The sequence below is a fragment of the Microbacterium mitrae genome (genome assembly GCF_008017445.1).
Lineage (GTDB): Bacteria > Actinomycetota > Actinomycetes > Actinomycetales > Microbacteriaceae > Microbacterium > Microbacterium mitrae.
In genome coordinates this window covers 167,976-283,318 of sequence record NZ_VRSW01000002.1, presented here as the reverse complement: position 1 = coordinate 283,318, position 115,343 = coordinate 167,976, and the positions used below count along the sequence as shown (strand labels likewise).

Sequence of the window (115,343 nt, the reverse complement as noted above, 5' to 3'; positions counted from 1 at the left end):
CGAAGTACGTCAAGCGCACATCGGCCCCACGCTCGTGGCACGCGAGTCCACCGGCGCCGCTGACCCCATGCTCACCTCCTTGAACACGACCCCACGACAATCGGATGGAACTCCACAATGACGCAGAGTTTGCCGGCAACACTCGAGGTGGTAGCGCACCCTCCGGGCCAAAAGAAGCGCAGAAAACGAATCACCGGCATTGAACGTAGCCGTCGGCGCGAGGCCATTCTCCTCGTCATGCCATCACTGCTACCGATCATCGTGCTGAGCATCGCACCGCTCGTCATGGGCATTGCGCTCGCCTTTACCGATGCGCGCTTGGTGCGCAATCCGGAGTACAACTTCGTCGGAATGGACAACTTCGTCCGCCTCCTCGACAACGGCTTCTTCTGGGACTCGTTCCGCATTGGCATGGTGTGGGCGGTATCCGTTACGGTGCTGCAGCTCGCCGCCTCCATGGGTCTCGCGCTGCTGCTGAACTCCAACATGAAGATGCAGGGGCTCACGCGCTTGCTCGCCCTCATCCCGTGGGCGATGCCGCCCGTGGTGGTCGCCATCATGTGGCGCATGATCTACTCCCCCAACGCCGGGCCGCTGAATGCCTTTCTGGGGGCCGTCGGATTGCCAGATGACATCAACTGGTTGGGCGATTTCTCACTCGCGCTCCCCGCCGTCATCGTGGTCGGCGTCTGGGTCGGCATGCCGCAAACCACTGTCACCCTCCTTGCCGGTCTGCAGCAGGTTCCATCAGAGCTCTACGAAGCAGCTGCCGTTGACGGCGCCGGAGCGTGGCGCCGGTTTACCACCGTCACCCTGCCGTCGCTTCGCCCCATCATCGTCTCGATCACCTCGTTGAACTTCATCTGGAACTTCAATTCGTTCTCACTCATCTACGTGTTGACCGAAGGTGGCCCCGGTGGCAAGACCATGCTGCCGATGCTGTTCACCTACATCGAGGCCTTCAAGAACCGAAACATCGGATACGCGGCTGCCATGGGTGTTGTGCTCGTGATCGTCGTCGTGCTGCTGCTCGCTCTCTTCCTGCGCGCCCAGTTCCGTGAAGACAAGGAGAAGTAAGGTGCGCATCTCTCGCGTCGGTCAATACATCGCCCTGGTGGCGTATATCTTCTTCCTCGGCTTTCCGCTGATTTGGCTCATCTCTGCCTCGTTCAAGTCTTCGGCCGAACTGAACTCGCTCAACGTCTCCCTCATCCCCAACGAGTGGCATGTGCAGAACTACTCGGATGCGCTGGCAAAGCAGGGGCTGATCTCCTCGTCGATTAACAGCGCGATCGTGGCACTTGCCTCCACCGCTCTCGTGGTCATCATCGCGTTGCCCGCCTCCTATGTGCTGGCACGCCTGAAGGGCAAGATCCGTATCGCGGGCGTGGGCTGGATCATGGTCAGCCAGGTGTTCCCCGTCATCCTGATCATCCTGCCGCTGTTCTTGATTCTGCGAACGATCGGCATCAATGACAGCCTCCTCGGGCTCACCCTGGTTCACACCACCTACACCCTGCCGTTCGCGCTGTGGATGCTGCAGGGTTACGTCGCGGCCATTCCCGTTGAGCTTGAGGAGGCAGCGGCCATGGACGGCGCGAGTCGCTTCCAGGCATTGCGCCGCGTCGTCTTTCCTCTTCTCGCGCCCGGCGTCGTCGCCACCGCGATGTTCGCCTTCGTGTCGAGTTGGAACGAGTTCTTCTTCGCGTTGGTGCTGCTGCAATCGCCAGAAAACTACACCCTGCCGATCACCCTGAAGATGTTCATCGGCGGTGAAGGCAAGGTGGCCCTCGGGCCACTCGCCGCCGGCGCCGTGCTCGCCTCGATTCCCAGCATTGTGTTCTTCGCAATCATGCAACGAAAGCTCGTCGGCGGACTCATGTCCGGCGCCGTCAAGGGGTAGCGCCCACCTCCGTCCAAAACCCTCCGTTCCGGTCAACGCAGATGTTCCGCAACACATATTCGAAAGGAAGACCCATGAAATCTCGTGGTGTATCCATCGCCGCTGGTCTCTCGCTCACAGCGCTCGTCCTTGCCGGTTGCTCGTCACCCAGCTCAGACACTGACAACGGCAACGGCGACAACGCCTCAGGCGAACCCATCGCCCTCACGTTCCAGTCGCTGTCTGACCAGCCGGCAGCCATCGCCGCCACCGAAGCAATCGTCGCGGAGTGGAACGAAGCCAACCCGGACGTGCAGGTGGAGATTGTTCCTGCCGGCTGGGATGGCATCTACGACAAGCTGATCACGCAGTTCAACGGTGGCGCAGCGCCCGACATCATCCACTACGAAGCCGCAAGCATCGTTCCATTCGCCCGCGACGGCTACCTCGCCGACTTGAGCGAGTACATGTCGGAGGAGCGCAAGAAAGACATTCCCGAGGGCATCCTCGACTCGGTGACCGTTGACGACCAGGTCGTGGCCTACCCGACCGAGCTGCAGTCCTACATGGTCTTTGCCAACAAGACCCTGCTCGAAGCGGCGGGTGTGGAGATTCCCACCGGCGACACCATGACGTGGGATGATCTGCAGGAAATGGCGAAGGCGACAACGACCGCCGACGTCTACGGCCTCGGTTGGGGCCTGAAGAGCCCAACGGCCGCGTTTATGGCCATGGCACCGCAGTTCGGCGGAACCTATTTTGAAGGCTCCGGATCGGACGCAACGCTCACGATCGGTGAGGGCGAGATGGCACTGCCTGACCTCGTCGACACGATGGCTCACACGGACAAGTCGATGCTGCCTGTCGGACTCACCCAGTCGGGCGGCGAGGTCTTGGCTTCGTTCTACGCGGGTCAGGTTGCAATGACGGTGCAGGGTTCGTACCAGGCCGCCAACATCGCAAAGGACGCGCCAGAAGGATTCGACTGGATCGTGTTGCCGCCACTCGAGGGCCCGGAGGGTGCAGACCAGGCCGCCAACCCGCAGACGCTGTCGGTCAACATCGACTCGGAGCACATCGAAGAGGCAGCAGCGTTTATCGAGTTCTTCACCGAGGCAGACAACCTCGCCGCGCTGAACAAGGCTGACGCACTGATTCCGGCGACCACGTCTGGCCAGGAAGCACTGGCTGCCGAAATGGCTGGCGAAAACGGATGGGATCAGATTCTGCAGTCCGGTCAGTACATGACCAGCGCCCCCTACCTGTTCGTTGACGCCTACGCGCAGTGGAAGGACACGGTCGCAACGCCCGCGTATCAGAAGTACATTGCCGGTGAAAACAACTCCGAGCAGACGGCCGCTGAGCTGCTGAGCGGCTGGGATTCGATCACCAAGTAATCCTTTGGGGGCGAAGCGCATCGCCGCTTCGCCCCCAAAACACTCGGCGCAAAGCGCAACACGACGTATCACCGCGCACGAACACGCAAAGCAGTGCAAGCGCAACACGACAGGAGTAGAACGTGAGCTGGCTTGAGGACCGATCGATCGCCGTCATCACCGGAGCAGCCGTGGGCGACGCCCTGGGCGGCGCCGTCGAGGGATGGACTCCGCAGCAGATCGAAGAACGTCATGGCGGCCGGGTCACCGGCATCGTTGAGCCGTGGTTTGAAAACTGGCAAGACGCGCGCCCCATCGCGCCGTACCACAAGGGTGACGGGCACATCACCGACGACACTCTGATGACCCGCGCCCTCGTCGAGGTGTATGCCAAGCGACGAACGCACCTGGACGCCTACTCCGTTGCCGAAGACCTGGTTCCGCTCATGATCGGCGAACCACGGTGGATTCCCGAGCTCGAATCGACCGCCCTCCTGCTGCAACGCGTGTTTCTCGCCGAGAAGTGGATCGTCGGGCGCCTGCACTACGGCCACGTCGACCCCCGCGAGGCTGGCGTTGGCAACATCATCAACTGCGGCGCCGCGATGTACATCGCCCCCGTAGGCCTCGCTAACGCCGGCGACCCGGCTGCCGCATATGCGGAGGCCATTGACATCACCGGAGCGCACCAGGCCAGCTACGGTCGAGAAGCCGCCGGCGTGTTTGCCGCGATGGTCGCCGCGGCCGTTGCCCCCGGCGCGACGCTCGCCGATGTGACAGACGCCGCCCTCACGCTTTCGCACGACGGAACCCGCGCCGCGATGCGCGCCGTTTTCGAGGCGATCCACGATGTTCCGACGCCACAAAACGATGAAGACGAGCGCGCCCTTGCCGCGCACATTCGTGACGTTGTTGCCCCGTTTGATTCGGTTGGGCCCGAATACCGTCAGATGTCGATGGATGCCAGGCGGCCCTCGCGTACTAAGGCGATCGAGGAGCTTCCGGTCGCTTTCGCCTTCATCTTGGCGCACCGCGGCGACTTTCGTGGTTCCGTCCTCGCCTCCGTCAACTACGGTCGCGACGCCGACTCGATCGCCGTCATGGCGGCGGCCCTGTGCGCAGGGCTCGGCGGCACCGAAGTTGTGCCCGCGGAATGGATTGACGAGATTGAGGCCGCGAGCAAGATGGATATTCGCGAGACCGGTCGTCTCATGGCCGATGCCGCCCGCGACATTCTCACCGCCGACCAGGAGCGCGCCGCCGCACGTAGCGCGCGCCTCGGCGATTGGGCCTCACTGTGAGGCTCACCTGGGCCCAGCCCGAAGACCTTCTCCCTCACGAACTGGTGCAAGCCCGCGTCGAGGGCAAGAGTGTCGACGCGGTCGCTGAGCGCTGGCAGCAAGCGGGCGGAACCATGACGCCCGAGGTCAGCGGAGCGGGCACCGACCCAGCGATGGCAGCATTGCGCCCGCTGGCGCGGCAACTGCTTGACGAACTGGACGAGCAACCAGCCGCGATCGACGCCGCCGAACCAGAGACGTGGAACGACATCGTCGCCACACTGACTCCGGCGGCAGTGCGCCCCGTTCCCACCGACCTGCGCGACCGGGTGCACGGCGCATGGGCCGGGCGTGCGGCGGGGTGCCTGTTGGGTAAGCCGGTCGAGAAGATCCCGCGCCAGGGCATTGAAGAAATTCTCCGCGCCACGGACCGATGGCCGCTGAATGATTGGTTCACCGCACAGGGGTTGCCTGCTGAGGTTAACGAGCGATGGCCATGGAACAAGCGTTCAGCGCCGACATCGCTGGCGGAAAACATCGATGGCATGCCAGAGGACGATGATCTCAACTATCCGCTGCTGGCGCTGACGTTGCTGGAAGCCAAGGGTCGAGAATTCACGACCGAGGACGTCGCGCAACTCTGGCTCGATGCGCTCCCCGCCGGCCGGTCGTTCACGGCCGAGCGTGCCGCATATCGCAATATTCTCGACGCGCGGCCCGTGCCTCAAACGGCGACGCACCACAACCCGTTCCGGGAATGGATCGGTGCGCTCATCCGCACCGACGTGTTCGGCTGGGTGAGCCCAGGCGACGTACTGACCGCCGCGCACCTGGCCTACGAAGACGCCAGACTTAGCCACACCCGAAACGGTGTGTACGGCGCCATGTGGGCGGCGGCTCTCGGCGCGGCGGCGCTGACCGCCGGTACCGTCGCCGAGGCGCTGGATGACGCCGGAACCATCGTGCCGCCGCAGAGTCGCCTTGCTGAGGCTATTGCCTTCGGTCGCGCACTCGGCGCCGACGGCGACATCAGCGAAGACGGTGTGCGCGGGGCACTCGATGCCCTGCACGCGAAGTATGGCGAGCTGCACTGGGTGCACACCCTCAACAATGCGGCCGTCATTGCTTATGCCCTTCAGGTGGGCCGCGGTGACTTCGCGGCGAGTATTTCGATCGCCGTCACCGCGGGCTGGGACACCGATTCTGCAGGTGCGACCGTTGGCGCCGTCGTGGGAGCCGTCCGCGGATTCGAGGGCATCGAATCACGGTGGACGAGCCCGCTGCGCAACACGATCGCCACGTCCCTCCCCGGCGGAGACCAACAGATTTCGCGCCTGGTTGAGCGCACCCTGGCACTTATCTCTCCTGCGCACTAGCGAAGCAACAGAAAGCATGTGACGTGACCTACACGTTTGATCCCCTCGTTCCGCGGCCGATCGATCTGCCGACCGCCATCGACACCTCTGCAGCCTTGACGCGCGAGCTGAGTGTCGCGCTCGATGAGGCAAAGATCTTCTCCGGCCCGACCAACCCTGCCGAGCGCGACGCATGGCGGGCCAGACTCGACGAATGGCGCCGTGACGCCCGCGAGCGCCACGGCTTCGTCGGCACCGGCTACGAGAACCCCAACGCGCAGTGGGCGGCCCAATGTCGCACCGTCGCCCAGGTGTGGTTGTGGGACGAACTGCTCTATTCGTTTGACGAGCACCGTTTCACCCCGGAGCGCCTGATCGCTGACGCTCAAGCACGATTCGACGGGCTAGACGCGGTCGTTCTCTGGCACGCCTACCCCATCATCGGCGTCGATGACCGCAACCAGTGGGACTACTACCGTGACATTCCGGGCCTTCGCCGCCTCGTGGATGATCTGCATGCCGCCGGGCTCAAGGTATTCGTCGACTACAACCCGTGGGACATCGGAACGCGACGCGCTGGCGCCGACCGGGAAGAACTGGCAGCCGTCATCGCCGACTTCGATGCCGACGGCGTCTTTCTCGACACCCTGAAGAAGGCCGATCCTGATCTGGTGGCCGCGCTCAATGCCGCAAAAGACGGCATCGTGCTGGAGGGCGAAAGCAAGCTGGCCGTGGAGCGCACCGAAGATCACACCTCATCGTGGGCGCAGTTTTTCGCCGACTCCGAGGTTCCTGGCGTCCTTCGCGCGCACTGGTACGAGCGCCGCCACATGCAGCATCATGTGCGCCGCTGGCACCGCGACCACAGCGAAGAACTGCAATCAGCCTGGTTGAACGGTGTTGGCGTGATGGTGTGGGAGGTCGTGTTTGGCGTTTGGGTCGGCTGGAGCGAACGTGACGCCAACACGTTGCGACGGCTGCAGACGGTGACGCGTGCGGCAGAAGATCTTCTCCTCACGGGCGCGTGGACCCCGCTGGCCGCCCTGACGGCCGACGCGGAGGCCGCGGGCGTGTACGCGTCCTCGTGGGAGAAGGAGGGCGTAACCCTGTTCACCCTGGTGAACCGGGGGACGACCGACTGGACCGGCGTGGTCCACGCCGATCATCCGCCGATCACGGTTCCGGGTCGCTCCATCGCCGCCGCTGTCGGCCATAGCGGCGATGCCGCTCCTGTCTGGTTTGCGGGCCTGGAGGCAGCTGTCGCCGCGGCCAACGTGGTTCCTACCGGCTCCCCCGCCTTTGCTCATCGCATTGCGCGACGCGTGCTCGCCGAGGGGAGCTCGCGCGATACTGCGACGGAACCATCGGTGCTGATTGCGTCGGGAGAGCACGTTGTGACGGTGCGATACCGCGCCCGCGAGACGGGTATGTACCAGGGTGCACCGTACGTTGACGAGTTCAAGCCACTGCCGCCGCGCCTGCACGATGCGCGCACGTTACAGCGCGAGGTCGTGCTGCACGGTGGGGTTCGCGTCGCGCAGACGGAGGTCACCAACCGGCAATTCGCTGCCTTCGTCGCCGAGTCGGGCTATGTGCCTGCCATCGACCACCGCTACCTTCTTCAATGGCAAGACGGTGCTCCCGCCGCTGGCACGGAGAACGAACCCGTGACCTTCGTCAATCTGGATGATGCTCGCGCGTACGCTGCCTGGCGCGGTGCACGGCTGGCAACGGAAGACGAATGGCAACTCGCCGGCGCGGATGAGTCATTCCAGCGTGGTACACCGCGCGTATGGAACTGGACGGAGTCGGAGTATTCCGATGGTCGCACCCGCTTCGTGATGCTGAAGGGCGGCGCGGACTACATCGCCGAAGGATCCGACTGGTACATCGAGGGGGGCCCGCACGAAGCGGACTATGCGGTCAAATTCTTGCGCCCGGGCCTGGGCCTTGATCGATCCGCAACCATCGGGTTTCGTCTGGCCTGGGATGAGGAGTCATCATGAACGTCGGCACCGATCCGCAGGCCGGTGCGCTCGCGGGCATCCGCGTCATTGACGCCGCAACACTGTTTGCCGGGCCGATGGCTGCGATGCACCTCGGCGACAACGGTGCCGAAGTCATCAAGGTCGAGCATCCCACTCGCCCCGATCCGGCGCGCACCCATGGCGTTGCGAAAGATGGCGTCAACCTGTGGTGGAAAACGCTGGGGCGCAACAAGCAGACGGTAACGGCCAACCTCTCCTCCCCCGGCGGGCGTGAGGTCTTCTTGAAGCTCGCCGAAACCGCCGACGTCGTGATCGAGAACTTCCGCCCAGGCACTCTCGAACGGTGGGGGCTGGGATGGGATGAGCTTCGGGCACGCAATCCCCGCCTGGTGCTCGCCCGCGTGAGCGGATTTGGGCAGGTCGGCCCCTATCGCACCCGACCCGGATTCGGCACGCTGGCCGAAGCCATGAGTGGCTTCGCCGCGATGACCGGCGAGCCTGATGGCCCTCCCACCCTGCCGCCGTTTGGGCTGGCCGATGGGGTCGCGTCCCTCGCCACCGCCTTCGCGATCATGGTGGCGTTGCGTGCTCGGGAGCAGACCGGTGAGGGTCAAGTTGTCGATATCGCCATCATTGAGCCGATTCTCGCCATGCTCGGCCCCCAAATCACCCGCTGGGATCAGTTGCACACGGTGCAGCCGCGCACGGGCAACCGCACGACCAACAATGCGCCTCGCAATACCTACCGTACCTCGGATGGTCAGTGGGTGGCGGTCTCCACCTCGGCGCAGTCCATTGCCGAGCGGGTCATGCGGTTGGTGGGCCGCCCAGAACTCATCGACGAACCCTGGTTTGCCACCGGCCGCGAGCGCGCGCAGCATGCCGACATTCTTGACGAGGCCGTCGGCTCTTGGATCGCACTACACAGTCGCGACGAAGTTATCGCCGCCTTTGAGGCCGCAGAGGCCGCCGTCGCCCCCATCTACGACGCCGAAGACATTTCACGTGATCCGCAGTTTCAGGCGCTTGGCACCCTGCACCGGATCGATGATGACGAGTTAGGCTCGATGACCATGCAGGGTCCGTTGTTTCGACTTTCTGACGCGGCAGGGGTCATCGCGTTCACCGGGCGCGCACACAGCCAAGACACCGATGCCGTGCTGGGCGAGATGGGCTACTCGGCCGAGGAGATCTCGCGCCTACGCGAAGCGGGCGCGGTATGACCCGCCCGCCCCTCACCCTGCTATACACGGGCGCTGACCGCTCTGAACGGATACCTGCCGCGTGGAACTCTCCCGCTGATGTCGTCATCTTCGATCTGGAAGACGCGGTCGCGCCGGCACGTAAGGCCGAGGCGCGTGAGAACCTGCGCGCCTTTTTTCATGGTTCCGCTCTCCGCGCCGTTCAGGTGCGCATCAACCATGCCGGCTCGCCCTGGTACGCCGATGATCTGGCGCTGATTTCTGCACTTCCGTCGTTTGTCGAGGTGCGTATTCCGAAAGTGGAATCTGCAGCCGACGTTCGCGCCGTTGCGACAGCGCTGCCCAGCCGCCGCCTTCACCTCTTGATTGAGAGCGCGCTCGGCCTGGAGCGGGCATTCGATCTCGCGACAGCCTCCGACGCGGTCGCTTCGATCGCGCTGGGCGAGGCAGACTTGCGCGGCGACCTCCGCGTTGACGATGACGCGGGCCTGGCCTTTGCGCGCATGCGGCTCGTGCTCGCGGCAAGGGCGGCAGGGCTGCCGTCGCCGCAGATGTCGGTGTTCGCCAATATCCGTGATGGTGAGGGGCTTGCGGCGTCGTGCGCTGTGGGCCGTTCGCTCGGCTTTCGGGGCCGCACCGCCATTCACCCGTCGCAGCTGCCCATCATTGCCGCTGCGTTTCGTCCCACGAGCGACGAAGTTGCTCGCGCACGCGCGGTGCTCGCGGCAATCGATTCGGCCGTCGCCATCGGAACCGGCGCTGTCGCTCTCGAAGACGGCACCTTTGTTGATATCGCCATGATTGATCGCGCGAGAGAGACGATCGAGCTGGCAGACGCCTCGCCCTGACGCCACAAACAACAGTGGGCGCGCTACCCGTTGCCGGTAGCGCGCCCACTGTGTGAGACTCGGTGGTCTGTTTCTGATTACTCGCCCGTGAGGCCACCGAGCAGGTGCCCGAACGAGCGACCCTCGCCCAGATAGTTTGCCGGGTCGAAGGGGTCGCTGTTGTTCACCGGCGCGTTGGCGACAATGCGCTCTGCGAGTTCGCGGGCACCCTTCTCCACTCGGCGGCCCAATGGCGCCACATCATCGGCGTTCGAGCCCCAGTCGCTGGAGGCCGCGAAGACACCCGATGACACGGTGTCGGCGTGCAGGTAGGCAAAGAGCGGACGAATCGCATAGTCAATGGCTAGCGAGTGCCGCGCGGTGCCCGCGTTTGCTCCGATCAGCACCGGCTTGCCGGCGAGCGAATCGGGGTCAAGCACGTCGATGAACGACTTGAACAGGCCCGAGTAGCTCGTGGAGAAGATCGGCGTCACGACGATCAGCGCGTCAGCGTTGGTGACGTTGGAGATCATGGCCTCAAGCTCGGTCGGCGCAAAACCGGTGAGCATGTTGTCGGTGATCTGATGAGCGAAGTCACGCAGTTCGTAGGTCTGCACTTCGCTGTCGACTCCGCGTTCATTCAACTCGGCCACGGTAGCCATGGCGAGGCGATCGGCGAGCATGCGGGTCGACGACGGGTTGGAGAGTCCTGCCGAAATGACGGCAATACGACGGGCGGCCATGGCCTTACTTTCGAGTAGCGGCGGCACCAAAAGCGCTGCCAGCGGTAACAGTGGAGTCTTGGTAGGGGCTGGAACCTGTGGTCAGGTTGTCGCCACGGTTGGCGTTGGGCACGGCCACACGCACGTCGCCGTCGCCATACTTTTCTTTCACCAGCAGGGCGTGCGTGGGGGCGTCGGGTACGTTCGCGGGGCGGCCTGCGGCCATCTCCTTGCGAAGCACCGGAACAACCTCTTCACCCAGAATGTCGATCTGCTCGAGCACCGTCTTCAGCGGCAGGCCCGCGTGATCCATCAGGAACAGCTGGCGCTGGTAGTCACCGAAGATTTCACGCATACCCGCGTAGCGGTCAATGACCTCTTGCGGCGAACCCACGGTGAGCGGGGTCATCTGTGTGAAGTCCTCCATCGACGGGCCGTGGCCGTAGACCGGGGCGTTGTCGAAGTAGGGGCGGAACTCGTTCTTGGCGTCTTGCGAGTTCTTGCGAATAAACGCCTGACCACCCAGACCGACGATGGCCGTCTCCGGTGCACCGTGACCGTAGTGCTCCCAACGCTGACGGTACAGACCGATCAGGCGCTGGTAGTGCTCAGCGGGCCAGAAGATGTTGTTGGCGAAGAAGCCGTCACCGTAGTAGGCGGCCTGTTCGGCAATCTCCGGAGTGCGGATGGAACCATGCCACACGAAGGGTGCGACACCATCGAGCGGGCGCGGTGTGGAGGTGAAGCCCTGCAGCGCAGTGCGGAACTTACCTTCGAAGTCAACGACATCTTCGCGCCACAGGCGGTGAAGTAGACCGTAGTTTTCAATCGCAAGAGGCAGACCCTGGCGGATGTCTTTGCCAAACCACGGATACACCGGGCCGGTGTTGCCTCGACCCATCATCAGGTCCATACGACCGTCCGAAAGGTGCTGCAGCATGGCGTAGTCTTCGGCGATCTTCACCGGGTCGTTCGTCGTGATCAGCGTGGTCGACGTCGACAGGATGATGCGCTCAGTCTGCGCGGCAATATATGCCAGCGTCGTGGTGGGCGAAGACGACCAGAACGGCGGGTTGTGGTGCTCACCGATGGCGAAAACGTCAAGGCCCGCCTCTTCGGCGTGCTTTGCCATGGTGACGGCCGCCTTGATCCGCTCGCCCTCAGACGGCGTGCGCCCGGTGGTGGGGTCTTGTGTGATGTCAGAAACGGTCATCAAACCGAACTGCATACCGGGGAAGTCCTGCGTGGTGCTCATCTGATCGCTCCTTGCGATTTGTATGCAACTGAATATACATGATGAAACACGATGCGCGCGAATCTATTCCCGTATCACAGAAAGCTCTCTTGCCCTCCCAGAGCACATCCGTAATGTTGGGTCGTATGACAGCGTTCAGTCAGATGTCTGCGAAGAAGACGCGAGACCCGTTCTGGGACAACGCGCGCTTCATGTGCATTGTGCTGGTTGTCGCCGGGCACGCCATTCAGCCGATGTCACGAAGCTCCGACCTGGCATACGCCACCTACTTGTTGATCTACACCTTTCACATGCCCGCGTTCGCGATCATGTCTGGATACTTCACCAAGTCCGGCCCGCCAACGCGCACCGGCCTCAAGCGCGTCATCACCGACCTGCTGTTGCCCTACCTCATCTTCGAAACGATCTGGTCGGCGCTATCCGTCGTGATCAGCGGTACCTTCAGTCTCAACTACGGGTCCGTGTCGTGGACCCTGTGGTTCCTGCTCGCCCTCGCGGTGTTCCGCATTCTCATCCCCTACATTGCGCTCCTGCGCTGGCCGGTAACGATATCCGTCATCGTCTCCATTGCTGCCGGCTACCTCCCGGAGCTTGATTCGACCTTCGCAATGGATCGCATCATCGCTCTGATGCCGTTCTTTGTTATCGGATGGGCGCTCAAGGAGCGCGGCATCCTCAAAAATGCCGGGTTCTTCGAGCCGCGCCGCCCGCTCGTCGTGATTGCGGCCGCCGTGTTGCTCGCCTCCGTTCTCGCGACATTTCTGCTGACCGCCGAGGCACTGCGTGCCGAAAACCTGCAGCGCTGGTTCTTCTTCAAGCAAAGCTACGCCGAGCTCTCGCTACCCGCCGATCTCACCCCAGGCCCGTGGGGCGGTCTCATCCGGCTGGGCGTTATCGCGATGGCGCTCATCATGTGCTGGGCGTTCTTTACGCTCGTGCCCCGGCGCCTTTACCGCTTCACGCCCCTCGGCGCCTACACCCTGTACGTCTATTTGCTGCACACTTTTGTACTGTTCCCGCTGCGCGAGACGCCGAGCCCCAGCGGCAAGGGAACCATCACCGTGGGCTTGGAACCACAGGCGCTGTGGGTAGTGATCCTGCTACTCGCATCGGTGCTGATCGCCGTCGCGCTGTCTTCGCGCCCGGTTCGCCGCATTGCGCGACCGTTTGTGGAACCACGCGCCGACTGGTTGTTTCGCGAGCGTTAGTTTTCGAGCAGATCAGCCAGTGCGGTCAAGATCGGCGCCCTGCCCATCTCGATATGAGCCGTGGTGAGCGCGGCCGCGGAGCGCTCATTTCCGGCATCGATCGCCTCCAGCAGTTGGCGGTGCTCCAGTGCGTGCTCTACGCCGCGCTGGTCGCGTGTGAGGCGAAAGATCCACTCCATCCGTCCGCGCACGGGCGCGAGGGCACGCACCAGGCCCGCGTTCGCGCTCATCGAGACGATCTCCGCATGAAAGTCCAAGTTTGCGCCCTGCGCGGTGTCTGGATCAGTCGACGTCTCCGCCATCACAAGTAGCTGACGAAGGCGCGTGGTGGATGCCTCACCCGCGGCGACGCGCTCAGCTGCCCGGCTCGCCGCGAACGGTTCAATGCACAGGCGGAGGTCGAAGATGTCGTTGATATCCGTGGTGGTGACCGCAACAACTCGCGCGCCGCGGTTCTGCTCGCTCACCACGAACCCGTCGGCTTCAAGTCGCCGCAGCGCCTCCCGCACCGGCACCCGAGACACCGCGAATCGCTGCGAGATTTCGCGCTCCTTGAGCCTGCTGTGCGCGGGGTACTCCCCCTCGATGATTGAGCGCAACAGGGCTGCATAAACGTCGTCGCCCAGCGCGTTGCGCGGCTCGATCTGGTCTTGTTCGGTCATGATTGGGCCACCTCCGCATAGACCGGCGGAAACAACTCCTGCGTGCTGACTTCGCGGTACGAGCGCCCCGCGTAGGCCGAGCGCATCTTGTCGAAAAGGCGCTGGGAATCGCGACGCACCGCCTCCAGATCAACGCCAGCAATGGTTCCGTCGCGCATCACGACGCGACCGGCAACCATGGTGAGGCAGGCGTCACGAGAGGACCCGGCGAGAATGAGATTTCGCAGCGGATCATCGATCGGTCCCAGGCGAACGTCGTCGAGTCGGAACGCCGAAATATCAGCCTGCGCTCCGACGGCGAGGCGGCCGAGGTCGTCACGGTTCAGCGCCGCCGCACCACCGAGCGTGGCTGCATCCACATACGCCGCAATATCTCCGCGGGCGAGGTCACCGTTTTGCACCTTGGCAACGGAAACGCCAGTATCAATGCCGCGGATGAGGTCAGGCGGAAATGAGTCGGTACCCAGCGCGATCGTGATGCCAGCGTCGCGATACCGCGCAAAGGTCTCAAGCTCCGAGCCGTACCGTGCATTCGTCAATGGGCAGTGCACGATGGCGGCCCCGGCGTCGGCGATTCGCGCCAGGTCGCCACGGTCTTCGCCGTGCACCCTGGGATTGATGTCGAGAAAGACGCCGTGCGGAACCAGCAGGCGATCGGTGAGGAGGCCCGCGCTGTCGATGAGATCAAGTGGCGTCATGCCGTGGGTGCGCAGAATATAGTCGCGCTCGAACTCCCCCTGCAGCGCGTGCAGTCGAACTAGCGCCGATCGTTGCTCCGCCGCCCTCGCGGTCGCGGCCAGCAGCGCGGGCGTCAGGGTTTCGATGCGGCACGGCAAGAACACCGGGGTGACCAGCTCATCGTGCCAGGTCGCCACCTCGTCGAAGAATCGAATCGCGTCGGCGAGCCCGGCCTCACCCTCGGCCTCATCAAACGCGATCGCCCGCTCACCCTCCGGCGTGACCACATTCACCGCGGATCGATAGGAGGGGCCAAGGTACCCCCGCAAGCCAAGCGCGCGCGAGAACTCCGCCATCGCGAGAAAGTCATCGGCATCTTCCGCCCACGCGGAGTGCACCTCGGAGGCGATAGGCATGTAGGTGGTGATGCCATGGAGCGCGAGTTGAATCAGCCCGATCTCTCGCACCCGACGCCGCTCCTCGGCACTGAACACGTGGTTCCGGCGGTCAAAGTAGTCTGCGGACCACTGCAGGCTGCGAGCGCGATCCCCACTCGCGAACGAATCGAGAATGAGGTGATCGATGTCGGTGAGGGCGTCGAGATCGATGAGCCCAGGAAGCATGATCGCCTCGCCGAGGTCGATGTGGTCGGTGACATCTTGCGGCGCCGCGGCGCTTGTGCCGGCAAAGACAATGCGCGTGCCTTCAACAACGATGGCGGCATCGCGTTGCAAACGGTTGGCGCCGTCACCGAAGACGACGGCGTAATCGGCGGTCACAAGAGTGCGCATACCCGACCTTTCCAAGTTTGGTATCCCAAAGATCGCATTCTTCGGCAGTTTACTCAACCGGACACGTGTTTGTGTCATTCTGGTATACATCTAATGCTTGTCGATGATCGACTCAGCGGAAAGGAAGCCATCCTTATTCGCAACGTTCGCCCGTGGGGTGCCGCGGCACACGACGTGGTCATCACCGACGGCGTCATCGCAGAGCTGCGCCCCCACGATGCGGATGCACCGCGCAGCGCCGGCGATGTCGATGGGCGCGGACGCCTGTTGCTGCCATCGTTCAGCGACGTGCACGTACACCTCGACTCGACTCGCATCGGGCTCCCGTTTCGCCCCCACACCGGTGCGCCGGGCGTATGGGGAATGATGATGAACGACCGCAACAACTGGCGCACCGCAGAGATCGATTTGCCGACGCGAGTCGCGGGCACGCTCGAGACGATGATCGCGCGCGGAACCACGCGAGTGCGCGCCTACGCTCAGGTTGATGTGGACTGCGAGCTGGAGAAGTTTGATGCCGTGATGGCGGCGAAGGAGCGGTTTCGCGAGCACGCCGATGTGCAGGTGATGACCTTTCCGCAAGCCGGGATTCTGCGCGAAGAGGGCACGATCCCCTATCTTGAGGAGTCGCTGCGCCAGGGCGCCGATGTGATGGGCGGCATCGACCCCTGTCAGCTTGACAGGGATCCGTCGAAGCACCTCGACATCGTTTTTGGGCTGGCCGAGAAGTATCAGGTGGAGGTCGATATTCACCTGCACGAGCCGGGCGAGCTTGGCGTGTTCAGCACCGACCTCGTCATGGAACGCACGCGTGCTCTCGGCATGCAGGGCAAAGTCACTATGTCGCACGCTTATGGCTTGGGTGGTGTCAGCGAGGCAGTCAGCCGGCGCCTCATTGATGAGTTCGCCGAGCTCGATATCGCCATGGCAACCATCGCTCCGTCAACGTCAACGCACCTGTCTCTCCTCGCGCTGACCGAGGCAGGCGTCCGCGTTGGTCTGGGCGAAGATGGCCAGCGCGACTACTGGAGCCCCTACGGCAATGGAGACATGCTTGATCGAACCTGGCAACTCGCGTTTACCAACGGATATCGCCGCGATGATCACATCGAACTGGCGCTGGCCGTTGCGACCCTGGGTGGTGCCTCGATCATGTCGCATGCGGAGCCGCGGGTGACGGGGGTTGGGCAGCACCACGGAACCTCGGTGGGCGACCGCGCAGATCTGCTGATTGTCGAGGGTGAGACGCCCACCAGCGCCGTCATGGATCGAAGCACGGATCGCACGGTCATCCACGATGGTCGCGTCGTCGCCGACGCTCTTCGTGTCGCGGGGCTCTAACTCCGCGCGCGGGCGGGGCGACTCCGCTGCACTCGGGCGGGTCGCCTCGGGCGCGCGGGGGCGGGTCGCCTCGCCTGCACTCTGGCGGGTCGCCTCACCTGCGCTCGCTTTGGGCGCGGCCCTTCTGGTGGGCATCAACCTGCGCCCGGCCATCACGACCGTCGCCGCGTTGCTACAGGAGACGCAGGCGGCGTATGCGCTGAACTCCTTCTGGGCCTCGGCACTCGCGACACTGCCCGTCATTGCTTTTGGGGCAACCGCGCCGCTTGGCCCGCTACTCGCGAGACGATTTGGTGTGACGCGCGCCCTGGCGCTGACGATGGCCGCGCTCGCCGTCGCGCTCCTGCTGCGCGGGCTCGGCACGCCGGCGTTGTTGGTCGGAACCTTTGTCGCGGGGGCCGCAATCATGGCGGCAGGCACCCTCTTGCCGCAATATCTCAAGTCGCTCGCGGCTGGCGGAATCTGGGTGGGCCTGAGCAGCATGTCGTTCGGCGTTGGCGCCGCGCTCGGCGCAAGCCTCGCGATTCCGCTGTACCACCCCTCCGGCGACAGCGTCTCGGTATCGCTAGCACTGTGGGCAGCACCCGCGGCACTTGCTGCCGTCGTCATGCTCGCGGTGGGGCGGCGCCAGCCCGTGCAGCGCTCCTTGCGCCTGATACGACTGCCTCGCGACTCTTCACAAACGGTGACGATCGCACTTGTGACCGGTGTGTTTGGCCTCCAGGCGTTGCTGTACTTTGCGGTCACCGCGTACCTGCCCCAACTCCTGATTTCACGCGGGGTCACACCCGCTGACGCGGGATCGTTGTTGGCGTGGTTTAGCCTGATCGGCCTCCTCCCGACGCTGGTGATGCCCATCGTCGCGCAACACCGCGGGCTGATCGCGATCTGCGCACCAGCGCTCGGTGTGATCACAAGCGCCGCGCTGGTGTGGCTCGCCAGCGCGGATGGCCCCTACCTCGTCATCGTCGGAATTCTCGGGGCGGTGCAATCCGGTGCGTTCGGTCTCGTGCTCGCACTTATCGTGCGGTTGGCGGCCGACCCGGCTTCTGCCGGAACCCTCTCTGCCATCGCCCAAGGCGTTGGCTATGCCATTGCCGGGGCAGGCTCTTTTTTGATCGGAGTGCTGTACGCGGCCACCGATTCGTGGTCGCTAGCGCTGATGGTCCTGGCCGCCGTCGCATTCGTCCTGGCGATCATCACCACCGCATCGCTGCACCGCTCCCCCGTTGCCCTCTACGCCCCCCAACGCCCGTAACCCCCGCAGCCCCTGGTTCCGCCCTCTGCGGTTGCGGCGTCCGCGATTCCGGCGCCCCGTTCGCGCGCCAGTTCCCAAATGTCGGACGAGTTGGCGCGACACGCCGACCTGCCCGGCGTGTCACAGGCACCCCGGCCACTCAGGTTCGACATTTGGGAACGATCGCCCCCTCCCACCCCGGAAAGCTCGCAGGCAACAGTGGACCGGAACCACGGTGCCGCGGAACCAGGGCACTCGCGGCCGCACTGCCCCACGGGTCCGCACCCTCTGGTTCCGGCCCTTGTGGCTCCAGTCCCCGTGGTTCCGGCGCCCCACTCGCGGCCGCCAGTTCCCAAATGTCGGACGAGTTGGCGCGACACGCCGACCTGCCCGGCGTGTCACAGGCACCCCAGTGACTCCGGTCCGACATTTGGGAACGATCACTCCCTCCGACCCCGGAAAGCTCGCACGCAACAGTGGACCGGAACCACGGTGCCGCGGAACCAGGGCACTCGCGGCCGCACTACCCCACGGGTCCGCACCCTCTGGTTCCGGCGCCCCGCGCGGACGCCAGTTCCCAAATGTCGGACGAGTTGGCGCGACACGCCGAGCTGCCCGGCGTGTCACAGGCACCCCGGCCACTCCGGTCCGACATTTGGGAACGATCACACGCCCTACGCCGAAAAAGCTCGCACGCAGCGCCGGAACGGAACCGCGGAACCGCGGAACCACGGAACCACGCCGCAACACCGGAGGCGCCGTGCGGAACGCGCCGCTATACAAAACGAGAGCCGCCCCACACCCGGGGGCGGCTCTCCAAGAATGTTTTGCGCGATTGTACGCGGGTGCTGCTTATCGACGCAGACCGAGACGCTCGATCAGCGAGCGGTAACGGTTGATGTCAACATCCTGCAGGTAACCCAGCAGGCGACGGCGCTGACCGACGAGCAGGAACAGACCACGACGCGAGTGGTGGTCGTGCTTGTGCTCCTTCAGGTGCTCGGTGAGGTCCTTGATGCGCTGCGTCAGCATTGCAACCTGCACCTCGGGGGAACCGGTGTCACCGGGGTGCGTTGCGTACTCTTCCATGATCGCCTTCTTGACGTCTGCTTCGAGTGCCATAGAACCGATCCCCTCTCTGTTAGCTGCGCGGCGCTCGTCACAGTGTGTGCGAGCTCTCTTTATCCGCGGCCGATCAAACGGCAACCTCAAGAGTCTATCGCATGATGACCCTCCCGAGCACCACTCGCGCCTTTGCCTCACAGCCGCACCGCTAGGCTCAAAGAATGCCCGTACGCGCACCGATGAGGCGTTCATGACCAGACATCACATCGATATTGAGACGCTCGCCGATTTCGATCATTTGGTGGCGCACCGTGAGACGCTCAGCGGCGTGACCATGCAATCCATCGACCTGCGCGCCCGCACGGCCGAACTTCAGCGAGTGAGCGTGCTGGGCGCACTGTTTCTGGGGTGCGAGCTTGCTCCGGGTGTGAGCGCCGACCTTCAATCTCGCGGCGCTCTCGTGTTTCCCGAGATTCCCGCCGTGCCGTTTGATCCGTACCGCACCGAGCCATATTCCGCTGCCGAACTCTATGACGCGCCGACGTACGCCGCGAGTTTTGACGCTCGCGTTTACGCGTGGAGTCGAAGCCAACAGCAATCCCCCAGCATCATTGGTTCCATTGCGACGGCGCTTCACGATCACGCCATCACCGAGTCGCTCGGCGAAGCCTTGGCGGCGGTTCCGGTACGTCGGCGGGTCGGGGTCATGGGCGGGCACGGCGCCGTCCGCGGCTCAGACGCCTACGCCGACGCGGCCCACCTCGGCCGCGGTCTGGCACGGGCCGGGTACACGGTGTTCACCGGCGGCGGACCCGGAGCGATGGAGGCGGCCAACCTTGGCGCCTGGCTGGCGCCGCACGAAGACGATGCCCTCCCGCAGGCGCTCGAGATTCTCGCCACCGCGCCGACGTTTGAGCCTGATATCAATGCGTGGGCGAATGCGGCCGCCGCCGTGCGCGCGCAATGGCCGCGTACCGACGACACCGTACGGTCTGTCGGCATTCCGACGTGGTTTTACGGCCACGAACCGCCCAATCAATTCGCCTCGGTCATCGCGAAGTACTTCGCCAATCCGCTGCGCGAGGCCACGCTGCTTGAGCGCTGCCAGGGCGGCATCATCTACCTCGCCGGGGCGGCCGGAACCGTGTCTGAAGTGTTCATGGACGCGTGCGAAAACTACTACGCGGCCTCCGAAAACACTGCGCCGATGGTGCTCGTCGGACGCGAGCAGTGGAACTCAACCCTCCCTGCTTGGCCGCTGTTGACCGCGCTCGCCGCCGGGCGAGACATGCAAGCACATCTACAGCTGGTCGACTCCACCGACGACGCCATCGCCTACCTCCTCGGAGCTTCACACGCATGACCGAACATCGCGGCGCGTTCATCGACCTGCGCCCTTTCAAGGCCAGCCCTGCGTTCGCGCGCATGTGGGTTGGTTCCACCCTGGCGGGCCTCGGCGGCCAGATGACACTTGTTGCCGTGATGCTGCACATGTACGAGCTCACCGAGTCGACGTTCGCGGTGTCGATGATCGCCGTCGCCGGGCTCGTGCCCATGATCGTTGCCGGCCTCTACGGCGGCATGTTGGCAGACGCGTTTGACCGTCGCACCGTTGCGCTGCTCGCCGCCATAGTCACCTTGGGGTCGACAATTGTGCTGGCAGCGCTGGCCTGGAGTCACAACACCACAGAAGCGTCGCTATACATCCTCTCCATCATCAATTCGGCCGCGAACTCGATCGTCATGGCAACCCGCGCCGCCATCGTGCCCCGTCTCATCCCGCGCGACCTGTTGCCCGCCGCCTCCGCGCTGCAGGGCATCACCGTCGGCATCATGGTCATGGCCGGCCCCGCGCTCGGTGGCCTGCTCGTTGCCTTCACCGACTACGCCTGGACCTACACGATCGACGTGGCGCTCATGTCGTTTCTGTTTCTCGGGCTATGGACCTTGCCGCATCTACCCCCTGAGGGCGAGACGGTGCGCCCGGGCCTGCGCTCCCTGGTTGACGGCTGGAACTTCATCCGCACCTCCCCCAACATTCGCATGCAGTACGTGATGGACATCATCGCGATGACTTTCGGGCACCCCGTTGCGCTCTTTCCCGCCGTCGGCGCCATCATCCTCGGCGGCGGTTCCGTCACCGTTGGCGTGCTCACCGCATCCATCGCCGCGGGCGCCTTCATCTGCAGCATCTTCTCCGGACCCTTCGGCCGTGTTCGCTGGCAGGGCGTTGGCATCGCCAACTCCATCATCGTGTTCGGTATCGCGACGGCGCTGTTCGGTGCCGTGCTCCTCCTCGCCACCTGGGGAGTCTTCGCGCCTGACATCGTCGACGAAACCCACGCCAATATCGCGCTGATCGCGCTGGCCTGCCTATTCCTAGCGATTGCCGGCGCAGCCGATAACGTCAGCGCGATCTTCCGCAATACGATGATGCAGGCCGCCGTGCCCGACTCCATGCGCGGTCGGTTGCAGGGTGTCTTTACCGTCGTGGTGACCGGCGGCCCGCGCCTTGGCGCGCTCTACATGGGCACGCTTGCCACCATCGGCGCCATCTGGGTGCCGCCACTCCTGGGCGGCATCATCATCGTGGTTCTCGTAGCAACGCTGTTGCGCGCCAGCGCCTCGTTCCGCTCCTACGACGCTCGCGATCCGAAGCCCTAAAGCGGTGCCAGCGCCGCCAGAAGCGCCTCGGCGTCACGAGGTCGTTTCAGTCTCACGACGGGCGGAACCATGGGGTTCGCCTCCCACTCGCGGATGCGTTCACGTTTAGATGCGAACGAACGAAAGTGCCAGGCGATGATGGAGTCGCGACTGAGAGCGCGACCCAACGTCTCGATGTTGCCGTTGCAGCACGGTTCCCGGCGAATCACTCGGCGGACGGTACGACGAAGCAGGCGCGCGAGAGAAACGAGGCGCGGGTAGTCCAAACCGACGATCACATCGACCCGTTCGAGAGCGAGCGCATTGTGCCGCCGATACACCGAGTCAACCGCGTAGGCGTCTCGTTGTAGCACCGGAATGACCCGTGCATCGAGTTCCTCGGGCGAGGCCTGAACCCAGCCGGGGTCCCAGCAGAAGTCATCGATCGAGACATACCCAACGCCGATCCGGTCGGCAATCTGCTGGGCGAGCATCGACTTGCCAGAACCGCAAACGCCAAACGTCAGCACGCGACGCGCGCGCTGTACGTCGCTGATGGTTCCGCTGGCCATTCCGCAACGCTAACAGAGGCGACACGCGCCAAGAAAAACACCCCCCGGCATGCGCCGAGGGGTGTTGGGATTTCGTCTTAGCCGACGGCAATCAGATCGATGATGAAGATCAGGGTCTTGCCGCCGAGGAAGTGACCGGAACCAGCAGGGCCGTATGCGAGGTGCGGCGGGATCACGAGCTCGCGGCGACCGCCGACCTTCATGCCGGGGATGCCATCCTGCCACCCCTGGATCAGGCCGCGAAGCGGAAACTGAATCGTCTCGCCGCGGCCCCACGACGAGTCGAACTCTTCGCCGGTCTCGTACTCGACGCCAGCGTAGTGAACGGTGACGTTATCGCCGGGCTGAGCCTCGGCGCCGTCACCCACGACGATGTCGCGAATGACGAGCTCGGTGGGCGCGGGACCCTCGGGAGCATCGAACTCAGGCTTCGTAAGGTTTGTCATGTCTCAATCCAATCGCGATGAGGCGCTCGGGTCAAAGTGTGAACGGCAGTTCTCACCAAAATCTTTGAAAGCCTTGACATTGTTCCGAGCCAGGCGCATTCTGTTGGCAGATCAACTCAGCACTCGGAGGACTTGCAGGCTTCGCCGCAGCACCGGGTGCTGAGTCTTTTTTGCCGTGCGGATCAGCGTGACAGCAGTTGGTTTCTGGTCGCCATCGTGCGCTGTAGCAGCACGTGCTCATCGATTCCGGCCTGCGGGTCACGGCCGGAGATGGCTCGCTGACGCGTCGCCGCGAGTTCATTCGCGTCGATGATGAATCGCTTCATCACCTTCGTGCGATCGCCCGGCAAGCTGCGAGCCCAGCGCTTGGCTGCCACTCGCCCCGACTTCGTGGCAAGCATGTCGACCTCTTGCGGGGTAAACCACCCCGCCATCGCATAGTCGCCCAGACGGGCACGCGTGAGTCGCGCCTCTTCGACCTTGAGCCAGCGGATCACCACGATGAACGTGATGAAAAGCGGAACCTGGATCACGCCGTACAGCACGAAAAAGGTGCCGGGTTCGCCGACGAAGGTGGAACCATTCCACAGCGCGTGCAGGGCAATGGCGGCAAGCAAGCCGACAAAGAACATGGGGAGAACGGCCGCCCCCTGACGCCCCTTGCGTGACGCCAGGCCGAGCGCGTACCCGGTGCAAGCAGTGAACATGGCATGGCAGAACGGCGACAGAATGCCGCGCATGAAGAAGATCGGGCCGAGGCTTTCGGAACCACCGGTCATGAACTGCACACCGAAGTACTGAATGTTTTCGGTGAACGCGAAGCCCGCACCCACCAGTGCGCCGTAGACCACCCCATCGATCGGACCATCAAGCGCACGCTTTCCGATCACCATGATGAGCAGGAGGCCCAGCCCCTTGCTGATCTCCTCGACAATCGGTGCGCGAATGACGGCGCTGACGAAGGCCGCCTCCTCGGGGTCAGACGGAATCATTGGGTCGGTGGCCATCGCGACAAGCAGCGTGAGCGCGATGCTGACGATGCCGCCCCACGCGAGAGCAAATATCAGCAAACGCAGCGGCTCTGGTTCCCACCGGTCAACAAGGTATACGCCGCTGATGACGATCGCAAGCGGCGCCAACGCCATGATGAACCCGAGGGTTGAAGCACCCTGGCCGAGCCCCGAAATGAAGTAGGCGATCACCAGGATGAGAATGAATCCGAGAATGATCCATAGCCACCACGGAACATGGCGACCCGACTTCATCGTCACGTTTGCGAAAACGTTGACCGGCGGCACGGGTGCCTGGGAAATTGTTGCTGGGTGACCCCACTGGGGTTGCGCCATCGGAGATGCATATTGTGGCTGATAGCCGTAGTCCCCCGTTGGCGGTGTCAAACCATTGCCATACGTCATGGCACAAACCTACAGCCCGTGATGGTGCTCGCGCGGGATAGGTTAGAAGAATGCGTTTTGCCCACCTGACCGGAATCTCCGGTACGGATCCCCAGTTGTGCGCGCTGAACAACGATGACACCGCGATCGTCGTGTCTGAATTGTTCATCGGCGCCCCCTCAACCCTGAACGAATTGATCGCCGGCGGAGACGAGCTTCTCGAGATCGTCCGCGAGGCTTCTCTTACCGCATCCACGGTTCCGATCGACGGCCTCGGCTTCGCCTCTGCGGTACTCGCACCCCCCGCGGTGCTTGCCGTCGGCCTGAACTACGCCGCACACTCGTCTGAGCTCGGCCTCAAGACCGACAGCGCGCCGACCGTGTTCACGCTGTGGCCGAACTCGCTTACCGGCAACGGACAGACCACCATCTGGCCACGATCACTCAGCGAATCGGTTGACTACGAGGCCGAGCTCGGCGTCATCATCGGCCGGCCGGCCCTCAACGTCGCAGCAGAAGATGCCCTGGACTACGTGTGGGGCTACACGGTCGTCAACGACATCACGGCGCGAGATATTCAATTCTCCGAGGCCCAGTGGAGCCGGTGCAAGTCGTTCGACGGCTTTACCCCGACCGGCCCTGTCGTCGTCACGCGCGACGAAATTCCCAACCCGCAAGATCTGCACATCTGGGCGGTCGTTGATGGCCACACGGTTCAAGACGCGTCGACTGATCAGATGGTGCGGTCGGTCGCCACACTCATCGCGCACCTCTCGCAGTCGGTAACGCTGCAACCCGGAACCTTGATTTCGACCGGGAGCCCGGGAGGTGCCGGATACTCACGCGACCCGCAGATTTTCTTGCGCGACCGTTCCACCGTCACCGTGGGTATCGACGGCATTGGCGAGCTCACCACGCACTGCCGCATTACCGACTGACGCAGGGCAACAAAAAGTGGGCCTCACCTACGCGGTGAGACCCACTTTTGTTTAACAGCGAATCGTTAGCCTGCGACGTCGTCGCTGGTGATGACGTTCTCGGCCGGCTGCACGATCGGCACGGAGGCGGTAATCGTCTCCAAGCCCGACAGGCGTGCTGGCGAAATCTGCTTCATGACCTCTTCCCGCGACATCAGGCCGGCTTCAACAACCAGGTCAGCGATGTTGTGTCCGGTCATGAGCGCGGTCTTTGCGAGAGCCGCAGCCGATGCGTAACCGATGAACGGCGTCAGGGCTGTCACAACACCAACCGACGAGCCCACCATCGCGCCAAGGCGCTCGCGGTTCGCGGTGATGCCATCGATGCAGTTGACGCGCAGCGTCCACATTGCCTGGCGCATCCAGGTGATCGACTGGAAGATCGAGTGCGCGATGACCGGCTCGAAAGCGTTCAGCTGAAGCTGACCACCCTCAACAGCCATCGTCACCGTGACATCGGAGCCAGCAACCGCAAACGCGACCTGGTTTACGACCTCGGGGATCACGGGGTTGACCTTGCCAGGCATGATCGATGAGCCGGCCTGACGAGCCGGCAGGTTGATCTCGCCAAGACCGGCCTGCGGACCAGATGACAGCAGACGCAGGTCGTTGCAGATCTTGGACAGCTTGATGGCATTGCGCTTGAGCGATGCCGAGAACGACATGAAAGCACCGGTGTCGCTCGTGGACTCCACGAGGTCGGTTGCCGTCTCCAGCTCAAGGCCGGTGATGTCGTTCAGGTGGCGCAGCACGACAGCCGCGTACTGCGGGTGCGCCGTGATGCCGGTGCCGATAGCGGTGGCACCCATGTTGATCTCGGTGAGCAGCTTCGCGTTCTCCGACATACGGCTGTAGTCCTCGCCGAGTGTCGTTGCGAAGCCGTGGAACTCCTGACCAAGGGTCATCGGAACCGCGTCCTGCAGCTGGGTACGCCCCACCTTGAGAATGTCGTGGAATTCGACGGCCTTGTCGAGGAAGCTCTTGCGCAGCAACGCCAGCTCTTCCAGCAGGCTCAGCAGCGTGAGCGACAGCCCAATCTTGATCGCCGTCGGGTAGACGTCGTTGGTCGACTGGCTGCGGTTGGTGTCGTCGATTGGCGACAGAAAAGCGTAGTCGCCCTTCTCGCGGCCAGCCATCTCCAACGCAATGTTGGTGATGACCTCGTTCGCGTTCATGTTCGACGAGGTTCCGGCGCCACCCTGAATCACACCAACGGTGAATTCATCGTGGAACTCACCATCGATAACGCGCTGGGCGGCGGCGTCGATGAGGTCTGCCTTCTCCTGCGACAGCACGCCGATCTCGGCGTTTGCACGAGCAGAGGCCTGCTTCACCATCGCGAGTCCGCGAACAAGATCCGGATACACCGAGATCGGGCGCTTCGCGATCGGGAAGTTCTCCTGCGCTCGCGCCGTATGGATGCCCCAGTAGGCATCAGCGGGGATCTCGAGGGATCCCAGGGAGTCAGATTCGGTACGAGTGCGCATCGTTGCGTCCAATGTTGCTTCCTTGTGGGTCGCGGCCAATGTGGGGAGGGTAGTACAACCCTATCTCGGTATTGACCTCACAATTGCTCCCGATGCCCGCCATCGTGAGTGATGCACGATAGTGGCACGATTGCACGACAAAGCGCCACGGCGTTCTTAACCCCGTGGCGCTTTGATCGATCAATGTGCTTAGTGATTAACCACGATTGATGTGCTTAGTGATTGACCACGATCAGCGTGATCGCAAAAATGACGGCTCCCGCGCACACGGCGAAGCAGGCGTAGGCGCCAACCAGTGCGAGGTTCTTCTGACCGTCGGTCAGCGGGCTACGCTTAGCAGCCTTTGCGGCGGCCTTTGCGGCGCGCTCGCGCTCCTTCTCGGTGATGACGGAGATGGCGTCGGTGAATTCGGCCGGGCCGACGACGGGCGCGCGGCCGGCGCGAACCAGAAGCCGCAATCCCATCGAGTAGAACAGCACGAGAACGGTGGCACCAACGAAGGCGGCGGCGAAGACCTGAGCAAAAGCTCCCCAGTCAATGACGATGTTCATCGCGAGCCTCTATCTTCGGTCTTGGTCGGCGCCGTTGACGGCGACTTCTTGGCCGCCTTCCGCTCGGCGTCTTGGCGTTCTTTCTCGCGAAGCACATCGGCGGCGTGGTGCTTGTCTTGGGCCCGCTTCTCCGCCTTCTTGGCAGCCTTCTCGGCCTGCAAGATCATGCGCTGGCGGCGCGTGGGCGGCGGGTTCTTCTTCACCTTGACCGCGGCGCCCGAGTCGGCAACCTCACTCATGGCGTTTCCGGAGTGCACCTCATCCTGACGCGAACGCCAGAACAGACCGAGGATGATGGCCACCGCGATGATGGCGTCAATAACGACACCCCAGGTTCCGAGCCACACGACGACGAGCGCGGCGAGCGCGCCGACACCACCGGCGGCCGGCAGGGTAAGCACCCATCCGATCATGATGCGCCCGGCAGTGCCCCAACGAACCTTGGAGCCGCGGCGGCCAAGACCAGAGCCGATCACGGAGCCCGAGGCCACCTGCGTGGTCGAGAGCGCGAAGCCCAGCGCCGACGAAGCAAGAATCGTGGCAGAGGTCGAAGACTCTGCGGCGAATCCCTGAGCGGGCTTGACGTCGGTGAGGCCCTTACCGAGGGTACGGATGATGCGCCATCCGCCCATGTAGGTGCCGAGCGCGATGGTTACGGCACAGGCAACGATGACCCACAGCTGCGGCTGTGAAGCGGTCTGCCAGCCAATCGCGATCAGGGCGAGGGTAATCACACCCATCGTCTTCTGCGCGTCGTTGGTTCCGTGCGCCAGCGCCACGAGGCTCGACGTGAAGATCTGCCCCCAACGGAAGCCGTCGCGGCCATCGGGCTTGCCGTCGTAGCGTCGGGTCATGCCGTACGCCACCTTGGTGGCGACGAACGCGATGATTCCAGCCGTCAGTGGCGCGATAAGCGCGGGCAAGACGACCTTGGTGACAACGATGCCGAAGTCAATCGCCATGGCGCCCGCACCAACGAGCGTCGCACCGATCAGACCACCGAACAGGGCGTGCGATGAGCTTGACGGCAGACCCAGCAACCAGGTCAACATGTTCCACGTGATTGCGCCGATGAGGCCGGCGAAGATGAGCGATGGGAACAATGTTGCGGCATTACTGCCAGACATGATCGCGTCTTCTTTGATCATGCCGCCCGAGATGGTCTTGGCGACCTCGGTTGAAAGGAAGGCGCCGACCAGGTTGAGGAGCGCGGCAAGGATGACAGCCGTCTTGGGCTTGAGGGCGCCCGTCGCGATAGGCGTTGCCATCGCGTTCGCGGTGTCATGAAATCCGTTTGTGAAATCAAAAAACAGTGCCAGCAGGATGACCAGCACAACAATTAAGGCTGCGGTTTCCACCGTTGACTTTCGTGGGGGGATGAAGAGGAAGAGGTGTCGAAGAATCCGACATGACGAACGAAGAGTTCACCGTTAATTCACGAACCGGCAACCGGCCAGATCAAATCTTTTCATCCCCATGCGATCTGGTCAACTCAACACTAGACCTTTGGCTACCAGCGGGTAGCGTTAAGGCGTGACTGAACGACTCTCAGCGCCTCGCGCGCGCCAGCATCCTCAGGCCCGCACGCACCACGGCGATACTTTTATGGATCCGTACGAGTGGCTACGCAACAAGGAGAGCGAAGAGGTCATCTCCCACTTGACCGCTGAGAACGCGTTCACCGAACAGGAGACCGCGCACCTCGAGCCGTTGCGCGAAACCATCTTCCAAGAGATCAAGTCGCGCACCCAGGAGTCTGATCTGTCGGTTCCGACCCGCAAGGGCCAGTGGTGGTACTACGGCCGTACGGTCGAGGGGCAGCAGTATGGCATTCAGTGCCGCGCGCCGCTCAGCTCGGTCGACGATTGGACCCCGCCCGTCCTCTCCCCCGACGCCGAGGTTCCGGGCGAGCAGATTCTGTTCGACGGCAACGCCGAGGCCGAAGGTCACGAGTTTTTCTCGCTCGGCAGCTTTGATATTTCGCGCGACGGAACCCGCATGCTGTGGGCGACGGATGTCACGGGAGATGAGCGGTACACCATTCGAGTGCGCGATCTTGTATCCGGCGAAACGTTTGCCGATGTGATCGAAGGCACCGCGGGCGGCGCCGAGCTGACCCCCGATGGCCTCGGCATCATCTACACGACGGTTGATGAGGCGTGGCGCCCCGACACCGTGTGGCTGCACACCATCGGCGGCGATGTGACTGCGCCGACACGACTGTTTCACCAGCCCGACGAGCGATTCTGGGTCGGCGCGGGATTCTGCCGCTCCGACCGTTACCTCATGATCGGACAAAGCTCATCGATCACCAGTGAGGTGCTGCTGCTTGATTCGACGGACCTGCTGGCGGAACCACGGATCGTGTGGCCGCAGGTGGAGGGCGTGGAATATAGCGTCGATCATGCCGTGATCGAGGGTGAAGACGTGCTGTTTATTGTGCATAACGACGGCGCGCTCGATTTCGAGCTCGTGCGCGTTGCCGCGGCCGATCCTCGCGGTGAGCGGACCGTGGTCATGCCGCACACCCCGGGCACCCGCATTCTGGATGTCGACTGCTTCCGTGATTTCACGATCGTGGAGTATCGCCGCGAGGGGCTCGCTCGCATGGCCAAACTCGACCACGCAACGGGCTCGGTCGATGAGGTCTCATTTGATGAGCCGCTGTTTGCCGTTGGCGTGAGCGGGAACTCGGAGTGGGCGCCGCAACTCATTCGCTTCGGCTATGCGTCATTCGTCACCCCTGGTTCCGTCTTCGACTGGAACCCAGTGACCGACGAGAAGTTCCTGCGCAAGCAGCAGCCGGTGTTGGGCGGCTACGACCCCGCTGACTACGGGCAATCTCGCGTCTGGGCGCGTGCAGCCGACGGCACCGAGGTTCCGGTCTCTCTCGTCTGGAAGCGCTCTTTTGGTGAGCCAGGGGCGACGCCTCGCCCCGTTCACCTCTATGGTTACGGTTCATACGAGCACTCCATCGACCCGGGGTTCTCATCAATGCGGCTCTCGGCGCTTGATCGCGGCGTGATTTTCGCCGTGGCGCACGTGCGCGGCGGCGGCGAGATGGGGCGAGCCTGGTACGAAGACGGCAAGCTCATGGCCAAGAAGAACACCTTCACCGACTTCATCGCGGCGGGAACGCATCTCGTGGAGTCGGGCGTCACGACGCCTGACCGCATGGTTGCCGAAGGCGGCAGTGCAGGTGGCCTGCTGATGGGTGCTGTGGCGAACCTCGCTCCCGAGCTGTTCGCTGGCGTGTTGGCGTCGGTTCCGTTTGTCGATGCGCTGACCACGATTCTTGACCCGTCGCTCCCCCTCACCGTCATTGAATGGGACGAATGGGGCGACCCGCTGCACAACGCGGACGTCTATGAGTACATGAAGTCCTACACGCCATACGAGAACGTGGCCGACGGCGTCGCGTACCCGCGAATTCTCGCCGTAACCTCGCTCAACGATACTCGCGTTTACTATGTGGAGCCGGCCAAGTGGGTCGCTCGCTTGCGCGACGTCGGCGCCGATGTGCTGTTGAAGTGCGAGATGGTCGCCGGGCACGGTGGTGTCACCGGGCGCTACAACTCATGGCGCGAACGCGCGTACGAACTGGCGTGGATGTTTGACGTGCTCGGTGTTGCCGGGGCATCGGCGGATGCGGGGGGTGTCGGTGCGGGTTCTGCGGATGCTGGGGGCGTTGAGTGAAGGCGCCGATGTTCATTCCCAACCCGATGCGGGGCGAAACGGCCATTGCGATGGCCGCACAGCTGCGCCGAACCATCGCGATCTTGCTCGGCGCGGTCATTAGCGCCGGTATTCTCGGTGCCGCGCTGGTCTACTTTTTCGTCGAGCTTCCGCTCCTCGCCGGAGTTCTCCTGCTGATGGAAGTCGCGTTTGCCGTCTTTGTCCGCCTACAGTATCCGCGATTGGTGGCCGCACGGCACCGCGATCTCGTTGTCGCCGGTTCCTACCTCTCCGGAATCGAAATCAATCAGTTCGCCCAGCCGCAGCAATTGTGGGACGCCGCCGTCGCCGTGCGAGACAGCGGCGACAAGGCGCGCGCCCGCATGATCCTCGGCTCCTAGCCCCCTCCGATCGGAACCAGGGCTGGGTGCCTGCTCCTGGTTCCGCTCTCACGTTCCCAAATGTCGGACGCCCCGGCGCGACACGCCGGAAAAACGCTCCCACGCACCCACCGAACACCATCCGTTCCGACATTTGGGAAACCCGGGGCGGGTTCGCGGAACCACGGGCGCCGTTCGGCGGGCATCCACGGGCCCGGGGCGCGGAACCAAGGGCTGCGGAACCAAGGGCTGGGTGTCAGCCCGCGGTTCCGGCATCCCGTTCCCAAATGTCGGACGCCCCGACGCGACACGCCGGAAAAACGCACCCACACGCCGAAGGAACACCATCCGTTCCGACATTTGGGACACGCACGGGGGCTGCGCGGAACCGGGGGCGAGGTTAGGCGCGCGCCCACGGGCCCGCGGCATGGATCCGCGGGCCGGGTGCCAGCCCGCGGTTCCGCCGCCCAAATGTCGGACGCCCCGGCGCGACACGCCGGAAAAACGCTCCCGCATGCCCAAGGGTCACCATCCGCTCCGACATTTGGGATACGCGCGGCGGCTCGAGGCGGAACCATGGAGCGGCAAGCGAAGCCGCAGGAGTATGCGCGGTTGCGGTACAAGTCGACGGACGTGCTGTCCGAAATTTCGCGATGAGTGTCGGTCAAGGCGCGACGGCAACGCGATCGGATCGTGCGGCTACAGCATCGCCAGGATGGTATCGCGTACGAGCGGCCAGTCGTAGATGACCATTGCGTAGTCGAAGCGGAGCACTCGCCAGCCGGCCTTCGCCGCGTTGGCGTCACGCATAAGGTCCTTGTGGCGTTGGGACGGGCCGTCGTGATTCTCGCGCCCATCGAGCTCGACGATGAGGTTACCGATCACAAGGTCGACGCGGCCAACACCCTCGATTCTGACCTGCGTCCGCGTGCTGACGCCCAACCGACTAAGCCGCAAACGAACCAGAGATTCAAGCCCACTTTCGGCATCGCTTCGGGCGAAGTCGACAAGCTCTGCGAATCGGCGAGTGACGTTGGATCGAATCCAGGCACGCTCGTCGCTCGATAGGAGCCGCTTGTTCAGCGCGGACTCAAGTGCGGCGAAAAACACCTCTTCACCCATACATCGCGCCACTTGCACGAGTGCGATTGCGACCGACGTGATTCCCAACCCCGCCGTGAACGCGCTCCGGTGCACAACGCACGCGCAACCCTCGTGCCAATGGTTCCGCGCCCGAGGTGAAATCCCGACATGGAGGGTTGACGATTCGTCATGCACCCACACACCATGCGCGCGCAGCGCACTCACGCAGGCCATGGTTCCGCCGTGTTGTGCAGCCGTCGCTGCGAGATGGCTGGCATCCGAGCAGTAGATTCCCTGCCGCACGCGCACCAGGAGGTTCGCGTCAAGCGCCCGCCGGATCGTTTGCTTGGTCACGCCCGACGCGATGAGGTCCGCCGTGCGGCAAACCCCACCGGCCTCGAGAATCACCCGATTGTCTGTCATCCCAACAGCCTCGGCGAATCACGCGCCGGCGATTACCGCCGCTCAAGACTGGGGACAAAATGGCTCGACCGACCGAGTGTGCAGGAGGCTCCGGTTGCCAAATGTCGGACCGATATGCACGACACGCCGAAGACACGGCCCCTCGCGCTTCGTGGCGGCCTCGGTTCCGACATTTGGGAAGCTCACCGCACGCCACGGCCCGAGAAGAATCGGAAAAGTCGGAACCACGGAGCACCGACACCACGGAACCACGGAGCACCGGAACCCAGGGGGCACGGAACCCCGAAACCCCGGGGGGCACGGAACCACGAAACCCCGGAACTCACGAACCACAAAACTACAGACCCCCGGCACCGCAGGGCACAGGGCCGACGAACGTTAGCCGAAGAGGGCTGCGGCTTCGTCGTAGCGGTACTGCGGCACGGTGTTCAGCTCGCCGAGGGCGTCGGAGAACGGCACGCGTACGATGTCTGTGCCGCGCAGGGCGACCATTTCACCCCAGGCTTCGTCGACGATGGCGTCTGCGGCATGCAGGCCCAATCGCGTGGCCAGCACGCGGTCAAATGCAGAGGGTGAGCCGCCGCGCTGAATGTGACCAAGAACGGTGGAGCGCGTCTCGATGCCAGTGATGCGTTCGATTTCGGGGGCCAGAATTTCGCTGATGCCACCGAGGCGCGGGCGGTTGAATGCGTCCAGACCCTTGTCACTGAACGCCTCTTCCATCCCCTTGAGCTTGAAGCCTTCGGAGACGACAACCAGGGGCGCACGGCCACGGTCGTGAGCGGATTGTACGAGTGCGGTGATCTCGTCAAGCGACATTGGATTTTCTGGAATGAGGATGGCGTGTGCGCCAGCCGCCATGCCGGCGTGAAGCGCGATCCAGCCAACGTGACGGCCCATAACTTCGGCCACCATGCAGCGCTGGTGGGAGTCGCCTGTGGTGCGCAGGCGGTCCATAGCTTCGGTGGCGATGTTCACCGCGGTGTCGAAACCGAAGGAGTAGTCGGTGGCGCGCAGATCGTTATCGATGGTCTTAGGCACGCCGACGACCTTGATTCCGTCTTTTGATAGACGATCGGCGGCTGCGAGCGTTCCCTCGCCGCCGATGGCGACGATGCCGTCAATGCGGTGACCAAACAGCGTCTTAGCGATGTTCTCGGCGCCGCCGCGGTCTCCCTCATAGGGGTTAGTGCGGCTCGTGCCGAGAATGGTGCCGCCCACCTTCGACAGGCCCTTCACCTCATGACGAGTGAGCGGCACGAAGTCGCCCTCCACCACGCCGCGCCAACCGTCGCGAATGCCGACGAACTCCAGATCGTAGGAGGTTGTTCCCTTGAGAACGATCCCGCGGATAACCGCATTGAGTCCGGGGCAATCGCCGCCGGACGTCAGAATGCCGATCTTCATGATGCCTGCTTTGCTGGGGAGGGAAAGGGGATCGGGCGACGCTGCCTGTTTCGACCATAGTGGCCAGCGCAACAGAACGCCATTCCGCCCCCGCCGATTTTCCCGATTCTTACGCCGCTCCGCACCACAAACGCGAAAAAATTCCCACCTCCCGCGGCGAAATGCAAATTTCGTTGCTAAGAAGTGGGAATTTTCACTCGTGACGGTTCTTACCGACGAAGCGCCTCGCGCAGCAGGTGCATGAGCGCCGACAACTGCACCGAGTCTTGCGATCCGGGTTCCACCACCACGCCGTCCAGCGCCCGCAGCGCAAGACCCTGCTTCTGGTCGATGAGCTCCGCGATCTTGGTGTCGAGCGTGTGGGCCGCGATGATGCGCCACGCCGTTACCGGCTCGTCCTGGCCAATACGGTGCACGCGGTCAATGGCCTGCGTCTGCTCGGCGGCCGTCCAGCTCAGCTCAGCCAACACCACGTTGGACGCGGCCTGCATGTTGAGGCCGACACCCGCCGCGGTGAGCGAACACACCGCGATGGACACTTCGGGGTCATTGTTGAACGCGTCGATCGCGGCCTGGCGAGCCGTTGACGTCTGATCGCCGCGCACCGAAACGGTCTTGAGCCCGTTGACGGCAAATAGCGACTCCGCCTGGTTCATGACGTCAATGTGCTTGGCGAAGAACACCACCTTGCCCACCGAGCGTTGCAGTTGCACGGCGTAGTCCGCCGCGAGGCCGGCCTTAGCCTGGCCAATCTTGCGCACCATCGTGAACACGTTGTCGCCGCCGGCGTCAGCGTTCTTCGACTCTTCAAACTCGTGTTGCGCGACGAGACGCACAATGTCTTCGTCAATGCCGCGGGTCTCGCGACCGCGCGCCTCAATGATGCGGCGGTACTTCGCCGCCATGCGGTCGCCCAGCTCGCGCTCTGCAGCCCGGATGGAACGGCCGAACTCGTCATCAAGCTGCACCGGCATGTCGGCAACGAGCTTGTCTGGCAGATCGGCAGCGACGTCCTTCTTCTTACGACGCACGATACCCATCGAGATCACGGCCTCGCGCGCCTCCGGGTAGAAGGCCTTATCTGCTGGCGTCAAGCCGGTCGCGTCCAGCTTCTCCATCAGCACGGAGCCGGGCTTCTCCCCCGTCGTCCATCCCAAGAACCGCCAGATCGCGTCGAAGTCTTCGACGTCATTGATCAGAGGCGTACCCGTCAGCGCGATCATGAGCGGGTCACCGCCGGGCGTCTGCTCGCGCACGCGGCTCGCGAGGGCGAGCACGTTCTGCGACCGCTGTGATGACAGGTTCTTGATGAAGTGAGCCTCATCTACCACCATCCCGCGCAGGCCAATCTTGCCCAACCATGACAGGTGGCGATCCAAAATCTCGTAGTTGACGATAAAGATGTCGGCAAACGCATCGATTGCGTCGCCGTCACCCTGAATCACCGTGGCGCGACGCTGCGGCGTCCAGCGCTCGACCTCACGCGCCCAGTTCATTTTCACGACATTCGGAACCACGACGAGCAGCGGGTACGCGTTCGCGACGGACGCCGCGATAACCGACTGCGCCGTCTTTCCGAGGCCCGGCTCGTCCGCCAGCAAGAACGAGCGGTGGCCGGCGCGCACCGACTCGACGAACCGGGACTGGTGTGCCATCACCTCAAGACCCTTGGGCGAGATGTGATCGAACTCCGGAACCGGGGGGAGCGCCATCGAGGCGACCGACCCGCCCGCGCCCTGCTCAAATGCCTTGTAAAGCGGGCCCATGAGGTCCCACCCATCGAGGCGTCGGCGCGGCGTCTCCTTCGGAATCACGCGCGACAGGTCCGGCGTCAAGAACGGGTTCGCCTCAATACGCGACTCCACCGCCGGCGGCGTCACCTGACGTTCGGCGAGGGCTGCCGGAACCACGGGAGTGACGGCCACGGGGGCAACATCAGTGATGATCAATTCGTCAGGCGCAAGCTCCGCTCCCGACTCCAGCAGCCAGTCGCGGCGCATGCGCTTGGCAACGGGGCTCGTTGCCGAGTCAACCTCGAGCAGCGGGATGATCGAGGTATCGCGCGCTGCCGTCTTGGCGAGAATCTGTGCGACGCCGTCGAGGCGTTTCAGCAGCTCTGCGCGCGTTGCGTCGCTGATCTCGGCGTCACCCTTGACCCTGGCGCGCTCTTCGCGCACGAGGAAGGCAATGACCTGAAACTTGACGCGGTTGGTCGGCCCGAGCTTGCCTTTTTGCGCTTTGGCCTCAACCTCGCGCACTTTGCGCGCGAGGATCGGGATGATGGGGGCGTCGTCGTCGCGACGAGACGACGACTTGCGCCGCCGTGATGCTGATGCTGTTGCCGAGCTCGGCATGCTTCTCCTGAGTGTGAGCGGAGCAATAAGGATGATTCCACGACGTGAATCATGCGGGAGCGCCCACCTGATATGCGGGACAGGGCGCAATCTTGCGCTGCCCGTCTGCAGACTCCGCTTCAGCGGAAAGCGAGACGGGGCGAAAGACTCCCCACAACCATCCTAGGCTAAACCCTCACAAAGGTCAGCCCCGTTCAACGAAACGCGCGAAGACGCAGACTGTTCAGCACCACGAACACGCTGGAGAACGCCATGGCCGCGCCGGCCAGCATGGGGTTCAGCAGACCCAGCGCCGCCAGCGGAATCGCCGCGACGTTGTAACCAAACGCCCAGAACAGGTTTCCGCGGATCGTCGACATGGTCTTGCGTGAGAGGCGGATCGCGGTGGCCGCGGCACTCAGCGACTGCCGCACCAGCGTGATATCGCTGGCGTGCATGGCCGCATCGGTTCCGCCGCCCATCGCAAGCCCCAGATCAGCCGCGGCAAGAGCCGGCGCATCGTTGACGCCATCGCCGACCATTGCAACGGACCGGCCCGCCGCCTGCGCCGCGCGCACGGCCGCAATCTTGCCCTCGGGGGTAACGCCAGCAGTGATCTGCGTGATGCCAACGGCCTCGGCGGCGCGCAGAGCGGCCGCCTCATTGTCGCCGGTGAGCATTTGCACTTCGACGCCCAACTTTCGCAATTGAGCAACCGCCTCGGCGCTGTCATCGCGCACCGCATCGGCAACAAACAACACGCCTTGAACGACCTCACGCCCGTCGTCGACGCGGCCAGCAACGATGGTGGTGGTGGCGGCTTCGCGGATGGCCTCGGCGAGGGCGAGCGGAAGCGTCTCCAACTCCCCCACGTCCAATCGGCGAGCGAACACCGCAACGCCGTCAACGGTTCCGGCGACGCCACGGCCCGCAGTCGATACGAAGTCAGTAGCGAGCGGAACCTCAGACGCGGCCGTCACGATGGCCCGCGCGACCGGGTGCTCCGATGACGCCTCGATGGCTGCGACGCTTCGCAAGAAGTCGTCGCGCTCGACTCCCGCCACCGTCACAAACGACACCAGGGTCATGGTTCCGGTGGTGATGGTTCCGGTCTTGTCTGCGAACAGCGTGTCGATGCGCCCCGCCGATTCAATCGCTTCTGGGCCGGTGATCAAGATTCCGAGCTGGGCGCCGCGGCCGGTGCCAACGAGAATCGCGACGGGCGTTGCCAAGCCGAGCGCGCACGGGCAGGCGATGATCAGCACCGCGACGGCGGCGGTGAAGCCTGCGGCGACAGAACCACCAAATACGATCCACGCGACGAGCGTGATGATCGAAAGCAGTATCACGATGGGTACGAAGACACCCGAAATACGATCGGCGAGGCGTTGCACGGCGCTCTTGCCCGTTTGTGCGTCTTCGACCAGGCGAGCCATGGCCGCGAGGCGCGTGTTCTCGCCGACCGCGGTGGCCTCCACCACGAGGCGTCCGTCGGTGGCGATGGTGCCGCCGGTGACGATTGATCCGGTTTCGACCGCGACAGGTTCGCTTTCGCCAGAGAGCATGCTGGCATCAACGGCTGCGGCGCCCGAAACCACCATTCCGTCAGTCGCGATTTTCTCTCCAGGCCGCGCCACAAACCGGTCGCCGACCTGCAGCTCATCGATCGGCACGGTCGGGCCGTCACCGCCCGCGATCGTGGCCAGCGTGACATTCTTTGCGCCGAGGTTCATCAGCGCACGCAGCGCATCGCCCGCGCGTCGCTTGGACCGGTGCTCGATCCAGCGGCCGAGTAGCAAGAAAACGGTAACGCCGGCAGCGACCTCAAAGTACACGAGCGAAGTCGCGTCATGCACCGGACCAAACAGCACGACCTCATGCGTCATGCCGATCTCACCGGCGTTGCCGAAGAACATGGCCCAGACGCTCCAGATCAGCGCGGCCGACGTGCCGAGTGTGATGAGGGTATCCATGGTCGCCGTGCCGTGACGGGCATTTTGGAACGTGGCCCGATGGAACGGCCAGCCGCCCCACACCACGATCGGGATGGTGAGCACCATCGCCATCCACTGCCAACCCGGAAATTGGAGTGCCGGAACCATGCCGGTCGCGATCACCGGAACGGCAAGAATCGCAGAGACCAGCAGACGGGTACCGAGTTTGGTGCGCCCCTCGTCGGCGTGATCATGTTCGTCCATGGCGGCGGGCTTGGACCCCGCCGCCCGAACGCGTGCGCCGTAGCCTGCCGATTCGACGGCGGCGATGAGATCGTCGTCGCTCACGCCGGCCGGAATCGAGACCTTGGCAGATTCGGTCGCGAGATTAACGGCGGCCTGCACACCCGCGACCGACGCGAGGCGTTTCTCAACGCGAGCAACGCAGCTCGCGCAGGTCATTCCTTCGATGTCGAGCGTCGCCGCGCGAAGCTCATCATCGGCGTGCAGGGCCGTACTCACGCGCGACCTGCGAACGTGTAGCCAGCTTCGGCGACGGCCGCAGCAACGGCGTCATCGCTGACGTCGCCGGTGACGGTGACCGTCTTTGCGCCGAGGTCAACCACGGCGTTTTCAACGCCAGCGACGCCGGAAACCTCGGTGGTGACTGATCCGGCGCAGTGTCCGCATGTCATTCCCTCTACGAGATAAGCCTGGGTGGTCATGATGCTCCTTGTTGTCGTGCCATCGCGATTGTTCATCGCTCACTAAGGTCAAGTGTATACCCCCCAGGGGTATTCCCAATGCGCGAACGAAAGTTCAAAAAGAACAGGCCCCCCACTACTCATCAGACCGTCGCGGCCAAAACACAATGACCCAAGCGGTCGAAACCGCCCGGGTCATTGCCCTTCCGCCACCTGGCGAGTCAGCGCACTAAATCATCGACTTGGTGTGCCACACCGTCTTCGTCTCGGTAAAGAACGTGATGCGCGACAGCGCAGGTGCAGTAGCCGACGCGCCACGCTCGGGCGAGGTCACGCGCTTGAGCGTTTCGGCTGCACGCTGCTGCAGGTCAACCCAATCGAGGTCATCCGCACCGACGAGGTCAAGCGCGTTGACGTCTTGGTGTGAGGCAAGCCACGGCGCCATCTCGGCTGGGGAGCCGGTGAGCACATTAACGACGCCACCCGGAACATCGCTGGTAGCAAGAACCTCGGCGAACGAGATGGCCGACAGCGGAAACTTCTCACTGGCAATCACGACGACCGTGTTGCCAGCCACGAGGGCCGGCGCAACGGATGAGACGAGACCAAGCAGAGCCGAATCCTGCGGCGCAATGATCACCGCGACGCCCGTTGGTTCCGGTACCGAGATGTTGAAGTACGGCCCAGAAACCGGGTTGGCGTTACCCGCGACCTGAGCAAACTTGTCGCACCAGCCCGCGTACCAAACCCAGCGGTCGATGGCCTCATCGACCTGCGCGCCGGCGACGGCCGCCGTCACGCCCTCCTGGTCGACGATCTCCTGCACGAACTGTGCGCGGCGCCCCTCGAGCACCTCCGCGATGCGGTACAGCACCTGGCCGCGGTTGTATGCGGTGGCGCCTGACCAGCCCTTGACGGCAGCGCGGGCTGCCTTCACGGCATCGCGGGCGTCCTTGCGCGAGGCGAGTGCCGCGTTCGCGAGAAACTCTCCGCTCGGCGAGGTTACCTCGTAGGTGCGGCCCGATTCGCTGCGCGGAAACGCGCCACCGATAGCCAATTTGTAGGTCTTCGGAACCGTGAGACGCTTGCTCATGCGGATGCTCCCTTCAGGTAGGCGGCGAGGCCCTGACGGCCACCCTCGCGGCCATAGCCGGACTCCTTGTAGCCACCGAAGGGGCTTGCCGGGTCAAAGCGGTTGAACGTGTTGGCCCAGATGACGCCGGCACGCAGACGGTCAGCGACCGCAAGAATGCGCGATCCCTTATCCGACCAGATGCCAGCCGACAGACCGTACGGCGTGTTGTTGGCCTTCTCAATAGCCTCACCCGGCGTGCGGAACGTCAGAATCGACAGCACCGGGCCGAAAACCTCTTCGCGGGCGATGCGGTGCGAAGCCTGCACCCCGGTGAAGATGGTCGGGGCAAACCAGAAACCGTTCTCCGGAATCTCGCACGCCGGGCTCCAGCGCTCGCCGCCCTCAGCCTCGCCGATGGCGCTGAGCTCACGAATACGCTCCAGCTGCTCCCGCGAGTTGATGGCACCGATGTCGGTGTTCTTGTCAAGCGGGTCACCCAGACGAAGTGTCTGCAGGCGGGTCTTCAGGCGATCGACGACCTCGTCGTGAATCGACTCCTGCACCAATAGGCGCGAGCCTGCGCAGCAGACGTGACCCTGGTTGAAGAAGATGCCGTTGACGATGCCTTCAACAGCCTGCTCAAGCGGCGCGTCATCAAACACAATGTTGGCGGCCTTGCCACCCAACTCCAGGGTCAGGCTCTTGTCGGTGCCAGCCACCGTCTTGGCGATTTCGCGGCCAACGGCGGTCGAGCCGGTGAACGCGACCTTGTTGATGTCGCGGTGGCGCACCAGGGCTGCACCGGTTGCTCCGGCACCCGTCACGATGTTGACGACACCGGCAGGAAGGCCTGCCTGCTGCACGATCTCGGCAAACAACAGCGCCGTGAGGGAGGTTGTCTCTGCAGGCTTGAGGACCACGGTGTTGCCTGCCGCAAGTGCGGGAGCAACCTTCCACGCCAGCATCAGCAGCGGGAAGTTCCACGGAATTACCTGACCGGCAACGCCCAGCGCGCGGGGGTTTGCGCCCAGGCCCGCGTAGTCAAGCTTGTCTGCCCAGCCGGCGTAGTAGAAGAACCAGGCGGCGACGAGCGGAACATCGACGTCGCGGCTCTCCTTGATGGGCTTGCCGTTGTCGAGCGATTCGGCGACAGCCAGCTCGCGTGCACGCTCCTGAATGATGCGTGCGATGCGGAACAGGTACTTGCCGCGGTCGCGCCCGCTCATCTTCGACCAGGTCTTCTCAAACGCCGTGCGTGCGGCCGCGACCGCGGCGTCAACGTCGGCCTCGTCAGCGGCCGAGATCATCGTGATCTTGGTTTCGTCTGCGGGGTTGATGCTGGCGAAGCTGGTTCCGTTACCTTCGCGGAACTCGCCGTTGATGAACAGTCCGTACTCGGACTGCAGGTTCAGCACCGAGCGCGACTCGGGCGCGGGTGCGTATTCAAGAAAGCTCATGTTGGCCTCAGGCGATCGTCAAGTAGTCGGGTCCGGAGTAGTGTCCGGTTGTCATCTTCTGGCGCTGCATCAACACGTCGTTGAGGAGGCTCGAGGCGCCGAAGCGGAACAGGTGCGGAACCAGCCACTCCTCGCCCAGCGTCTCAGCCACCGTAACGACGTACTTAATCGCGTCTTTGGCTGAGCTGATGCCGCCGGCCGGCTTCACGCCGATCTTCTCTCCGGTAAGCCGGTGCCAATCGCGCACGACTTCAAGCATCAGCAGCGTCACCGGCAGGGTCGCGGCCGGCTGCACCTTTCCGGTGGACGTCTTAATGAAGTCGCCACCGGCAAGAATCGACAGCCACGACGCGCGCTTCACGTTGTCGTAAGTGTTGAGCTCGCCCGTCTCCAGAATCACCTTGAGGGACGCATAGCTGCCATCCTCGCGGCGGCAGGCCTCTTTCACCTGCACGATCTGGTCATAGACGAAGGCGTAGTCGCCGGCGAGAAACGCGCCACGGTCGATGACCATGTCGATTTCATCGGCACCGGCGGCGACGGCATCCGCCGTGTCGGCAAGCTTGATCGCGAGCGATGAGCGGCCAGAGGGGAACGCCGTCGCAACGGCCGCCACCGAAATCTTGCCGTTATCGGGGTCGCCGTGCATGGTTCCGAGCGCCGCAACGGCATACGGAACCATGTCGCCATACACGCAGACAGCTGCGGGCCGCGGGCAGCTCGGGTCCGAGGCATCGGGGTGCATGGCTTTCGCAACGAGCGAGCGAACCTTGCCCGGAGTGTCGGCGCCCTCAAGCGTGGTCAGGTCGATGAGCTCAATGATGCGGTCAAGCGCCCACGCCTTCGAGCTCGTCTTGATCGAGCGCGTGCCCAGGGCGGCGGCGCGCTGTTCCAAGCCGACAGCGTCGACACCCGGCAGACCGTGCAAGAAGCGACGAAGCGCCTCGTTGCTCGGTTCACCACCGAGAATTTCGACCGCCCGCGCACGCAGCGCTAGGTCAGTACTAATGTTGTTCATTCGTTCTCCAACAGGTCACGGGCGGTGCCCTCGTCTGTAATGAGGATGGAGCACAGGCCGTTAACTACAACGGCCCGGGCGATGTCACGCTTCGCTTCACCCGACACCACAAAGATGCCGCGTTGCGCTGTGCGCAGTGTGTCAAGTTCAAGCCCGAGGGTGCGGGCGTCAAGAGCCGGGTCAACAATGTTGCCGTTGGCGTCGATATAGCGGCCGGTGATGTCGCCGACTGCTCCCTTGCTGGCAAGCAACGCGACCTCACTTCCGCGCAAGTAGCCGCTCTCGATCAGGGCCGAGTGTGAGTCGTCAACTCCCGCCGAATACAGGTAGGCATCGGCGCGACGAGCCAGGTCAAAAACGCCCGCAACGGTGCGGTCAGCCATGATGGCTTCCTTCGTCTCGCGGCGTTCCAAAATGGCGGGGCCCGGCAGCAGTACCACTTCGCCTCGCCCCTTTTGCGCGATCGTCGATGCGAGGGTGGCAGCAGTGCCAGCGCGTCGATTGAGGGTCACTCCGCCGTTGATTTGCACCACCGTGACGCCGGTCGCCCAGGCCTCCGGCAAGCGTTCGGCAACGGCCGTGAGGGTACGGCCCCAGCTCACGCCGAGAATCTTCGGCACGGGGCGCATTGCGGCGAGATAGTCGGCGCCGGCTTGTGCCACGGCGCTGCCGGCGTCTGCGCCTTCGGGCCGCGGAACCACGACAGCGTCCGCAAGATTGAAGTGTTCGCGCAAATCGCGTTCGAGGCCGAGTCGGCGGGCACGAGGGTGAATGATTTCGATGCGTACGATGCCTGCTTCGCGGGCGGCCGTCAGCAGGCGTCCCACCTTCCAGCGTGAGATGCCTAGTAGTGCACCGACTTCGTCTTGCGTCTTGTTCTCTTCGTAATAGAGCTCGGCGACGCGCACGGCAAGTAGCTCATCCATCACCTAAAACGGTAGCCCCGCGGAATGCTCAAATCAACATTAGTTGCTGGATTTGCTCATATGAGCATGCCTCCGTGCGCGGGTGCGCAGGCGCGACAAACACCGACAGTCGCGCACGTGGCGGCGAAGGGTGCGATGCGGGCGCAGGCGCTACGACAGAATCTGACGCGTACGCTCGACGTCGTCCGTCATCTGCTCAATAAGTGCCGGAATGCCGCGGAAGGCGACCATGCCACGGATGCGTTCGACAAACTCAACGACGACCTGCTGGCCGTAGAGGTCGAGATCGGTCTCGTCGAGCACGTACGCCTCAACCTGACGAACCTCCACGTCATCGAACGTCGGGTTAATGCCAACCGAGATCGCGGCGCGGCGATGAATGCCGTCTTCGGTGAGCAACCATCCGGCGTACACCCCGTCAGCCGGAACATCGCCCTGGCTTTGCGGCGACAGGTTGGCGGTGGGAAAGCCGAGTTCTCGACCGCGCTTGAGGCCGTGAACCACCTCTCCGGCAACGGCATGCGGCCGGCCGAGTAGCCGTGCTGCCGTTGCAACGTCGCCCTCGGCAAGAAGCTCACGAATGCGCGTGGACGATACTCGGTCGCCCTCGTCGGTGACGTCCCCAACGGCGTCGACGGTGAAGTCGAAGGTCTCACCCATACGGCGAAGGAGCTCGGGATCGCCTGCACCACGGTGGCCAAAGCGGAAGTCATGCCCGAGCAGCACCGTCTTGGCGTTGAGGTTTGCGACGAGTACCCGCTCGACGAACTCTTCTGCTGTTACCTGGGCCATCGCCTCATCGAAGGTGAGAACCAAGACGGCATCGATGCCGGTGCCGCCGAGCAGCTCGATCTTTTGCGCAAGGCTGACCAATTCGGTCGGGCACAGCTCGGGGCGCAGCAACGCCAGCGGGTTTCGGTCAAAAGTCACGGCGACGGTCTTCGCGCCGCGGAGGCGAGCATCGGCAATCGCCTTCTCCAGCACGAGACGATGCCCCGTGTGCACGCCATCGAATTTTCCGATCGCGACGACCGTCGGACCAAAGTCGGCGGGAATCTCGTTCGGATCGGTGAAGACGATCATGCAGCGACCTGCTCACGGCTGGCGGCCACGGGCGCCGGCTTGTGTGTCGTCAACCACCACAGCCCCAACACCGGCAGCACCAGCGGAATCCAGACGTATCCGCGACCGTAGTACGACCACACCGTGTCGTGAGCGAACAGATCCGGCATCACAATGCTGAGGGTTCCGATCGCCAACACCCCGACCAACTCAAAGACAATCGCCACCCAGGCGACGAGGTACCACCCCGGACGCCCGGCGAAGATCAGCGCCAGCGTCGCGAGAATGTAAACCACCGCGGAGGCGGCCGACAGCGTGTACGCAAGCGGGGCCTCGTAAAACTTCTCCGCAATCTGCACAAAAGAGCGGCCACTTGCACCCAGCGCCATGATGGCGTAGAGGATCACCAAGACCCGACCGATGCCGGTCATGCGTCGATTGACGGGCGTTGCTTCAGAAGTCACTAGACAATCTTAGGCGCCGGTAACCGGAGTGGTGACCGTCCAGATGACTTCCATGCGCCACATCATGATGGCAACAGCGATGGCCACAACACCCATGATCACGGTTGACCACTTGGTGCGGTCAACGAATGCCCAGACCACGCCGCCGACCGGCAGCAGCACCGCCGAGATCAGGTAGGTCCAAAACTCCAGCAGGCTCCCCGCTGGCGGATTGCCGGCGAACGGGGCGATGATCGCGATCACAACCTGCACCAGCAGCAACACTTCGACGAGCGCGATGGCACCGACCGTGAGGTCGCTAGGTACCTTGCCCCAGAGCCCCATCACGATGCAAATCAGCGCGGCGAGCGCCGTAATCGCCACCACGGTGAACGTAAACCAGGTGATCACGCCTGAACCTCCGGCATATTCATGATGCTCTTCACGGTTGTTCCTCGCCGCTCCACGACGCCGATGAGCTCACCATCTGGATCAATGGCGGCGGCCGGATAGCTTGCCGATCGGTCGGCGCCTGCAATCTTCTTGCCCTGGCGGAGGTCACGCGCCTCATCGGCGGTGGTGGCGATGACCGGCATGACCAGCCCTGCCGCCGCCGCTGGCTGTAGAGAGACGGAACCAATGCTGTCGGCATCGCTTGCCTGCGCCACCTCAAAAGGGCCAACGTGGGTGCGCCGCAGGGCGGTCAAATGTCCACCAACGCCCAGACCCGCACCGAGATCACGAGCGAGCGCACGAATGTAGGTGCCGCTGGAGCAGTCAACGACAACGTCCAGGTCGATCACGGCGCCGTCGCGGCGCTGTGCGACCACGGCGAATCGCGATACCGTCACGTCGCGCGATTTGAGTTGCACTTCTTCACCCGCGCGCACCAGATCGTAGGCACGTTTTCCACCGACCTTGATGGCCGAAACCGAACTCGGAACCTGCGAGATGGTTCCGGTGAGCGCAGCAATACCCTCGGCAATAGCGGCGTCAGAAATGTCGCTAGCGTCGGTGCTGGCAACCACCTCGCCCTCGGCGTCATCCGTTGTGGTCGCTTGGCCCAGCCGGATCGTCGCCTCATACGTCTTGTCGAGCCCAACGAGGTAGGTGAGCAGGCGCGTGCCGCCCTCAACGCCGAGCACGAGCAGGCCGGTAGCCATGGGGTCCAGCGTGCCAGCATGCCCGATTTTGCGGGTGCCGATGGCGCGGCGGGCGCGGCTCACCACATCGTGGCTTGTCATGCCGCCAGGCTTGTCGACCAGCACAATCTGCGCCGCTGGTCGCGGCTTGTCGTTCGACGCCATCAGCAGAAGTCTCGATAAATCTGGGTGGGCACCGCCGGGTTGGTGTTATCGACCATGACCGATGCGACTCCCGCAGGCTTTGCATTCTTCAGGTAGGCGAATTCCGCGTCGGTGTACGGCCGCTCGGCCGTCCGTCCCGGTCGATGCGCCAACGCGTTCTCTGCCGTTTCAAGCCAGATCGACCAGTTCGCCAACCCGCGCAGCTCGGGTGCCAGCACGCCGGTTCCACTCAATACCAGCACCGCATCCGCCGGCGCCGTCACCCACCGCGACTCCAATGGCGCATCGCGATTCGCGTCCCACGTACCGAGTTGGAACCCGCTGGTCGCGGAATCGAGTGCGCCGCTGCGAAACGGGTCGATGAGGGCTCGGCGGACAGCGTCTTCATCAACAATGACGCCACGTTCGGCCTGATCTGCCCGAGACAGGTGAAAATCGCGCAGCCGGGCGTGAAAAGCCGCGACGTTGTCTTCTTCGATGATCTGAACAAACTGCGACGCGAAGGCGTCGACGGCCTGGGCATCGATCCCGTCGATCGCGACGACGATGCGCCCGGCCGGATACAGCTGACGCAGTTCGCCGCGAAGCTCACGCAAGAGCGTGTTCGCTGGTGTGATGGGCAAGCGCATGCCTCTAGCCTACGACCAGTCGGCCCGCGTGACCCTACAGTGGAAGGGTGCACCGGCTCGCTCCCCCACTGATCGATTGGTACCGCGAGAACGCGCGTGACCTGCCGTGGCGCGACCCTGACTTTGGGGCGTGGGGCATCTTGGTGAGCGAATTCATGCTGCAACAGACGCCCGTCACCCGGGTGATTCCACGGCTCGAAGAGTGGCTGATGCGGTGGCCAACACCCGCGCACCTCGCGGCGGCGCCGGTTGCCGATGCTGTGCGGGCGTGGGCCAATCTTGGCTACCCGCGCCGCGCGATGTGGTTGCACCAGGCTGCGGTCGAAATCACCGCACGCCATGGCGGCGTAATCCCGCGCGATGTTGACGCGCTCCTGGCTCTCCCCGGCATCGGTGATTACACCGCGAGGGCCGTCGCGGCGTTCGCGTACGGGGAGCGCGTGCCGGTCGTAGACACCAATACCCGACGGGTGCTGGCTCGCGCCATTGAGGGCAAGAGCCAGCCAGGCCCGGCCGCCAAACGCGACCTCGCCGTCATGGCCGAGATCTTGCCGACGGAACCAATAGCTGCCGCGATCGTGAATGCCGCGGCTATGGAGTTGGGGGCGGTGGTGTGTACGGCGCGAAGCGCACGGTGCGAGCTCTGCCCGCTAGCGTCGTTGTGCGCGTGGCGAGCGGCCGGTTACCCGGACACCGGCGATACGCGACCCAAGCAAGCTAAATACGAGGGCTCTGACCGTCAGGCGCGCGGGGCCGTGCTTGCCGAGCTTCGCGCAGCCGATGGTTCCGGGGTTCTCGTCGATGCGCTCGTGACGCACTGGCCAGACTCCGATCAGCGTGACCGCGCCATCCTGACCCTGCTCGCTGACGGGCTCATTGAGACCGTTGGCGACATGGCACGTCTTGCAGGCGACGGGCGTTCGACGGCACGCGCGGGCGCGACAATAGACGTGTGACCACTCCCCCTCAGCATCGCTCCTCGGCCCGCACGTGGCTTGCGATGGTTCCGATGCTCTTGGGCGTGCTGATTGGCGCGCTCGCCATCAGCGCCACCACCACCGCATTGCCCGCGATGCGCTCTGACATGCACATGACTGACGCGGCAGCGATCTGGATTGTCGATATCTATCCGCTCGCACTCGCCGTGACGCTCGTCATCGCCGCTCGCGCGGGTGACCAGTTTGGCCGTCGCACCGTCATGATGCTTGGTCTCGTAGGATTCGCCGCCTTCAACCTGATCGGCGGCATGACTGACTCGGTCTTGGTGCTCATCATCATGCGGGCACTCCTCGGCGCGAGCGAGGCGATGGTCATTGCCAGCGTCGTCTCGACAATTGGTGCGGTGTTTCAGCCGGGTGAGCGCGTACTCGCCTATGGTCTGTGGACGGCGACGTTCGGTGCAGGCAGTGCCTTCGGGCCGGTTGCCGGCGGCATTCTTGCCGAAGGCCCTGGCTGGCGGTGGACGCTTTATGGCGGCATTCCGCTGGCGATCATTGCGCTGCTGCTGGCGCTGTTTCTAGTTCCGAATACCCGCACCGCCCGCGCACCGCACTGGGACGCTCTCAGCATCGTGACATCGATCATCGCGCTCGGTGGGCTGGTCTATGCCCTGCAGCACGTCGCGCTGGAGCCGGTCGTCGCGATCGTTGTTGGCGTGATCGGCGCGGCCGCCGGCGTCACCTTCGTGCGCCGACAACGGCAACTGAGCGATCCGTTTATTGATGTTGGACTGTTCCGCATTCGCGACTTCTCCATCGCCTACGTGCGCATTATTGCTGGCACCGGCGCGTCGGCCGCGACCGTGTATCTGGTGAGCTTGCACCTGCAAGATGCCCGCGGCGAGACGGCCCTCACCGCCGGTTTCGCACTGCTGCCGCAAGCGATCATGATTGCCATCGGCGGCGTGCTTGCACCAACCCTGTTGCGATGGCTCTCGAGCAATGCACTCACGGTCGCAGCTCTGGCGATGCAAGCCATAGGCCTCGTGTGGCTGGCAACCGACCCCGCCAGCCTCGTTGGCGCGCTCCTGTTTGCGGGCTTCGGCTTTGGCCTCATCGGCACGCTGACCGCCGCCGCACTCTTTGACGCCACTCACCCCGAGCAGGCCGGGCAGGTGGGCGCGATTCAAGAGGTTGGCTTCGCGCTCGGCAGCGGCCTGGGTGTGGCGGTGCTGGGAACCATTGCGCTGGTCGCCGGAACCAATGGCTACGCGGTCGCGCTGGTCACGGGTGCGGCCCTGGTCATTGCCGCGGCCCTGCTTAACCCTCGGCTTACGCGCGCGTAACTCACGCGCTGATACGACGAGCGCCGCCACACTCAGCGTGGGGCGGCGCTCGTCGTATGCAGACTTGGTGTTGGTCTGCGTCAGTCTTCGTCGTCAGCCTCTCGGGGCTTCTGATAGGGGTCTTCTTCGCCAGCGTACTGAGCGTTTGCGGCGAGTCCCGCCACCGCCTCGTCACGCTCACGCGCTTCGCGCAACAGCGCGGAGATGTGATCGGCGTTCTCCGGCAGAGCGTCAGAGATGAACTCCAACGTCGGAACCAGGCGCACACCGAGGTGCTTGCCGACCTCCTTGCGAAGCATGCCCGTCGCTGCGGTCAAAGCCGCGGCGCTGTCGGCACGCTCTTCATCGGTGCCCAGCACCGTGTAGAACACCGACGCGTGCTGCAGGTCGCCCGTGACCCGAACTTCTGTGATGGTCACGAAGCCGAGGCGCGGGTCTCGCAAACCCTTGTCGAGGCGTTCCGCGAGAATCACGCGGATGCGGTCGGCCAATCGTCCTTGACGTTCACCAGCCATGTTGTCCTCCTCTTGTGCCGTTGCGGCAACAGATCTGTTGGGAGCGTACTGCAAAAGAGATGACGAGGCCGCGTGAGTGAACACTCACGCGGCCTCGTCTTGATCTTAGGCGCGGGGCTTCTCAACCATTTCAGTGGTTTCGATCTCGTCACCGATCTGAATGTCGTTGTACTTGCCGAGGCCGATACCGGCTTCGAAGTCGGTACGAACCTCAGTGACGTCATCCTTGAAGCGGCGCAGCGATTCGATCGCCAGGCCGTCTGCAAGAACCACGCCGTCGCGGATAACGCGTGCCTTCGCGTTTCGGGTGATGGTTCCCGATCGCACGATGACACCGGCGATGTTGCCGAACTTCGAGGAGCGGAAGACCTCACGGATCTCGGCCACACCCGACTGAACCTCTTCGAACTCCGGCTTGAGCATGCCCTTAAGTGCATTCTCAATGTCGTCGATCGCGGAGTAGATCACCGAGTAGAAGCGGATGTCGACGCCTTCACGCTGAGCGCGCTCGCGTGCCTTGACATCGGGGCGAACGTTGAAGCCCACGATGATGGCGTTATCGATCGTTGCCAGGTCAACGTCGCTCGCCGTGATCGCGCCCACACCGCGGTGCAGGATGCGCAGCTGAACGGAGTTGTCGACCTCGATCTTGAGCAACGACTCTTCGAGAGCTTCAACAGCACCCGAAACGTCACCCTTGATGATGAGGTTGAGCGACTCAACCTTGCCCTCTTCGAGTGCGCGGGTGAAGTCTTCGAGCGAGATGCGCTTGCGAGCCTTCGCGAGCTGAGCGTTACGAGCAGCGGCTTCACGCTTCTCAGCGATCTGACGTGCCGTACGGTCTTCCTCGGTCACGATGAAGGTGTCACCAGCACGCGGCACCGAGTTCAGACCCTGCACCTGCACCGGACGCGACGGGTAGGCCTCGTCGACCGCTTCGCCGTTCTCATCGATCATGGCGCGAACGCGACCATATGCGGTACCGGCCACGATCGCGTCACCGACGCGCAAGGTTCCGGACTGAATGAGCACGGTTGCCACCGAACCACGGCCCTTGTCGAGCTTGGCTTCAATAGCGACACCGCGGGCATCCTTGTTCGGGTTAGCGCGCAGGTCAAGACCAGCGTCAGCCGTCAGCAAGACAGCGTCAACCAGCTCTTGGATACCAATGTTGTTGCGTGCCGACACGTCAACAAAGATGACGTCTCCACCGTATTCTTCGGCAACCAGACCATACTCGGTCAACTGCTGACGAACCTTGGCGGGGTTGGCGTCTTCCTTGTCAATCTTGTTGACGGCAACCACGATCGGCACGTCGGCCGCCTGTGCGTGGTTCAATGCCTCAACCGTCTGCGGCATGATGCCGTCGTCGGCTGCGACGACGAGGATCGCAATGTCGGTGACCTGAGCACCACGGGCACGCATAGCGGTAAACGCTTCGTGACCCGGGGTGTCGATGAACGTCACCGCACGCTCAACACCCTCGTGCTCGGTCCAGATCTGGTAGGCACCGATGTGCTGGGTGATGCCGCCGGCTTCACCCGCGACAACGTTGCTCTGACGGATGGCGTCAAGCAGGCGCGTCTTACCGTGGTCAACGTGACCCATAACGGTGACGACCGGCGGACGAATCTCGAGGTCTTCATCGTCTTCGTCGGCAAGCTCAGACTCGAGGTCGAGACCGAAGCCCTCAAGGAGCTCCTTGTCTTCGTCTTCTGGCGAGACCATGACGATCTTGTAGCCGAGCTCGGCGCCAAGAACCTCAAACGTTGCCTCGTCGAGAGACTCCGTTGCTGTCGCCATCTCGCCCAGGTTGAAGAGAATCGTGACGAGGGTACCCGGCTGAACCGTGTAGCCCGTCAGGGTCTCGATCTTGTCGGCGAAGTCTGCGATCGACGATCCGCGACGCAGGCGAATGATCTCACCGTTACCGCGCGAAACGTTAACGCCACCAACGAGCGGCGCATCCCGCATTTCAAACTCTTGGCGCTTCGCACGACGCGACTTACGCTGCTTTGACTTGCCGCCGCCCTTACCAAAGGCACCAGCGGTTCCGCCGCGGCCACGACCACCAGGACCGGGACGACCAGCGAATCCGCCGCCGCCAGCACCGGGACCACCGGTTCCGCCGCCGGGACGCTGGAATCCACCGCCGCCGCCACCGGGGCGACCTGCACCACCGGCGCCACCGGGACGCTGCTGGAACGGTGCACCTGGGCGACCGCCACCACCGGGGCGACCTGCGCCACCCGGGCGCGGAGCACCCGGGCGCGGGGCGCCGGGACGCGGAGCCTGCGGACGCGGGATGTTACCCGGCGTCGGGCGCTGGCCCATGCCCTGCGCCGAAGCGAAGGGGTTGTTACCGGGGCGAGGACCTGCGGGACGCTGGCCCATACCCTGCGCCGAAGCGAACGGGTTGTTGCCAGGACGCGGGGTGCCACCGGGGCGCGGTGCGGGTGCGGGAGCCTTGGGTGCCGGAGCGCCAGGCTTGGGCGCGCCCTTGCCTGCGCCACCATCAGCGGCGGGCTTGTCAGCAGCCGGCGCCTCAGCGGCCGGAGCTTCTGCAGCCGGAGCTTCGGGGGCCGGAGCAGGCTTGGGAGCAGGCTTCGGGCCGGGCTTCGGACCAGGCTTTGCAGCAGCGGGCTTTGCCGCTGCGGTCTTTGCGGGCGGAGCCTTGGTAGCGGGCTTCGCCGCAGCATCAGCTGCGGGTGCGGCAGCAGCCGCAGCGCCCTCCGCCTCAAGCGCAGCGCGAAGCTTGCGCGCAACGGGCGGTTCAATAGTTGAAGAAATACTCTTCACGAACTCGCCAAGTTCTTTCAACTTGGCCAGTGCATGCTTGCTGTCTACTCCGAATTCGGAGGCAATTTCATGCACGCGTGGTTTGGCAGCCACTGATTCTCCTGTCTGGGTCTACCCAGGCAGGGCAGACCTATTGGCGGACGGGTCTCATTTCGAGCCGTTCACTTTGTTTCCATAGCCGTTCAGCCGTTTCTCGATGGTCTGTGTATCGGGCGAACCCGATACTCGCAGTGCCCGTACGAACGCTTTGCGCCCGATCGCCTTGGCGAGGCAACTTACCTCGTCATGCACCCACGATCCTCTGCCGCCCAGCACTTTCCGCTCGTCGATGACGAGCCGATTGTCTTGGATGGTAACCCTCAGAAGTGAGGAGCGAGAACCGTGTGATCGGCAACCGACACACGTTCGTACGGGTTCCATCTTACACCTCCCCCGCGATGGCTCGCGCGCCAACCCTTGTGTGGCGGCGCACGAGTCGCGGATGCGTGGACTAGTTCTCGTCGAGAATGGAGTCCGGCTGGATGTCGATCTTCGCGCCGGTCAGCTTGGCGGCCAGACGAGCGTTCTGGCCCTCCTTGCCGATGGCGAGCGAGAGCTGGTAGTCCGGAACCAGGGCGCGAACGGCCTTGGTCTGCGCGTCAAGGATGAACGCGCTCGTCACCTTGGCCGGCGACAGCGCCTGCGCAACGAATGCGGCAAGCTCCGGGTTGTAGTCGATGATGTCGATCTTCTCCCCGGAGAGCTCTTCGGTGACGGCGCGCACACGGCGACCCATCTCACCGATGCAAGCACCCTTGGCGTTGATCGAAGGGTCTTTCGCGACGACGGCGATCTTGGTGCGGTGACCAGCCTCGCGGGCAAGCGACACGATCTCCACCAGGCCCTGCGCGATTTCCGGAACTTCGAGCGCGAAGAGCTTGCGAACCAGGCCGGGGTGCGTGCGCGAGACGGTGATCTGCGGCCCCTTGTTGCCCTTTGCGACGCTCGTGACGTACACGCGCAGGCGTGAGCCGTGCGTGTATTCCTCCGTCGAAACCTGCTCTTCGGGCGGCAGAATCGCCTCAACCGAACCCAGGTCAACGTGAATCATCTTGGGGTTAGGACCCTGCTGAATGACACCGGCGACGATGTCACCCTCCTTGGCGCGGAACTCACCCAGCACGGCGTCATCGGCGATATCGCGCAGACGCTGGCTGATGACCTGCTTGGCAGCGAAGGCGGCGATACGACCGAAATCGTCTGGCATCGTCTCTTCTTCGCCAATGACGGCGCCCTCTTCGTCGGTGACGGGAAGGTAGACGGCAACGTGGCCGGTCTTGTGATCGAGAGCCGCGCGAGCGCCCTCCGGAAGTTCATCGTCGGGCGACGTGTGCTTGGCGTAGGCAGTCAACACAGCCTGCTCAATAATGTGCGCAAGCTCGGCGAAGGGAATTTCCTTCTCACGCTCAATCGTGCGCAACAGCGAGAGATCAATGTCCATAACGGCCTCCATATTCAGCTCTTACCCCGATGGGGGCATCGAACCATTCTAGCGGATGCCGCCGACCCACCAACCGCACTGCCCTCCTGCGCCCACGCCCCGGTTCCGGCCCCATGATTCCGGCTCCCTGGTTCCAGTCCCCTGGTTCCGCACCCGCGCTTCACGACCGTTATGCACGGTTTAAATCGGTGTGCACGAAGAACCTGCATCACCAATCACTTCAGCCACATCCGTCACACGATTGCGTGCGTAACGGTCGCGACTGAAGCGCGCGGAACCATGGTCAGTGGAATTCGGTGGAGTGCACAGCGAAATCGAGACAGCGGAACCAGCTCACACGTGTGCGGACGGCAGCGCGTTGATCGCGTTGATGAGTTGGAACAGCGAACCGACCTTGAACTGGTTCAACACGAGCGCGAGGCGAGGGAGTTCGAGCTTGTCGTGATCGGCGCGCTCGGGCGGGAACGGCTCGGCGCGGCGGATCGTTCCTTCCTTCAACAGAAACGAAAACTGTGCACTGAGCGCGGCGATCTCTTCATCTGTTGGCGTGTGCTTGAGGCGCAAGACGAGGGTGTCGCCCACCCAGCGCATCGAGTCGTAGTTGTGCCAAAAGTTTTCGATGGCGGCATGCGCCTCGGCAACCGAATCGGTGATGAGCACGCGATCGAGGTCATCGGGCGAGATGACGCCGGCAGGCATCATGGTTCCGCGAATGTAGTGTTCCAGGTTCTTCCAGAACGTACCGCCCGGTTCATCGAGCAACACGATGGGCACGGGTTCGGCCTTGCCGGTTTGCTGCAGCGTGAGCAGCTCAAACATTTCGTCAAGCGTGCCGAATCCGCCGGGCACGCAGATGAACCCCGTCGATTCTTTCACCAGCATGAGCTTGCGAGTGAAGAAGTACTTCATCGCAACGTGCTTCGGATCTTGCCCGATAACCTCGTTGGCCTTCTCCTCGAACGGAAGACGAATTGACACACCGATCGACATATCCGGCCCGGCACCTTCTGCCGCCGCCTGCATGATTCCCGGGCCAGCACCCGTGACCACCATCCAGCCATCATCGGCGAGCGCGCGAGCCACATCGTGTGCGGCACGGTACGCGCCGGAGGCTGGCAACGTGCGCGCGGAACCAAAAATCGTCACCTTTGGAACGGCGCGGTAGGGCGCGAACAGCCGAAACGCGTTTCGCATTTCGATCAGCGCGGCCGAGGTCACCTTGAGGTCGAGCCGGTCGGTGCCATCAGTACCCAGCAGAATGCCCGACGTCAGAATGCGCCGGATGAGGGCGCGGTTGTGGGTGATGCCGGCCTCGTCGATCAACCGATCAACGTCGTCGATGAGCTCGGGCGGCAAGTCATTCTCTGGAATATTGATTTCGCTCATACCCCCACCCTCTCATCGTGAGGTGTCGAAGGGGTGAACTACCGCGCCAGCGCGCCGAGAAGCTGATCCGCCACCCACGCGAAGTCAGACGGGATGAAGCCGTTCGAAACACTCACCAGCAGAGTGTTGGTCTCGTCAGTTGCGAACACTCCGCCGTTGCCCTCGGCCACGAAAGGTACAACAACCGATACGGCTCGCCCATTGGAGATCTCGAGCGGTGTTCCGCCCGCCTTCGCTGCGCTCTCGTCATAAACTACCGCGCCGCCAGGGACGAGCATGACTGAAAACTCGACCGGCACCAGCGTGCCTTGTTCGTCTTTCGCGATCGTTGCGAGCGTGCACCAGCGCCCGAGCACGTCAAACAGGGAGGTCAGCGGCGATGCTTCATCAAACGCATAATCTATCCCGGTTACCGCGGCTCCATCCGGCGCAATGAGCATCGATGCAAGCTCGGCGCACGTTGGGGTCGGGGTGCCCCACGCGGCCGCGCTTCGCTCAGGCACTGACGCAGCCGGGAGCGCGTCACCGCGTTCGGCCACCATTTGTAAAAGGTCATTGACCAGCGCTTGATCCTCGCCGGCAAGCGAGCCAAAAATACTCACCGTGTACCACCCGTGCGACGTTACCGCCGTCACGCTGCACCCTCCCCCGTCCACGTAGCAGTGCGGTACACCGTTCACCTCGGCGGGCGCCAATTCCGCCGGTAGCACAGTCACGGTCAAGACAGCACCCAGATAAATACCTTCACTCCACCATGTGCATCGGAGACCGCCGAGTGATTCTTCCTGGCCGACCGACCAGTTCACGCCGAGGTCCGTCATGGAGGTGCCGAAGGTGTCGCTCAACTCGCCGTCGGAAAAGACCTTCGCGCAGTCACCGCCGAAGGCTTGAACCTGTTCGGCCTGAGTCGGCTCGGGAGTGGCCGCGGGTCTCGGACTGGCCGCGATGGCGGTGGGACTTGCGGTGGGCGACGCGCTACCGCTTGGTTTCGGCGCCGAGGTTGGCGCGCACGCCGCCAATGACAACACGGCCATGGCGGCCGCAATGCTCATGAGTCCCCTACGAATATTCATTCGCCCCCTATGCTTACTCGCGATTGTAGGGGCGACCCGGTCTCGGCGGTAGCAATGCGAAGGGGCGGCGTCAGATGTCTCTGACGCCGCCCCGAACGCTGGAGTGGCTATGCCCCGAATCGTGCGAGCGCTTCGGCAACGGGCATCGGCGTCTTCACGCCGCTGCGGCGATCCCATACCTCGACCTCGCGATCGGCGGCGCCACGACCAACGATGATGATGTGCGGCACACCGAGCAATTCGGCATCGCCAAACTTCACACCCGGAGAAACCTTGCCTGCGCGATCATCGATCAGCACGTCACGCCCGGCGCCCTCAAGCGCGGCAGCAACTTCTTCCGCCAGTTCGAACGCCAATGCGTCGCGACCGGTCGCCACAACCTGCACGTCGAACGGCGCGATCGACTCGGGCCAGATCAGGCCGCGGTCATCATGGTTGAGCTCGGCGAGCACGGCGAGAATACGGGTAACGCCGATACCGTACGATCCCATCGTGACGGTCGTGAGCTTGCCGTTTTCGTCGAGCACCTTGAGGCCAAGGGATTCGGCGTACTTGCGGCCGAGCTGGAAGACGTGACCGACCTCCATGCCGCGCTGCAGGGTGACGGGGCCGGAACCATCGGGAGCGAGGTCTCCGTCGCGAACGCTCGCGACTTCAACGGTGCCGTCTGAGGCGAAGTCACGACCGGCGACCAGCGAGTGCACGTGCTTCTCGTTGATGTTTGCGCCCGTGATCCACGTGGTTCCGTCAACGACGCGCGGGTCGAGGAAGTAGCGAATGTTGGACGCCGATTCTTCACCGAGGAGGGCGCCCTGCGGCGTCCACGGGCCAATGTAGCCGCGCACCAGCAGCGGGTGCCTCGCGAAGTCAGCGTCGGTTGCCTGCTCCACTTCGGCAGGAGCGAAGGCGACCTCGGCACGCTTCTCGTCAACCTCGCGGTCACCGGGAATACCCACCACGACAACCTCACGAGTGCCGTCGAGGTGCGTAAGTGCCAACACGACGTTCTTCAGCGTGTGGGCGGCGGTGAAGGTTCCGTCGAGCACGGCGTTGGAGTGTTCGACGAGCGTGTCGATCGTGGGAGTGTTGGGAGAATCAAAGATGACCGGCTGTGCCAAGCCTTCAATGGAGCGAGGCTCCGGCGCGAGGGTCTCAAACGCCTCGACGTTCGCGGCGTAGCCGCCGGCCGAGCGCACGAAGGTGTCTTCGCCAATCGCGGTCGGGTGCAGGAACTCTTCAGAACGAGAGCCACCCATGGCGCCGGCGTCGGCCTGCACAATGACGTACTCGATGCCGAGGCGCTGGAAAATGCGCTCGTAGGCGTCACGCTGAGCCTGGTACGAGGCGTCAAGCCCGGCGTCAGACGCGTCAAACGAGTACGCGTCTTTCATGGTGAACTCGCGACCGCGCAGCAGGCCCGCGCGCGGGCGCGCCTCGTCGCGGTACTTGTCCTGAATCTGGTAGATCGTCAGCGGCAAGTCTTTGTACGACGAGTACAGATCTTTCACCATGAGAGTGAAGGCCTCCTCGTGCGTGGGCGCGAGAAGGTAGTCAGAGCCCTTGCGGTCTTGCAGGCGGAACAGCGCGTCGCCGTACTCTTCCCACCGACCGGTCGCCTCGTACATGTCGCGCGGTAGCAGAGCCGGGAAATGCACCTCAAAGGCGCCGGCATTCGCCATTTCCTCGCGGACGATTTTCTCCAACTTGCCCTTGACCCGCAGGCCAAGCGGCAGCCACGCGAAGATGCCTGGCGCCTGCCGGCGAATGTAGCCGGCGCGCACCAGAAGCTTGTGCGAGATCGCTTCCGCATCGGCGGGATCTTCGCGGAGAGTACGGACAAAGTAGTTCGAGAGTCGTGTTACCACCCCTCGATTCTAGGGCGCGACCCGTTGCCTGCTGAACGCGTAGCCTGAGTGAGACGAGATTGCGAAAGGTCAGACGCGTGACGACGATTCTCTTGACGGGCTTTGAGCCCTTCGGAACGGACAGTGAAAACCCCTCAGGCGACGCCGTGCGGCTCCTCGCATCGACCTGGCAGGGGCCGGAACAACTGGTCACCGCCGTGCTGCCGGTGACCTTTGATGGCGCCGGAGCCCGGTTGCGCGAGCTCATCGCAGAGCACTCCCCCGACCTCATCATCGCGACGGGCTTGGCAGGCAATCGGGCGGCCCTCAGTTTTGAACGCGTTGCCGTGAACCTACGAGACGCACGCATCGCCGACAACGCTGGCGAGCAACCCATCGACACACCCGTGGTTCCGGCTGCCGCGAGCGCCCTCTTTGCGACGTTGCCGGTCAAGGCGATGACCGCCGCCGTCGCAGACGCTGGCGTGCCCGCCGAGCTTTCGCTCAGCGCCGGCACCTTCGTATGCAACGACGTGATGTTTCAGGCGATTGATGCTGCCGGGCACGCCCGCGCTGGCTTCATCCACTTGCCGTGGGCCGATGGGCAAAAGCCCGCTCCCGCGCCCACCCTGCCGCTGGCCGAGATCGCACGCGGCATCGAGGTGGCGATTCGCGCTGCACTCGCAACCACCGATGATCTCACCGTCGTTGGCGGAACCATCAGCTGACTGCGCAGCACTCGCGCCACCGGGTTAGTCGACGGCCGGAACCACCGTCGTCGTCATCACCAGCAGTTGCGGGTCGCTGAGGTCGAGAGCCACGGTGATCGATGCGAATTCTTCGAGGCTGTCGACGTGCGTTCCGCCGCACAAAAACGACGCTTCGCCTGCCGGCAGCGCACAGTGCCAGGTGCGGCGGTCGGCGATCGTGTTGCCCTCGGTTTCGATCCAAGAACGAGCCGAAGAGGCAACCCATGCGGCGAGGAGCTCGTTGATCTTTGCCTCACGGTCGGCAAGCGACGCCGCTAGTTCGTCGGGGCGGAACCCTGCCTTGCGCAGGCTCTTGCCGAGCCGGTAGGTGTCGACGCTGCCGTCGGGGTGAATGCGGCTGGTCGCGTTGGCTCGTGCTTCAAAGTTGGGGCTTCCCAGCGGGTCGGTTCCCGGATCCTTGTGCCATAGGTCGGCGAGAGCAGCATCCAGGGCGAGAGAGGCGAGGTGACACGCGGTGTGGCCACGGCTCAGCCCCGCGCGCAACTCGGCGTCAACGACCGCGCTCACCGGGGTTCCGGCAACCCAGCCGGGCGTCTCGGCGATGAGATGACCAACATGCCAATCCCAGCCGTCAGCGCCACGCTTGACGGGAATGTCCGCGCCGACGGCCAGGGTGCCGGCGTCATCCACCGCAACCATCACCGTGTTTTCAACGCACACCGTGGTTCCCTCTACCGCCAAGGTTCCGGTATCGCCTGGCTGATCCGGCCAGGTGTGATCAACCGGGTGAAACGGCGTCTGCTGCACGATGACGACAGAACCACCCTCGTGCGGTCGAACGTCAACGACCGTGGTCTGTTCGGTGAGCGCGCCAGACGGAAAGGTAACGGTGGTGGGTTGCATTCGTCCATCTTCACACCTTGCGCGCCGTGCCGGGTAAACGAGAGCGGGCCGCTCCCCCGTGCCTGAGAGAGCGGCCCTGGCCAAGCCTGCTGCGCTTGGCCGGTCGGTGTTCTAGATCGCCCGCAGGATGTCTTCGACGCGCGTCTTGGCGTCACCGAAGAGCATCGAGGCGTTCTCACGGAAGAACAGCGGATTCTGCACACCCGCATACCCGGTCGCCATCGACCGTTTGAAGACGATGACGTTCTTCGCCTCCCACACGCGCAATACCGGCATGCCTGCGATCGGGCTTGACTGGTCTTCGGCAGCTGCGGGGTTGATCGTATCGTTCGCGCCAATCACGAGCACCACGTCGGTGTCGGCGAGGTCGTCGTTGATCTCGTCCATCTCCAAGACGACGTCGTACGGAACCTTCGCCTCCGCCAGCAACACGTTCATATGGCCGGGAAGACGGCCCGCAACCGGGTGGATGCCAAAGCGAACCTCGATACCGTGATCGCGCAGCTTCTGGGTGAGCTCTGCGACCGGGTACTGCGCCTGCGCGACAGCCATGCCGTACCCCGGTGTGATGACCACAGACGAGGCTCCTTGAGCATCGCGGCGGCCTCTTCGGCGCCCACCTCGCGATGCTCACCGTGCTCGTCGTCGCCGTCTTTCTTCGGCGCCGCGATGCCAAAGCCACCGGCAATAACCGAGATGAACGAGCGATTCATGGCCTTGCACATGATGTACGACAGGTAGGCACCACTCGAGCCCACGAGCGCACCGGTGACGATGAGCAGGTCGTTATTGAGCAAGAACCCGGCAGCCGCCGCTGCCCAACCCGAATAGGAGTTCAGCATCGAGACCACGACCGGCATGTCGCCGCCGCCGATCGATGCCACCAGATGCCATCCCAAAGCAAGCGCCAGCAGGGTGACGGCGATGAGGAGGGCAAGCGACGGCGTAATGACGTACCAGATCGTCAACGCGATGAACGCAACCAGCGCACCGACGTTGAGATAGTTCTTGCCAGGCAGCATGAGCGGCTTGGATGGCATGCGTCCCGAGAGTTTCAAGAACGCGACGATGGAACCGGTGAAGGTCACGGCTCCGATAAAGACACCGATGAAGACTTCGGCGTGATGAATGTCGGCGAGCGCCCCGGTGTAATGCGGGGGCTGCAGGTGGCCGTTCCATCCGACGATGACGGCTGCCAACCCGACAAAGCTGTGTAGCAGTGCGATCAGTTCAGGCATGCCCGTCATTTCGACGACGCGTGCTCGCCAGAGGCCGATAACGGCGCCGATCACGAGGGCGGCAATCAGGAGACCGAAGCCGAGAATCGAGGGGTTGTCTGTCTGAAAAGAAACCCAGATGGTGGCGATCAACGCAAGCGCCATACCCACCATGCCGAAGCGCACGCCGTTTTTGGCGGTCTCATGCTTGCTGAGACCGGCGAGGCTGAGGATAAAGAGAAGTGCGGCGACGATGTACGCTGCGCCGGCGACGGCCGCGGCCGTAGAAGTCATTGAATCAAACACAGAGATTTCCTTTGGCGTGCCCGGTTAGCGCTCGGAGCGGGGGGCGCGGGAGAACATCGCGAGCATGCGTCTGGTGACGGCGAAGCCACCAAAGATGTTGATGCTCGCAAGCAGCACCGCAATGGCTGCCAAGGCGAGAACGACCGGGTCGTGCGTGTTGATCTGCATGATCGCGCCAACGATGATGATGCCGCTAATGGCATTCGTCACGCTCATCAGCGGCGTGTGCAGCGCATGCGCCACCTTGCCAATGACGTAGAAGCCCACCACAACCGAGAGCATGAGCACGGTGAAGTGTTGCGGCAGCGGCGCAGGAGCGAAAGCGTTCACCAAGAAGAGCGCCGCAATACCGGCGACGATGAGCGCGGTTTTCGCACCGGCACTCATCCCCTTCTTTGCGGTCGAGGCCGGAACCTCGGGCGCGGGGGCCGCGGGTGCGGCCGAGACACTGACCGCAGGTGGCGGGAAGGTGACGGCGCCATCACGGGTGACCGTGACGGCACGTTGCACGACGTCTTCCCAGTCAAGCGCAAGGGTGCCGTCTTTTGCCGGTGTCAGCAGCTTCATCAGGCTGACCAGATTCGTGCTGTACTGCTGGGACGCCTGGGTCGGAAGGCGCCCTGCGAGGTCGGTGTAGCCGAGAATCGTGACTCCGTTCTCGGTGACAACCTTTTGACCCGCGACCGACCCGACGACGTTGCCGCCGGACCCTGCTGCCATGTCGACGATGACGGAACCAGCCTTCATCGAGGCGACATCGGCTGCGGTGATGAGCACCGGAGCCGCGCGACCCGGAATTTGGGCGGTGGTGATGATGATGTCAACATCGGCCGCTTGTTCGGAATACAGCTCGGCCGCGCGACGGTCATATGCCTCGCTCGTTGCCTTCGCTTAGCCGTCGGTGGATTGTTCCACCGCAACTTCAACCGGAAGGTAGACGCCACCGATCGACTTCACCTGGTCGGCGACCTCAGGTCGCGGATCGGTGGCGCGCACGATCGCGCCGAGGCTAGAGGCAGCGCCGATCGCGGCGAGCCCGGCGACGCCAGCTCCGGCCACCAACACCTTCGCGGGCGGCACCTTGCCGGCCGCGGTGACCTGTCCGGTGAAAAAGCGACCAAACTCGTGCGCTGCTTCAACGACCGCGCGGTAACCCGCGATGTTTGCCATGCTGCTCAGCACGTCCATGGACTGCGCTCGGGAGATGCGAGGCACAGCGTCCATCGCGAGCGCGGTCACGCCCTGGGCTGCGAGTGCGACGAGCAGGTCGGGGCTGAGCGCCGGCGCGAGAATTCCGACGAAGGTAGCGCCCGCCCGCATCTGCGCGATCTGTGCGGGTTCGGGCGCAGCAACAGCAAGCACGATATCGGCGCCCCATGCCGCTTCGGGCGAAACGATCCGTGCGCCTGCGGTCTCGTAGGCGAAATTCGAGAAGCTCGATCGCTCCCCCGCGCCGCGAGCGACCGTCACGTCGTACCCCAAGCCCGCTAACTGTGCCACCGTGGTGGGGGTCGCAGCAACGCGTGTCTCTGCGGGCCCCTCGGCAACGATGCCGATGATTGCCATGTTCTCTCAATCTCCGCGACGTTGCGGACGAACGTTTCGCCTTCGCGAAATTCAACAGGGCGCTTGCGCGCCGCACAACGCCTCGTAGGCGAGGTGCCCAAAAACATTGAGCGAGTGTCGCGGGGATAGTGCGACGTGGGGAACACTATCCGCTGTTTCGATCAGAACTGGCCGATTAATGATGACTTTGAGAAGAAACTTTGCCGTTTCTTTCGAGAACCAAAAATAAGCAAGCGGTCACTTGGTCGCGCGTCATCCGAGAGCCGCCGCCGAGATGAGCGCGTTCATCACCCCGGTCGCCAGCTGTTGCGAATCCATCGGGGCGTCCGGCGCGGCGGTGACTCGCACCGAAATCCTGTCATTTCCGACGACCGCGATCAGCGTCAGCTGCCCTGCAGCGTTCTGCGTTCGCCATGCCGAATCCGCTCCCGCCAGCGTGATTGGTTCCGCATTCGCGCTCGCGAGAGATTCTTCACTCGGTGCTCCGACGCCGCGCTGCAGCATCGTGGCGATGGTGCCCTGTTTCTGCGGATCTTGGTCCGCGGAACGCCAGTGGCAGGGGCGGAGCGATGGAGACGCGAACATCGCCGCCATATAGGGACTGTCGACGTCAAGCAGACTGTATCCCACGGTGAGGTCTGACCACCCGGTTGCTTTCAAGACGAGGCGGCCGATGTCTTCGCAGGTGATTCCCCATGGTTCAAGCTCAGCCCCGGTCGGCACAACACCGGAGGCTGCGGCGGTTTGAACGAAATCGGCCGCAATGCGTTCCAACAGTTCGGCGTCTTCCGGTGCGGTGGTAACCATTGCGACAAGACTGGAGCCTTCTGCGAACGAAATGCAGGTGTTGTGACCGACGCTGGTACACTCCCGAGACAAGGCATCGGCCCACTCGTTGCGGACTTCATCGGTGTACATCGCGGCAGGTAAAAGGACGAGCAAGTGCGATCCACCTCCAGCGGTGGGGTCGCCGTATCCGCACCTCAAGCCACCAACCGCCACGATTGCGTCTAACATCGCGGCGATCTCGCCGCCAGCTGGTGACGCCTCGTATTCTTCGCTCAACCCGCCCAGCTCTTCGATAAGCGCGGGGCTGAGAGCCTGGCTGCAGTCGCCGTTGAAGGGGTAGACGACGGGCGTTGGCTGTTCCGGCGAAGACGATGGTTCCGGCGCGGTCGTCTCACTCGCGGCGCTCGTTTGCGTTGGCTGCGTTGGCTGAGGGGTTCCCGTACAGCCGGTGAGGAGAAGCACCGCTCCAAACACAACGATCACAATGTTCCGCATGCGCGACATAGCGCCCCTGTCCCTTGGCATCCATCTTGGCCGCCGCCCGGTATCTCGGCAAGGGGGTGAGGTTGGCGCTAGTCGGCGTGTTGAGCGAGAAGGTCGGTGGCGATTGTGGTCGCCGTTGCCAGCAATTCTTCGTCGGACCGAGTGATGGAGCCGGCCGACACCGTGACGCGGTTCGAGCCCACAACGGCGACAACGGCCACGGTTGTGGCGCTCGGCATGCCCTGTACCTCCCACGCCTCAGTCGCACCGCTGATCGTGACCGGCGATGACGCCAGTGCAGTCAGACGCGTGGCGGTCGGCGCCCCAACGCCTGGCTGCACCGCGACGACAATACTGGTTCCGTCGGCGGCGTCATTCATCGGGCACCAAAGGTAGGGAGCTGTTTCGCGCAGACCGTCAGCGAGTGGCCCGAATGATGTGGCATCGGTTGGCGCGCCGGGCGTGAGCGCCGCGCTCGCGGCCGACTGCTGGACGATCACGTCAATGTCGTCGCACGTCAAGAGCGTTTGCCAAGCATCGTCCGGTAGTGAGCCGATCACTGCTTCTGTGGGCGCGCTCAGGGCAGCGACGAGCGCTGCTTCGAGGTCATCGGAGTAGGCGTCGATTTCCGCCAGCAGGCCGTTAGATTCAACGAAGAGGGAGCACGGCCCCACCTGCGGATCGCAATCAGCTTCCATGAGATCAGACCACTTTTCCCGCACCTGCGCGCCCACCGCGGCTGAGGGAATAACGAACAGTGATGCGGCGAACGTTCCGTCCGCCTTTTCCCACCCGCACCCGAAGGCGCCGATGCGTTGCATGCTGTCGGAGTAGAACGGCTCCCATCCCAGCTGGGGGCTACTCTCAGCCTCATTCTTGTGCAGCACGATGCCGAGTTGAGCCGCGCGCTCCTCGGAGAGAAGTTGCGTGCAGTCGCCGTCATAGGGCGCAACGGTCTCGACGTCTGGCGTTCCGGTCGCCGGAGCCTCGGTCGGGGCACTCGACGGTGAGGCGGAGGACGCCGACGATTCGGTTGGATTGGGGGTGGGTGTCGGTGTCTGCGCGGTACACCCGACGAGAATCAGGGCGCTGGAAAGCACGACCACAATGTTCCGCATGCGCGACATAGCGCCCCCTGTCCCTTGACACCCATCTTGGCCGCCGCAAGAAGCCAAGCACAGGGAACAGCCGTAACGTTCGCATAACTCCGCGGTGGCGGACGAGCGGAACCTTTCGGCTCCGCGGCGCGCGAGTCACCGTGCGGAGACGACCAGTTGCCGCGCGGCGACGACCTGGCTGTTACGCCGTGACGACCTGCGCGGTTCCGGGGGTTGCTTCTGGGCCCATCTCGTCGGCGATGCGGCGGGCTTCTTCGATGAGCGTCGCGACAATCTCCGACTCGGGAACGGTCTTGATGACTTCACCCTTGACGAAAATCTGGCCCTTGCCGTTGCCGCTTGCCACACCCAGGTCGGCTTCGCGAGCCTCGCCGGGGCCGTTGACAACGCAGCCCATGACGGCGACGCGCAGCGGAACCGTGACGTCTTTGAGACCCTCGGTCACCTGTTCTGCGAGGGTGTATACGTCGACCTGAGCGCGACCGCAGGACGGGCACGACACAATTTCAAGCTTGCGTTCCCGCAGGTTCAGTGACTGCAGAATCTGGTGGCCGACCTTAACCTCTTCGGCGGGCGGTGCCGACAACGAAACGCGAATGGTGTCGCCGATGCCTTCGGAAAGCAAGATACCGAACGCCGTTGCCGACTTGATCGTGCCCTGGAATGCCGGGCCAGCCTCGGTGACGCCGAGGTGAAGGGGCCAGTCGCCGCGCTCGGCGAGCTGACGGTAGGCCTTGACCATGACGATGGGATCGTTGTGCTTGACCGAGATCTTGAAGTCGTGAAAGTCGTGCTCTTCAAACAGCGAGGCCTCCCACACGGCGCTTTCGACGAGCGCTTCCGGTGTTGCCTTGCCGTACTTCTCCAACAGGCGACGATCCAGCGAGCCGGCGTTCACGCCGATGCGCAAGGAGACGCCAGCGGCCTGAGCAGCCTTCGCGATCGCGCCTACCTGGTCATCAAACTTACGAATGTTGCCAGGGTTCACGCGCACCGCGGCGCAACCGGCGTCAATCGCCTGAAAGACATACTTCGGCTGGAAGTGAATGTCGGCGATCACCGGAATCTGGCTCTTGGCCGCGATGATGTGCAACACATCGGCGTCATCTTGGCTCGGCACGGCTACGCGCACGATCTCGCAGCCAGACGCCGTGAGCTCCGCGATTTGCTGCAGCGTCGCATTGATGTTGGTGGTCGGTGTCGTCGTCATCGACTGCACGCTTACCGGGGCGTCGCCGCCCACGAGAACCTTGCCCACACGAATCTGGCGCGTCTTGCGGCGGGGCGCAAGAATCTCACGAGCGGTGGGGATTCCGAGATTAACTGCTGGCACCTCACCAGCCTACGCCGAACCCCATGGATGAGCGCTGAACAACGCAGTGAGATTGCCCCACGTCGCCGGGCCGCCGCAGCATGCAGCGCCGTCATCGACCGTCGCATATGCCCGCCGAGGTCTGAACCTCTGGTAATCTCGCCCCATGATCGCGAACCGTTCTTGGTGGCCCGCCTGCTAGGCGGTGTGTTCGCGATTTTTCGAAGAGACCGTCCCCTGCTGGGCGGTTTTTTCGTATGAGCCGCCGTGAACTGGAGCAAAAATTTCATGTCTGGCCTGATGAACGCCCTGCCCGTCGACGCGCCATTCGTGCTGCTCGCTCGCCAAGGTTCCGCTGATGTCGAACTGTTGACGGGTGACGTTGTCGACGTCGAGTTGCTGGCAGATATTCCGCTCGTCGGGGCAGACGGAACCAGGCGCGAAGTGTTTGCGATGGTTCCGTACCGCCAAGTGCGTGAACGCGGTTTCGAGGCACATGACGATGATGCGCCGCTGCGGTGCCTCCTGATCAATGGGCACGAGTTCTTCGACCGCACCGACGCGCTCCAGAACCTTCCGTCAGACACGATTGCGCTCAGCGATGCCGGGTTCGACATCTCAGACGAGGATTACGCCACCATTGTTCGGCGCGTCATCGCCGATGAGATCGGCCGCGGCGAGGGTGCCAACTTCGTGATCCGCCGTGACTATGTCGCCGGTGTCGAAGCCGACGCTCGCACCGCAGCCCTCACCTGGTTCCGCGCGCTTCTTGAGCATGAGCGGGGCGCGTACTGGACCTTTGCCGTCGTGACCGACGACCATATTGCCGTCGGCGCCAGCCCCGAAGCCCACGTGTCATCGCAGGGCGGCGTCGTCACGATGAACCCGATTTCGGGCACGTTCCGCCACCCCGCGGGTGGGGCGACAAAAGAGACGCTCTCGGAGTTCTTGCGCTCCACCAAGGAGACCGAAGAGCTCTTCATGGTTGTCGATGAAGAGCTCAAGATGATGAGCGCCATCTGCAGCGATGGCGGACGCATCACCGGCCCGCATCTGAAGGAAATGTCGCGGCTGACACACACCGAGTACATGCTTCGCGGCTCGAGCCGACTCGACCCGCGCGATGTGCTGCGTGAAACGATGTTCGCACCGACCGTCACCGGCTCCCCCATGCAGAACGCGTGCGCCGTGATTCGCCGCCACGAAACAACGCCACGTGGGTACTACTCCGGCGTGGCCGCACTGTTCACGCCTAACGCCGAGGGCGGGCACGATCTCGACGCCCCGATCCTGATTCGCACCGCCTACATCAAAGACGGCCGCCTGCGGGTGCCCGTCGGTGCGACCCTCGTGCGTCACTCCTCGCCGGAGGGCGAAGTGAGCGAGACGCACGGCAAGGCCGCCGGAGTGCTCGGCGCAATCGGTGCGATCGCGCGCGAGACGCCCGCGGACCCCGATCAGCCCGCCGAGCGCGCGTCGCTGGCAGCAGACACCGAGATTGCCGAGCTCCTCGAATCGCGCAATGAGCGACTGGCCCCGTTTTGGTTGAACGCGCAATCCGCCGCCGGTGGCGCGTTCGCCGGAACCTCGGTGCTGGTCGTCGACGCCGAGGACCGCTTCACGACGATGCTGGGTCACCAACTGCACCACCTCGGCCTCAACGTGACCATCACGCCGTGGAACGAGGTCACCGACGACGCCGTTCGTGCCGCTGATCTCGTCGTCTCCGGCCCCGGCCCCGGCGACCCGCGCGATGGTTCCAGCTCGCGCATCTCCCGCATGCGCGAGGTTGTGGCGCTGCGCCGAGCCGAGCGCACTCCGCTGGTAGCGGTGTGCTTGAGCCATCAGATTTTGGCCGACCAGCTCGGCATCGAGCTGGCGCCGCTTGCGACGCCGCATCAGGGCGTGCAAAAGAGCGTCGACGTGTTTGGCGAGGCGGCAACGATCGGCTTCTACAACACGTTCACGGCGCGCGTCGGCGCCGGTACCGAGGCGGTGGGCGCTGTCAGCGTCGCAGCCGACAGTGGGACGGGCGACGTCTATGCGCTACGGGGCCCGAAGGTCGCCTCGGTACAGGGCCACGTGGAGTCGATCCTGTCAAAGGACGGCATCCACACCCTTGAGCGCCTCGTGCGCTTCGCGCTCGCCTGAGCCTCAGGGCGCTTCGCGCTCGCCTGAGCCTCGGGGCGAGAACGCCCGCCCAGAGCCGAGGCTCAGAACAGCTGAACCGGATTCACGATATCGGCGATGAGTAGCAACGCGCCCATGCCGACGAGGGCGATCACGACGACAAAGGTGAGCGGAACCAGCTTGGTGGCGTCTACGGGTTTGGGTGCGGGGCGACGGAACAGCTTCGCCCAGCCGCGCTTTATGGCATCCCAGAGTGCCACGACGACGTGACCGCCATCGAGCGGGAGCAGCGGAATCAGGTTGAACACGAACAGCGCAATGTTCAACGAGGCAACGAGACTCAACACGCCCGCCACTCGGGTGGCGATGGGCGCATCGATCGTGGCCACTTCGCCGGCGATGCGGCCGACGCCAACAACACTGATCGGGCCGTTCGGGTCTCGTTCGCCACCGGTCACCAGCGACACCGCAGTGTTGTAGAGCTTGACGGGGAGTTCGACCATGATGCCGGCCACGGCGCCGACGTTGGCCACCGTCTGCTCCACGCCCGCGGAAAGCGGTTGCGGTGTCAGCACCTGTTGCGGCCCAAAACCGACGAATCCGACGTCGACCATCTGCACGGTTCCGTCTTCGTCGGTGACGATATTGCCGTCAGCGTCCACGGCCGGGCGCTGGGCGAGCATCGGGGTGACGTCGATCGTGAGCGGCTGCGCCTCGGCTCCTGCCGGTGCCGGACGCGTGATGCTGAAGGCAAGGGCGGTATCGGGGTTGTCGCGGATAATGCTGGAAATCTCCACGAAGCTCGACACCGGCTCGCCATCGATGGCGGTGATGGTGTCGCCCGGCAGGAGCCCTGCGGCGGCCGCGGGCGATGCCGGATCACTCGGCGTGCATTCCGTCTGCTGTGACGATGCCGGAATCACGCACTCGTTGATCGTCGCGATCGTGGTGCTTGACTGCTGAACGCCGATACCGCTGAGGATGATCGTGAACAGCACACCGGCGAACAGCAGGTTCATCAATGGGCCGCCCAGCATGATGATGACGCGCTTCCAGGTGGGCAGCTTGTAGAACACCCGCTCGTCTTCACCGAGGGTTTCTTCGTTAGCGTCACGCGCGTCTTGCACCATGGTGCGAAAGAACCCGCCGCCAGCCGCACCGGCTTTCGCGCCACCGGATGCCGGCGGATACATGCCAGCCATCGAGATGTAGCCGCCCAGCGGAATGGCCTTGAACCCGTACTCGGTTTCACCAAACTTCTTGGACCACAGGGTGGGGCCGAAACCGATCATGTACTGCCCGACGCGCACCTTGAAGAGCTTCGCCGGTACGAGGTGTCCGATCTCATGCAGGGCGATGGAGACGGCAAGACCAACGACGATCACCAGGATGCCAATAATGAAAGCGAGCACAGTCACACGCCGAGGCTACAGCCCTCACCTTTGTGACAGCCGCAAGGTGGGATGATGGTCAAGCCATGTCTACAGACACTCCTCCCTCTAACCTTCCTCCCGTCCTGCGCCCGGAAAACCCACCGCAGCGGACGTTGGAAGACTTCGCGACCCGTTTCGCGACCCGCACCCTCGGCGACCTCGCCGCGCGCACCTTCTCCGGTTTGACGCTCGCGACCGCTGATCTGCGTCCCGGCGAAATCTTCGTTGCCATCAACGGCGTCAATGCGCACGGCGCAACCTACGCTCACCGCGCCGCCGAAACGGGCGCGGTCGCCGTTGTCACCGACGAGGCCGGAGCGGCTATCGCCGAGGCCAGCGGGCTGCCGATCCTGGTGGTCAGCGATCCGCGGGCACTGCTGGGCGACATGAGCGCCTGGGTTTACGGAACCGGCGCCGACGATGATCTGCCGCTGCTGCTGGGCACGACCGGAACCAACGGCAAGACGAGCGTGTCGCATCTGCTGGAAGGAATTCTGCGTCAGATTGGCGTGGTCGCCGGCCTGTCGTCAACGGCCGAGCGCCACATCGCTGGCCAGACCATCGTGTCACGCCTGACCACGCCCGAGGCCAGCGAAATGCACGCCCTGCTGGCGTTGATGCGTGAGCGCAATGTCGAGGCCGTGGCCGTCGAAGTTTCGGCACAGGCGCTGAGCCGCCACCGCGTCGATGGGCTGCGGTTCGACGTCGCCGGGTTCACCAACCTGAGCCACGACCACCTCGATGACTACGCCGACATGGACGAGTACTTCGAAGCCAAGCTGGCGTTGTTTCACGAAGACCGGGCCGTGCGCGGGGTCGTGAGCCTGGATTCTGCCGCCGGAGCCGAAGTTCTGGCGCGCTCCGAGGTTCCGGTTATCACCGTCGGTACGCCGTTGATCGCCGCAGACCCGGAGGCGGCACGCGCCGCGCACTGGGTGGTCGACATTGTCGCCGAGCACCAGCAGGGCACGACCTTCACGCTGACCGGGCGTGACGGCCGCACTCTCACCACGGTGGTTCCGGTGATCGGACCGCACATGGCCGCCAACGCGGGGCTCGCGATCGTGATGCTGCTGGAGGCTGGCTACGAGTGGGACCGCATCGTCAGCGCGCTGCTGCGCGACGGTCGAATCTCTGCCTATCTGCCGGGGCGCACGGAGCTGGTCTCCGGGCCAACCGGTCCCGCCGTTTACGTGGACTTCGGACACTCCCCCGACGCCTTCGAGAAGACCCTCGCTGCCGTCCGCCGCGTAACTCCTGGCCGCGTACTGATGTTGTTTGGCGCCGACGGTGACCGGGACGCGACGAAGCGTCACGATATGGGTCGCGCCGGCGTGCTTGGTAGCGACATTCTGGTGATCACCGATCACCACCCCCGGTTTGAAGACCCGGCGAGCATTCGTGCCACGCTGATCGAGGGCGCCCGGTTGGCACAGTCTGACGCTGAGATCCACGAATTCTCGCCCCCAGAGTCGGCGATCATTGCGGCGGTTGGCATGGTCGGCGATGGCGATGCGATCCTATGGGCCGGCCCCGGCCACCAGGATTACCGCGACATTCGCGGCGTGCGCACGCCCTATTCGGCGCGGGAACTCGCTCGACGCGCCTTGCGCGATGCTGGCTGGCCCGTCGGCGAGCCGCACTGGCCCGTTCCGTACGCCGACTGACGCACGCTCCTGCTACGGCGGCCCCGTAGCGCGTTGTCCGCGCTCAGGGGGCCGCGGGTTTGCCGCTAGGCGCGCTGGGCGATCATCCGGTCTGCGGTGTTGCGCGCCCACGCCTCGGTCTCGATGAGCGACTCACGCGTCAGCTCGTCGGGCGCATCGTGCGCGTCAACGACGGCCGAAATCGTGTCAACGATGTCAAGGAATCCGATCGCCCCGGCGTGGAACGCCGCAACGGCCTGCTCGTTCGCCGCGTTGTAGACGGCGGGGAAGGTTCCGCCCGCCCGACCAACCTCTTTTGCGAGCGCAACGGCGGGAAAGGTGACGTTGTCGAGCGGCTCGAAGGTCCACTGCGTCGCCTGTGTCCAGTCCAGTGGCGTGCCGACGCCGCTGATGCGGCTCGGCCAGTCTAGGCCGAGCGCGATCGGGAGCCGCATGTCTGGCGGCGACGCCTGGGCCATGGTCGAGCCGTCCGCGTACTCCACCATGGAGTGCACGATCGACTGCGGATGAACGACAACCTCGATCTTGCCGTAGGAGACACCAAACAGCAGGTGCGCCTCGATGACTTCCAGACCCTTGTTGACGAGGGTCGCCGAATTGGTGGTGACAACCTTGCCCATGTCCCACGTGGGGTGCGCGAGCGCCTGCTGCGGTGTGACCGTTGCGAGCTGCTCGCGCGTGAACCCTCGAAAGGGGCCACCGGAGGCGGTGACGACGAGGCGTCGCACGTCGGAGGGCAGGTTGCCTTTTAGTGCCTGCGCAATCGCGGAGTGTTCGCTGTCGACCGGAACAATCTGCCCGGGCTCGGCAATCGCGGTGACGAGCTCGCCGCCGACGATGAGGGACTCCTTGTTGGCCAGCGCCAACGTCTTGCCGGTCTCCAGAGTCGCCAGCGTCGGGCCAAGGCCAACGGAACCGGTGATGCCGTTGACGACCATGTCTGCGTCAACGTCACGCACCAGCTGTTCGGCGTCGATCGCACCGAGCGCGGTATCGTCGACCCCAAACTCATCAGCCTGGGCGCGGAGGCCATCGGCATCGCTTCCCGCCGCCAACCCGACGACGTCGAAACGTCCCGGGTTAGCGCGGATGACCTCGAGGGCCTGCGTGCCGATTGAGCCAGTGGAACCAAGAATGATGACGCGACGCATGTCGCCCACCCTACGCGGCTGGCGTTGCTACTGCGTAGCGGCGGGCGTCGTGGCGAGGATGTCGACCACGAAGATCAGCGTCTCCTTGGCGAGCGCGCTGGTGGGGTCAGCACCGTACCCAAAAGCGGGCGGCACAACGACGAGCACTTGCGAGCCAACGGCGTAGCCTTCCAGAGCCTGCTTGAAGCCATCAACCACGCCGGTCGTGGGGAACGACGACGGTACCGCGCCGCGGCTCCATGAGCTGTCAAACTCCGTTCCGTCTGACCACTTGATTCCCATGTACTGCACGGTCACGGAGTCGCCCGGCTGCACGACGGCGCCATCGCCCTTCTTCAGGGTCGCAAGCTCAACCTCCGTGGGCGCGTCGCCCTCCGGAACCGTCACCGACGGGGTGCCATCTTCGGCGAGCGTGACGACGGGCATGCCATCGACGGCCGGCTGTTCCGTTCCCCACGCCGCGCTCGGCGTGACGCCCGCGATATCGAAAATCCAGATGTAGGCGGGGCGGTCGGCGCTGCCAGGGGTCGTCACCGCGATGCGCGAACCGACCGTTGCGCAGCTGATCGCCTGCGCCATGCCCGTTTCGGCGACGATCGAGGTGAGTGCGCCAGCGTTGGTCCAGCCCATGTCGCCCACCTTTTCGCCGGTCTCGGCATCAAAGATGGTCTGCTTGACGTCGGCCAGCGAGCCGTACTCGAGCTTTTCTCCGTCGCCCTCAACGGTCACCGTACGCTCAATGGCTGCAACTTCGAGCGGCGCCGTGAAGGTCACCGTCGGTTCCTTCGTGGTGTCGGTGTCAACCGTCACGGCCTCAATCGCCGGACCACTCTCGTAGGCTGCGCCGCACAGATCGGTGGTGGGGTCAACGGCGGTCGAGTCGCCACCGGGAGTCGATGTTGCCGACGGCGATGACGACGGCGATGCTGCGGGCGTCGAGCACCCGGCCAGGGCAAGCGCCGAGATCAGCAGAGCGGGGGCGATAAGGGAGAGTCGAGCGCGCACAGGGTTCCTTTGCAAGACAGACGGAACCACCATTGTGTCGCACCCCGTTATGCCTCACCTGGGAGAACGGCGTGCCGCCTCGCAGCAGGAGGCGCTGCATGCCAACACGGGCATGGGGTCTCATGCCATTTCACGGCGTGAGCGTCACATGCCATTCCCGGTATAAAAGGCGTAGTAAACTCGCTCAGTGACTTCTGACGAGCAGGAACCCGAATCGACTCCCACGCCGTCGAAGAGCCGTCCGACCTTCATGTACTGGTTTGGTCGCGCGATCCTCACACCGCTCGCACGGTTCATCTACCGCCCGCGCATTGAAGGCAAAGACAATGTGCCGCGCACCGGTCCCGTGATCTTCGCGAGCAACCACCTGTCATTCATTGACTCCATCGCCATCCCCGTCGCCGCGCCGCGCCCCGCGCACTTTCTCGCAAAGTCGACCTATTTTGAGGGCACCGGCATCAAGGGCTGGGCACAGCGGTCATTCTTCACCTCGATCGGCGCCATCGGCGTTCGCCGGGGTGCCGGTCAGGCAGCACTTGATGCTCTGGATCAGCAGCGCCAGTTGCTCGAAGAGGGTCGCGCGGTCGCGCTCTACCCCGAGGGCACGCGTTCGCTGGACGGGCGCCTCTACAAGGGCCGAACGGGCGCCGCATTTCTTGCGCTGCAGACGGGCGCCCTCGTGGTTCCGGTCGGCCTGATCGGAACCGACAAGGCGATGCCGAAGGGTGCGAAAATGCCTTCGCTCAAGGAGCGCATCGTCGTGAAATTTGGCGAGCCGCTTGACCTGTCATCGCACGGTCCGGCCACGAGCGGCAAGGCTCGCCGCACGGCGACCGACGAAATCATGGCGGCAATTCACGAGCTGTCTGGCCAGGAGCTGGCGAATCAGTTCAACGAGGTTCCGGCCGTTACACCCATCGAACGCATCAAGCAGGTTCTCCCCCACGAGCGGCGCTGAGCCTTCGCGAGCGGCGCTGAGCCTTCGCGAGCGCCGCGGTTATCACATCAGGCTCAGCCGACCGTGACGGTCGCCTCGTGGCGCACCGGAAAGTTGACGCTCGAGGCGATGAAGCACCATTCGTTGGCATCGTGATGGGCAGCGATTGCGTCGTCGATCATCGCCGCATCGGCAACCGTCACTCGCGGGTGCAGCACCACTTCGCTAAAGCGACCGCCGTTGCCCTCTTGCACCATGGTTCCGGTTGCTTCGTCGCGGTAACTGGTGACGATGACTCCTCGCGTCACGCAGGCGTGCAGATAGCTCAGCAGGTGACACTCGGCGAGCGCAGACATCAGCAGGTCTTCTGGATTCCACTTCGTCGGATCACCGCGAAATGGCCGATCGGCCGAGGCCAATAGCCGCGGCTTGCCCGACACCTCGAGCGTGACGCTGCGGGCATAGTCGCGGTAGCCGCTCGTGCCTGTACCGGTGTTTCCGCTCCAGGTGGCGGTGACGGTGTAGTGGTGCTCAGCCATGCGCCTAGTCTGGCATGGCGCGCGCGTTAGGCTTGATGTTGTGTCTGAAACCTTTGCCGTAACTGAAGCCGTTGAACTTGCCGTCGTCGAACGCAGCGGCTTTGTCGAATCACGCCACGCTGGCGCGGCGGTCGTGCTCTCACCCGACGGAGACGTTGTCGCCGCCTACGGCAACATTGAGGCTCCGGTTTTGCCTCGTTCCAGCATGAAGCCGCTGCAATCGCTGGCGTGCGCCACGGCGGGCCTGGAGCTCACGGGCGAAGCGCTTGCGCTGTCGACGGCGTCGCATTCGGGAACCGATCGCCACGTTGCCGTGGTGCGTGCGATGTTGCAGTCCGTTGGCCTGACTGAAGACGACCTGGCCTGCCCGGTTGCCTACCCCAGCGACACCGACACATATGCACATATGCTCCGCGACGCGCTACCGCAGGCACGCGTTCGCATGAACTGCTCCGGCAAGCACGCGGCGATGCTGATGGCGTGCGTGGCGAACGAGTGGCCAACGCAGGGGTATCTGGATACTCAGCACCCCCTACAGGTGCACACGCGTGAGCTGATCGAACGCCTCACCGGCGAGAAGATGACCATTACCGCGATCGATGGGTGTGGAGCACCGGTTTACGCAATGAGCCTGCATGGCCTCGCACGCGCCCTGCACCGCATCGGAACCGCGAGCGAGCGCTCCCCGTTTGCAATGTATCGGGCCGCTGGCGCCCTGGTGCGCGCCGTGCGGGAGAACCCGTGGGCCATCGCGGGACCGGGCCGCGACGACACGATTGCCATTGAAACTCTCAACGTGTTTTCCAAGGTTGGCGCCGAGGGCGTGCAAGTGATGGTTGCGCCGAACGGAACCACGGTCGCACTCAAGATGCTCGACGGCAACCCGCGCGCCAATGCGATCGTGGCGGCTACCCTCCTCGCACCCGCCGGCGCCTTTACCGACGCACAGCTCGCGGAGCTGCAGGCCAACCTGCATCTTGACGTGCTGGGCGCGGGGCACCCGGTTGGTCGTATTCGCGTCACCGCGGCGCTCGCCTGACACTCGCCGCTGACACCGGCAGGCGTTGACCCGCCCACCCGCGCTCACGCGCGCGATAGGCACTACGACACCAGCCGAACGCGGCGAGGCGCCGTACCGCTACGAAACTCCCACCACCGGCCCGGCCGTGCAAAGGGTGGGGTGGCGCGCTCGCCGGTGAGTAATCGCACATCGGCAAGACACTCGGCGGCGACGATGAGGGTTCCGGTGTTTCGCAATCGCTCCAACACCGCCCACGCCCGCTGAAATTGGTCAGGGTCTCCCACCAGAACGGTGCGGGAAAGGTTGAGAGATTCGGCCGCCGCGGCATCACCGACCGCAACAATCGTCCACTCAGCACCCCACGCCTCGTGAAGAGCCGCAACATGCTGGTGCACGCCCCGCGCCACGATACCGATCGGGCCGTTGCCGGGGTGGAACACGGGCGCCGGGTCGGCCTGCGCGGCTTCACGGCGAGGCTCAACGAGGGCAAACTGCACCTCGGCTCCTGCCATCAACGCCCGACCAGGCGGCTTTTGCGGATCATGATCTGACGAGGTTCCGCCGGCCGCAATATGGTCGAGCTTGCTGGGAACAGCCAGCAACACTCGGCCAGGCAACAGGTCGGCGACGCGCGAGAGCACACCCGAGGCGCGCTGCGCGGTGAGCACCCAGGTCTGACCGCGCGAGCCTGCGGCACGCACCAGTTGTTCGAGCCGTTCGCCGGCCTCGCGCGCGAACGGCTCTGGCCATGCGGCGAGTGCCGAATCAACGTCGTCCCATACGATTAGCGTCGCCCGGCTGGTAGGCAGCGTCTGCAGGCAATCCCACGCACTCTCCAGGTCGGCTGGCACCCGAATCGTATCCGGGTGGCTGTGCTGCATGAGCTGAGCGAGCGAGGTCTTGCCGCTGCGCGGCCCGCCAAGCACCCACCACCCGCGCTCAACGCCAGGCTCAATGACCACCGGCACGCGGCGCAGATTCTCGGTGTCATCCGCAATACCCACGGCGACGCCGCGTGCCGGCGTCGGCAGGTCGGCTACCGCGACCCGCACCGGCAGTGGCTCCCACCAGGAATCTTGGTGTGCCGCGACCGGCAGGCGGGCCGCAATTCGCGCGACATCGTCTGCGGTGCTCAGCGCACTTCGAAACCGTTGCGGCAGCGAATCGGCGGCGCGACGCACAAACGCGACGCCCTTGCCTTCGATACCGCCACTGATCTGCGCGGCATCGTCGGAACCAATGATGGCGCGGGCATCGGTCGCGTCGGTGACCCGCAAAGCGATACGCAGCGGGGTATTCGCGAGCGTCGCGTCTTTGATGGTTCCGGCCGCGCGCTGGGCACCAAGAATCAGATGCATGCCGAGCGCACGGCCGCGCGCGGCAATATCAGTAAAGACCGCGTCAAGTTCGGGCAGCTGACGAAGCATCGCGGCAAACTCATCGACGATGATCACCAGACGCGTGAGGGCGACGCGAGCATCGGTGATGTCTCGAGCACCCGCCGATGCGATGGCACTCTCCCGGCGCCGGATCTCTGCCTGCAAGCTCAGCACCGCACGCCGCGCCATCGCACCGTTGAGGTCGGTCAAGATTCCGGTCACGTGCGGTAGCGCGAGCAACGGATCAAACGCGGTGCCTCCCTTGAAATCGGCCAACAGCAGGGTCACTTGCTCGGGCGTGTAGGCCTCGCACAGCGCCAGTGCCCAGCTCACCAGCAACTCGCTCTTGCCCGACCCGGTGGTTCCGACAACCACCGCATGCGGCCCGTCGTTCACAATGTCGACCGTGACCGCCGTACTCCCGGAGCGGCCCAGCGCAACCGGCAACTCGCGGTGTGGCTCCCCCGGGTGTTGTGCGAGGTCGGCGAAGTACACGATCGGTTCAATCGCCCGCGCCTCGTTGGCTTTTGCTGCCAGCACCTGTGCGATCGCGGTAGCCTGCAGCCCCGCGATGGCCTCGGCAGCAACCTCATGGCGAAGCGAGTCTCGGCTCACCACTCCGCGCAGGTCTGCCCCGATGTCGATGACCGTGCGGCACCCCGCGGGCAACGGGTCACCGGGCAAGCACCAGTTCAGCGAGATGGCGGCGGGGATGGGCTCTGCCACAGCAACCGCCAACACGCGAGCGGCCGTCGAGTAGCGCACGTGCGGCAGGGCCACCATCCACTCCTCGGCCTGCTCCCCCAATACGATCCGCAGCTGTTCCGGCGCGTGAGTGCAGCATGCCTGCAGCACGAGCGCCCGCAGCACGGCGCGAGCCACCAGCGGCTCACCCCGCACGCAGACGCCGCCGTCGAGCGGCAACACCAGCGGCGCCCGTTGCAGTGTCGTGGCGTACTGGCGCAGCTTCTGCGCCTCATCGCCATCGATACCGCGCGCCACTTCGAGCCCCATGCCCATGGTTCCGGCCCCCACGACCACCGTGCCCTCGCGTTGCGGATGCACGCGCCAAAACTCCTCCTCACGCTCGGTCAGCCGTGAAAGATCGGGGTGCGTGCTCCAGCGCAGGGCGCGCTCGGCGTCGTGTTGCGTGTCGATTTGCGCGGTCACCGCGGCGACCGCCTGCCGAATCTCCTTGCGATACCGGCGTGCATCCGCACGTTTACCGCGGGCCGCATCCAGCATCGTCGCCACCAGCATGACCGGGCCGAGAGCGGCAAACATCAGCGCGATCACCGACTGGGTGAGCAAGTACATGCCAAGCCCGCCGAGAATGGGAACCACGGCAGCCGCCAGCGGGATCGCCGACCGTTTGCGAGGCGCGGGCGGGGCAGGCAGGGTCAGCGGCGCGTCAGCCGTCGGCTGGGCGGCAGTGAGAACGTAGCTCATGCCTCCATCGTGCGATCAGACGTGATCGGCGTGAGACCCTGCGTGGCCGATGGGGAAAAGCGTGGCGGACTACTCGGCTGGGGAGGAACGATTGACGTCAACAACCACAATGGTGACGTTATCGCGTCCGCCGTTTTCAAGCGCAGCCTTGAGCATGGCCTCGACCGCATCACGCGGGTCGGGATTCTGTGCCAGAAAGTGGCCGATGCCGTAGTCAGTGAGCTCTTTCGTCAATCCGTCGGAGCAGATCACAAAACGGTCGCCGTCGACAATCTCGACACGAACATAGTCGGGCGAGACGCTTTCGCTGGGGCCAACGGCACGAGTAATCACGTTGCCGTAGGGGTGGTTTTCTGCCTCTTCGGCGCTCAGCCGGCCGGCAGCCATCAGCTCTTGCACCACGGAATGATCGGTGGTGAGTTGGGTCAGCCCGCCGTCGCGCAGCAGATAAACCCGGGAGTCACCAATATTGAGGGTGACCCAGGACTCGGTGGCGATGTCAGTATCGAGGTAGATGCCGGTCAGCGTCGTACCGGTACCCTCATCGGTGGTCTCGGGGTGTGCCGCGATGTCGGCAACCGCCTTGGTGAGCGCCTTCTCGATGGTGATGGGCGAAACGTTGCCCTTCTTGGCCATCGCGCGCAAACGGTCAACGGTGCTCGCGCTGGCGATCTCGCCACCAATGTGGCCGCCCATGCCGTCGGCGACGACGAAGAGCGGAAACGCGGTGAGGAAGGCATCTTGATTCGTCTCACGACGGCGACCAGTGTCGGTGGTTCCGTACCACGACAGGGTGACATTATCGCCACTGGCGAGCGTCACGCTCTGAGTCGAGGTTGCGTCAACGGCGTTGGCCACGGCCGAAACCCCCATACATAGTGTTGCCAGCGCGGGACTGCACCGGTGTGTCCATCCTAAAGGACACGCCGCTCGGCGGTCCGCAGCGACGTGGGAATTGGGGAGAGTTTGCGCTCATGCCGTAACCAGCTGCCACTCGCGTTCTGCCCGGCTCAGCTCGAAGCCGTTTCGCGATGCCCAGTCGAGCAACTCAGTCGCGCTACCAATGTGCGCGCCCGATTGCGCGAGCGCCCGAACGAACGCGCCCTTGGCGTGCTTGTTGAAGTGATTGAGCGCTCGAACCTGCCCGCCTTCGGTGCGAGTAACCACACGCACGAAGGCGGATGGAACCTCAGAAGGAACGGGGCCAAGGGCAACATACGCTTCGCTTCGCAGGTCGAGAATGAAGTCGGCGTTCGCCTCGGCGATGGCTTTCGTCGTCTCCCGCGCCCAATGCGCCTTCATCGAGGCGAGCCCAGGAAGACGTACGCCCGCACCCAACCGATACGAGGGAAGGCCATCCCCCGCGCCCACGGGCCCGAACGGTGCCGAATGAATCAGCACGTGATCTGCCAGCCACTCGCGTGCGCCAGAATCCAGCGTTGCGGCATCAAGAGCGTCAAACAGTACGCCAGTGTAGCGATCCATCGCTGGCATAGTCGGCGCCGACCACAACGCCGCGTTCACGGCCACCTCACCACGCTGACGCGGCGACAGCTTCAGCACCCGCGCAGCGTTCTCCTCGTCGGCGCTCAGCGCAACAAGCGCATCCAGCGCGGCGCGGCGCTGTGGTTCCAACGACGTCAACCGCAATGCGGCGACATCGAGGGGCGGTCCGGAACCATCGGGGTGCTTGGTCTCGGAGGGCGGGAGGAGAATCAACATGGCAATCCTTGGAGATGCAGAAAGCCGCCCACCGGAGACCGGCGGGCGGCTTTCTGACTAGTCAATCAGGAGACGAGTGCGGCGTGGCCAGCAACAATCGTGACGGTTGAACCCTCCATCGAGAGGAATCCATCCTTCGCGGTAGCGGTGATCTTCTCGCCAGCCGAGGTGGTGATACGCACCTGACCTTCGGCGAGAATTGCCAGCACAGGCTCGTGGCCGGTCATGAACCCGATTTCGCCTTCGACGGTCTTGGCGACGACAAGCGACGCCTCTCCCGTCCAGACCTCTGCGTCAGCAGAGACGAGGCTCACGTTGAGGGCCATCTCAGCCGTTCTCCTTCTGGATCTTCGCCCACTGCTCTTCGACGTCGGAGATGCCACCGACGTTGAAGAATGCCTGCTCGGCAACGTGGTCGAACTCGCCCTTGACGATAGCGTCGAACGACTCGATAGTCTCCTTGATCGGAACCGTCGAACCCTCCACACCGGTGAACTTCTTCGCCATGTAGGTGTTCTGCGAGAGGAACTGCTGGATACGACGTGCACGTGCCACGACGATCTTGTCTTCTTCAGAGAGCTCGTCGACACCGAGGATGGCGATGATCTCCTGGAGTTCCTTGTTCTTCTGCAGGATCTGCTTCACAGCGGTTGCGACGCGGTAGTGGTCGGCACCGATGTAACGCGGGTCGAGGATACGCGACGTCGAGGTCAGCGGGTCGATTGCCGGGTACAGACCCTTCGACGCGATCTCACGGCTGAGCTCGGTCGTTGCGTCAAGGTGCGCGAACGTCGTTGCCGGTGCCGGGTCGGTGTAGTCGTCAGCAGGAACGTAAATTGCCTGCAGCGACGTAATCGAGTGACCGCGCGTCGAGGTGATGCGCTCCTGGAGCACACCCATCTCGTCGGCAAGGTTGGGCTGGTAACCCACGGCAGAAGGCATACGACCCAGAAGGGTCGAAACCTCGGAACCTGCCTGCGTGAAGCGGAAGATGTTGTCGATGAAGAGCAGAACGTCCTGGCCCTGCACGTCACGGAAGTACTCAGCCATGGTCAGTGCCGACAGCGCAACGCGCAGACGCGTTCCCGGCGGCTCGTCCATCTGGCCGAAGACAAGGGCGGTCTTGTCGAAGACGCCTGCCTCTTCCATTTCGTGGATCAGGTCGTTACCCTCACGGGTGCGCTCGCCAACACCGGCGAACACCGACACACCACCGTGATCCTGCGCAACACGCTGGATCATTTCCTGGATCAGAACGGTCTTACCGACACCGGCACCACCGAACAGACCAATCTTTCCACCCTGAACGTAGGGGGTCAGCAGGTCGATCGACTTAATGCCGGTCTCGAACATGGTGGTCTTCGACTCAAGCTGGTCAAAGGCCGGAGCCTTGCGGTGGATACCCCAACGCTCCGTGACCTCGATGGTCTCGCCGGGTGCGAGGTTCAGAACCTCACCCGTTGCGTTGAACACCTTGCCCTTGGTGACGTCACCGACGGGAACCATGATGGGCTCACCGGTGTCGCGCACCTCCTGGCCGCGGACGATGCCGTCGGTGGGCTTGAGCGCGATGGCGCGAACGAGGTCGTCACCGAGGTGCTGAGCAACCTCGAGGGTGATCTCGGTCGACTCTTCGCCGATCGTGATGGTGGTCTTGAGTGCGTTGTAGATGTCGGGGATCGAGTCGTGCGGGAACTCGATGTCGACAACCGGTCCCGTAACGCGTGCGACGCGCCCGACGACCGCAGTCTGAGCTGCCGTGGCGATGTCAGTCATGGTCTTCTCTTTCGTGATGGTCTTTAGGACGCCAGAGCGTCCGCGCCGCCGACGATCTCGGCGATCTGCTGCGTAATCTCTGCCTGGCGCGCGTTGTTGCGGAGGCGGGTGTAGTCCGTGATGAGCTTGTCTGCGTTGTCACTTGCCGACTTCATCGCCTTCTGCGTTGCGGCGTGCTTTGCGGCAGCCGACTGCAGGAGAGCGTTGTAGACGCGGCTCTGGATGTACACAGGCAGGATCGAGTCGAGAACCTGCTCGGCGTCCGGCTCGAACTCGTACAGCGGGAACACCTGAGTTGACGCGGCTTCCGCTGCATCGGCTTCCACAATCTCCAGCGGGAGAAGGCGGACGTTCTCAGGCGACTGCGTCATCATGCTGACGAAGCGGTTGTAAACGAGGTGAATCTCGTCAACGCCGCCCTCTGCGTACTCCTTGCGGAACGACTCGAGGATCGAGGCCGAGATCGCCTCGGCCGTTTCGAACGACGGGTTGTCGGTGTCGCCAACCCAGTCGGCCACCCAGTCCATCTTGCGGAACTGGAAGTAGCCAACGGCCTTGCGACCCACGAGGTAGTAAACGACTTCGCGTCCCTGCTCCTTGAGCATTTCGGCGACTTCGAGAGCCTCACGGAGAATCTGCGAGTTGAACGCACCAGCCAGGCCTCGGTCTGCCGTGAAGATCACAACCGCGGAACGGCGGATCTGGTCGGGCTCGCGAGTCAGCGGGTGATCGACGTTGGAGTTGGTGGCCACGGCGGAGACGGCACGCGTCACGGCACGCGCGAAGGGTGAGGCCGCGCGAACGCGAGCCATTGCCTTCTGGATGCGCGAAGCCGCGATGAGTTCCATCGCCTTCGTGATCTTCTTCGTGGTCTGAGCAGAAGAGATCTTCTGCTTGTAGACCCGGAGTTGAGCGCCCATTATCGTCTCTTTCCGCCCGGCTTACGCCCGGCGACCCTTGACGATCTGCTCCTGGTTCACGTCTTCAGCGGATGCCGCGTCGTGCTCTTCACGGCCGAGACCGTCAATTGCCTGACCCTTGCCACCGTTGAACTCAAGGATGAACTTGTCGGTGACCATGTTGAGCTCGTCAACCGTTGCGTCATCGAGAACGTTGGTTTCGCGCAGACGCGTCAGAATCTCGGTGTTGCGGCGCACGTAGTCAAGCAGTTCACGCTCGAAGGGAAGAACATCTTCCACCTCGATCGTGTCGAGCTTGCCGTTGGTGCCGGCCCAAATCGAGACAACCTGCTCCTCAACCGGGTACGGCGAGTACTGCGGCTGCTTGAGCAGTTCGGTCAGACGTGCACCACGTGCCAGCTGACGACGCGAAGCTGCGTCAAGGTCGGATGCGAACATCGCGAAGGCTTCGAGCGAGCGGTACTGCGCCAGCTCCAGCTTCAACGTTCCGGAGACCTTCTTGATCGACTTGACCTGAGCGTCACCACCAACACGCGAAACCGAGATACCCACGTCAACGGCGGGACGCTGGTTAGCGTTGAAGAGGTCCGACTGGAGGAAGATCTGGCCGTCGGTGATCGAAATCACGTTGGTCGGAATGTAGGCCGAGACGTCGTTTGCCTTGGTCTCGATGATCGGAAGACCGGTCATGGAACCAGCACCCAGCTCGTCAGAGAGCTTTGCGCAACGCTCGAGAAGGCGGGAGTGCAGGTAGAAGACGTCACCGGGGTATGCCTCACGTCCCGGCGGGCGACGCAGCAGCAGCGAAACGGCACGGTAAGCCTCAGCCTGCTTCGACAGGTCATCGAAGATGATCAGGACGTGCTTGCCGCCGTACATCCAGTGCTGACCAATGGCAGAACCGGTGTAGGGAGCCAGGTACTTGAAGCCGGCGGGGTCAGACGCGGGAGCTGCCACGATCGTGGTGTACTCCATGGCGCCAGCCTCTTCCAGCGCACCCTTAACGGATGCGATGGTCGAGCCCTTCTGACCGATTGCGACGTAGATGCAGCGAACCTGCTTGTTGACGTCGCCGGACTCCCAGTTGTCCTTCTGGTTGATGATGGTGTCGATCGCGATAGCGGTCTTACCGGTCTGGCGGTCACCAATGATGAGCTGACGCTGGCCACGGCCAACGGGGATCATCGCGTCGATTGCCTTGATGCCGGTCTGCATCGGCTCGTGAACCGACTTACGCTGCATAACGCCGGGAGCCTGAAGCTCCAGCGCGCGGCGTCCTTCGGACACGATCTCGCCGAGGCCATCGATCGGCTGACCGAGCGGGTCAACGACGCGTCCGAGGTATCCGTCACCGACGGGAACCGAGAGGACCTCACCCGTGCGGGTGACTTCTTGCCCTGCTTCGATGCCCGAGAACTCGCCGAGCACAACAACACCGATAACGTTCTCGTCCAAGTTCTGGGCGAGTCCGAGGGTGCCGTCGCCGAAGCGAACGAGCTCGTTTGCCATGACGCCGGGCAGGCCCTCAACGTGGGCGATGCCGTCGGCAGCGTCAACGACGGTGCCGACTTCGGTCGCCGCAGCGCCTGCGGGCTCGTAGGCGGCGACAAAATCTTTCAGCGCGTCACGGATGACGTCGGGGCTGATGGAGAGGTCTGCCATTGTCTTCCTTCGTTTTGTGGGGCTCATCGCCCCGAAATTCTCCGCTTTCGCGGGAAGTCGTTTAGCCTGCGAGCTTCTGGCGCAGGTCCTCGATGCGCGACGAAATCGTGCCATCGATGACGTCATCTGCAATCTGCACGCGCAGACCGCCGACGACGGCGGGGTCGATAACGACGTTGAGCGAAATTCGCCCGCCGTAGTTCTTCGACAGGGCAACCGTGAGGCGTTCCTGCTGCTCAGCAGAAAGAGCCGAGGCGCTCGTCACGGTTGCGACGACTCCTCCGCGCTGCTGTGCGACAAGACGCATCGCGTGGGAAAGCATGGAGCGAACGCGACGACCGCGCGGATCCTGCACCAGCGACGAAACCACCAGCGTGGTTACTTCGCTTGCCTTGCCCGCGAGGAGCTTCTCGATAAGAGCGCCCTTCGCTTCGTCCTGACCCAGGCGTGAGCCGAGGGCAAGTTCAAGGGCAGGGTTCTCAGCGATCACACGCGAGACCGAGAAGAGCTCGCCTTCCAGGTCGACGCCCTCTGCGGCGCGCGATGCCGCGCGCACGCCGAGGTCTTCGATACCTGCGACGAGGTCGGCCGGGTTCGACCAGCGCAACGAAACGGCGGCGGTCAGCGCGGCAATGGTTGCCGGCTGAAACTGCGCGCCGAATACGGTTGCAACGACCCGCGAACGCGACGCGACCGAAGCCGTCGGGTCAGCAAGCGCTCCGCACAGCTGCTTCGAGGATCCGATGACCTGCGCGGCTGTGAACAGCTCGCGCGCGGTTTCCAGATCGACGGTCTGCGCGTCGAGAGCGATTGCCGCCGCCGCGAGTGCCTGAGTGGTAGCGCTACCCATTATCGGGTTGCCTTCTCAGAAGCCTCGAGGTCAGCAAGGAAGCGGTCAACCACGCCCTGTGCCTTCTTGTCGTCTTCGAGCGATTCGCCGATGACGTTACCTGCGAGGTCAAGAGCGAGCGTGCCGACCTCGCTACGGAGCGAAACGAGTGCCGCCTGGCGTTCTGCTTCGATCTGCGCGTGAGCGGTGGCCTGAACGCGTGCTGCCTCAGCGGTAGCGGCGTCCTTTGCCTCTGCAACGATCTTCTTGCCGTCTTCGCGTGCAGCGTCGCGGATGTCTCCCGCTTCCTTGCGTGCACTTGCGAGCTGAGCCGTGTACTCCTCCAGCGCGGCTTCCGCCTGGCGCTGTGCCTCGTCAGCCTTGGCAATGTTGCCCTCGATGGCAGCCGAGCGTGCATCAAGCAGCGCGGCCATCTTCGGGAGAGCAACCTTCCAAACGACGAAGAGGATGATCACGAAGCAGACGGCCGACCAGATGATGTCGTACCACGCGGGAATCAGCGGGTTAGGCGCTGCTGCTTCCTCTGCGGCCAGGACAAGAGCGTTAAGCATCCTGTCTCCTTACCTGTCTGAAGTCGAGTGAATTAGGCGGCGAAGATGAAGTGCGTGGCGATACCGATGAAGGCGAGCGCCTCGGTGAAGGCGATACCGATCCACATCATCACCTGCAGGCGACCCTGCAGTTCAGGCTGACGTGCAACACCCTCGATCGTCTTGCCGACGACGATACCCACACCGATAGCGGGGCCGATTGCCGCGAGGCCGTAGCCCACGGTCGAGATCGAGCCGGTGACTTCAGCGAAAACCGTAGTTGCGTCCACGGGGTTTTTCCTTTCGTTGGGAGGAACGGCTTATGCCGCTCCGCTCAGTGCTCTTCTGCGACTGCGAGCTGGATGTAGACCGCAGTCAGGATGGTGAAGACGTACGCCTGGAGGAAGGCCACCAGGATTTCAAAGAGGGTGTAGGCAAAACCTGCTGCCAGCGAACCGACACCAAGAATCGGGAACCATGACCCTGCAGAGAAGAAGAAGAAGTGCGTCGCTGCGAAGAACAGGACGAGCATCAGGTGGCCGACGATCATGTTCATCAGAAGTCGCAGCGTGAGCGTCACGGGGCGGATGATGAACGTCGAGATGAACTCGAGCGGCGTAACGATCAAGTACAGCGCTGCGGGCACACCGGCCGGGAAGAGCGAGTTCTTGATGAAGTTCTTGGGGCTCTTCTTCAAACCGGCGTAAATGAACGTGACGTACGAGATAACGGCGAGCAACAGCGGAACAGCGATGATCGAGGTTCCGGCGATGTTCATGAAGGGAATCACACCCGTGAGGTTCATGAACAGAATCATGAAGAACATGGTGGTCAGGATCGGAAGGAAGCGGTTGCCGTCCTTCTTACCCAACAGGTCGTGCGCGATGTTCACGCGAACGAAGTCCAGACCCATTTCGACAACCGACTGGAAGCGGCCGGGAACGACACGCATCTTGCGGGTACCGAGAACCAGCAACACCACAACCACGGCGGTTGCGAAGAACTGGATCAGGTGAATGCGGGTAATGACCAGCTCACCGATTTGGAAGACCGGCGCAGGGAAGAATTCCCAAATGGACGGTGCGTGGAAGCCATCGCCTTCAGCGGCGGCAGCGGCGATAAGACTCGCGGCGTTGTTCAACGTTGCGGCTCCAACTTCGGGGCAACACACAGGTGTCGCGACGATGGGTGAGACTGGATCATCCCGACACAGCACGCGTGCAGGGCACTGCGCGCAGTCGGGGGAACTCTCCTACCCTAGCAATAGTTCGTAATTCTCACGAATCGAGACGGAGATTATTTGGAGTCTTCCGACCCCTGGTTTTCGCGGCCGATTTCTTCTCGATCTGAGCGCTGCACAGAGCCGTTTTCGAGATCGTTTTCTTCGCCCGCGTCGGCCAGCGTTTCCGGCAGCGCAATCTCGATCGGAATGCGCATTTTCTGCATCACAACGACGTCAACGACAAGCGAGGCGAGCACCGTGACGACAAGCGCGACGTAGAAAATCTGGCTGTCGAGCCACGGCTGATCTTTGATGAGGAAGAACCCAACGAGAAAAATCACGAACTTTACGAGCCAACCACCCAGCACAATCGCGAAGAACAGCGTGGCGTACAGCTCGGTTCCGTTCCACCGGTTCGCAATCAGAATCGACAGCGCGGTGATCGCGAGAAACACAAAGCCGAACAGCACGCCGACAATCGCGCTCCACATGCCGTCTTGTGCGGCGAGCAGAAAGCCGACAATGCCGGCGATCACGGCGATGACGGCGTTGACGATGCCGCCAACGATCAGTGTCATTCGCAGCACGGGGTTACTCGCAACAGGAGCGGGGGTGGTCATGAGGCGTCCTCCAGATCGGGCGCAGTGATGATAGGTCGACGACGCGACGGGATGATCGTGACGACAAGGCAGGCGATGATTCCGACGACGCCAAAGATGACGCCGACCCACCACAGCCCCGGCCAACGGTCACGGGTCGCAATGTACATGAGCAGCACGGAGAGGCACACGACCGCCGTCCATGAGTAGAAGATGAGCACGGCCTCCATGGCGGTGTGACCATGATCGAGCATGCGGTGATGCAGGTGCTTGCGGTCGGGCGAAAACGGCGACTTGCCGGCACGGAGCCTGCGCATCACGGCCAGTCCAAAATCTGTCAGCGGCAGCGTGAGCACAACGACGGGCAGCAGAATCGGAATCAACGCACCCAACAGCTGCGATTCGCCCAGTCGATCATCGCTAATGGCATCGCTCAGCGCCTCGGGGTTTGCCTCACCGGTGATCGCGATCGCACTGGTCGCCATGAGCAGACCGAGCAAGAGCGCACCGGAGTCCCCCATGAACATCCGAGCAGGGCGCCAGTTGAGCGGGAGGAACCCGATGCAGGCGCCGATTATGGCGGCAGCAATGAAGGTGGCGAGCGACGAGTTTGTCGAGGTTCCGAAGTCTCGAACAAACATGTACGAGTACAGAAAGAAGATGACGTTGGAGATCAAGACGACGCCGGCGACCAGCCCATCAAGCCCGTCGATGAAGTTCACCGCGTTCATCACAATGACGATCACAAAGACGGTAAGACCGAACAGTAGCCAACTAGAAAGGACAGTGACTCCGCCGAACGGCAGGTAGTAGATCTGCAATCCGCCGTAGGCGACGATGCTCGCGGTGATGAACTGTGCCGCGAGCTTGATCATCCAGTCAAGGTCCCAAAGGTCATCGGCAATGCCGACCAACACAATGACGGTCGACGCGATAACGATCGCCCAGATGGACGCAGGTCTCTCCCAGAAGATCGCGAAGAACGGAACCTGGCTTGAGATGGCGATGGCGACCATGATGCCGACGTAAATGGCAATGCCACCGATACGTGGCGTCGGCGTAGTGTGAACGTCGCGCTCACGAATGCCGGGGTAGATCTTGAAGCGGTGGCTCAGGTGCCACACGACCCAACCGACGACGAAGGTAACTGCCGCCGTCAGGATGATGATGAAGAGGTACTGCCTCAAGACGCGCCGCCGGCTTCGGGTTCCGCGGGTGCGGGATCCGGCTCCAGCGCATCTCCGAGCACCTCGCGCAGTTCGGCGCGGGTCACGCCACCCTCGCGAAGCACGCGCACGATCCGCTCGCTTTCTGTCGCGGTGACGAGCTGCGTGGCATCGATAATCGTCGAGCTGAGCCCGACGCCAGCCTGGCCGCCGTCGAGGTAGACGCCGATGCTCTCGCCGAGCATGGCCTCAGCTTCAGCGATGGTGTTGGCCGCCGGCTGCCCGGTGAGGTTGGCGCTAGAAACCGCGAGCGGCCCGGTCTCTTGCAGAAGCTCGCGTGCCACCATGTTGTCTGGCATGCGCACCGCAACGGTGCCCTTGGTTTCACCCAGATCCCACGTCAACGACGGCTGCGCCGGAAGCACGATGGTGAGTGCTCCTGGCCAGAAGCGCTCCACGAGGGCGTCGACTTCGAGCGGAACCTCCGCAACGAGTGCACGCATCGCGTCTGTGGTTCCGACCAGCACGGGCGGCGGCTGGTTGCGGCCTCGCCCCTTCGCCTCCAACAGTCGGCGAACCGCAGCGGGCGAAAAAGCGTCTGCGCCAACGCCGTACACGGTGTCGGTGGGCAGAACGATGAGCTCGCCGCGGGCAACAGTTGTGCGGGCAGCACGCATGGCCGGCAGGAGCTGGGAGGCATCGAGGCAGTCAAAAACGGAAGACATGACCTCGCCATTCTAGGGCGCGCGGCTGGCGATTACGGGTGAACGGCCGTGGTGACTCGATCGCGCATGGTGAGATCCTGATGCGTTGCCGCCGACTGCCAGCCATCAGCCGTCAAAATCTCGCGGATCTCGGCGCCCTGCCATTCGCCATGTTCCAGCACGATGCTCGATCCCGGGTAGCCAAGGCGCAGGCCAACGCCGCTGATAATGCGAATGTCATCAAGCCCATCAGCGCCGCTATACAGCGCCTCCTTGGGGTCGTGAAGGCGCACCTCAAGGTCACGCGGAATCGCATCCGCTGGCACATACGGCGGGTTCGACGCGATGACTGCGACGGTGCCTGCCAGATCATCGAGCGCGTGGGCAAAATCGCCCCGACGTAGCTCAAGGTTGGTTGCGCCAACGCGCGTGACGTTTTTCGCTGCCCAACCGTGGGCGGCGGCCGACCGCTCCACGGCGACAACCCGGGCGTGCGGAACCTCGGTGGCCATGGCCAGCGCAATCGCGCCGGAGCCAGTTCCCAAGTCAACCGCAATGGGTTCTGGTGCTGCGACCGCCCAGAGCGCGTCGATGGCGTATTGCGCGACGATCTCCGTTTCGGGACGCGGAACAAAGACGCCGGGGCCGACGAGAAGCTCGAGGTAACGAAACGGTGCGGTGCCGGTGATGTGCTGTAGGGGTTCGCGAGCCGCGCGGCGCGCGATCACCGCGTCATAGGCGGCGAGATCGGCGTCCGAGAGGGTGTGACTGAGGGTCTCCTTGAGCTGAATGTCACCCCGGGAGGCGCCGAGAACGTGGGCAAGCAGGAGGGTCGCGTCGACGGCGGGGTCGGTAACGCCGGCCGTGGTGAGCGTTTCGCGAGCCGTCGCCAGCACGGCGGATACGGACTCGGCGGGGGTAGGCAACTCGGTCATCTCCCCCAGCTTACGTGGGCTCTGCGCGCACCCAGCCGATGGTTCCGGTCTGCGTCTTGCAGCATTGGGGACGTATTTCGTCACACACTGATGCCGGCTCCCGCAACGCCCTATCCTGAACGCACAGTTGTCGTCGCCACAGAAAGGCACATCATGGCTGGAATCCACGCCGACATCACCACGGCTTTCGGAAACACTCCCCTCGTTCGTCTCAACACCGTGACCGAGGGTGTGGGGGCGACGGTGCTCGCCAAACTCGAGTTCTTCAACCCCGGCTCGTCTGTCAAAGACCGCCTGGGAATCGCGCTCGTCAACGCCGCAGAGGCGTCGGGCGAACTGCAGCCGGGCGGAACCATCGTCGAATCGACCTCGGGAAACACCGGCATTGCGCTCGCGCTGGTGGGCGCCGCGCGTGGCTACCACGTCATTCTGACCATGCCGGCTTCAATGTCGAAAGAGCGTCGCGTGCTGCTGAAGGCTTTCGGCGCCGAGCTGGTGCTGACCGACCCGACGAAGGGCATGACGGGAGCCGTGGAAGAGGCCAAGCGCCTCGTCGCCGAGACGCCAGGCGCAATCTGGGCGCGACAGTTCGAGAACGAGGCGAACCCTGCCATTCACCGGGCGACAACAGCGCGCGAGATCTTGCGTGACACCGAGGGCAACATCGACATCTTCGTCGCGGGCATCGGAACGGGCGGAACCATCACAGGCGTGGGTCAGGTGCTGAAGGAGGAGGTTCCGGGGATTCAGATCATCGCTGTCGAGCCGAAGGACAGCCCTATTCTCACCGAGGGACACCCCGGACCGCACAAGATTCAGGGCATCGGGCCGAACTTTGTGCCGGCGATTTTGGATCGCGATGTCATCGACGAGGTCATTGACGTCGAGTTTGATGACTCGCTGCGCGTGGCGCGTGAAGTGGCCGCTCGTGAGGGTCTGCTGGTGGGCATGTCCTCCGGTGCTGCAATCTGGGCAGCGCTTGAGGTGGCTAAGCGCCCGGAGAACGCTGGCAAGACGATCGTCGTTGTGGTTCCTGACACCGGCGAGCGCTACCTGTCGACGGCGCTGTTTGAGGATTTGCGCGAAGATTGACGCATGAGCGCGCTGTCTCGAATTCGCGAAGATCTCGCCGCGGCCAAGCTGCGGGATCCTGCCGCGCGTAGCGGTCTGGAAATTGCAATCCTGTATCCGGGCTTACACGCGATCTGGGCGCACCGGGTGAACCACTGGTTGTGGCAGCGCGAGCTCAGGTTTTTGGCGCGCGCGGGTTCGCAGGTGACGAGATTTCTCACGGGAATTGAGATTCACCCCGGGGCGAGCATTGGCCGACGGTTTTTCATCGATCACGGATCTGGCGTGGTGATCGGTGAGACCGCGGAGGTGGGCGACGACGTCATGCTCTACCACGGGGTCACGCTGGGCGGGCGCACCACGTCTGCCGGCAAGCGCCATCCCACCCTCGGTGATGGGGTGGCTGTGGGCGCAGGCGCGAAGATTCTCGGGCCGATTGTCATCGGCGCCCATAGCGTCGTCGGCGCCAACGCCGTCGTGACCAAGGATGCCCCCGAAGAATCGGTGCTTGTTGGCATTCCGGCCAAGGCCAGGCGACGCCACCCTGGCGAAGACACCAAGGCGCTCATGGCGCCCGAGTACGCGATCTAACGCGCCGCGTGCGTGATCTGGCGGCCGCCGTGCGTGATCGAGACTGCCGCGGCTCGCACCTCCCGTAGGCTCGAATCATGAGTGTGCTTCACGATATTTCGGCACGAGGACTGGCCCGCCAGCTCAACCAGCGCTCCGTCTCGCCGCGAATAGTCACCGAGCACTACCTCGCGCGGATCGCGGCGCACAACGATGCGCTCGGCGCGTTTGTCGAAGTCACCCCCGATGGCGCGATGGAACGCCTCGCCGCCGTACTCCCGGATGCTGTGCGCGGACCGCTGTGGGCGGTTCCGTTTGGCGACAAAGATCTCGCGGCGCGCGCCGGGGTTCCCACGCGCTATGGTTCTGCGGCTTTCCGCTCGTTCGTGCCCGAAGTCTCCGACCCGCTCGTCGCGGCGCTCGATGCCACGGGAGGCATCAGCCTCGGCAAAACCGCCACGCCCGAATTCGGAATGACCGGGTACACCGAATCTGCCGTATCGGCTCCGACCCGCAACCCGTGGGACCTCTCGACCGGAGCCGGTGGTTCCAGCGGCGGCGCGGCCGTTGCCGTCGCCGCGGGGCTATTGCCGTGGGCACCCGGCTCTGACGGAGGCGGTTCGATTCGCATTCCGACGGCGACCGTCGGCATTGTGGGCCTCAAGCCCTCGCGCGGGCGTATGCCGTTTGGTTCCGGCCTCGACTCCCCCGACGGCCTTGCCGTGTCCGGCCCGCTCGCACGCACCGTCGGCGACATTCGGTTTCTCTATGACGTGATGCGTTCGATTGCGCCGCTTCCGTACGCTGTGACGGCTCCCGAGGTTCCGAGGCCCGCGGCGTTGCGGGTTGGCGTTACGACCGTCTCGCCCTGGGACGACGACACCGAAATCGTGCTCGACGATGACGCCGCGGCAGCTGTCGCATGGGCGGCGGAGGTGCTCGCGGCCTCGGCTACGGTGTCGCAGGCAACGTGGGAGCCGGTGGGATACCCCGACCTTTTTCGCACCCTCTGGCGCGCGAGTGCGGCGCGCATTCCGGTGCGCGGCTCGGAGCTGACCCAGGTTGAGCCTATTACCCGATGGCTCATCGAAGAGGGTCGCGCGCTGTCGTCGGAGGCTGTGCTCGGTGCTCTCGCTGCGGCGCGGGTGTTCGAGAAGCAGACGATCAGCGCGTTTCACGCCTACGATGCCGTGTTGACTCCGGTGCTCGCCCAATCGCCGCGCCCGGTCGGTTGGTTTGATGCGCTCGACGCCGAGAAAAACTTCACGCAACAGGTGCAATATGCGCCGTACACCAGCTGGGTCAATGTCGCGGGGCTGCCTGCCATCTCCGTGCCGGTGACGATGTCAGCCACCGGTCAGCCCGTCTCGGTGCAACTGGTTGGCCGCCCCGGCGGCGAAGAAGCACTGTTTGCATTGGCCGAACTACTCGAGCAGGCCCGCGGCCCGCTCCCCCACCCGCCGGTCTGGTACGCGAACTAACACCGGCCTGCGCCCGTGGGCGGGCGACTGCGGGCGCGTGCGGGCGCTTTCCGCGGTTCGTCGGATTGCCGTGCGTCTTGGTTTGCTGTTATGCACGATCCCGACCCTGTTCTGCACGGTCCCGACCCTGTTCTGCACGACCAAATCGCCCGAAACACGACGACACGCCGTGTTTCGCCCCCTTTTCATGGTTCCACTCGTGCATAACACGGGGGGCACTCGTGCATAACACGGGCGGGAACAGCGGAACCACGGCGCTAAGCGCTAGGGAGTTTCGAGTGGGGTGCGGAGGGCGTGCTCGCAGCTGGGGCAATGGCTCACTTCGGCGGGCAACACGAGACCGAATCGAAAACTGATTGGTAGCGGTTTGCCGCAGGCCGGGCACTTCCACAGCCGGGAAACGATGGCGCCAGACCACGCCGGAAACGCCAGCACGATGCCGACCAGCGCGATCATGACGACGACGAGGGAATACCACCGCAGGCCGTAACCAACGATGGAGAGGGCGAGCACGATGAGGCAGACAACGGGAACACGCACTACCGCGCGCGAAACGTCTTCAAACCTCATCGTGCCCGGCTCAATCGTTGTCGCCGATGGCGGCGAGGCGCTCCTCTTCATCGGCTGCGATGCACGAGTCGATGATCGGTTCGATCGCGCCGTCCATCACCTGGTCAAGGTTGTAGGCCTTGTAACCAGTGCGGTGATCGGCGATGCGGTTCTCGGGAAAGTTGTACGTGCGGATGCGCTCCGAACGGTCCATTCCACGAATCTGCGACTTGCGGGCGTCTGACGCGGCGGCCGCGAGTTCTTCCTGCTGGCGTGCAAGCAGGCGGGCGCGCAACACACGCATGCCCGCTTCACGGTTTTGCAGCTGGCTCTTCTCGTTCTGCATCGACACCACGATCCCGGTGGGAACGTGGGTGATTCGAACGGCCGAGTCGGTCGTGTTCACCGACTGACCACCGGGGCCAGACGAACGGTAAACGTCAATCTTCAGGTCGTTCGGGTCGATGTGGATCTCTTCGGGCTCATCAACCTCAGGAAACACCAGAACGCCGGTGGTCGAGGTGTGGATGCGGCCCTGCGACTCCGTTGCCGGCACACGCTGCACGCGGTGCACGCCACCCTCATATTTGAGGTGCGCCCACACGCCCTGCGACGGGTCGGTGGAGCTGCCTTTGATGGCGATCTGCACGTCTTTGTAGCCGCCCAGATCTGACTCGTTGAAGTCAAGCAGTTCCGTCTTCCAGCCCTTGTGGGCGGCGTACTGGGAGTACATGCGCAGCAGGTCAGCGGCAAACAGCGCGCTCTCCGCGCCGCCCTCGCCGGCCTTGATCTCCATGATCACGTCACGAGCATCGTCGGGGTCGCGCGGGATCAGCAGGCGGCGCAGCTTTTCCTGTGCCTGCGCCAAGCCTTCTTCAAGCCCAGGAAGCTCCTCGGCGAACGCGTCGTCTTCCTTCGCGAGCTCACGCGCCGCCTCAAGGTCATCCCCCGCGGCCAGCCACGCACCGTGCGCGTGCACAATCTTGTTCAGCTCGGCATAGCGGCGATTTACGCGCTTTGCCCGCGCCGCATCGGCGTGAACCTCGGGGTCAGACAGTTCCTTCTCGACAAGCTTGTGCTCATCGAGAAGGGCCTGAACAGACTCGAACATTAGCGAATGTTGTTCTCGTGAGCGTGCGATGCGCCGCCAGCGGGAGCCGGCATCGACTTCTGCATCTGCACCAAGAACTCCACGTTCGACTGGGTGTCGCTGAGCTTGCCGAGCACAACCTCGAGTGCCTGCTGCGTGTCAAGACCGGCAAGGGCCCGGCGCAGCTTCCACGTGATCTTGACCTCGTCGGGCGACAGCAGCATCTCTTCGCGACGCGTGGACGATGCGTTGACGTCAACGGCCGGGAAGATGCGCTTGTCAGCAAGCTGACGGCTCAAGCGCAGCTCGCTGTTGCCGGTGCCCTTGAACTCTTCGAAGATGACCTCGTCCATCTTGGAACCAGTCTCAACGAGAGCGGTCGCGAGAATCGTCAGCGAGCCACCGTTTTCGATGTTGCGGGCGGCACCGAAGAAGCGCTTCGGCGGGTACAGCGCCGAAGCGTCGACGCCACCGGAGAGCACGCGGCCCGAGGTCGGCGCTGCCAGGTTGTAGGCACGGCCGAGGCGGGTGATCGAGTCGAGCAGCACGACAACATCGCGCCCCAGCTCAACGAGACGCTTGGCGCGCTCGATCGCGAGCTCTGCGACCGTGGTGTGGTCTTCTGCCGGGCGGTCGAAGGTGGAGGCAATAACCTCACCCTTGACGGTGCGCTGCATGTCGGTGACCTCTTCGGGGCGCTCGTCAACGAGCACGACCATGAGGTGAACCTCGGGGTTGTTCGTTGCGATCGCGTTGGCGATCTGCTGTAGCACGATGGTCTTGCCAGCCTTGGGCGGCGCGACGATCAGGCCACGCTGGCCCTTGCCGATGGGGGCGACGAGGTCGATGATGCGCTGCGTCAGCTTCTCGGCCCCCGTCTCCAGACGCAGGCGCTCCTGCGGGTACAGCGGGGTCAGCTTGCCGAACTCAACACGGTTGGCGGCGTCTTCCACCGACAGGCCGTTGATCGAGTCGACCTTGACCAGCGCGTTGTACTTCTGACGGCCAGACTGCTCACCCTCGCGCGGCTGCTTGATCGCACCGACGATGGCGTCACCCTTGCGCAGGTTGTACTTCTTCACCTGGCCGAGCGAGACATACACGTCGCTCGTGCCCGGCAGGTAACCCGACGTCCGCACGAAGGCGTAGTTGTCGAGCACATCAAGCACACCAGCGATCGGAATCAGTACGTCGTCTTCGCCGATCTCCGGCTCAAACTCGTCGTTCTGCGTGTTCGTGCGGCGCTTGTTGCGCTGACGGTTGCGGCTGGAGCCGCCCTCGTCGTCTTGGTTGTTGTTGTTCGAGCCAGCGTTGTTGTTGGAACCAGCGTTGTTGTTCGAACCAGCGTTGTTGTTGCCGTTGTTCTGGCCACCGTTGTTGTTGGTTCCGGAACCATTGCTGCCGCCGTCGCGCTCGTTGCGGTTGCGATTGCGGTTGCGGTTGCGGCTCCGGCTGCGTCCGCCTTCGGACTCGCCCTCGGCGTTCGCCTGCTCGCCGTCGGTAGCGCCAGACTCGTTCGGCGCCTCGGCGGGAGCCTCGGCCGGAGCCTCTGACTTCTCGGCCGCCTTCGGCGCGTCAGCTGCGGTGTCGGCAGCATCAGCGGCGACGGGCTTCTTGCGCGAGCGGGCCGGCTTCTTGGCGGGCACCGAATCGGCAGCGGCCGAATCAGCAGCGCCAGAACCGGAACCATCTGCTGCGGGTGCAGCATCGCTTGCGTCTGCGGCACCGTCGGCCGCGACGCGCTTGGTGGTCTTCTTCGCCGGCGCGGCCTCGCCCGCAGCGTCAGCACCCTCGGCGGGAGCGTCGGCATCCGCGGCAGCCTTGGCCGGGGTCTTGCGAACCGGGCGCTTGCGCGGTGCCTTGGCGGGCGCCTCGGCATCACCGGCGGGTGCATCCGCAGACGCGGCCGGTGCGGTCGCAGCGACCTCAGCCGACGTTGCCTCAGCGGCGGCGTCGGCGGTCTTTACCGTCGCGGTCGTTGCACGTCGTGGTGCACGCTTGCGAACGGGCGCAGCTTCTGCCGCTTCCTGCTGAACCGCAGGTGTGGTTTCGATCTCGGAGTTTGACTCCACGAGTTCTCCTCTAATTGGGATTAGCTTTCATCTGCCTACAGCCTTCTCGACACACGACGAAGTCTGGTGTTCCAGGGGTAGTGCAGAGGTTCGCAGATTGCGATGGGGGTCAGATCACGCAGTGAGCGCGGAATCCCCCGTTACGTCCCTCACTGTACCACCTTTAAAATCGACTGCGAGCAACAACGGCTCCCAGCGCGCGCCAGAAACGCGATTCGCGATTTCCGCCGCTGCCTGACGTTTACCTGGGCCGTCTGCCAGCACCAGCACCGAGGGCCCCGCGCCCGAGACCACGGCTGCGTACCCTTCGGCACGCAGCGCCTGCACCAGCGCGATGGTTGGCAGCATGGCCTGCGCACGATAGTCCTGGTGCAGTTTGTCTTCGGTTGCGGCGAGCAACAGCTCGGGCGATTGCGTGAGCGCCGCGATCAGCAGGGCGGAGCGCGAAACATTGAAGATGGCGTCTTCGCGCGGAACCGAGTCGGGCTGCAGGCTGCGCGCCAGCTTTGTCGACATGGTGTAGTCCGGCACGAATACGAGAGGCGAGACGCCGCGGTGCACGAGCAGCTTCTTATGTGCCGGGCCGTCGTGGGTTGTCCACGCGATCGTGAGCCCGCCGAAGAGGGCTGGAGCGACGTTGTCTGGGTGCCCCTCCATCTCGGTGGCGATGCGCAACAGGTCATCGTCGCTGAAGGCCACATCGCCCTCAAGCAGCCCCTTGGCCGCGAGAATTCCGGCGACGACCGCGGCACCAGACGAGCCCATGCCGCGCCCGTGCTGAATCACATTGTGTGCGGTGAGCTTGAGCCCCGGCACCGGGCGACCCACCGACTCATACGTGTAGGCGATGGCGCGCACCACGAGGTGTGTGGCATCGCGCGGCACCTCATCGGCCCCGGCGCCGGTGACGTTGATCTCCAGCACACCGGCAGGCGCTTCTTCGACGGTCAGTTCGTCGTAAACACTCAGCGCAAGGCCCAACGTGTCAAAGCCCGGACCGAGGTTTGCGCTGGTCGCCGGCACGCGAACGGCAACGGTACGCCCCAGCATGTCAGTCTCCTTCAACGCGCAGCACGGAGACAACGCGGCGAACGACGGCGCTGGCCGCGAGGCTCTGCACCGTATCGCTCAAGTCTGCTTCGCGGGCGGTGTGCGTTCCGATCACCAGGCGCGCGGTTCCATCTCCTGGTTCCACCGTCTGCTCAACCGTGGCGACCGAGACGCCGCCGTCGCTGAGAATTCCGGCGATGGTTGCGAGCACGCCCGCCTCATCGGTGACTTCGAGGGTGATTTGGTAGCGCGTGGTGACGTGGCCAATCGGAACAATGGGAAGGTTCGCGCGGGTGGACTCCCCCACTCCGACGCCGCCGGCAACGTGGCGTCGCGCCGCCGAGACGACATCGCCGAGCACGGCGGACGCGGTCTGCACGCCACCGGCACCGGCGCCGTAGAACATCAGCGGACCAGCAGCTTCTGCCTCAACAAAGACGGCGTTGTTGGCGCCGTGCACGCTGGCGAGCGGGTGTGAACGGTGAATGAGTGCGGGGTAAACACGCACCGAGATCGACTCGCCCTCGCCGTCGTTTGCGGTCAAGCGCTCGCACACGGCCAGCAGTTTGATGACCATATCGGCCTTGCGTGCCGACTCGATCATCGCCGCGTCGATGGAGGTGATGCCCTCGCGATAGACGGCATCGAGCGGAACCGTGGTGTGAAACGCGAGGCTCGCGAGAATTGCGGCCTTCTGCGCCGCGTCATAGGCCTCGATATCGGCGGTCGGGTCGGCCTCGGCATACCCGAGATCCTGAGCCTGCTTGAGCACGTCACCGAAGTCTGCACCCTCGGTGTCCATCCGATCCAGGATGTAATTCGTGGTTCCGTTGACGATACCCATGATGCGGTTCACGCGGTCGCCGGCGAGAGAATCGCGCAGCGGGCGAATGATGGGAATGGCGCCAGCGGCTGCGGCCTCGTAGTAAACCGACGCGCCCACCTGATCGGCGGCGTCAAAAATTTCCGAGCCGTGGGTGGCGAGCAGCGCCTTGTTGGCGGTCACGATGTCGGCACCGGAGTTGATGGCCTGCAGAATGTAGCCGCGGGCAGGTTCGATGCCGCCCATGAGTTCGATCACGATGTCGGCGCCAAGCAGCAGCGACTCGGCGTCGGTGGTGAAAAGCTCGTCTGGCAACTCAACATCGCGCGCAGCTGACGTATCGCGCACCGCGATGCCAACCAGTTCGAGGTCGGCTCCGGCGCGGTCAGCAAGCTCAGCGCGGTGCTTGAGCAGGAGTCCGGCGACCTGTGACCCCACCGCTCCAGCTCCGAGCAGGGCAACACGCAATCGTCGGTAGTCGATCATGCTTCTCCTTTATCTGCGCCGGCGTCGCGCGCCAGCAGATCATCAATCGTCTCGCCGCGCACCAGCACGCGTGATTCGCCATCGCGCACGGCGATCACCGGCGGACGGGGCACGTGGTTGTAATTGCTTGCCAGCGAAGCGCAATACGCACCGGTTGCCGGTACCGCCAAGATGTCACCGCGGGTGGTGTCGCTCGGCAGGTATTCGTGGTCAACCACAATGTCGCCAGACTCGCAGTGCATGCCGACGACGCGAGACAGCTGGGGGGTGGAACCAGAGGTGCGGTTGGCGAGGCGGGCCGAGTATTGCGCGCCGTAGAGGGCGGTACGAGCGTTGTCGCTCATGCCGCCGTCGACGCTCACGTAACGGCGGGTGCGCTCGCCCTCGGTAGTTTCTACCGTCACTTCTTTGGTGGTTCCGACTCGATAGAGGGTCACGCCCGCCGTGCCCACAATGCTGCGCCCCGGCTCGAAGGAGAGGTGCGGAATGGCGATATCGCGCAGTGCACACTCTTCGGCGACGGCGTCGACGATATCGCGCGCTAGGTCATCGATCGGTGCCGGGTCATCGACCGCGGTGTAGGCGATGCCGAAGCCGCCGCCGAGGTTCAGTTGCGGCACGTCACCTTCAGCAAGAAGCGCGGCATGAACGGCTACGACGCGTCGCGCCGACTCGCGAAAGCCGCTCGCGCCGAAGATCTGCGAGCCGATGTGGCAGTGCAGGCCGCGGAATTCGAGCGCGTTGTGCGCGCGAATCGCGGCGACGGCGGCCGGTGCGTCTTGTAGCGTGATGCCAAACTTTTGGTCTTCGTGCGCGGTGGCGAGAAAGTCGTGCGTTTCGGCGTGCACGCCGCTGTTGACACGCAGCAGCACGCGCTGCGTGGTTCCGGCTTCTGTCGCCGCACGCGCTACGCGGTCAATCTCTTCGACCGAGTCGAGGATGATGGTTCCGATGCCGATGGAAACCGCACGGGCGATTTCGGCATCCGACTTATTGTTCCCGTGAAAACCGAGGCGCGACGGGTCAACGTCTGCCGCGAGCGCGACGGCGAGTTCACCACCGGAGCACACGTCAACGTTGAGACCGGCTTCGATCATCCAGCGGGCGACATGCGTGGAGAGAAAAGCCTTCCCCGCGTAGTAGACGGTCACCTCGGCGCCGTGATTGGCCGCGGCGGTCTGGAACGCGGCGAGCGTCTGCGCTGCCCGGTCGCGAACTTCTTGCTCATCAAGCACCAGCACCGGGGTTCCGTACTGCGCGGCGAGCGCGGTCGCGGTGGCGCCGCCGATGGTGATTTCACCCGAACTGTCGCGGGTGGTTCGCCGCGGCCACACCTGCGTTGCCAACGCGTTGACGTCGGCGGGCACGGCCAACCAGTCGGGGGCGAATGTCGCGGGCGATGCGGATGACACGGGCTACCAATCGTGGGGCGGGTGGCGGCGCGGAGTTCTCTCGCGCAGGTGTTGCAAGTCTAGGACAGTTGGCCGGGCGGCTTGAATTGCGTGACGCGGGCTGACATCGGGGCGTGAGTGGGCTGACACGGCTGTGCGGGCGGTTCGGCGGTGCGGGCGGAGACAGCGAAGGGCCAGACGTGTGGTCTGACCCTTCGCTCGTTGCTATGTGTGGCGACGTTACATGCGCTCGGGTGCGGTGACGCCGAGGAGCGTGAGTCCGTTGCGAAGCACCTGACCCGCGGCGTCGTTGAGCCATAGGCGGGTGTGGTGCACGGGCTCGATGGGGTCATCGCCCTGCGGGGTGACGCGGCAGTTGTCGTACCAGCGGTGGTAGAGCCCGGCGACCTCTTCGAGGTAGCGGGCAACGCGGTGCGGCTCGCGCGATTCGGCGGCGTACGACACCACGCGCGGGAACTCCTGGAGCGCGCCCAGCAACGCCGCTTCGGTTTCGTGCGTCAGCGTCTCGGGCGCAAACACCGATCGGTCAACGCCCGAGTCTTTGGCGTTACGCGCAACGTTGTGGGTGCGGGCGTGCGCGTACTGCACGTAGAACACCGGGTTGTCGTTGGTGCGCTTTTGCAGTTGGTCAAGGTCGATGTCGAGGTTGGAGTCGGTGCTGGAGCGAACCAACGCGTACCGCGCGGCGTCAACGCCAACGATGTCGACAAGGTCTTCGAGCGTGACGACGGTTCCGGCGCGCTTAGACATGCGAACGGCCTCGCCGCCGCGCACCAGGTTGACCATCTGGCCGATGAGAATCTGGTGGTTAACGTAGGGCTCGTCGCCGAACGCCGCGGTCATCGCCATGAGGCGCTGCACGTAGCCGTGGTGGTCGGCGCCCAGCATGATGATGCAACGGTTAAAGCCACGCTCACGCTTGTTGAGGTAGTAGGCCAGGTCACCGGAGATGTACGCCGGGTTGCCGTCGCTCTTGATGACGACGCGGTCTTTGTCGTCGCCGAAATCGGTGGAGCGCAGCCACAGCGCACCGTCTTTTTCGAACATGTGGCCGGCGTCTTGCAGACGCTGGATGGCGCGCTCAACCGCACCGGTCTCGTGCAGCTCGTTCTCGTGAAAATAGACGTCAAAGTCGACGCCGAACTCGTGCAGCGACTTCTTGATGTCGCCAAACATCAGCTCAACGCCCTCACGACGGAAGGCCTCTTGCAGCTCTTCCGGGTCAAGCTCAGATAGATCGCCGACGTAGTTCGCAACCACGCGATCCTTGATGTCAGAGATGTAGTCTCCGCCGTAGCCGTCTTCCGGCGTCGGCTCACCCAGGTAGCTCGCCACCAGCGAACGGGCAAACCGGTCGATCTGCGCGCCGTGGTCGTTGAAGTAGTACTCGCGCGTCACCTGAGCGCCGCTTGCCTGCAGAAGTCGGGCCAGCGAGTCACCGACGGCAGCCCACCGGGTGCCGCCGAGGTGGATCGGGCCGGTCGGGTTGGCCGACACAAACTCAAGGTTGATGACCTCACCAACGCGGCTGTCGTTGGTTCCGAATGCCGATCCCTCGGTCACGATGGTGTGGGCAAGCTGTCCGGCGGCGGCGGCATCGAGGCGCAGGTTGATGAAGCCGGGGCCAGCAACGTCAACCGACGCGATGCCGTCAAGCTTCTCGGCCTCCAGAGCGATGCCCTGGGCAAGTTCGCGCGGGTTCATGCCGACGCGCTTGGCGAGTTTCATCGCGATATTGGTCGACCAGTCGCCGTGATCGCGGTTCTTCGGACGCTCCAAAATAATGTCGTCCGGGGTGAGAAGCAGGTCTTCACCGCCGGGTCGCTGGCGCACGATCGGTACGACGACGGCGAGAAGGGCGGTAGAAAGATCTGCAGGGCTCATAGTCTTTCTATTCTAAGCCGTCGTCGCCTTTGGCCGGAGCCGCTGGCGACGCTGCGAGAGTCGCGAGCCGGCTCAGGTGATGCGCACGAGCTGCGTGCGGTCAACGACGAGGGGCGACGGGTCAATGCGCGTCTCACCCTCCTGCACCCACGCGTCGATCTGCAGGCGCTTGAGGCGGGCGGAACCACCGTGAAAGGTGAGAAAGGCGCAGTCGGCCGCGTCTCGGCCCGAGGCGATGCGCACCAGGTACGAGGGGTCAGTGAGCCCCGTGGTGTCAACAACATGCCAGGCGCCGTCAACGAACGCTTCTGTGACGGCGTGAAAGTCCATCGGAACCAGGCCCGGGGCGTAGCAGGCAACATAGCGGGCCGGCACATCCATCGCGCGCAGCATCGCGATGGTCAGGTGCGAGAAGTCGCGACACACGCCGCGCTGCGTGGCCAGAGTGGTGACCGCCGAGTCGGTCGGTGTGGTGTCGGCGGGCGAGTACGTGAGCGTCGTGTTGACGAACTCGGCGACAGCGTTGAGAAGAGCGGAACCATGCAGGCCGGTGAAGAGGGCGCGAGCCTGACGAAACAGGATGTCTGACTCCGCGTAGCGGCTCGGGCGCTGGTATTGCATGAGCCCGGCCTCGGTGATGTGCTCTTGCGTTGCGGGGCGTTCGATGCTCGCCTGGTACTCGATTTCAAGCAGGCCAGCGTCGGGTGTGACGCGGTGCAGGCGGCTGCCGTCGAGGTTGATGATTTCGCGCGCGGAGACCGCTTCGCCCGCCATCGTGAAGGTGAGCGTCTCCGCGGTGATCTGATGCGATGGGTGCGCCGCAATCGAGAAAATCAGGTCGACCGCCGGGCCGACCTCCTGCACCATCGAGCACCGTACCAAGCGAGTCACCGCACGATCCTTTCACACTCTCACGTGGTTCCGGTGCACGCCCGTTGGTGGTCCGGCGGCTCGACCCGGTGCTACTGGTCGAGCGCGCGCGTTTCTGGCGAGAAGTAGTCGACGTAGATCTGAAAAGTGTCGTTGTGTTCGTCTTCGCCGTACACCTCGATGGCAATGCCGGTGGCGTCGGGAGATGTGTCTGATCCGCGGTAATAAACCAGTGCGCCGTAGAAGCCGTCATCTGGGGGCAGGTCGGGGTTGAAGGTGGCCACCGTTTCGATGTAGCCGTCGGCGATGAGGTCGGAACCAAGGTCGTTGATGGAGGCGGAGGACACGTTCTCGACGAAAGTGGTGAGCATGGTTTCGGTGGCACCGAGCGACATCAGCCACACCTCAGCGCACTGCGGATACAGTGCGTTTTCATCCATCTCATCGGCCGGGAATCCATCAACCCACACCCAGTCCACGCCGTATTCGTGGCCGCACGGCTCGAACGACCCCCACCCGGCGGGGGCACCCGATGCGTCGGCTGTTGGAGTCGGCGATGATGCGGCGGTTGGCGCCGCGGTGTGCGGCGTCGGGGTTGATCCGCCGCCGGAGGATTCGTCGGGGATCTGCAGCGCAACGCAACCGGTAAGCATCGCAGCGCTCACCGTGATGGTAATGAGTGAGGCGATCCGTCTGTGTCCCGTCGTCATGACCTGAAAATAGCGTCATCGAGCCGCCGAATCTAGCCCGGACTCATCACGATGCGGTTGCGACGACCGCGAGCGACAGCCCTGAGGCCACGAGCATCACGACGGTAGCGATGCCGGTCAATACAATGCGGGTAGGCAATGCGCGTAGCACCGCGGCGATGCCGTAGAGAAAGAGGCAAATGGCGAGCATCACCGTCGCGAGCGTGAGCTGGTCACCCCAGTCGTTGTATTCGGCGGCTTCTGCGGCCGCGGCTTCGGCCTGCGCCTTCTTCTCGGTGTACGGCGTGTAGAGCGCGGCGAGGTAGTCGGGGCTGGTTTGCGGGTGCGTGTAGGTGCCGGGCGATGCTGAGTTCTGTTCATCCGACCAAATGATCGCCGCGGCGAACGCCTCGGTCGCGGACTGATACATCAGCAGATCGAGCGTGGCACTCGCGATCACCGATGTGTCGTAATCGCCGTAATCCATCTGCACCGAGAGCTCGGCGATGCGGTTCAGCAGCGACGCATCGGTAATAAGTTGCGCGTTCGCCTCAAGGTAGAGCGATTCCGCCTCTGCCGCCAAGACACCAGCGCGGGTGTTCGCTTCGGCCATCTCACCGTCGTACAGCGAGGCTTGGAACGATGCCCACGCGGTCACGATCGAGGCAAGACCCAACAGTACGGTCAGCAGAACGGTGAAGTTTTTCTCAAACCGGGATCGCTTTTTCTTGGGTGGCCGCGATGAATCGAACGGGTAATGCGGTTGGTGACCGGTGGGCTGGGGCTGGTGCGCGGTGGGCTGGGGTTGCCCGGGATGCTGAGGAACCTGTTGCGCGGTGAACGCGGGCATGGCGCGCTGCGCGGGGCCCGCGTTTTCGGGTCTCTGCGGCTGGGGTGGGTACGGCGGCTGGGTCATCGTTGAGCCCCTCCATCAGCACCTCCCGCTGAGGTGCGCTGAGCAATATTGTCAACCCAATCTGCGCGACGCGGTAGGCGCAGTGTTGCTCCCTCCCCCGCCGCCGAACCGCGTGCCGTTCTGCCTACGATGGGATGGTTCCGTAACCCTGGGAGGCCACGTGAAATCACCGAGCGATGTTGTTGCAGCGTGGGAGCGAGCCTGGAACGCCGGAGATGCCGACGCGTTGGCCGCGCTGTTCGCCGACGACGCCGAATTCGTGAACGTCGTTGGGCTGTGGTGGCATGACAGAGCGAGCATTCGCGAGGCGCAACCGGAATTCGTGTGATGTGCCCCTGACAGGAGTCGAACCTGCGACCTACGGTACCGGAAACCGGCGCTCTATCCACTGAGCTACAGAGGCGTACCGGTCGAGACTATCACCCGCGAGCGCTCCGACCACGCCAGGGCACCTGCCCCACGAACCTCGGGCGTGTCTACGCAACCGCAGGCTCCACTTCACGCGCGCTCCTGGTTCCGATGCTCCGTCAAGGTCGGATTCAGGCGTTGCACGAGCGAACCGTGTGACCAAATGTCGGAGTCGTTGGCCCGACATGCCGCCCAACCGGCCACGGTGGCGTGTGTTTCGTCACCGGCTCCGACATTTGGCAACTCGAGGGCACCGGAACCAAGACGCAACCGCAGGCTCCGCGTCATGCGCGCTCCTGGTTCCAATGCCGCCTCGAGCCGCTCCCCTGGTTCCGGCGCCCCTCCAATGTCAGATACAGGCGTTGCACACGCGAACCGCGTGACCAAATGTCGGAGTCGCTGGCCCGACACGCCGCCCAACCGGCCCCGGTGGCGTGTGTTTCGGCACCGGCTCCGACATTTGGCAACTGGAGGGCACCGGAACCAAGACGCAGTCGACGCAAGGGCACCGGAACCACGCAGCGCAGGCGCGAAGACACCGGAACCACGCAGCAACGCCCGCAGAACGCGCCGGCATACGCCTCACACCAAGAAGATCGGCACGGCTCCGGGGCTGTGGGCGGAGACCAGCACGAGAAACACCACGGCATCGAATAACAGGTGCACCACGACGACGTAGGTGAGCGAGCGGGTGCGCATGAAGATGAAACCTTGCACCAGCGCGAAGGGGATGGTCAGGACCGGCCCCCACGCCTGGTAACCAAGCTCCCACAGAAATGACACGAACACGACCGCCTGCAGCACATTGGCTGTCGCGTCTGGCATGTGGCGTCGAAGCAGAGCGAAGCACGTGCAGATGAAGAACAGCTCGTCCCAAATTCCCACGGCGCCAACCCCAACAAATAACCGCGCGATGAGGTCGGGGGTATCAACGACCGGCCAGTTGGCGTACACGCCGGAGGTCACGAAATAGAACGGCAACAAAAGCCATCCGAGCACCAAGACCGCCGCAAGCCACCCCCAGTGCAACGCTCCCCAGCGCCCGCCGCCGCGCCACGGAAATCGAATCGCTCGGTCGCGGTACGCAAACCGCGAGATCAGATACGGAACCACCACCGCACCACCCAGCGCCGCCGTGAATCGCGCCATGGAGAGGTTGTCGAGCTCCGCTTTCAGATCAATCAGGCTGACGATGCCCATGCCGATCGCGATCAGCGACAGATCACGCGTGAGGCTCGGCGCCCGCACTCCCCTGGTTCCGCCGCCAGCAAAGGGAGGCACCCCAGACAACACCAGCCCCACGAACAGCAACGCCCAGGCCACGACAGGCTGCCGAGCCACGAAGAAAGCTGGCGCCGCGGCGCACACGAAGGCGGCCGGAACCACGGCGGCGGGAATCAGGGCAGAGAGGGTGCTCGCCCCGCTCCGCCCAGACATTAGCGGGCCTTGCGAACGTATGTCAGATCGCGAATGTCACGGCCGACCCGCAAGCCCTTCTTTTCAAACGCGGTGAGGATGCGGCCGTCAAAACGCTCGGCCCACTCCCCCTCAAACCCACGCTCGAAGTCGGGCTCGGCGTCAAGCACCTCGACCATCTGATCGGCGTAATCCTGCCAGTCTGTCGCCAGGCGCAGCGTTCCGCCGTCTTTCAGCGCGCGGGCAACCAGCGAGCCAAAACCGGGGCGCACCAGACGACGCTTGGCGTGGCGCTTCTTGTGCCACGGGTCGGAGAAGAACACCCAAATCTCAGACACCGAGCCTTCTGGCAGCAGGTGCTCCAGCACCTCGGGGGCATTCGCCTCAATCACGCGAACGTTGGAGAGGCCCGCCGTGTTGGCATCGAGCATGGTGCGCGCGAGGCCGGCACGGAACACCTCGACGGCGAGAAAATTGCGCTCCGGTGCTTGGGTGGCGGCGTGGATGATCGCGTGCCCCTGGCCCGATCCGATCTCCACAACCAACTCCGCCTCGCGACCGAAAAACTCGGCCGGGTTCAGACGCTGATCCGGGTGAACGCTCGTCGCCGCGGCATCGCGCTCGACCGGAAACATGTAGGTGTCGCTCAGCGTCTCCCAGGCCGCCTCCTGGCCGTCTGACATGCGGCCAGATCGGCGCACAAAAGAGACGGGTTCATCACGAAAGCGGCGTTCGGGAGCATCAGACACCACACCAGGCTACGAGAGCGCCGGGCAACGCGCGAACTCACACACCGCCGACGCGCGAGGCCTCACCACAGAAGCACAACGACACACCACCGAAGCGCCGCACCCGAGCGAGGCTACTGCGGCGCCGTCACGTAGTCGATGAGCTCTTCGACACGGCCAAGCAACGAGGGTTCGAGGTCACGAAACGTCGTGACGCGGCTCAAGATGCGCTGCCACGCCGCCGCAATGTCGGCCTGGTCAGCATGCGGCCACCCGAACGCCTGGCAAATCCCCACTTTGAATTCGATGCCACGCGGAATCTGCGGCCAGGCGGCGATACCCATCGCCTTCGGCGTCACGGTCTGCCACACATCGATGTACGGGTGGCCGACAAACTTCAGATACTTGCCGTGCGGCCCGCGCATGAACTGCTCGACAATGCGCGTTTCTTTGGAACCCGGAACCAGGTGGTCAACGAGAATGCCGTATCGCGTCGTCGCGTTGGGTGGGGTGTCACGCAACACGTCCTCCAGCAGATCAATGCCCTGCAGGTACTCGACGACAACGCCCTCGGCCCGCAGGTCGGCGCCCCACACCTTCTCCACGAGTTCCGCGTCGTGGCGACCCTCAACGAGAATGCGGCTCGGCAGCGCGGTGCGCGCCCGCTGATCTTGAGCGACAAACGAGCCAGAGGCAGTACGCCTGGTCGGTTGACGAGTCGCCGCGGCTGCGGGCGCTACGAGCTCAACGGGCTTGCCGTCAACCAAAAACCCGTGCCCGAGCGCAAACAGCCGACGCCTGCCGAGGCGGTCTTCTAGTTCGACTTCGCGGGCCGTGGTCTTGGTGACGGCGCCGCAGTAACCGTCATCGGCGACTTCGACCACGAGGTCAATCTCGGCCGGGACGCGCGAAATCTTCGGCCGCCCCTGTTGCCGCCACCCAGCGGCGAGCACGTCCGATCCGTACCGATCATCCATGGCAACACTCCTTCTCCATGGCAAAACTCCATCAGCAAACCCTACGGCGGCGCGTCTGATTTTGAACGCAGGCGTCACGACGTGCCGCGCACATCTGGTTCCGGAACCAGAGAATTGGCTGGATTGTCGAAGTGACGTACGCGAAGTGGCTGTTTTCCTGGGGGCGCGCCCCCTAGAGTATGGATCGTGACAGTGATGCGTTTGCAGCAATCGCCGGTTACGAGGGGGAAGGGGATATTCGCCCTCGTGCTCACGGCGGTGTTGACGTGTGCAGGTGTGGGCGTGGCAACGGCCGCTCACGCCGTTGATCCTGGCGGCCTGACCGGTTCTGGGTACGTACACGATGACGCCGATGCGCTCACGAACGCCGAAGAGCAGCAGATCAACGATCGTCTCGAAGAGCTACGCACCGAAACGAACGCCGAACTATTCGTGCTCTACGTCGACGAATTCACCAATCCGTCTGACCCGGAGGCGTGGACGAACGAGGTGGCGAGCAACAGCGGCATGGGTCCGACCCAATACCTGCTGGCGATTGCCGTTGACGGTCGCACCATGTACCTCTCGGGCGACTCGACCGGTCCCCTCAGCGAAGACCAAATTGTCTCCGCAGAGAACGCGGCCATCGACGCGCTTCGCGTCGACGACTGGGCGGGCGCCCCCGTCGCTACGGCCGACGACATGACCGCCTCCATCTCGGGTGAAGTGCCTGCCGAGCCGGGCACGCCCACGGAGTCGGCCGCACCCGCCGACTACTCCTGGCTGCTCTACGCCGTTCTCGGCGTGGCCGTCATCGCCCTCATCTTCTACTTCCTGCAGCGACGCAAGAAGAAACAGCAGTCTCTCGCGGGCGGCGCACCATCGCTTGCCGAGCTGGAACGCGCCGCTGGTTCCGCTCTCGTGCAAACGGATGATGCCGTCAAGACCAGCACCGACGAGCTCGGTTTTGCCCGCGCCCAGTTTGGTGACGAGGCCACCGCCGAATACGAAAAGGTGGTCGCCGCGGCTAAGCAGCGCCTCGATGAGTCGTTTGCGATCAAGCAGCAGCTGGATGACGATGTTCCCGATAGCGATGAGCAGAAAATCGCGTGGAACCAACAGATTATTCAGATGCTGAACGAAGCGAACGGCTGGCTCGATGAAAAGGCCGCTGCCTTTGACGAGCTTCGTGGCCTCGAACAGAACGCTCCCGCCGCGTTGCAGGCTGTGACGGCGGAACGCGACAAGCGTCGCGGCGAGCACGACGCAGCGATCGCGACCTGGCAGCAGCTGGAGCGGGCGTATGCGGCGACCGCCCTCGATGCCATTGATCAAAACGTCTCCGAAGCACAATTGCGTCTGCAGTTTGCGAACGAGCAAATCGCTCATGCAACGGCGGCCATTGCCGAGGGCAATACCGCCGCCGCCGCTGTCGCCATTCGGGCGGCGGAGGATGCCGCGACGCAGGCCGGTCAGCTGCACGGCGCCATCCAGACGATGGCAGCCAACCTCGAGGATGCAGCGCAGCGTAGCACCGCGCTCATTGCGGAGCTGCAGGGCGACATCATCACCGCTCAGGCTCTCCCCGACACCGACGGACGCATCGCGCAGGTCGTTGCTTCGACATCCGCTCAAATCTCGGCCGCGCAGTCGGCGCTCGCGCAAGCGCAAGCGAACCCCGTGCAAGCAGTTGAACTGCTAGAAACAGCCAACAACGCCATCGACAGCGTCGTTAAAGATGTCCGCGATGCGCAGGCACGCGCGGAGCGCGCTCGCCGCCAACTGTCGGACGCAATCATGAGCGCTCAGGCGCAGGTATCGGCGGCGGCAGATTTCATCGCCACGCGCCGCGGTGCGATCGGCGCCACCGCCCGCACCCGTGTGGCGGAGGCCGAGGCATCCCTCAACCGGGCACGTAGCCTGCAGTCCGCTGACCCGGAACGCGCACTCAGCGACGCGCAACGTTCGATGCAGCTCGCAAACGACGCCATGAACGCTGCCCAGCAAGACGTCGGCATGTTCAACCAGCCGACCTACGGTGGGGGCGGCGGCAACAACGACGTGCTCAGCGCCGTTTTGGGCGGTATCGTGCTCAACCAGGTGTTCGGTGGCGGCAGTCGCGGCGGCGGCGGAGGCGGCTTCGGAGGCGGCTTCAGCGGCGGACGCAGCGGCGGGTTCCGCTCCGGTAGCTTCGGCGGCGGCGGCACCCGATCCCGACGCGGCGGCGGCCGTTTCTAAGACTTCAACTCCAAACTTCAGAACCACTCCAGGAAGGAAAACCGATGGCTAAGCAGTCCATTTTCGGTCGTATCTCAACGCTTGTTCGAGCGAACATCAACGCGCTCCTCGACTCTGCCGAGGACCCGCAGAAGATGCTCGACCAGCTCGTGCGCGACTACACCAACAGCATCGCCGACGCGGAGTCGGCCATCGCCGAGACGATCGGCAACCTGCGCCTGCTTGAGCGCGACCACGCAGAAGACGTGAAGGCCGCAGGCGAATGGGGTAACAAGGCCCTGGCCGCAAGCCGCAAGGCAGACGAACTGCGCGGCATTGGTCACACCACCGACGCTGACAAGTTCGACAACCTTGCCAAGATCGCGCTGCAGCGCCAGATCAGCGCCGAGGGCGAGGCCAAGCAGGCCGAGCCGACGATTGCCTCGCAGACTGAGGTCGTTGACAAGCTCAAGGACGGCCTCAACGGCATGAAGGTCAAGCTCGAGCAGCTCAAGAGCAAGCGCTCGGAGCTGCTGGCTCGCGCGAAGACTGCCGAAGCGCAGTCGCGCGTGCACGACGCCGTCAAGTCGATCGACGTACTCGACCCGACGAGCGACCTCGGTCGCTTCGAGGAGAAGGTGCGTCGTCAGGAGGCCATCGCTCAGGGCAAGCAAGAAATTGCCGCTTCGTCCCTTGACATGCAGTTCAACGAGCTCGAAGACATGGGCGAGCTGACCGAGGTTGAGGCACGTCTTGCCGCGCTTAAGCAGGGCGGACAGAGCGCCATCACCGAGTAATCTCGATTGATTCAGACGGGGGCGTCGGCAGTGGCCGGCGCCCCCGTCGCGTTTCACAAAGGTCCCCGTTCCCCTGCCACACCCCCGCCAGCGGTGAGAAGATGAGAACATGACCCGCTTTGTGATTGTTCCGCAGTGGCAGGGATCCCCCTCGCCTCGCGCCATGGCGTTGGCCGATGGCGCTGAAGCTATCGCCGGCGACCTGCCGCGCTCCGCGGTCGTGCATGTTGGCGTGCCGATTGAAGCTGGTGAGTCGCTCGACAGCGGCGTGCTGCGAGCGAGTTCGCTACAGAAAGTTCGTCGCGATATCGCCGACGCGTTGGTGTCAGAAACCGATCGATGCATCCTCATCGGCGGCGACTGCAGTATTGCCGTCGCCGGCATCGATCATGTCGCGCACCCCGATCTCGCGGTGATCTGGTTCGATGCTCATGCCGACCTCAACTCCCCCGCATCGTCGCCGTCGGGCGCTTTTGCCGGCATGGCAGCAAGGGCTCTGCTCGGCGAGGTTCCGCCGGAGCTGGCCTTGACGGCACAGCCGCTCGTACCGCAACGACTTTTCGTCGCAGGCACCCGCGCGCTCGACGACGATGAGGCCGCCTTTGTCGAGCAGTCGGCAGTGGCCCTGTTTTCGGTCGACGCGTTGCGCAATCCTGCGGCCCTTGTCGACGCGGTGCGCGCCAGCGGTGCCACCAGGGTGTACATCCACATCGACCTTGATGTGCTTGATCCGGCCTTCGTCACCGGCGTGCAAAACCCTATGCCGTTCGGTATGGATCCCGCCGAGCTCACCGCCACCATCTCGGCGCTGCGTGAGGCTTTTGACCTCGCCGGGGCATCGCTTGCGGGATTCGCGCCGTCATCACCCGCGGCCGCCGTCGAAGACCTCGGAACCATTTTGCGCATCATCGGAGCGCTGGCCTCGGCATGACAATTCACGAGCCAACGACCCTCGCACACGATGCCGAACAGGCGGTCATCAAGGGGCGTCGCATCGACCGCCTCATTCCGCCATTTCTGCTTGACTCACCGATCAGCCGCCTGGGCTATTGGTGGGGCACCGCCGTCGGCATGACGTGGGGCTTTGTCTGGAGTCGCGGAACCATCACCCAAGACGAGGGGTTGTGGATCTTCCGTGGGCTGCCAGCGTGGGCTTTCCCCCGCGGCGGTGTCTGTGTCGGTCGGTGCTTTCTCACCGGCCCCGCGGTTCCGTCGGCCGCTGTACTCAAGCACGAGCGGGTACACATGCGGCAATGGCAGCGCTACGGCTTCTTGATGCCGCTGCTGTACACCTTGGCAGGCAGAAACGCGCTCACCAATCGATTTGAGATCGAAGCGGGGCTAGAAGACGGCAACTATTTGCCGCGGCATCACCGCGAGTGAATGCGGTCGGCGCCGACGCTGAGGCCAACCTCGAGATGACGGCGCACGTGCTCGGCTGAGGCTTCGTTCAGCAGGTAAATACGGTTGGTGTTGTCTGCGGTGCAGAGCATTTCGCCCGCCCATGCCAGCGCGGCACGGCCGGCGAGCTCGCCGCTGGCGGCACCACGAACCGAGCGATCAAGCCACGTGACGGTCATGCGCGGCGGCAGATCGATGTGCGTGATTTGCGAGGCGTCAGCCACCTCGATGAACACGCGCCCGGTTGCGCACATGGGCAACGTCGCGGCGAGCATCTCGAGCTCGAGCAATGACCGCTCGTCGGCGGTGACCAAAACCTGAACGCGCGCCGCTCGAGCGGCTGCACGGCGAGAAACGCGGCGGATTTGGTTCGTCATAGCAGTATCAGTATACCCAAAGATAGGTATGCCTTACCTCACTCGGCGAAATTGCCAACCGCAACCGCCTGCGCCGCGGTTCAGAGCGTGATTCGAGACCCGCGATTGATCAGAACCTCGCTCAGGCCCGCAATTTCGTCGTCGCTCAGACCATTCGCTCGCAGGTAGTCGGTCGGCGAGCCAAATCGTCGCGTGAGGTCGGCCAGCAGACCCTGCATGACCCCGGCGGGCGACTGCGTTGCGAGCTCTTCAATGTTCTTCGCCTCGGGATGCACCCTGCGCACCAGGTCAATCACGGCGCGGTTCCGTTCGGCGGGCAGCAGCGCCTCGGTGCGGGCGTAGTCGGCCACGATGGCACGCTCGTCGACGCCCGCCGCGGCCAGGGTCAGCGCCACCGTGACACCGGTTCGATCTTTACCGACCGTGCAGTGCACGAGCACCGGCTGATCTGCCAGCACCCCACGAACAACCTCGAGCACGCGATCGGCCGAGTCGTCCACCAACGTGCGATACATATCTGCCAGGCCAAGATTCTCACTGAAGAAGGAGGCGACGGAACCAACAAAGAGCGGAACGCGCTGAATGGGCACGTCTCCCGGGCGGCTGGGCTGGTGGTGCACCTCTTCGTCATCACGAAGGTCAAGGATGCGCTTCAACCGCAATGATGCGAGGTCGGCCTCACCCTCGTGCGTGACCGTGGCGA

103 protein-coding genes, 1 tRNA gene and 2 pseudogenes (2 of these 106 cut by a window edge) are annotated in these 115,343 nt (G+C 63.9%); 32 read left to right on the top strand and 74 right to left on the bottom strand.

The features are described 5' to 3' along the window. The 9 genes from FVP60_RS08175 to FVP60_RS08135 all read left to right on the top strand — a co-directional run. On the top strand, positions 1-121 hold the 3' portion of the coding sequence (locus FVP60_RS08175) for a LacI family DNA-binding transcriptional regulator (RefSeq protein ID WP_246132527.1). 971 nt of this gene lie to the left of the window's left edge; only the last 121 of its 1,092 coding nucleotides appear in the window; its start codon lies off the left edge, out of view; its stop codon occupies positions 119-121. Continuing rightward, positions 118-1,077: a carbohydrate ABC transporter permease gene (locus FVP60_RS08170; RefSeq protein WP_147825772.1), complete on the top strand. Its 960-nt coding sequence runs from the start codon at positions 118-120 to the stop codon at positions 1,075-1,077. The genes FVP60_RS08175 and FVP60_RS08170 overlap by 4 nt, the downstream gene beginning before the upstream one ends. Before the next feature lies 1 nt (position 1,078). Next, complete coding sequence (locus FVP60_RS08165; RefSeq protein ID WP_147825771.1) at positions 1,079-1,903, top strand: carbohydrate ABC transporter permease; 825 nt, start codon at positions 1,079-1,081, stop codon at positions 1,901-1,903. 74 nt (positions 1,904-1,977) lie between these two features. Further along, complete coding sequence (locus FVP60_RS08160) at positions 1,978-3,279, top strand: ABC transporter substrate-binding protein (protein ID WP_147825770.1); 1,302 nt, start codon at positions 1,978-1,980, stop codon at positions 3,277-3,279. 122 nt (positions 3,280-3,401) lie between these two features. Further along, complete coding sequence (locus tag FVP60_RS08155) at positions 3,402-4,559, top strand: ADP-ribosylglycohydrolase family protein (protein WP_147825769.1); 1,158 nt, start codon at positions 3,402-3,404, stop codon at positions 4,557-4,559. After that, entirely contained in the window at positions 4,556-5,914 is a 1,359-nt protein-coding gene (locus FVP60_RS08150) for an ADP-ribosylglycohydrolase family protein (RefSeq protein ID WP_147825768.1), read from the top strand. Before FVP60_RS08155 ends, FVP60_RS08150 begins: the two co-directional genes overlap by 4 nt. Positions 5,915-5,937: 23 nt before the next feature. Further along, positions 5,938-7,899: an SUMF1/EgtB/PvdO family nonheme iron enzyme gene (locus tag FVP60_RS08145; protein ID WP_147825767.1), complete on the top strand. Its 1,962-nt coding sequence runs from the start codon at positions 5,938-5,940 to the stop codon at positions 7,897-7,899. Next, on the top strand, positions 7,896-9,104 hold the full coding sequence (locus FVP60_RS08140) for a CaiB/BaiF CoA transferase family protein (RefSeq protein WP_147825766.1): 1,209 nt from the start codon (positions 7,896-7,898) through the stop codon (positions 9,102-9,104). Before FVP60_RS08145 ends, FVP60_RS08140 begins: the two co-directional genes overlap by 4 nt. Then, positions 9,101-9,931 (top strand): HpcH/HpaI aldolase/citrate lyase family protein, encoded by an 831-nt coding sequence (locus tag FVP60_RS08135; protein ID WP_147825765.1) that lies wholly within the window; start codon positions 9,101-9,103, stop codon positions 9,929-9,931. Before FVP60_RS08140 ends, FVP60_RS08135 begins: the two co-directional genes overlap by 4 nt. A 77-nt stretch (positions 9,932-10,008) precedes the next feature. Here FVP60_RS08135 and FVP60_RS08130 read toward each other — a convergent pair whose 3' ends face one another. Next, a complete protein-coding gene (locus tag FVP60_RS08130; protein WP_147825764.1) occupies positions 10,009-10,653 on the bottom strand; it encodes an FMN reductase in 645 nt (214 codons plus the stop codon). Positions 10,654-10,657: 4 nt separating this feature from the next. After that, positions 10,658-11,860, bottom strand: coding sequence for a CE1758 family FMN-dependent luciferase-like monooxygenase (locus FVP60_RS08125; protein ID WP_187240624.1), 1,203 nt, complete (start codon positions 11,858-11,860; stop codon positions 10,658-10,660). 170 nt (positions 11,861-12,030) lie between these two features. On the opposite strand from FVP60_RS08125, the gene FVP60_RS08120 reads away from it, so the two are divergent. After that, positions 12,031-13,095 carry an acyltransferase family protein gene (locus FVP60_RS08120; protein WP_147826012.1) on the top strand — a complete coding sequence of 355 codons (1,065 nt, stop codon included), beginning with the start codon at positions 12,031-12,033 and terminating at the stop codon, positions 13,093-13,095. Here the strand turns inward: FVP60_RS08120 and FVP60_RS08115 are convergent. Together FVP60_RS08115 and FVP60_RS08110 are read right to left on the bottom strand one after the other, a co-directional pair. After that, positions 13,092-13,757 (bottom strand): GntR family transcriptional regulator, encoded by a 666-nt coding sequence (locus FVP60_RS08115; RefSeq protein WP_147825762.1) that lies wholly within the window; start codon positions 13,755-13,757, stop codon positions 13,092-13,094. The genes FVP60_RS08120 and FVP60_RS08115 overlap by 4 nt on opposite strands. Beyond that, the gene (locus tag FVP60_RS08110) at positions 13,754-15,226 is read right to left on the bottom strand and encodes a chlorohydrolase family protein (RefSeq protein ID WP_147825761.1); all 1,473 of its coding nucleotides are present in this window, start codon (positions 15,224-15,226) and stop codon (positions 13,754-13,756) included. Before FVP60_RS08110 ends, FVP60_RS08115 begins: the two co-directional genes overlap by 4 nt. A 93-nt stretch (positions 15,227-15,319) precedes the next feature. On the opposite strand from FVP60_RS08110, the gene FVP60_RS08105 reads away from it, so the two are divergent. Both FVP60_RS08105 and FVP60_RS08100 read left to right on the top strand, forming a co-directional pair. After that, complete coding sequence (locus FVP60_RS08105) at positions 15,320-16,567, top strand: amidohydrolase family protein (protein WP_222705909.1); 1,248 nt, start codon at positions 15,320-15,322, stop codon at positions 16,565-16,567. 109 nt (positions 16,568-16,676) lie between these two features. Then, on the top strand, positions 16,677-17,825 hold the full coding sequence (locus FVP60_RS08100) for an MFS transporter (RefSeq protein WP_147825760.1): 1,149 nt from the start codon (positions 16,677-16,679) through the stop codon (positions 17,823-17,825). A gap of 831 nt (positions 17,826-18,656) precedes the next feature. On the opposite strand, the gene rpsO is transcribed toward FVP60_RS08100, so the two are convergent. Next, positions 18,657-18,926 (bottom strand): 30S ribosomal protein S15, encoded by a 270-nt coding sequence (gene rpsO, locus FVP60_RS08095; protein ID WP_147825759.1) that lies wholly within the window; start codon positions 18,924-18,926, stop codon positions 18,657-18,659. A 193-nt stretch (positions 18,927-19,119) separates the two neighbouring features. Between rpsO and FVP60_RS08090 the strand changes: the two genes are divergently transcribed. Together FVP60_RS08090 and FVP60_RS08085 are read left to right on the top strand one after the other, a co-directional pair. Then, a complete protein-coding gene (locus FVP60_RS08090; RefSeq protein ID WP_147825758.1) occupies positions 19,120-20,232 on the top strand; it encodes an LOG family protein in 1,113 nt (370 codons plus the stop codon). Further along, entirely contained in the window at positions 20,229-21,533 is a 1,305-nt protein-coding gene (locus tag FVP60_RS08085) for an MFS transporter (RefSeq protein ID WP_147825757.1), read from the top strand. The genes FVP60_RS08090 and FVP60_RS08085 overlap by 4 nt, the downstream gene beginning before the upstream one ends. Here the strand turns inward: FVP60_RS08085 and FVP60_RS08080 are convergent. From FVP60_RS08080 to FVP60_RS08070, 3 genes are all read right to left on the bottom strand, one after another. Then, positions 21,530-22,084 (bottom strand): P-loop NTPase family protein, encoded by a 555-nt coding sequence (locus FVP60_RS08080; RefSeq protein WP_187240610.1) that lies wholly within the window; start codon positions 22,082-22,084, stop codon positions 21,530-21,532. The two genes, FVP60_RS08085 and FVP60_RS08080, sit on opposite strands and share 4 nt — an antisense overlap. Positions 22,085-22,161: 77 nt before the next feature. After that, positions 22,162-22,530: an FKBP-type peptidyl-prolyl cis-trans isomerase gene (locus FVP60_RS08075; RefSeq protein WP_147825756.1), complete on the bottom strand. Its 369-nt coding sequence runs from the start codon at positions 22,528-22,530 to the stop codon at positions 22,162-22,164. Positions 22,531-22,712: 182 nt separating this feature from the next. Beyond that, the gene (locus FVP60_RS08070; RefSeq protein WP_147825755.1) at positions 22,713-23,945 is read right to left on the bottom strand and encodes a PrsW family intramembrane metalloprotease; all 1,233 of its coding nucleotides are present in this window, start codon (positions 23,943-23,945) and stop codon (positions 22,713-22,715) included. A 50-nt stretch (positions 23,946-23,995) separates the two neighbouring features. On the opposite strand from FVP60_RS08070, the gene FVP60_RS08065 reads away from it, so the two are divergent. Further along, on the top strand, positions 23,996-24,862 hold the full coding sequence (locus tag FVP60_RS08065) for a fumarylacetoacetate hydrolase family protein (RefSeq protein ID WP_147825754.1): 867 nt from the start codon (positions 23,996-23,998) through the stop codon (positions 24,860-24,862). A 65-nt stretch (positions 24,863-24,927) separates the two neighbouring features. Here the strand turns inward: FVP60_RS08065 and FVP60_RS08060 are convergent, their stop codons facing one another. The 3 genes from FVP60_RS08060 to FVP60_RS08050 all read right to left on the bottom strand — a co-directional run bounded on the left by FVP60_RS08060 (position 24,928) and on the right by FVP60_RS08050 (position 28,297). Then, positions 24,928-26,388: an aspartate ammonia-lyase gene (locus tag FVP60_RS08060; protein WP_147825753.1), complete on the bottom strand. Its 1,461-nt coding sequence runs from the start codon at positions 26,386-26,388 to the stop codon at positions 24,928-24,930. 215 nt (positions 26,389-26,603) lie between these two features. Then, positions 26,604-26,939 (bottom strand): peptidase, encoded by a 336-nt coding sequence (locus FVP60_RS08055; RefSeq protein ID WP_147825752.1) that lies wholly within the window; start codon positions 26,937-26,939, stop codon positions 26,604-26,606. Beyond that, positions 26,936-28,297 carry an inorganic phosphate transporter gene (locus FVP60_RS08050; protein ID WP_147825751.1) on the bottom strand — a complete coding sequence of 454 codons (1,362 nt, stop codon included), beginning with the start codon at positions 28,295-28,297 and terminating at the stop codon, positions 26,936-26,938. The genes FVP60_RS08055 and FVP60_RS08050 overlap by 4 nt, the downstream gene beginning before the upstream one ends. Positions 28,298-28,472: 175 nt before the next feature. Here FVP60_RS08050 and FVP60_RS08045 point away from each other — a divergent pair, with 175 nt between their 5' ends. After that, positions 28,473-30,635, top strand: coding sequence for a S9 family peptidase (locus FVP60_RS08045; protein ID WP_281289122.1), 2,163 nt, complete (start codon positions 28,473-28,475; stop codon positions 30,633-30,635). Positions 30,636-30,643: 8 nt separating this feature from the next. After that, positions 30,644-31,015, top strand: coding sequence for a hypothetical protein (locus FVP60_RS08040; RefSeq protein ID WP_147825750.1), 372 nt, complete (start codon positions 30,644-30,646; stop codon positions 31,013-31,015). A 678-nt stretch (positions 31,016-31,693) separates the two neighbouring features. On the opposite strand, the gene FVP60_RS08035 is transcribed toward FVP60_RS08040, so the two are convergent. The 14 genes from FVP60_RS08035 to FVP60_RS07970 all read right to left on the bottom strand — a co-directional run bounded on the left by FVP60_RS08035 (position 31,694) and on the right by FVP60_RS07970 (position 46,795). Beyond that, the gene (locus tag FVP60_RS08035) at positions 31,694-32,500 is read right to left on the bottom strand and encodes a type IV toxin-antitoxin system AbiEi family antitoxin domain-containing protein (RefSeq protein ID WP_147825749.1); all 807 of its coding nucleotides are present in this window, start codon (positions 32,498-32,500) and stop codon (positions 31,694-31,696) included. Between the two features lie 378 nt (positions 32,501-32,878). After that, positions 32,879-33,907, bottom strand: a complete 1,029-nt coding sequence (locus FVP60_RS08030) for an ATP-dependent 6-phosphofructokinase (protein ID WP_147825748.1) — start codon at positions 33,905-33,907, stop codon at positions 32,879-32,881. 209 nt (positions 33,908-34,116) lie between these two features. After that, on the bottom strand, positions 34,117-36,261 hold the full coding sequence (locus tag FVP60_RS08025; RefSeq protein WP_147825747.1) for a DEAD/DEAH box helicase: 2,145 nt from the start codon (positions 36,259-36,261) through the stop codon (positions 34,117-34,119). A 194-nt stretch (positions 36,262-36,455) separates the two neighbouring features. Further along, entirely contained in the window at positions 36,456-38,696 is a 2,241-nt protein-coding gene (locus FVP60_RS08020) for a heavy metal translocating P-type ATPase (RefSeq protein ID WP_281289121.1), read from the bottom strand. Beyond that, positions 38,693-38,899 carry a heavy-metal-associated domain-containing protein gene (locus tag FVP60_RS08015; protein ID WP_147825746.1) on the bottom strand — a complete coding sequence of 69 codons (207 nt, stop codon included), beginning with the start codon at positions 38,897-38,899 and terminating at the stop codon, positions 38,693-38,695. The genes FVP60_RS08020 and FVP60_RS08015 overlap by 4 nt, the downstream gene beginning before the upstream one ends. 208 nt (positions 38,900-39,107) lie before the next feature. Further along, positions 39,108-39,971, bottom strand: coding sequence for an aldehyde dehydrogenase family protein (locus tag FVP60_RS08010; protein ID WP_147825745.1), 864 nt, complete (start codon positions 39,969-39,971; stop codon positions 39,108-39,110). Then, a complete protein-coding gene (locus FVP60_RS08005) occupies positions 39,968-41,410 on the bottom strand; it encodes an aldehyde dehydrogenase family protein (protein WP_147825744.1) in 1,443 nt (480 codons plus the stop codon). The genes FVP60_RS08010 and FVP60_RS08005 overlap by 4 nt, the downstream gene beginning before the upstream one ends. Before the next feature lie 7 nt (positions 41,411-41,417). Continuing rightward, on the bottom strand, positions 41,418-42,428 hold the full coding sequence (gene deoC, locus FVP60_RS08000; protein ID WP_147825743.1) for a deoxyribose-phosphate aldolase: 1,011 nt from the start codon (positions 42,426-42,428) through the stop codon (positions 41,418-41,420). After that, a complete protein-coding gene (locus FVP60_RS07995; RefSeq protein WP_147825742.1) occupies positions 42,425-43,354 on the bottom strand; it encodes a sugar-binding transcriptional regulator in 930 nt (309 codons plus the stop codon). Before FVP60_RS07995 ends, deoC begins: the two co-directional genes overlap by 4 nt. 150 nt (positions 43,355-43,504) lie before the next feature. Beyond that, positions 43,505-44,437, bottom strand: a complete 933-nt coding sequence (locus FVP60_RS07990) for a bifunctional riboflavin kinase/FAD synthetase (RefSeq protein WP_147825741.1) — start codon at positions 44,435-44,437, stop codon at positions 43,505-43,507. Then, entirely contained in the window at positions 44,434-44,847 is a 414-nt protein-coding gene (locus FVP60_RS07985) for a hypothetical protein (RefSeq protein ID WP_147826008.1), read from the bottom strand. The genes FVP60_RS07990 and FVP60_RS07985 overlap by 4 nt, the downstream gene beginning before the upstream one ends. A gap of 42 nt (positions 44,848-44,889) precedes the next feature. Next, positions 44,890-45,270 (bottom strand): hypothetical protein, encoded by a 381-nt coding sequence (locus FVP60_RS07980; RefSeq protein ID WP_147825740.1) that lies wholly within the window; start codon positions 45,268-45,270, stop codon positions 44,890-44,892. Beyond that, positions 45,267-46,166, bottom strand: coding sequence for a tRNA pseudouridine(55) synthase TruB (gene truB, locus FVP60_RS07975; protein ID WP_147825739.1), 900 nt, complete (start codon positions 46,164-46,166; stop codon positions 45,267-45,269). Before truB ends, FVP60_RS07980 begins: the two co-directional genes overlap by 4 nt. Then, positions 46,166-46,795: a nucleoside/nucleotide kinase family protein gene (locus FVP60_RS07970; RefSeq protein WP_147825738.1), complete on the bottom strand. Its 630-nt coding sequence runs from the start codon at positions 46,793-46,795 to the stop codon at positions 46,166-46,168. Before FVP60_RS07970 ends, truB begins: the two co-directional genes overlap by 1 nt. A 47-nt stretch (positions 46,796-46,842) precedes the next feature. On the opposite strand from FVP60_RS07970, the gene FVP60_RS07965 reads away from it, so the two are divergent. Together FVP60_RS07965 and FVP60_RS07960 are read left to right on the top strand one after the other, a co-directional pair. Further along, complete coding sequence (locus tag FVP60_RS07965; protein WP_147825737.1) at positions 46,843-47,751, top strand: HhH-GPD family protein; 909 nt, start codon at positions 46,843-46,845, stop codon at positions 47,749-47,751. After that, positions 47,748-49,079 (top strand): MFS transporter, encoded by a 1,332-nt coding sequence (locus tag FVP60_RS07960; protein WP_147825736.1) that lies wholly within the window; start codon positions 47,748-47,750, stop codon positions 49,077-49,079. Before FVP60_RS07965 ends, FVP60_RS07960 begins: the two co-directional genes overlap by 4 nt. A gap of 80 nt (positions 49,080-49,159) precedes the next feature. On the opposite strand, the gene rbfA is transcribed toward FVP60_RS07960, so the two are convergent. The 7 genes from rbfA to FVP60_RS07925 all read right to left on the bottom strand — a co-directional run bounded on the left by rbfA (position 49,160) and on the right by FVP60_RS07925 (position 58,197). Next, complete coding sequence (rbfA, locus tag FVP60_RS07955) at positions 49,160-49,594, bottom strand: 30S ribosome-binding factor RbfA (RefSeq protein ID WP_147825735.1); 435 nt, start codon at positions 49,592-49,594, stop codon at positions 49,160-49,162. A 105-nt stretch (positions 49,595-49,699) separates the two neighbouring features. After that, the gene (infB, locus tag FVP60_RS07950) at positions 49,700-52,486 is read right to left on the bottom strand and encodes a translation initiation factor IF-2 (protein ID WP_246132526.1); all 2,787 of its coding nucleotides are present in this window, start codon (positions 52,484-52,486) and stop codon (positions 49,700-49,702) included. A 54-nt stretch (positions 52,487-52,540) separates the two neighbouring features. Beyond that, positions 52,541-52,813, bottom strand: coding sequence for a YlxR family protein (locus FVP60_RS07945; protein ID WP_147825734.1), 273 nt, complete (start codon positions 52,811-52,813; stop codon positions 52,541-52,543). A gap of 70 nt (positions 52,814-52,883) precedes the next feature. Beyond that, positions 52,884-53,873 carry a transcription termination factor NusA gene (gene nusA, locus FVP60_RS07940; protein WP_147826006.1) on the bottom strand — a complete coding sequence of 330 codons (990 nt, stop codon included), beginning with the start codon at positions 53,871-53,873 and terminating at the stop codon, positions 52,884-52,886. A 333-nt stretch (positions 53,874-54,206) separates the two neighbouring features. Next, entirely contained in the window at positions 54,207-55,259 is a 1,053-nt protein-coding gene (locus tag FVP60_RS07935) for an LOG family protein (protein ID WP_147825733.1), read from the bottom strand. A 38-nt stretch (positions 55,260-55,297) separates the two neighbouring features. Beyond that, the gene (locus tag FVP60_RS07930) at positions 55,298-56,104 is read right to left on the bottom strand and encodes a hypothetical protein (RefSeq protein WP_147825732.1); all 807 of its coding nucleotides are present in this window, start codon (positions 56,102-56,104) and stop codon (positions 55,298-55,300) included. Positions 56,105-56,439: 335 nt separating this feature from the next. Next, positions 56,440-58,197: a proline--tRNA ligase gene (locus FVP60_RS07925; protein ID WP_147825731.1), complete on the bottom strand. Its 1,758-nt coding sequence runs from the start codon at positions 58,195-58,197 to the stop codon at positions 56,440-56,442. Between the two features lie 77 nt (positions 58,198-58,274). On the opposite strand from FVP60_RS07925, the gene pcp reads away from it, so the two are divergent. Beyond that, positions 58,275-58,904, top strand: coding sequence for a pyroglutamyl-peptidase I (gene pcp, locus FVP60_RS07920; protein ID WP_187240608.1), 630 nt, complete (start codon positions 58,275-58,277; stop codon positions 58,902-58,904). 24 nt (positions 58,905-58,928) lie between these two features. Here the strand turns inward: pcp and FVP60_RS07915 are convergent, their stop codons facing one another. The 6 genes and pseudogenes from FVP60_RS07915 to ispG form a co-directional block, all read right to left on the bottom strand. Next, entirely contained in the window at positions 58,929-59,789 is an 861-nt protein-coding gene (locus FVP60_RS07915) for an alanyl-tRNA editing protein (RefSeq protein WP_147825730.1), read from the bottom strand. Positions 59,790-59,900: 111 nt separating this feature from the next. Then, positions 59,901-61,300 (bottom strand): annotated as a pseudogene (gene pntB, locus FVP60_RS07910) (Re/Si-specific NAD(P)(+) transhydrogenase subunit beta). A 36-nt stretch (positions 61,301-61,336) separates the two neighbouring features. Then, positions 61,337-62,878 (bottom strand): annotated as a pseudogene (locus FVP60_RS07905) (Re/Si-specific NAD(P)(+) transhydrogenase subunit alpha). A 252-nt stretch (positions 62,879-63,130) separates the two neighbouring features. Then, positions 63,131-64,171, bottom strand: coding sequence for a hypothetical protein (locus tag FVP60_RS07900; protein ID WP_147825729.1), 1,041 nt, complete (start codon positions 64,169-64,171; stop codon positions 63,131-63,133). 68 nt (positions 64,172-64,239) lie between these two features. After that, on the bottom strand, positions 64,240-65,277 hold the full coding sequence (locus FVP60_RS07895) for a hypothetical protein (RefSeq protein ID WP_147825728.1): 1,038 nt from the start codon (positions 65,275-65,277) through the stop codon (positions 64,240-64,242). Positions 65,278-65,449: 172 nt separating this feature from the next. Continuing rightward, entirely contained in the window at positions 65,450-66,601 is a 1,152-nt protein-coding gene (ispG, locus tag FVP60_RS07890; protein WP_187240607.1) for a flavodoxin-dependent (E)-4-hydroxy-3-methylbut-2-enyl-diphosphate synthase, read from the bottom strand. A gap of 267 nt (positions 66,602-66,868) precedes the next feature. On the opposite strand from ispG, the gene FVP60_RS07885 reads away from it, so the two are divergent. After that, positions 66,869-68,731 (top strand): chorismate-binding protein, encoded by a 1,863-nt coding sequence (locus tag FVP60_RS07885; RefSeq protein ID WP_147825727.1) that lies wholly within the window; start codon positions 66,869-66,871, stop codon positions 68,729-68,731. Between the two features lie 62 nt (positions 68,732-68,793). On the opposite strand, the gene FVP60_RS07880 is transcribed toward FVP60_RS07885, so the two are convergent. Continuing rightward, positions 68,794-70,128, bottom strand: coding sequence for a M50 family metallopeptidase (locus FVP60_RS07880; protein ID WP_147825726.1), 1,335 nt, complete (start codon positions 70,126-70,128; stop codon positions 68,794-68,796). 59 nt (positions 70,129-70,187) lie between these two features. Between FVP60_RS07880 and FVP60_RS07875 the strand changes: the two genes are divergently transcribed. Then, positions 70,188-71,810 carry a Mur ligase family protein gene (locus FVP60_RS07875; protein ID WP_147825725.1) on the top strand — a complete coding sequence of 541 codons (1,623 nt, stop codon included), beginning with the start codon at positions 70,188-70,190 and terminating at the stop codon, positions 71,808-71,810. A 65-nt stretch (positions 71,811-71,875) separates the two neighbouring features. On the opposite strand, the gene dxr is transcribed toward FVP60_RS07875, so the two are convergent. Together dxr and FVP60_RS07865 are read right to left on the bottom strand one after the other, a co-directional pair. Next, positions 71,876-72,961 (bottom strand): 1-deoxy-D-xylulose-5-phosphate reductoisomerase, encoded by a 1,086-nt coding sequence (dxr, locus tag FVP60_RS07870; RefSeq protein ID WP_147825724.1) that lies wholly within the window; start codon positions 72,959-72,961, stop codon positions 71,876-71,878. Positions 72,962-72,988: 27 nt separating this feature from the next. Then, positions 72,989-73,966, bottom strand: coding sequence for an FKBP-type peptidyl-prolyl cis-trans isomerase (locus FVP60_RS07865; RefSeq protein ID WP_246132525.1), 978 nt, complete (start codon positions 73,964-73,966; stop codon positions 72,989-72,991). A 250-nt stretch (positions 73,967-74,216) separates the two neighbouring features. On the opposite strand from FVP60_RS07865, the gene FVP60_RS07860 reads away from it, so the two are divergent. Beyond that, on the top strand, positions 74,217-74,924 hold the full coding sequence (locus FVP60_RS07860; protein WP_147826003.1) for a lysophospholipid acyltransferase family protein: 708 nt from the start codon (positions 74,217-74,219) through the stop codon (positions 74,922-74,924). Positions 74,925-74,977: 53 nt separating this feature from the next. Here FVP60_RS07860 and FVP60_RS07855 read toward each other — a convergent pair whose 3' ends face one another. Continuing rightward, complete coding sequence (locus tag FVP60_RS07855; protein WP_147825722.1) at positions 74,978-75,442, bottom strand: OsmC family protein; 465 nt, start codon at positions 75,440-75,442, stop codon at positions 74,978-74,980. Between the two features lie 40 nt (positions 75,443-75,482). On the opposite strand from FVP60_RS07855, the gene FVP60_RS07850 reads away from it, so the two are divergent. Continuing rightward, positions 75,483-76,481 carry an asparaginase gene (locus FVP60_RS07850; protein WP_246132524.1) on the top strand — a complete coding sequence of 333 codons (999 nt, stop codon included), beginning with the start codon at positions 75,483-75,485 and terminating at the stop codon, positions 76,479-76,481. A gap of 62 nt (positions 76,482-76,543) precedes the next feature. On the opposite strand, the gene FVP60_RS07845 is transcribed toward FVP60_RS07850, so the two are convergent. From FVP60_RS07845 to prmC, 15 genes are all read right to left on the bottom strand, one after another. Further along, positions 76,544-79,291: an FtsK/SpoIIIE domain-containing protein gene (locus FVP60_RS07845; protein WP_147825720.1), complete on the bottom strand. Its 2,748-nt coding sequence runs from the start codon at positions 79,289-79,291 to the stop codon at positions 76,544-76,546. A gap of 69 nt (positions 79,292-79,360) precedes the next feature. After that, positions 79,361-80,149 carry a PP2C family protein-serine/threonine phosphatase gene (locus FVP60_RS07840; protein ID WP_246132523.1) on the bottom strand — a complete coding sequence of 263 codons (789 nt, stop codon included), beginning with the start codon at positions 80,147-80,149 and terminating at the stop codon, positions 79,361-79,363. A 114-nt stretch (positions 80,150-80,263) separates the two neighbouring features. Next, positions 80,264-81,013, bottom strand: a complete 750-nt coding sequence (locus tag FVP60_RS07835; RefSeq protein WP_147825718.1) for a YaaA family protein — start codon at positions 81,011-81,013, stop codon at positions 80,264-80,266. 65 nt (positions 81,014-81,078) lie between these two features. Continuing rightward, the gene (locus FVP60_RS07830) at positions 81,079-81,339 is read right to left on the bottom strand and encodes a F0F1 ATP synthase subunit epsilon (RefSeq protein WP_147825717.1); all 261 of its coding nucleotides are present in this window, start codon (positions 81,337-81,339) and stop codon (positions 81,079-81,081) included. 1 nt (position 81,340) lies between these two features. Further along, positions 81,341-82,789, bottom strand: a complete 1,449-nt coding sequence (gene atpD, locus FVP60_RS07825; RefSeq protein ID WP_147825716.1) for a F0F1 ATP synthase subunit beta — start codon at positions 82,787-82,789, stop codon at positions 81,341-81,343. Positions 82,790-82,812: 23 nt separating this feature from the next. After that, positions 82,813-83,709 (bottom strand): F0F1 ATP synthase subunit gamma, encoded by an 897-nt coding sequence (locus FVP60_RS07820; protein WP_147825715.1) that lies wholly within the window; start codon positions 83,707-83,709, stop codon positions 82,813-82,815. Between the two features lie 21 nt (positions 83,710-83,730). Further along, positions 83,731-85,371, bottom strand: coding sequence for a F0F1 ATP synthase subunit alpha (gene atpA / locus FVP60_RS07815; protein ID WP_147825714.1), 1,641 nt, complete (start codon positions 85,369-85,371; stop codon positions 83,731-83,733). 61 nt (positions 85,372-85,432) lie between these two features. Then, a complete protein-coding gene (locus tag FVP60_RS07810; protein ID WP_147825713.1) occupies positions 85,433-86,221 on the bottom strand; it encodes a F0F1 ATP synthase subunit delta in 789 nt (262 codons plus the stop codon). Further along, positions 86,221-86,772, bottom strand: a complete 552-nt coding sequence (locus FVP60_RS07805) for a F0F1 ATP synthase subunit B (protein ID WP_147825712.1) — start codon at positions 86,770-86,772, stop codon at positions 86,221-86,223. Before FVP60_RS07805 ends, FVP60_RS07810 begins: the two co-directional genes overlap by 1 nt. A gap of 32 nt (positions 86,773-86,804) precedes the next feature. Further along, positions 86,805-87,041, bottom strand: coding sequence for an ATP synthase F0 subunit C (atpE, locus tag FVP60_RS07800; RefSeq protein WP_147825711.1), 237 nt, complete (start codon positions 87,039-87,041; stop codon positions 86,805-86,807). A 44-nt stretch (positions 87,042-87,085) separates the two neighbouring features. Beyond that, on the bottom strand, positions 87,086-87,892 hold the full coding sequence (gene atpB / locus FVP60_RS07795; protein WP_147825710.1) for a F0F1 ATP synthase subunit A: 807 nt from the start codon (positions 87,890-87,892) through the stop codon (positions 87,086-87,088). 155 nt (positions 87,893-88,047) lie between these two features. Continuing rightward, positions 88,048-88,593: a Cg1360 family ATP-synthase-associated protein gene (locus FVP60_RS07790; RefSeq protein WP_187240606.1), complete on the bottom strand. Its 546-nt coding sequence runs from the start codon at positions 88,591-88,593 to the stop codon at positions 88,048-88,050. Then, positions 88,590-89,759: an MraY family glycosyltransferase gene (locus FVP60_RS07785; RefSeq protein WP_147825709.1), complete on the bottom strand. Its 1,170-nt coding sequence runs from the start codon at positions 89,757-89,759 to the stop codon at positions 88,590-88,592. Before FVP60_RS07785 ends, FVP60_RS07790 begins: the two co-directional genes overlap by 4 nt. Beyond that, entirely contained in the window at positions 89,756-90,463 is a 708-nt protein-coding gene (locus FVP60_RS07780; RefSeq protein ID WP_147825708.1) for an L-threonylcarbamoyladenylate synthase, read from the bottom strand. Before FVP60_RS07780 ends, FVP60_RS07785 begins: the two co-directional genes overlap by 4 nt. Before the next feature lie 32 nt (positions 90,464-90,495). Further along, positions 90,496-91,377 carry a peptide chain release factor N(5)-glutamine methyltransferase gene (gene prmC, locus FVP60_RS07775; RefSeq protein ID WP_147825707.1) on the bottom strand — a complete coding sequence of 294 codons (882 nt, stop codon included), beginning with the start codon at positions 91,375-91,377 and terminating at the stop codon, positions 90,496-90,498. Positions 91,378-91,530: 153 nt separating this feature from the next. Between prmC and cysK the strand changes: the two genes are divergently transcribed. From cysK to FVP60_RS07760, 3 genes are all read left to right on the top strand, one after another. Continuing rightward, positions 91,531-92,469, top strand: a complete 939-nt coding sequence (cysK, locus tag FVP60_RS07770; RefSeq protein WP_147825706.1) for a cysteine synthase A — start codon at positions 91,531-91,533, stop codon at positions 92,467-92,469. Positions 92,470-92,472: 3 nt separating this feature from the next. Further along, positions 92,473-93,039, top strand: a complete 567-nt coding sequence (gene epsC / locus FVP60_RS07765) for a serine O-acetyltransferase EpsC (protein WP_147825705.1) — start codon at positions 92,473-92,475, stop codon at positions 93,037-93,039. Between the two features lie 77 nt (positions 93,040-93,116). Then, a complete protein-coding gene (locus FVP60_RS07760; RefSeq protein ID WP_147825704.1) occupies positions 93,117-94,499 on the top strand; it encodes an amidase in 1,383 nt (460 codons plus the stop codon). A gap of 264 nt (positions 94,500-94,763) precedes the next feature. Here FVP60_RS07760 and FVP60_RS07755 read toward each other — a convergent pair whose 3' ends face one another. The 10 genes from FVP60_RS07755 to FVP60_RS07710 form a co-directional block, all read right to left on the bottom strand. Beyond that, entirely contained in the window at positions 94,764-95,069 is a 306-nt protein-coding gene (locus tag FVP60_RS07755) for a hypothetical protein (RefSeq protein WP_147825703.1), read from the bottom strand. 10 nt (positions 95,070-95,079) lie between these two features. After that, positions 95,080-96,159: a peptide chain release factor 1 gene (prfA, locus tag FVP60_RS07750; RefSeq protein ID WP_147825702.1), complete on the bottom strand. Its 1,080-nt coding sequence runs from the start codon at positions 96,157-96,159 to the stop codon at positions 95,080-95,082. Continuing rightward, positions 96,159-98,210: a transcription termination factor Rho gene (rho, locus tag FVP60_RS07745; RefSeq protein ID WP_246132522.1), complete on the bottom strand. Its 2,052-nt coding sequence runs from the start codon at positions 98,208-98,210 to the stop codon at positions 96,159-96,161. The genes prfA and rho overlap by 1 nt, the downstream gene beginning before the upstream one ends. A gap of 114 nt (positions 98,211-98,324) precedes the next feature. Beyond that, positions 98,325-99,260, bottom strand: coding sequence for a homoserine kinase (gene thrB / locus FVP60_RS07740; protein WP_147825701.1), 936 nt, complete (start codon positions 99,258-99,260; stop codon positions 98,325-98,327). A gap of 1 nt (position 99,261) precedes the next feature. Beyond that, positions 99,262-100,569, bottom strand: coding sequence for a homoserine dehydrogenase (locus tag FVP60_RS07735; RefSeq protein WP_147825700.1), 1,308 nt, complete (start codon positions 100,567-100,569; stop codon positions 99,262-99,264). Continuing rightward, positions 100,566-101,981, bottom strand: a complete 1,416-nt coding sequence (gene lysA, locus FVP60_RS07730) for a diaminopimelate decarboxylase (RefSeq protein ID WP_147825699.1) — start codon at positions 101,979-101,981, stop codon at positions 100,566-100,568. Before lysA ends, FVP60_RS07735 begins: the two co-directional genes overlap by 4 nt. A 219-nt stretch (positions 101,982-102,200) precedes the next feature. After that, positions 102,201-103,865, bottom strand: a complete 1,665-nt coding sequence (argS, locus tag FVP60_RS07725; protein ID WP_147825698.1) for an arginine--tRNA ligase — start codon at positions 103,863-103,865, stop codon at positions 102,201-102,203. Positions 103,866-103,937: 72 nt separating this feature from the next. Next, complete coding sequence (locus FVP60_RS07720) at positions 103,938-104,756, bottom strand: transglutaminase-like domain-containing protein (RefSeq protein ID WP_147825697.1); 819 nt, start codon at positions 104,754-104,756, stop codon at positions 103,938-103,940. 71 nt (positions 104,757-104,827) lie between these two features. After that, the gene (locus FVP60_RS07715; protein WP_147825696.1) at positions 104,828-105,445 is read right to left on the bottom strand and encodes a hypothetical protein; all 618 of its coding nucleotides are present in this window, start codon (positions 105,443-105,445) and stop codon (positions 104,828-104,830) included. Positions 105,446-105,491: 46 nt separating this feature from the next. Further along, positions 105,492-106,340 (bottom strand): hypothetical protein, encoded by an 849-nt coding sequence (locus FVP60_RS07710; protein WP_187240629.1) that lies wholly within the window; start codon positions 106,338-106,340, stop codon positions 105,492-105,494. Positions 106,341-106,500: 160 nt separating this feature from the next. Here FVP60_RS07710 and FVP60_RS13220 point away from each other — a divergent pair, with 160 nt between their 5' ends. Further along, positions 106,501-106,668, top strand: a complete 168-nt coding sequence (locus FVP60_RS13220; protein ID WP_246132521.1) for an SgcJ/EcaC family oxidoreductase — start codon at positions 106,501-106,503, stop codon at positions 106,666-106,668. Between the two features lie 2 nt (positions 106,669-106,670). Here the strand turns inward: FVP60_RS13220 and FVP60_RS07700 are convergent. From FVP60_RS07700 to FVP60_RS07680, 5 genes are all read right to left on the bottom strand, one after another. Further along, positions 106,671-106,743: transfer RNA gene (locus tag FVP60_RS07700), tRNA-Arg, on the bottom strand. A gap of 95 nt (positions 106,744-106,838) precedes the next feature. Further along, positions 106,839-107,036: a hypothetical protein gene (locus FVP60_RS07695; protein ID WP_147825694.1), complete on the bottom strand. Its 198-nt coding sequence runs from the start codon at positions 107,034-107,036 to the stop codon at positions 106,839-106,841. Between the two features lie 294 nt (positions 107,037-107,330). Continuing rightward, complete coding sequence (locus FVP60_RS07690; RefSeq protein WP_147825693.1) at positions 107,331-108,185, bottom strand: CPBP family intramembrane glutamic endopeptidase; 855 nt, start codon at positions 108,183-108,185, stop codon at positions 107,331-107,333. After that, positions 108,185-108,847: a tRNA (guanosine(46)-N7)-methyltransferase TrmB gene (gene trmB, locus FVP60_RS07685; protein WP_147826000.1), complete on the bottom strand. Its 663-nt coding sequence runs from the start codon at positions 108,845-108,847 to the stop codon at positions 108,185-108,187. The genes FVP60_RS07690 and trmB overlap by 1 nt, the downstream gene beginning before the upstream one ends. A gap of 179 nt (positions 108,848-109,026) precedes the next feature. Then, positions 109,027-109,869, bottom strand: a complete 843-nt coding sequence (locus tag FVP60_RS07680) for a DUF3097 domain-containing protein (RefSeq protein ID WP_147825692.1) — start codon at positions 109,867-109,869, stop codon at positions 109,027-109,029. 282 nt (positions 109,870-110,151) lie between these two features. On the opposite strand from FVP60_RS07680, the gene FVP60_RS07675 reads away from it, so the two are divergent. The 4 genes from FVP60_RS07675 (at position 110,152) to FVP60_RS07655 (ending at position 114,245) form a co-directional block, all read left to right on the top strand. Beyond that, positions 110,152-112,086, top strand: coding sequence for a TPM domain-containing protein (locus FVP60_RS07675; protein ID WP_187240605.1), 1,935 nt, complete (start codon positions 110,152-110,154; stop codon positions 112,084-112,086). A gap of 44 nt (positions 112,087-112,130) precedes the next feature. Next, entirely contained in the window at positions 112,131-112,862 is a 732-nt protein-coding gene (locus tag FVP60_RS07665; protein ID WP_147825690.1) for a PspA/IM30 family protein, read from the top strand. A 109-nt stretch (positions 112,863-112,971) separates the two neighbouring features. Continuing rightward, complete coding sequence (locus FVP60_RS07660; protein ID WP_147825689.1) at positions 112,972-113,793, top strand: arginase family protein; 822 nt, start codon at positions 112,972-112,974, stop codon at positions 113,791-113,793. Next, on the top strand, positions 113,790-114,245 hold the full coding sequence (locus FVP60_RS07655; RefSeq protein ID WP_147825688.1) for a Fe-S oxidoreductase: 456 nt from the start codon (positions 113,790-113,792) through the stop codon (positions 114,243-114,245). The genes FVP60_RS07660 and FVP60_RS07655 overlap by 4 nt, the downstream gene beginning before the upstream one ends. On the opposite strand, the gene FVP60_RS07650 is transcribed toward FVP60_RS07655, so the two are convergent. Continuing rightward, a complete protein-coding gene (locus tag FVP60_RS07650) occupies positions 114,233-114,640 on the bottom strand; it encodes an SIP domain-containing protein (RefSeq protein ID WP_147825687.1) in 408 nt (135 codons plus the stop codon). The genes FVP60_RS07655 and FVP60_RS07650 overlap by 13 nt on opposite strands. An 80-nt stretch (positions 114,641-114,720) precedes the next feature. Continuing rightward, positions 114,721-115,343, bottom strand: partial view of a tyrosine-protein phosphatase gene (locus FVP60_RS07645; RefSeq protein ID WP_147825686.1) — the 3' portion only. Its footprint extends 106 nt past the window's final position; only the last 623 of its 729 coding nucleotides appear in the window; its start codon lies beyond the right edge, outside the window; its stop codon occupies positions 114,721-114,723.

Excerpts from the sequence above, each read along its gene's own strand:
- FVP60_RS08170 (WP_147825772.1), top strand. The coding sequence starts at position 118 with ATGACGCAGAGTTTGCCGGCAACACTCGAGGTGGTAGCGCACCCTCCG.
- FVP60_RS08160 (WP_147825770.1), top strand. The coding sequence starts at position 1,978 with ATGAAATCTCGTGGTGTATCCATCGCCGCTGGTCTCTCGCTCACAGCG.
- FVP60_RS08140 (WP_147825766.1), top strand. The coding sequence starts at position 7,896 with ATGAACGTCGGCACCGATCCGCAGGCCGGTGCGCTCGCGGGCATCCGC.
- FVP60_RS08135 (WP_147825765.1), top strand. The coding sequence starts at position 9,101 with ATGACCCGCCCGCCCCTCACCCTGCTATACACGGGCGCTGACCGCTCT.
- FVP60_RS08130 (WP_147825764.1), bottom strand. The coding sequence starts at position 10,653 with ATGGCCGCCCGTCGTATTGCCGTCATTTCGGCAGGACTCTCCAACCCG.
- FVP60_RS08125 (WP_187240624.1), bottom strand. The coding sequence starts at position 11,860 with ATGCAGTTCGGTTTGATGACCGTTTCTGACATCACACAAGACCCCACC.
- FVP60_RS08120 (WP_147826012.1), top strand. The coding sequence starts at position 12,031 with ATGTCTGCGAAGAAGACGCGAGACCCGTTCTGGGACAACGCGCGCTTC.
- FVP60_RS08115 (WP_147825762.1), bottom strand. The coding sequence starts at position 13,757 with ATGACCGAACAAGACCAGATCGAGCCGCGCAACGCGCTGGGCGACGAC.
- FVP60_RS08110 (WP_147825761.1), bottom strand. The coding sequence starts at position 15,226 with ATGCGCACTCTTGTGACCGCCGATTACGCCGTCGTCTTCGGTGACGGC.
- FVP60_RS08105 (WP_222705909.1), top strand. The coding sequence starts at position 15,320 with ATGCTTGTCGATGATCGACTCAGCGGAAAGGAAGCCATCCTTATTCGC.
- rpsO (WP_147825759.1), bottom strand. The coding sequence starts at position 18,926 with ATGGCACTCGAAGCAGACGTCAAGAAGGCGATCATGGAAGAGTACGCA.
- FVP60_RS08090 (WP_147825758.1), top strand. The coding sequence starts at position 19,120 with ATGACCAGACATCACATCGATATTGAGACGCTCGCCGATTTCGATCAT.
- FVP60_RS08085 (WP_147825757.1), top strand. The coding sequence starts at position 20,229 with ATGACCGAACATCGCGGCGCGTTCATCGACCTGCGCCCTTTCAAGGCC.
- FVP60_RS08080 (WP_187240610.1), bottom strand. The coding sequence starts at position 22,084 with ATGGCCAGCGGAACCATCAGCGACGTACAGCGCGCGCGTCGCGTGCTG.
- FVP60_RS08075 (WP_147825756.1), bottom strand. The coding sequence starts at position 22,530 with ATGACAAACCTTACGAAGCCTGAGTTCGATGCTCCCGAGGGTCCCGCG.
- FVP60_RS08070 (WP_147825755.1), bottom strand. The coding sequence starts at position 23,945 with ATGACGTATGGCAATGGTTTGACACCGCCAACGGGGGACTACGGCTAT.
- FVP60_RS08065 (WP_147825754.1), top strand. The coding sequence starts at position 23,996 with ATGCGTTTTGCCCACCTGACCGGAATCTCCGGTACGGATCCCCAGTTG.
- FVP60_RS08060 (WP_147825753.1), bottom strand. The coding sequence starts at position 26,388 with ATGCGCACTCGTACCGAATCTGACTCCCTGGGATCCCTCGAGATCCCC.
- FVP60_RS08055 (WP_147825752.1), bottom strand. The coding sequence starts at position 26,939 with ATGAACATCGTCATTGACTGGGGAGCTTTTGCTCAGGTCTTCGCCGCC.
- FVP60_RS08040 (WP_147825750.1), top strand. The coding sequence starts at position 30,644 with ATGTTCATTCCCAACCCGATGCGGGGCGAAACGGCCATTGCGATGGCC.
- FVP60_RS08035 (WP_147825749.1), bottom strand. The coding sequence starts at position 32,500 with ATGACAGACAATCGGGTGATTCTCGAGGCCGGTGGGGTTTGCCGCACG.
- FVP60_RS08030 (WP_147825748.1), bottom strand. The coding sequence starts at position 33,907 with ATGAAGATCGGCATTCTGACGTCCGGCGGCGATTGCCCCGGACTCAAT.
- FVP60_RS08025 (WP_147825747.1), bottom strand. The coding sequence starts at position 36,261 with ATGCCGAGCTCGGCAACAGCATCAGCATCACGGCGGCGCAAGTCGTCG.
- FVP60_RS08015 (WP_147825746.1), bottom strand. The coding sequence starts at position 38,899 with ATGACCACCCAGGCTTATCTCGTAGAGGGAATGACATGCGGACACTGC.
- FVP60_RS08010 (WP_147825745.1), bottom strand. The coding sequence starts at position 39,971 with ATGAGCAAGCGTCTCACGGTTCCGAAGACCTACAAATTGGCTATCGGT.
- FVP60_RS08005 (WP_147825744.1), bottom strand. The coding sequence starts at position 41,410 with ATGAGCTTTCTTGAATACGCACCCGCGCCCGAGTCGCGCTCGGTGCTG.
- deoC (WP_147825743.1), bottom strand. The coding sequence starts at position 42,428 with ATGAACAACATTAGTACTGACCTAGCGCTGCGTGCGCGGGCGGTCGAA.
- FVP60_RS07995 (WP_147825742.1), bottom strand. The coding sequence starts at position 43,354 with ATGGATGAGCTACTTGCCGTGCGCGTCGCCGAGCTCTATTACGAAGAG.
- FVP60_RS07990 (WP_147825741.1), bottom strand. The coding sequence starts at position 44,437 with ATGATCGTCTTCACCGATCCGAACGAGATTCCCGCCGACTTTGGTCCG.
- FVP60_RS07985 (WP_147826008.1), bottom strand. The coding sequence starts at position 44,847 with ATGACCGGCATCGGTCGGGTCTTGGTGATCCTCTACGCCATCATGGCG.
- truB (WP_147825739.1), bottom strand. The coding sequence starts at position 46,166 with ATGGCGTCGAACGACAAGCCGCGACCAGCGGCGCAGATTGTGCTGGTC.
- FVP60_RS07970 (WP_147825738.1), bottom strand. The coding sequence starts at position 46,795 with ATGCGCTTGCCCATCACACCAGCGAACACGCTCTTGCGTGAGCTTCGC.
- rbfA (WP_147825735.1), bottom strand. The coding sequence starts at position 49,594 with ATGGCTGGTGAACGTCAAGGACGATTGGCCGACCGCATCCGCGTGATT.
- FVP60_RS07945 (WP_147825734.1), bottom strand. The coding sequence starts at position 52,813 with ATGGAACCCGTACGAACGTGTGTCGGTTGCCGATCACACGGTTCTCGC.
- nusA (WP_147826006.1), bottom strand. The coding sequence starts at position 53,873 with ATGGACATTGATCTCTCGCTGTTGCGCACGATTGAGCGTGAGAAGGAA.
- FVP60_RS07935 (WP_147825733.1), bottom strand. The coding sequence starts at position 55,259 with ATGAGCGAAATCAATATTCCAGAGAATGACTTGCCGCCCGAGCTCATC.
- FVP60_RS07915 (WP_147825730.1), bottom strand. The coding sequence starts at position 59,789 with ATGCAACCCACCACCGTTACCTTTCCGTCTGGCGCGCTCACCGAACAG.
- FVP60_RS07900 (WP_147825729.1), bottom strand. The coding sequence starts at position 64,171 with ATGTCGCGCATGCGGAACATTGTGATCGTTGTGTTTGGAGCGGTGCTT.
- FVP60_RS07895 (WP_147825728.1), bottom strand. The coding sequence starts at position 65,277 with ATGTCGCGCATGCGGAACATTGTGGTCGTGCTTTCCAGCGCCCTGATT.
- FVP60_RS07885 (WP_147825727.1), top strand. The coding sequence starts at position 66,869 with ATGTCTGGCCTGATGAACGCCCTGCCCGTCGACGCGCCATTCGTGCTG.
- FVP60_RS07875 (WP_147825725.1), top strand. The coding sequence starts at position 70,188 with ATGTCTACAGACACTCCTCCCTCTAACCTTCCTCCCGTCCTGCGCCCG.
- dxr (WP_147825724.1), bottom strand. The coding sequence starts at position 72,961 with ATGCGTCGCGTCATCATTCTTGGTTCCACTGGCTCAATCGGCACGCAG.
- FVP60_RS07860 (WP_147826003.1), top strand. The coding sequence starts at position 74,217 with ATGTACTGGTTTGGTCGCGCGATCCTCACACCGCTCGCACGGTTCATC.
- FVP60_RS07855 (WP_147825722.1), bottom strand. The coding sequence starts at position 75,442 with ATGGCTGAGCACCACTACACCGTCACCGCCACCTGGAGCGGAAACACC.
- FVP60_RS07845 (WP_147825720.1), bottom strand. The coding sequence starts at position 79,291 with ATGAGCTACGTTCTCACTGCCGCCCAGCCGACGGCTGACGCGCCGCTG.
- FVP60_RS07835 (WP_147825718.1), bottom strand. The coding sequence starts at position 81,013 with ATGTTGATTCTCCTCCCGCCCTCCGAGACCAAGCACCCCGATGGTTCC.
- FVP60_RS07830 (WP_147825717.1), bottom strand. The coding sequence starts at position 81,339 with ATGGCCCTCAACGTGAGCCTCGTCTCTGCTGACGCAGAGGTCTGGACG.
- atpD (WP_147825716.1), bottom strand. The coding sequence starts at position 82,789 with ATGACTGACATCGCCACGGCAGCTCAGACTGCGGTCGTCGGGCGCGTC.
- FVP60_RS07820 (WP_147825715.1), bottom strand. The coding sequence starts at position 83,709 with ATGGGCGCTCAACTCCGGGTCTACAAGCAGAAGATCTCTTCTGCTCAG.
- atpA (WP_147825714.1), bottom strand. The coding sequence starts at position 85,371 with ATGGCAGACCTCTCCATCAGCCCCGACGTCATCCGTGACGCGCTGAAA.
- FVP60_RS07810 (WP_147825713.1), bottom strand. The coding sequence starts at position 86,221 with ATGGGTAGCGCTACCACTCAGGCACTCGCGGCGGCGGCAATCGCTCTC.
- FVP60_RS07805 (WP_147825712.1), bottom strand. The coding sequence starts at position 86,772 with ATGCTTAACGCTCTTGTCCTGGCCGCAGAGGAAGCAGCAGCGCCTAAC.
- FVP60_RS07790 (WP_187240606.1), bottom strand. The coding sequence starts at position 88,593 with ATGACCACCCCCGCTCCTGTTGCGAGTAACCCCGTGCTGCGAATGACA.
- FVP60_RS07780 (WP_147825708.1), bottom strand. The coding sequence starts at position 90,463 with ATGTCTTCCGTTTTTGACTGCCTCGATGCCTCCCAGCTCCTGCCGGCC.
- prmC (WP_147825707.1), bottom strand. The coding sequence starts at position 91,377 with ATGACCGAGTTGCCTACCCCCGCCGAGTCCGTATCCGCCGTGCTGGCG.
- cysK (WP_147825706.1), top strand. The coding sequence starts at position 91,531 with ATGGCTGGAATCCACGCCGACATCACCACGGCTTTCGGAAACACTCCC.
- epsC (WP_147825705.1), top strand. The coding sequence starts at position 92,473 with ATGAGCGCGCTGTCTCGAATTCGCGAAGATCTCGCCGCGGCCAAGCTG.
- FVP60_RS07760 (WP_147825704.1), top strand. The coding sequence starts at position 93,117 with ATGAGTGTGCTTCACGATATTTCGGCACGAGGACTGGCCCGCCAGCTC.
- FVP60_RS07755 (WP_147825703.1), bottom strand. The coding sequence starts at position 95,069 with ATGAGGTTTGAAGACGTTTCGCGCGCGGTAGTGCGTGTTCCCGTTGTC.
- prfA (WP_147825702.1), bottom strand. The coding sequence starts at position 96,159 with ATGTTCGAGTCTGTTCAGGCCCTTCTCGATGAGCACAAGCTTGTCGAG.
- thrB (WP_147825701.1), bottom strand. The coding sequence starts at position 99,260 with ATGCTGGGGCGTACCGTTGCCGTTCGCGTGCCGGCGACCAGCGCAAAC.
- FVP60_RS07735 (WP_147825700.1), bottom strand. The coding sequence starts at position 100,569 with ATGATCGACTACCGACGATTGCGTGTTGCCCTGCTCGGAGCTGGAGCG.
- argS (WP_147825698.1), bottom strand. The coding sequence starts at position 103,865 with ATGAGCCCTGCAGATCTTTCTACCGCCCTTCTCGCCGTCGTCGTACCG.
- FVP60_RS07715 (WP_147825696.1), bottom strand. The coding sequence starts at position 105,445 with ATGACGACGGGACACAGACGGATCGCCTCACTCATTACCATCACGGTG.
- FVP60_RS07710 (WP_187240629.1), bottom strand. The coding sequence starts at position 106,340 with ATGACCCAGCCGCCGTACCCACCCCAGCCGCAGAGACCCGAAAACGCG.
- FVP60_RS07695 (WP_147825694.1), bottom strand. The coding sequence starts at position 107,036 with ATGACGCGGAGCCTGCGGTTGCGTCTTGGTTCCGGTGCCCTCGAGTTG.
- FVP60_RS07690 (WP_147825693.1), bottom strand. The coding sequence starts at position 108,185 with ATGTCTGGGCGGAGCGGGGCGAGCACCCTCTCTGCCCTGATTCCCGCC.
- trmB (WP_147826000.1), bottom strand. The coding sequence starts at position 108,847 with ATGTCAGACGGCCAGGAGGCGGCCTGGGAGACGCTGAGCGACACCTAC.
- FVP60_RS07680 (WP_147825692.1), bottom strand. The coding sequence starts at position 109,869 with ATGGATGATCGGTACGGATCGGACGTGCTCGCCGCTGGGTGGCGGCAA.
- FVP60_RS07665 (WP_147825690.1), top strand. The coding sequence starts at position 112,131 with ATGGCTAAGCAGTCCATTTTCGGTCGTATCTCAACGCTTGTTCGAGCG.
- FVP60_RS07660 (WP_147825689.1), top strand. The coding sequence starts at position 112,972 with ATGACCCGCTTTGTGATTGTTCCGCAGTGGCAGGGATCCCCCTCGCCT.
- FVP60_RS07655 (WP_147825688.1), top strand. The coding sequence starts at position 113,790 with ATGACAATTCACGAGCCAACGACCCTCGCACACGATGCCGAACAGGCG.
- FVP60_RS07650 (WP_147825687.1), bottom strand. The coding sequence starts at position 114,640 with ATGACGAACCAAATCCGCCGCGTTTCTCGCCGTGCAGCCGCTCGAGCG.